The following is a 115,343-nucleotide window of genomic DNA, read 5'->3' as shown; positions in this document are numbered from 1 at the left end:
AGGTTTTTCGCCCGGATTGGTCCAAAGCACATCTTTGATGTCTTCGTGAGCTAGATCAATCCCGGAATCTATAACTGCCACTATAACTTTTTCTCCTTTGCGTTTTTTCAGAAGTTCGGTATAGGCACGATCTACGCTCATTCCCGGAATCGTGTCCTTTTGTAAATCTAAATGTCCCCAATGTTTAGCTTCGTTCTCTGTCAACTCAGCTATTTTGGGACTGTTGCTTGGATAACTAATTGGAGGGGCGGTGATTATGGAAGAGGAATTACATCCCATCACTATCAGGCCAATGCCTAACCCTGCCAATAATTTAAAATTGGATTTAATCATAGGTAAATGTAACGCCAGCATTTATAAAAAGGAGGGATTTTGGCTGTTAAAAAAGGTGAAGTTAGGTAGTTTTTACTTGAGTGGGCTTGGATAAAATTCCTTCACTCTAATAAGGCAATTTCACTAGCTAAAACCATCAGCCATCAGAATTTTATTGATTGACTTTTGCATCATTACCATCTCTACATTTAATGGCGCAGTTATAAGTTAGTCTGCTGAATAAATTTGGAAAGAGATTTAGCTGACCTGTGCTTAGGCAGATTTTAGTGAATTAAGCATTCTATATTCTAGCTTACATTCAGAGGTGCTATAAATTCCTTTATCCATTTACATTTTATGGGATATAAGATTAATGTTCTTGGAGCTTATGTGTTAAGTTAAGAATAGTAAATTCTGCAGGTCTTACTGCAGCTATTCCTATTTCGATAATTAGATTTCCATCTAGAATGTCCTGCGCAGACATGGTCTGACCCAAACCTACTCGCACGAAAAATGCTTGATCTGGTTTGGCTCCTACGAGTGCTCCATCTCTCCATAGTTTGATTAGGAAATTTTCAATCAGTGTTTTGGCACGTAGCCAAGTATTAGCATCATTTGGCTCAAAGACCACGAATTTCGTCGCTTTTTTCAAAGATTCTTCGATGAAAATAAAGAGTCTCTTGACTGGAATATAGCGCCACTCATTGTCATTTCCTGCTAATGTTCGAGCTCCCCACACTAGGGTTCCTTTACCCGTAAATTGACGAATAACATTGATTGATTTTCCAGAAGTTACATCTACATTGAAAGTTTCTTGCTGTTGATGGGACAGGTCGAGAGATGGACCGATTACATTTCGTACATCCACATTTGCGGGTGCTTTCCAAACGCCCCGTTCACGATCTACTCTAGTGTAGATCCCTGCAATAGCACCAGAGGGAGGCAATGTGATGTACTGTTGTTTGATTTCATTGTGGACGCTACGACCAAGACTAGGGTTACTGTTTTGCAGTGCAGCCAAAGTTAGAGAGTCTGAAACACCTGCTTCCAAAAGAGGGAAGCCTGAAGGATAAATATTTCTATGCGTGATTGTCAAATGTGTTGGAGAATAGGCATAATTCAAAGAGGTGCTTAGGTTTGGATAATAAGCCGCTCCATATTTTAGATTGGAGTATCCTACACAATTGTCTCTAAAATTATGCGCATCACTTACAGGATCAGCAGTCACATCTTTGACATCTATGATTACGAACCGATCTTTCAATATTTTACATTGTGTTAGTGCGGCATCGTAGATGTCTTTATACAAGGACCCGATTGTTTGTGGAGGTGAAGCAGGAATTATGTCAGGAAACACCAATAAAGTAGGTTCATCAATTGCTTTAATAGCTTCCAGACCTCCCAAAATACTTTCAGGATTAGTAGAATTACCTTTGTCTGGAACATTAGTAAAGCTACCTACAGAGAGGATATAGCATGGTCCTCCTCCATTTGAAAAGTATAGCTGCAGACAATAATAAAGTTTGAATGGGCTAGGATGCTTGGGGGGTATTGCAGTTATCGTTCTATTAGATATTTTTTCACCAAGTCCTTTGGCAGCCTCATAGCTGTCTTCTATTGTGATAGTAAAACTTTCAGGATTTCCTTTTCCAAATATACCTTCAAACTCAAGCATACTCGTAATTCGAGTAGGAACACCTTGGACATTTTCTGCATTTTTTTGAGCCAAATCCGTATGGCCTATAAATGCTGGAATCGCTGTCTCGACTTGAGCTACAGATGCTGGGAGATTAAAGATCTCTTTAAAATATACTCCTGGTGTTCTGTATTTTGACATGGCTAAATGTGTTTTGAATTAGTAACATTAAGCACTTCAAACTCATCATTTACTCTTTTTTCTGTTGAATTTCACAGAGTCTTCGTGGATTTTTTTGAGTCTGCTCAGCCTCAGAAATGACAAGGTTGGCTCATTAAAAGTTTCTTGAGCTTCAACTTCTTCGATTTTGGGTAGTTCTTGATTTTGGCAAACTCCACCAGTTTCATTTCTTAGGACAAAGAGCAAAAATCCATTAACCTAATTAGAGATACATAAAAAAAGGACATTTAAGAGAAGAGAAAAGTGCTCTCTAAAATAGTCTTTATTTACTTGTTATTCAAGTGATTAAAATCAAAGTCTACCTCCTTCTTTTTTTTAAGAATTACAGCGCTCTACTTTTTCAAAGAGAAAACACCCGGTGAGGTCCTGATGTATTGTATTTCCAAAGCTGGAAATTGCTTGAGTAATTCTTCAAAGTCGCCATGAGGGTCAAGCACCGTAGTCGGTTTTTGTTTTTGAAGCATTTGAAAGAGCCTAGCCTTTTCTCTCAAACCACGGTCCTGATCTAAATAGAGTTTACTTAATCGATAATTAAGAAATGGTCCACCAAGGCTTGCATTGAGATAAGGCGACAAATCATCACCCAATACCAGAATATCTCCAGTAAATTTTACATCTTTTTTTGCTACAAAATAATCCGAATCGGTGTTTTCCTGATGCCAGTACCAAAATGCGATAGCAGGAAGCGCCAGTACTAAAAGGTAAAAAGAGATTTTGGCGATGATTTCTTTTTTGGTATTTAAAAAGAATTGGGTAATTAGATACGTAAGCCCTGGAATCAGAATTACTAATTGATAGGCAGCTTGTTTTTTGATTATGAAAAACTCAGCAGCTGAAAATAATATCCAAATAAAGATTAATTGTCGCTGCTTCTGCTGGTTAATAGTGGATCCACGCAATACTGAGGCCATGAAATAACCCGCTGTAGCCAGCAAGACCGGGAATATTCCAAGATATAGCCAACTTAAAAGTGACTGATATTCATACTTCTCAGATAGAAATGTGAGTGGCCATATTTGAATTGCCTCCTCTAGACCATCATTCCAAAAATAAAATACTGAGATCAATAAAAGTGGAAGGAAATATCCAACCAGTGAGAGCATCAACTGACGAAAGGAAAAGCTACTGATGGCGATCCCTGTAAAAATCATATAGGGTAGAAATACGATATAGTTAGGATGAAAACCTGTCGCCAACCCTGCATAAATGCCTATCAATAAGGTAGATTCACTGGTGTCTTTTTGTAGAACAGTTTGTGAGAAAAGCTGCCCAAGTGCCAATACCAAAAATGTGCTTCCCAATAATGCAGGACTCAGACTGAGTAAATCAAATGAAAAATGGAAAAGTGCCGCCATGATGATCGCCGGCAGATATGTGTTTACATCAAAAGCCTTAAATTTGATCAGAGTGGAATTCCAATACAGGATCTGAAAGGATATTAAAATCCTACCCACCACTTCATAGGCAAAAAGACTACGACCAAAGAGCAGATCCATAAATGTGAAAAACCCTGCTGATAGAGGTCCGTTGTCATCTATGATATCTTGGTATAGAAAATATCCTTGACCTAAACGCTCTCCCAGAAGCATCCACATCAATTGTGGATTGGTAATTGGGAAAGGATTGAGCGTTAAATAGACGACTGAGAGCAATAGAATATATATTCCGATGCCGATTAGCCTGAAGGGATCATTTAATTTAAAAAAGCTGAACAAGGTAAATTGGAGAAGAGTGTTTGGTAGGTTTTGCTCAAAATTAAAGCTTGCCCAACTATTTCGCTAAATTTGTACCACAAATACTTCATATGGAAAGTAAAAGACAACAAAAATATTCCAAGCTAATTCAAAAAGAGCTCGGCGATATATTTCAAAAAGAATCAAAACACCTGGTCGGTCGTGCCATGGTGACGATCACACGAGTGATGATGAGTCCGGATTTAGGCTTGGCAAAAGTTTACTTAAGCTTTTTATTGGCTGATCCTGAAACTACGTATAAGCTGATCAATGAACACAAGAAGGAAATCAGACATCAACTTGCGAAGCGAATTGGCAAGTCTGTTCGTGTGATTCCTGAGATTGCATTATTTCCAGATGATTCTGCAGCTTATGCGCAGCATATGGACAAGGTGATCTCTAATCTTTCTATTCCACCGGCACCACCCAAGGAACAAGATCAAGAAGAAGAGGATTAATCTAGCCATCGTTGAATCTCAGCTTTTTCATAGCCTCCAGGTATTTTCGCAGTAAGAAGAAGCGGAACTTCATTACCATTTTGTCCAGAATTTCTATGATAGGAGTTGCTGTGGGCACGATGGCATTGGTGATTGTGATGTCTGTGTTCAATGGTTTGGAAGATTTGATTCGAGGTATGTTTGCAAGCTTTGATGCTGAGCTGAAAATCGAAGCTGCTGTAGGGAAAAGTTTTATGACTAGCGAAGAATGGCTAGATAGTATTAAAAATGTAGAGGGTGTTGCAATTCTCACTGAGATCATCGAAGACAACGCTTTATTGGATTACAATGGCAATCAGATGATCGGAAGAATCAAAGGTGTATCCGATAATTTTCTTGATCAGGAGCGATTCTCCAGAGGTTACTTTTGGGGAGATACTACCTTGGGTACAGCTTTAAATCCTGCGGCGATTTTAGGTAGAGGTGTAGGATTTTTCCTATCAGTGAATCTCGACAATGTAAATGTTCCGCTGAAAATCTACTATCCAAAAGCTCCCAGAAGTGCTGCGTCTATCGATCCATCTCAGTTCTATGAATCTGCTTTACTAGATCCCGTAGCCTATTTTAGTATAGGGGATCGCCAGTTTGATGACGAATATGTGATTGCACCACTTGCTTTTGTTAGAGACTTGCTGAAATATGAGAGTAAAAGAACGGCACTAGAAGTGAAAGTAGCCAAAGGCTATTCGATTGCCGAAGTTCACAAACGATTAACAAATCATCTAGGCGAAAACTTCTTGGTGAAAAATGCGGATGAGCAACACGCAGGTTTGATCCGTACTGTTAAGATGGAAAAGCTATTCACCTTCCTTGCCCTAACTTTTATATTAGCGATAGCTTCCTTCAATATTTTCTTTTCGTTGAGTATGTTGGCGATAGAAAAGAAGAAAGATATAGCTGTGCTAAAAGCGATGGGTGCCACGGAGAAATTGATCAGAAGTATTTTCTTAAAACAGGGGGCCTTAATTGCTTTAAGTGGAGCCTTGATAGGCCTGGTTTTGGGTTACTTGGTTTGTTGGCTGCAGCAAGCCTTTGGATTGGTGTCTTTGGGTATTTCTTCTGCAGTGGTAGACGCTTACCCAGTGAAAATGATTTGGACTGACTTTCTATGGATAAGTTTAGCGATGATAGGAATCACATTGTTGGCCTCTTCAAGACCTGCCTGGATTGCATCAAAAGTTGAAACTGTGAAGGAAATTTAATGACAGGTATTAAGATGTTGGCAGAGCTATAGTATGTCAAACAATTCTAGCTTCATACAAAATTCGAATTATAATTGCGTTTAGTATTCTATATAAATAGCTGATAGTCAGCGATAATAAACCGAGTCTCGATTCTCGTATATTCCAATAGCAAATATAGCCTTGTATTTCCTGTTGGAGGCATGCTTATTGGGGGCTAAAGCGGTTCACCTTAGTTTGTAAATTAATTATCCAATGAAGAGCGTATTGCCCCGATTATTTGTCTTGGTTTTTTTATTGTCCTGTCCCACCATCACCTTTGCTCAAGACAGCGATGCGGATAAAGGATCTCTCACATCAGGAACTATCGATAGCCAGTTTGAGTACATCTACAATAGCTCCAATAATTTTCAAGAATATAAGGTAGTTAAGCAGACCAATTTGGATAAGCTTAAGTCGAATATTCTGGATTCTATGAGGACGATGAGGTCTGAAGTTCTAGATCTTAAGCTACTGATTGCAAGCGAAAAAGACTCAATCATAAACTTAAAAACCTTTTTGGTCACAGCTGAATCAGAGAAACAGGAGGCTATTGCCGAAAAGGAAAATTTCTCTTTTCTGGGTATGGGAATACAGAAGACAGTATACTCTTCTATGATGTGGATATTGGTTGCAGTCCTTGCTGGAGCGCTTTCCATCTTCACCTTTCAGTATTTCAGTAGTTTTAAAAAAATTAGAAAAGCCCAAAAGGACTTGACTGAAGTGCAAGAAGAATTCGAAAATCATCGTAAAATTATGCTTGATCGCGAACGTAAGATGAAACGGGAATTGGTTGATGCACAAATGGGCAGAAAGTAGCTTTATTCCTCAAATCTTTTTTTAAGATTAGTAACTTTTGTGCTTCACATTCTTTTCCAGTAGGTTTAAGGGTGATATCTAATGCACGACTATCAGAGAGTAGCTTTCAACGGGAGCATTTTTACTTCCAAATCCTCTATAGCAACAGTCAGCAATTGAAAGAATTTGCCTTCTAAAGGTGGGTCAACTAGGGATTTAAACTAGTAATTATCAATCCTAACAAGCTGCAGAATAACAACATGTTTTTAAGTTTAGGGTGAGTTATGAAGATTTAATTTTGTAGCGAGCTAAGGTCTCATTTCGATTCCTTGACTCAATACGCTATTTGGATCTTAAACCTTTCACTTCTACTACAGAATTCCTTATAAAAAGCGTTAAATTTGCCGCAGTAATACCAAAATTAACGGATGGCTAAGAAAAGAGGAACTGCTTTAGACGAGAGTGAAAAAAGGAAATTGAATAAGCAGAATTTAAGCAAATTGGGAGGCATCTTTCAATTTTTATTGCCTTATAAAGGTCAGTTTTTTTTAGGAATGATTTTCCTGATTTTTTCTTCACTTACCCTACTCACATTTCCCTTTGTAGCTGGCAAGCTAATCGATACGGCTCAAGGGGAAGATTGGATAGTCAATGATATTAACTCAATTGCGCTGATTTTGGTCGGGATTTTAGCTGTACAAAGCATATTTTCATTTTTCCGAGTTTGGCTTTTTTCACTAGTTTCAGAGCGATCCATGCGAGATATTCGTCTGGCGTTGTACTCGAGGTTGGTGCGCTTACCGATGACATTTTTTGACCAGCGCCGCACTGGAGAATTGATAAGTCGAATCACTTCTGATGTTAGTATGCTGCAGGACACCTTCTCGGTAACACTTGCAGAGCTTTTTCGTCAGGTTGTTACCCTCGTAGCAGGTGTAATTTTCTTGATGGTTATGACTCCTAAGTTGACCTTATTTATGCTAACTACTTTCCCTGTGCTGGTAGTTATTGCAATGTTTTTTGGGAAATTTATCCGAAAACTCTCGAAAAGTACCCAAGATGAACTCGCCGCCGCAAATGTGATTGTGGAGGAGACCCTTCAGTCCATTAGTACTGTTAAGTCTTTCGTCGGAGAAGTCTTCGAGTCTACGCGATATGGCGCTGGGTTGAATAGAGTTGTTGGTGTAGCTCTTAGAGCCGCAAAATACCGTGGAGCCTTCATCTCATTTATCATTTTCGCCTTATTCGGTGGGATTGTGGCGGTGATGTGGTACGGAGCTAGTTTGGTGAGTTCTGGAGATATGAGTGTTGGGGAATTAGTCTCATTTGTGCTATATACCACGTTTATCGGTGCATCTATCGCTGGATTAGGAGATATTTATGGGCAAGTTCAAAAAGCAATTGGCTCATCTGAGCGTGTGTTGGAAATATTGGACGAAGAACCTGAGTCTGTTTCAGGTACAAAAGCTATTAATTTTCAAGGCAAAATTGCATTCAATCAAGTTGGTTTTCATTATCCAACCAGACCTGAAATGGAGGTACTTAAAGACTTGACTTTCCATGTAAATCCAGGAGAAAAAGTAGCGCTTGCAGGTCACTCTGGAGCTGGGAAATCTACCATCATTCAATTGCTTATGCGATTCTATGACGTGCAGAAAGGTTCAATTCAGGTTGATGATCGCCCACTCAGTGATTGGAATTTGCAAAACCTTCGATCTCATGTAGGAATGGTTCCTCAGGAAGTGTTGCTTTTCGGTGGATCTATTCGTGAGAATATCGAATATGCAAAGCCAGGAGCGTCAGAAGAAGAAATTATTTTGGCTTCGAAAAAAGCCAATGCCTGGCAATTTATTTCGCAATTTCCTGAAGGTCTAGATACATTGGTAGGTGAACGTGGAGTGAAGCTTTCTGGTGGTCAGAGGCAGCGCGTGGCAATAGCCCGAGCTATATTGAAAGATCCATCTATTTTAATATTGGATGAAGCTACTTCGTCTTTAGATGCGGAGTCAGAACATTTGGTACAGGAAGCATTGGATGAATTGATGAAAGGAAGAACAACTATTATCATTGCACACAGGCTGGCTACCATCCGAAAAGTTGATAGAATATATGTGCTCAGCGACGGCGAAATAGTTGAGCAAGGCACCCATTTGGATCTTCTCAATAGAGAAGAAGGTTTCTATGCTAACTTAGTTCGATTGCAATTTGCTGATTAAGATAGATTGTGGGCAGAGATTGATTTGATCATTCCCATGAATTTCTCTAGGTACATTTTAGAGTTAGGAAAAAGTCTTTGCATCTCCTCTTGGTCTAATAGCCTGATTTCATCAAGATACTGTTGAGCATCTTTTGCATCCCATTTTTGGAGTCGACTTAGTTTTGTTTTAGTCAAGAAAAAATGAAGCAGAGGCTTAGGGGCGTACTGCGCAAAAGGGATCGCGTAATGGGCTTCCACAGGAAAGTACCGATTTGGGGTTTGGATGAAATGCTTTTTTCCTACACGAATAATCTCCTTCGCCATTTTTTGTTGATTCTCCCAAGTGTAAAGGTGCTCAATCACCGAATTTGAAAAGACTAGGTCAAAACTGTTATCTGAAAATTCAGACATGTTGGTAGCATCTCCTACGACCGATCTAAACTTAGGATGATCAATTTCTTCCTGATCAAGATTAAGGAGGATGATTTCAATATTTGGAAGTGAAAGGAGTCTGCTCGTATTCCAAAAGTAGGCAGCTCCACCCACGTCTAATACTCGAATAGGATCGTCTTTTGAGAAATTTAGAAAAAATAAATCTTCGAAATCTTTTTGTCTTTGGTTTCTGAATTTGGCTCCCAAAGATTCGGGATTGTCGGAAGGTGAAAATAAATTCGTAATAAAACTCATGCGTTGCCTTAGCGGCTTTTCGGCTATTAAATAATTACAAAAGTAATCAGCATTGATGACTCTTTGCTTAATTAAAGCGTCGAAATGATCCTCATTTTTTAATTAAATCAATCTGGATAGAATTCTTTAGGATTTATAGCAATTTGCTAGGATCTGCTCGTAGTAATTTAGCCTTTTATGTTCTAAAGCTAATTCTGTAAGGTATCCATCATTTATCTAAATTTTTCTCGATGTATATTTTTTAGAAAAAATTTGAATTCCGAAAAAAAAGCCCTCCAGGTAAACTGGAGGGCTATTGTTGTCTGATTGAATATTAACTAGGTCCTATTAAACTTTAAAGAGTGCTTCAAAGAATCCCATCGTTTCGCCTTTCCTTTTAAAGATCAACATCGGTAATTTATTGTTCACGGTAACAAGTTTTTCTGCAACGCTACCTAAAAGGATGGCAGCTGATTTTGTTTTTCCTCTAGAGCCCAACAAGATCATATCAGCTTCGATCTTTTCAGCTTCTTCCAATAGTGCTTTACCTTGACCCTCTCCATCATTTAATACAAATCGGCATTGCAATCCTGTGTGGTTGAACTTCTGAATAAAACGGTTAAAGTCCTCTTGTGCATTGTCTTTCATGATTTCTGAAAATTCTTCAAAGGTCTTACCTGTTTTAGAATATCCATGTGGGACCTCGTATAAGTGAACTGGCATAAGTTCTGCACCTAAATCCTCAGAGAGTCTTTCGGCAAATGTATAGATCAAATCAGTGTGATCAGAAAAATCGGAAGGGATCATAATTTTCTTCGGTAATCCTGGAGGTCTTTTTTCCTGCAAAAGTAAAACAGAGCAAGGAGCCTTTTTAGCAACCCCCTTGGCGATAGATCCACTTCCTTCCAATGTTTCTTTTCTGCCCATAATGATTATATCCACATCTTTAATCTTAGCCCATCGAAGTAGGGTTTCCAATGGATGTGGTCCTTCTTCTGCAAAAACTTCGATTTCCATACTTTCAGGAAAATCAAAATTCTTAAGTTTTGATGTGATTAAGGCTTCGATGGATTCATCTCCAGGAGCCAATAATTCAGGATGCTTTTTCAGAATTTCATCGGGTACAGCTAGATTTTTTGCTACATGAACGAAGTAGCATTTATCTATTCCGAGGAATTTCAGGTACACTATCGTTTTTTTGATCAGGATATCATCCATCTCAGTTAGATCAAGGCCAATCATGGCCTTATAAAAATGCTTCATAGCTGTTAGGTGTTATTTCCCCTTAATTTAAACCTTTGATTCAGTTTATTGAATAGTTTTTATGTTTTTACCAGATGAATTCCTTTTCGAGGTAATTTAGCCTGATGAAATCGGTCGAGTTAGAAATCCTTGAATGTGTAATTATTCGCAAGACCAGAATGTATCCCGAAATATTGCGGTAGGGGTAGTCAAATAGAGTAAAATTATAAAACTATATAATTTTGCCTGTCTGAGGCAAATATCTCTAATCAAATGCCGCAGGCAGAGGCCTGCTCATATTCTAGTATAATGAGGCCTTTGAAATTTAAAATTATACACATGAAAATGATGCAAAAGTATTTTTTGGCAGTCGTGCCTGAAGGTAAGGTTATGGAGCGCATAACAAAGCTGAAGGTGGAAATCAAAGATCGTCATCAGGCTAAATTTGCACTTAAATCACCTGCTCACATTACCGTTAAAATGCCATTTATTTACAATGAGGCAAAGGAAAACAAGTTGATTTTAAAACTAGGCGAATTTATAGAAGATTATAGACCGATGCTTATGAGAATTAGGGGTGTCAAGACATTTGGTCAACGAGTAATTTACTTAGGAGTGGATGATACACCGGATTTATTTGATTTTCAACGTGAGTTAAAATCTTTTTGCAAGCGTGAGTTGAATCTAGTTGATGAATTGAGTGATCGGAATTTTCATCCCCATATGACAATTGCTTTCAAGGATATAAAGAAAGAACAGTTTCAGAATATTCTAAAACTTGCTACTGAGACTAACTTGGATGAAGTACTAAGCGTAACGACAATTGCACTTCTGAAAAAGGTAGAAGGTAGGTGGGAAGTATTGGAAAATCTAAAATTAGGTCAACGTTGAGTAATTTTTATGCAGATTTTTTGATAATTGGATATTGGTTAAATAAATGATTTACGATAAAAAAAATAATATTTCGTAATAATAAGAAAAGGCAGAATTATATAGTTTTTATCGGATTGGTTTTTTCTTATGCTTCCATATTATGTTGTAGTTTTTATCTAAAACTATTAGTTTTAAAAAAATTAAATTTGGAAAAATTGAGTAAAACAACTTTCGTAGTTTAGCTAGATCCTATCTTATTAGTTTTATGGTATGTAAAATCATATTACTTTTTCAAAAAAACAGAATTAAATTAATAGATTAACTCATAATAAAAAATATAATACTGTTAACTTGATATTCTAGTTGTTCAAATTTTGAAATTCATGTATTTTAACAAAATTTCAAAATATTATATTTTAGTAGGTTGATTTAGTGGCAGTTGAGCTTTTTTTGATGTGAAACTTTAGATTAATATTTGGGTTAAACATTACTTAACTATAAATGTTCAACCTATGAAGAAAGTTTTATTAACCTTTGCCTTCGCAATGCTATCCCTGGTGATGGTGCTGGCGCAGAGCAAGACGATCACTGGTAGGGTCACATCGGCAGAAGAGCCAGATGGAATTCCAGGTGCAAGTGTAGTAGTAAAAGGTACTGCACAAGGTGTGATCACTGATCTTGATGGAAGTTATTCTGTTCAAGTACCAGCTGACGCTTCTTCTCTTATTTTCAGTTTTGTTGGTTACCTAACTAAGGAAATGCCAATCGGTTCCGCTTCCATTATCAATGTGACAATGAATGTGGATGTCAAAACACTCAACGAAGTAGTGGTTGTAGGTTATGGTACCCAAGAACGAAGAGAAATCACTGGCTCGGTTACTTCTATTGATTCTAAGGCTATTGAGAACTTGATTTCTCCTTCCTTTGAGTCTCAATTAGCAGGTAGAGCACCAGGTGTCTCGATCACCACTCCAAGCGGTATTTTGGGAGCAGCGCCTATTATCCGTATTAGAGGTGTGAATTCACTTACTGCGGGTGCTGGACCGCTAATTGTAATCGATGGTGTGCCAGTAGTGAGCTCTGACAGATCTGCGGTGAACGCTTCCAACCCACTTGCGAACATTAATCCAGCCGACATTGCTTCTTTTGAAGTACTAAAGGATGGTTCTGCCTCTGCCATATATGGATCTAGAGCAGCTAACGGTGTGATCTTAATCACAACTAAAAGAGGTGCTGCGGGCAAAGCAAAAGTAAGTTATAACACTTCTATGGGCTTTAATGAAGCTGTAGAAACTTTTGATTTACTATCAGGTGATGAGTTTGTGACTATTGCTAATGAGAAAAGAACAAATGCTAATCAGTCGCCTCTAGCTAACCCTGGAGTTAATACAGATTGGCAAGATTTAGTATTCAGAAAGGGATTTGTGCAGCAGCACAATTTATCTATCAGCGGTGGCTCAGAAGCAACCAAGTATTTCTTCTCACTAGGTTTCACAGATCAGGAATCAGCAGTGCGTCCTAATGAATTGAGCAGATATTCTTTCAGAGCCAATGTGGATCACAGTATATCAAAGGCAGTAAGATTAGGTATGTCTATGTCCTATTCTTATACTGAGATTTATGGTTTAAATAATGGATCAAACTCACTTTCTGGTGCGATCTACAATTCAACCCGTGCATTGCCAAACGTTCCTATTTTTGATGCAGATAATACTGCGTTTGATGGATATAATATAACTGCAAATGGTGCTACCACTGGTTTTGGAACTAACCTTGCTGGTCCGGATAACAACATCCCAAATATTGGATTTGTAATAGACAACAATATTTACAGAAGCCGTACCCACAGAGTGATAGGTAATGCATATGGTGAAGTTGATATTGCTACTGGATTAACTGCAAGAAGCCAAATAGGAGTTGATTTGACCTTGGCGGATGATTTCCAATCTTTAGATGCAAGACATGGTGATGGTAGAAGTTCTAATGGTAGCGTCTATATGGCAACTAATCCAGCTTTCCTCTGGAACTGGCAGAATACTTTGAACTACCAAACAGTATTTGCAGAAGACCATAGTCTTAATGTAACTGCAGGTTTGGAATATCAGTTTGCTAAATATTATGGATTTAGTGGGTCTGCTACAGATATTTCTGATGATTATTTCAGAAGAAATAACCTAATAACAGGGTCATATAACAACCAATTCTCTTCAGGAAGCTACACTGAAAGAGGCTTCGATTCTTACTTTGGTAGATTGAATTACAGCTTCAAAGGAAAATATTTGGCTTCATTCACTTTAAGAAATGACGGTATTTCAGACTTAGTAGGAGATAACAAACGAGGTACTTTCTTTGGTGGATCCGTTGGATGGAGAGTTTCTGATGAGGCATTCTTTAATTCTGAGTTAATTTCTGATTTAAAATTCAGAGCTTCTTATGCAGAGGTAGGAAATACAGATATTGATTCATTCGCAGCATTCGGTGGATATGCACCTGTTCTGGGTGGTGCAGGAGCAGGAATTGGTTACAATAGAATAGCAAATACAGGTTTGCAGTGGGAAACGTCCAAGAAGCTGAACGTAGGTTTGGATATGACGATTGGTAAGGTGTCAGTTTCTGCAGATTACTTTAGCAATGATGTGGATGGCTTAATTCTAGCTGCTCCTACAGCCCCTTCTTTGGGAGTTCCAGGAAACAGCATCAATCAAAATATTGGTGCGATGACCAATTCAGGTTTTGAACTGAGAGTTGCTTCCAATGTCATAAACAGAGGAAAATTCTCATGGAATACTGATTTCAATATCACTTTCATTAAAAATGAAGTAACTAACTTGATTAGCCCAATCACAAGTACTTACAATAGAACTGAAGTTGGAAATTCAATAGGTGAACTTTACGGTTTTAGATGGGCTGGCGTTAATCCCGCGAATGGAAATCCAATGTATTATTCCGGTGATGATATTATTCAATATAACCTTCAGCAATCCATCGGTGGAGTATCGCAACTTAACTATAGAGCTTACGACCCAGCGAACCCTTCTGACATTTCTGTTAGAGCTACAAATGGACCTACTCAAGAGTTTTTGGGTGGCACATTACCTAAATGGCAAGGTGGCTGGTCGAATAGCTTTACTTTCGGTAATTTTGATGCGGAAATCTTTACAAGATTCTCCGGTGGAAACTACATCATGAATGAATCTCTTAGAGGTCTTTTAGGTCAAGGTTTTTCTAATAATCACGCAAGTATTTTAAACAGATGGACTGAAAGTGGTCAGGTTACTGACATGCCGAAATTATATTCTGGACAGGATCAAAACATGTGGCAAAACTCTGCATCGAACTCTAGATTTGTGGAGAAAGGGGATTATTTGAAAATTCAAAATATCGTTTTGGGTTATACTATTCCTGCAGCAGCACTTGAAACAGCATTTAGTGGAGCTATCTCCAATGCAAGAATTTTCGCTCAGGTTCAAAATCCTTTTACCTTCACTAAGTATACAGGATTGGATCCTGAAGCGAATAGTTATTCTAATCAAAGGCAATTTGGAGTTGATTGGAACGTAGCACCGATCGTACGTACTTACACTCTAGGCCTAAGCGTAGGTTTTTAAATTAATTGAACCTAATAAAAAATTAAAATGAAAAAATTCGCAATAAAAAATATAAAAATGGTGCTGATAGGTGCGGCATTAGTAGGATTTACTTCAGCTTGTGAGGTAACTGATTTGGTTCCCGCCAATTTGATTCCTGACTCTGAAGCATTCTCCACTGCACCTCGAATTGAATCAGCAGTACTTGGTGTATATGAATCAGCTCAACGAGGATTTTATTCAGATGTAGTACAAAGAGGTTATCCTTTTGGCGCTGCGAACGTAGAGCAAGGTGATTTAAGAGGTGAAGATATGTATAACGATCAGGCCTTCTACGAGATCACTTATAACAATTCGTACAGCCCTAACTCTGCGAACAATGCAGGTATGTGGATCTCTCTGTACAGAATGATCAACAGACTGAACATCATCTTGGAGAACTTAGACATAGCAGTAACCAATGGGGTGTTGACTACAGAAAAAGCAAATGCCTACAAAGGGGAAATGCTTTTCTTGAGAGCATTAGCTCACCATGAATTATTGATCCATTTTGCAAGACCATTCTCTGATAACCCATCTTCTATGGGAATTCCTTACAGGACATTTGGTATTGATGATGTTACAAAAGTACCTGATGCCGAAGCTGTCGGTAGAACTACTGTGGGAGAGGATTATGCGCAACTTATTAAAGACCTAGATGCTGCTGAGGGATTTTTACCAGAGGGTAATGCATCTAGAGCAAATAAGGGTGCTGCGATTGCTTTGAAATCTAGAGTAAAGTTACACATGAAGGACTGGCCGGGTGTGCTGGCTGAGTACGCTAAGGTATCTTCTAAATATGCTGTTACTGCTAGCCCCGTTACACCTTTTAGAGGTAGTGCAAGTAGTGATAATATATTCTCTTTCATAAACTCTGCAACATCTAACCCAGGAACAAATGGGGCTTTGCCAGCCATGTATGGTAATCCTAATCTTGGGGCAAGAGGTCTAGTTAAAATAAGTCCAATTATCTGGAGAGCGGATTTTTGGAATACTGAGGATACACGTAGAACTTTATTGACCACAAGATCCGCTTTGGGAATCTTTACCAATAAATACATTGATGCTACTACATTTTCTGATCCTAATCCAATTTTGCGTTTTTCCGAAGTGGTATTAAATGCCGCAGAAGCTAATGCAAGATTAGGTGGAGCAAATACTGCTGCAGCTGTTGCTTTACTAAACTCTGTGAGAAGCCGTGCTTTACCTACTTCAGTTCCTGCATATACTGTTTCAGATTTGGGCGAAAACGTTCTTACCGCTATTTTGAATGAAAGAAGGATTGAGTTTCTTGCTGAAGGAAGAAGATGGCCAGATATTCATAGATTATCAGGAGAAGGTTTAATGGCTGGTATTCCCTCTAAAGCCACTTCTAGATCTATTACTAGCATCGATTTCTACACTACATCGAAGACTATTCCTATGGATCACTCACTGGCGTATACTAGTAACCTATTTGTTTGGCCAATACCTTTGGCTGAATTGCAGAATAATAATACCGCTCCAATCGAGCAGAATCCAGGTTATTAATCGTTCAAAATCTAATATTAAAGTCCGGCCCTTGAGTCGGACTTTTTTTTGATTGTATTTTTTTAGGTAAAACTATTGCAAGGCTAAGTGATAGCATTCTGTATTTATTGGAAAAAAACAGGTAAACAAGCCAAAAATAACTTTTAAAGAAGCTTAGCGACAATGGTTTCTACACATTAAAGGTCTTATATGTTTTTAGGCCAGCATAGCAACAGAAGGACAATTTGTAGGCTGTTTGAAAAATTTTAATAAAACAAAGTGTGGGTCAGTTCTACTTTAAAACCAGTATCTCGCTATTTGCTTAAGACACCAGACTCTTTCCCTTTTCCGAGTATGATACTTTTAGGAGAATTTGATCCAAAATAGACCTGAACCACATTATTTTGATCTGAAAAATTTTTAATCAATAGAGTATTTTTGATTTTGAGAGAGCTGGGTTCCTTAACCTTCTCAGACTCTAGATAGAACCAAGCAGCATCTTCTTCTATCTCATATCCAAGAAATTTTACAGTAACTGATATCTCATCAATCCAGATTTTATTTTGTGTCAGGAGATAAGCTTCAATCTGCTTGTTAAGCTTTTGGGGGTTGCTAGGATTAAGAAAATCTATGGGCTCTTTATGGTACTCGCTTAAAGCAATCTCCAAATCATCCCAAAAAATCTTCTGCGAAATTTCAAGCTGTTCAGACTCCTTATTCCATTTAATCTCTGTCAGACTAAGGTGAAAAGGATGGGCAAATACTAACCATCCAAGGCTGATCATGTATAAATATATCTGTTGCATTTGGTGTTCTTTAATCTGTCTTTTCTGCTATTTATGCCGTAATATTGAGCAATTTACTTCATTAGAAGTATTTCGCCCCTTCTATGAATTCATTTGAATTGTATTTTCGTCTTGGCTTCAAGCATATCCTTGATATCCATGGCTACGACCACATCCTTTTTGTATTGGCACTTTGTGCGGTCTTTATTCCTAGAGATTGGCGCAAAGTCGTGATTTTAGTCACTGCATTTACAATTGGTCATTCCTTAACTCTTGCTTTGGCTACCTTCAGATTGATCAATGTGAATTCAGCGTTGATTGAGTTTTTAATTCCAGTGACAATTGCCATTACTGCATTTATTACCATTCTCCGTCCGAAGCCTGCTTCCGGTAAAGGACTTTCTATTAATTACATCTTCGCATTATTCTTCGGATTGATCCATGGACTTGGATTTTCGACCTATCTCCGTAGCCTTTTAGGAAAAGAAGCAAGTATTTGGGAGCCATTATTGGCTTTCAATCTAGGCTTGGAGCTGGGACAACTGATCATCGTAGGAATCTTCCTTCTCGTCACTTCTATCTTGGTAGGGTTAGTTGGAGTTAGCCGAAAAGAATGGACACTCGTAGTCGCATCGATGGTATTTGGGGTAGCGCTGATGCTGATGCTTGAGGCAAAATATTGGTAATGCGAAGTTGGATGCTAGGTGCTTGATGTCTGATGAAATAAAGGAAAAATATGCTGCCAGAGAAATGTTGATTGAAGGTGATAATTGAGATAGGGATTTGATAAAAAAGGATTTAATATGAAAAAATTACTTGCACTTACAGCACTTGTATTCACGGGGATTTTCCCTGCTTTTGCGCAGCAATCTGAGCAAAATCATGCAGTGCGCTTTGAGCAGCTCGGTACGATGCTCCGCTCTCCTAATGTATATCGAACAGCTTCTGGAGCTCCTGGACATATGTATTGGCAACAGCAAGCTAACTATGTAATCAACGTAGAGCTTGATGATGCCAATCAATCTGTCAAAGGTTCTGAGAAAGTTACCTACATCAACAATTCTCCAGATCAGCTTACTTATCTATGGGTGCAACTGGAAGAAAATCAACGTGGACCAGACTCTGCTACTCCTAAAGCAGCCGAGAGCTCCATCAGCAATCGGATGACCCTACGTATGCTCGAAGGATTGATTTGGGCAAATGATGATTTTGGCTATAAGGTGTTGGAGGTAAAAGATGCCAAAGGCAATCCACTTCCAGTGACGGTGAATCAGACCATGATGAGAATAGATCTTCCTACTCCTTTAAAAGCAGGCCAAAGCTTCACGTTCGGCGTAGAATGGACCTTCAATATAACCGATAGAGTGGGCTATGTAGGGGGACGTCCAGGTTATGAATTCTTTGAAGGAGACAGCAATTACCTCTATACCATGGCGGAATGGTTCCCAAGAATGGCTGTATACTCTGACTTCGAAGGCTGGCAAAACAAGCAATTCATGGGTTCTGGTGAATTTGCATTAGTTTTTGGGAATTATGAAGTGAATATTACTGTGCCGTCTGATCACATGGTCGGAGCAACTGGCGAACTTCAAAATGCAAGTCAAGTTCTCTCGTCTATAGAGCTGGAAAGATGGAATAAAGCGAAGAAAACCTACGATGCACCAGTGGTCATCCGTACACAGGATGAAGCTACTAACCTAGAAAAAGGCAAAGCTACCGGTAAAAAGACTTGGAAATTTAAGGCCGAGAATGTGCGTGATTTTGCTTGGACGTCTTCCCGCAAATTCATTTGGGATGCTATGGCTGTGAAACTAGGTGGCAAAGACGTAATGGCAATGTCTTATTACGCAAAAGAGGCAAACCCTCTTTGGGGTCAGTATTCAACTCTAGTAGTTGCACATACGATCAAATCTTATTCTGCACATACATTTGACTATCCTTACCCTACAGCAATATCTGTGGAGGCTGCAAACGGAATGGAATACCCAATGATCTGCTTCAACTATGGTCGTCCAGACTCGGACGGTACCTATTCTGAAGCAGTCAAAAACGGGATGATCGGCGTGATTATTCACGAAGTGGGTCACAACTTTTTCCCGATGATCGTCAACTCTGACGAGCGTCAGTGGACTTGGATGGATGAGGGCTTGAATACCTTTATGCAATTTATGGCAGAGCAAGAGTGGGACAGAAACTTCCCCTCAAGACGTGGCCCTGCCCACATGATAGTTCCCTACATGAGAAGTGAAGCGAATACTTTGGAACCAATCATGACCAATTCTGAAAACATCATTCAGTTTGGGCCAAATGCTTACGCAAAACCAGCTACCGCTTTAAACATCCTGCGCGAGACGGTAATGGGTCGTGAATTGTTTGACTATGCATTCAAAGAGTATGCACGCAGATGGATGTTTAAGCATCCGACTCCTGAGGATTTGTTTCGTACGATGGAAGATGCTTCTGCGGTAGATTTGGACTGGTTCTGGAGAGGCTGGTTCTATGGCTCAGAGCCAGTGGACATTTCTATAGAGAATGTGGTGCTTTACAAACTGAATAACCAAACTCCTGCAGAACAAAAGTCTGCGATGAAAGCAGAAGCTGACAGGGAACAAAATTATGTTTCCAAAGATTTCAATAGAACTGCTGTCAAAGAAACAGTGATTGAAGCAAATCCGGTTGCCAGAGATTTCTACACTACTTATAATCCATTCACTGTCACTCCAGCAGATGAGGAGAATTACCGGAAATTCATGGCTAGTCTTTCTCCAAAAGAAAAGGAGTTGATGGAAAGTGACTTGAATTTTTATGAAATCACCTTCAAAAACGCAGGTGGGTTGGTAATGCCAATCATCGTAGAATTTCAATATGCAGATGGTACTTCAGAAATAGACCGGATCCCTGTAGAAATCTGGAGAAAGAATGAGTCTCAGGTTACTAAGGTATTTGTAAAAGAAAAAGAAGTAACTCAAATAATCCTTGATCCACTAAGAGAAACTGCAGATATCGATGAGTCTAGCAACTACTGGCCACCGCAATATCAGCCAAGTCGATTTGAGCTATTCAAAGGATCTGGCGCTGCAAGAGGAACCTCAACGGGTGACAATCCAATGAAGAAAGCTAACGGTAATCAATAAGAGTTAAAGCCGGCGAGAGTCGGCTTTTCTTTTTTTTAACCGCGGAGATTCTGTGTAAAAACCCAATTAGAAACCTATATTTTCTTAAATTTAATTTCCAAGTCAGCATAAGCTAGACTGTTAAAGGAGTAGCAGCTTCATGTTGTGGCTCCTTTTTTAATTCATATTCCAGAGAGCACAAAGATGTGCTTCTTCTCCAGAAGTAAGACTTTGTTCTGTATCATACGTGTAGGGCTGAAAGCCCAAAATAACATAGCTCAGCTCGATAGGGCTGGGGTTTAGAAGGAATAAATTTGATGGACAGCTCTGAAAGAGCGGAATTAGCCTCTTAATGTTTATGTTTTTCTTTTTTATTAGACGCAGGGTACGCGGAGTTTGACGCGGAGGACTTAGCATTGTCCTAATTCTCCAGAAGCTGGACATGGTAGGCATTGAATAAATAGGGATTCTTGGGCTGAAAGCTCTTCAATCCTTTGTGCGACACGAACGGTTGCGATATCGAGAACAGTAATCTATTGATGAAAAATACATTTTATGTATATCCACATTTGCACCAGTAAAAGATAGAACGCGGATTAATAGAATGGTAAAGGATAGCATTGACGCTACTTCGGTCACCCTTCATCGGTCTTCCAAAATGCTAGCAAAGAAAATTATAGAATTGGCAAGATTGTGGATAAACATTTACACTTTCATCCTTATCGAAGAAACTGTATTTTAGTCGCTGAAATTAACTTTGTCTTAAAAATTGAACCTAACACAAACCTAAAATGAAAACAAGAAACCTAATGTCACTGGGCTTTATCGCCTTGTGTTTTTTCATAAGTTCAAATCTGCTTGCGCAAAAAAGAGATTTCTACGAACTGAGAACTTATCACATCGAGACCGCTGAGCAAGAAGCGATGCTGGATGAATACCTTGAGAAGGCTTTTATCCCTGCTGCTCATAGGAATGGTATTGCCAAAGTTGGCGTTTTCAAGCCTATTGCTAGCGAGCCAGATGCTGGCAAAAAAGTGTACTTATTTATTCCATTCAAATCCATGGATGGGATATTGGGCTTAGCAGCAAAATTAGCTAAAGATCAAACCTATCAGACTTCTGGTAGTTCTTACATCAATGCTGCTTTTGATAAGCCTCCATACAAGAGAATGGAGACTTCCATCATGCAATCAATGACGGGTCAGCCAAAATTTGCTGAGTCCAAATTGACTAATTCCAAAAAAGATAGAGTTTATGAGCTGAGAAGTTATGAAGCTGCTACCGAGCGTCTTTACAAGCAGAAAGTTAAAATGTTTAACTCAGGAGAAATGGACATTTTCGAGAAATTAAATTATAGTCCGATCTTCTACGGAGAGACAATCGCTGGCGCAAATATGCCTAATCTGATGTATATGACTACCCATGAAAACATGGATGTTAGAAATGCGCATTGGAAAGCATTCAGTGCTGATCCTGACTGGGCTGGGATGAAAGATCTTGCTGAATATAAAAATACGGTTTCCCGTAATGATACCAGGTTACTTTATCCTGCAGAATATTCAGATTTATAATACACTTAAAAAGCCGGCGAGAGTCGGTTTTTTTCTTTTAAAAGTCTTTTTTTAAACACAAAGCACACTGAGGTTTGGCAGAAGGAGCAATTGTTTTTCCTGAAATTACTTTGTCTTGCTATTTCTACTAGTTCAAGTCTATTGACTTGGACATGAATTAATGCAGTCATTAGACTGCTGTCCAAAATCTGTTGTTTTATTCGTTTTCCTTTTTTTCCAGAAGCTGGATTTTAGCTTGACCTTCCCGGTTTTCAAAACCTGTAAGGTCTTTTATCCATTAATTGCTCTTACGATTCCTTCAAAAACGTTGACTCCTGTCACTATCAACTGATCTGGAAAATCATAAGTAGGCTCATGTAGTTGAGGGCAGTTTTCACCAGCGCCTAACCCAAAAAGATAGGATGGACAACTTTGACTAAATAGTCCAAAATCCTCTGACCAGCGAAAGGGCTCTGGTTTTATCATAATATCTAATCCGAGATTTTTTATTACGTCCTCTGCTATTTCCGCTGCATCTGAATTGTTTTTGGAGACAGCAAAAGATTCCACGAAGCGGAACTCACAGCTAAGCTTTTCAGCAAGAGCGATTTTTTTGGCCTCGGAAGTAATCATCTCAATCAAGCTTTCCAGATCAGCTTGGTCAAACGCACGGATAGTTAAGCTTAAACTTCCTTTTCCTGCGCTTGTGCCAAAAGTTAAACTGCCTATCTCCGCATGAATAATAGTGACTAACGCAAAGTTTTTAAGCTTCTCAGGAAGCATGGGAAGATCTTGAATCAATTCGGCAATCGCCTGTGCTGGATTTAATCCTGCATCCGGATGAGCGGCATGGGAAGTTTTCCCGATAAGAGAAATCGTTAACCCAGTACTTCCTGCTGCAAAGGTTCCTTTTCTAGTCACTACTTGATGAAGAGGGAATCCTGGAAGATTATGAAGTGCGAAGGCAAAATCAGGTTTGATCTGCTGAAATTGCAAATCATCTAAAATCCAACGTGCCCCTTCTCCAGTTTCTTCTGCTGGTTGAAAAAGTAAAACTACTTCTCCAGACGTAGGTCTTTGCTCAGCGAGCTTTTCTCCTAGGCCGCAGATGATCGTCATATGACCATCATGTCCGCAAAGATGTGCTTTATCAGTAATCTGGCTTTTATAGCTCGGATCTCCCGTTTCTTGAATAGGAAGAGCATCCAATTCTGCTCGGAATAAACTTCTTTTGCCAGGGTTTTTTCCCTTGAAAATGAATGCAAGCCCAGTTCCTCCCAGATTTGTTATCGTCTGATCAGGATTTAGCTTTGCAAAAAAAGCCAAGATTTTCTCTGCTGTGGCACTTTCTTCACCTGCGATCTCAGGATTTTGATGTAGTGTTTGGCGAAGATCTAGGAGTGATGAGCTGGACATTATGAGTAAATATTTTCGGAAGGTAAGTTTCTACTGCTCAGTTGAAATCATTTTTGACGAAAAAAATGAAGCTTCGATCAGGAACTATTCAGGATCACTGGCTATTTTAGGATATCATTTCAACCCCTCAACTCTAACTTTTATGAGCGAGCTACAAATTCAAAACTACAACGAGCAAATCCAAGCGTTGGAAGCACAAATCACCGGAGACATGTTTGCAGATATGGAGGTTCGTGACAAAATTCACAACCTAAAAATGGAACGTGACGGGGTCAAACCAACTGATTCTAGCATCGATTGCATAGGCTGCGGAAGTTAATTATTTGACTTTGGCTAGATACTTTATTATTTATAAACCCTTTGGGGTTTTATGTCAATTTTCAGGAGAGGGGCAGACGCTTGCTTCTCTTTATGATTTTCCGAAGGAGGTATATCCTGTGGGAAGATTGGATAAGGACTCCGAAGGACTCCTGATTATCACCGATGACAAATCACTGAATCATCATCTCCTCAATCCCCGATTTGGCCACCAACGCACTTACTATGCTCAAGTGGAGGGGTCGCCAGAACCTGAAGCATTGAAAGGACTGATGCAAGGCGTGATGATCAATGTGGAGGGGAGAGATTACAAAACGAAGCCTGCGATAGCCAAGATTTTGGAACCAGTTCCAACGCTTCCGGATCGTGATCCTCCAATTCGCTATCGGGCTTCTATTCCGGATACCTGGATTTCTTTGACTTTGATCGAGGGGAAAAATCGTCAGGTACGTAAGATGACAGCTGCAATTGGAAGTCCTACCTTAAGACTTGTACGTTGGTCGATGGAGAAATTGACGATTGATAAATTTAAAGTCGGTGAAGTGCAGGAAATTGACGAAACCACTATTTACCATAAGCTGGGATTGACGGGGTTTAAGAAGACAACTAGATGATTTTCTCGCGGCGGCACAATGGTGCGGCGTTAGGTATCCATTGAGGCCTTTTTTTGACCTCGATGGTTTTCTCGCTTTCATGAATAGGACAAAGAATGACCAATTCAATATTCAATAGAAGAAGATCCATTATTCCTTAGCCTCAACTATGTAAGTGTTGCGCCTTCGCGGGAGCCTCTCCGTCAAAACCTTCGAGGTTATCCATCCCCGCGCCGCTGCGAGAAATAAGCATCTTAAAAAATCATAAAATCCCTTTAATCGCAAGGCATTACCACTTCTAAGATTTAAGATTGTCCTTTGGGACAAAAACCACTATTTTAGGCTCCCCATAGTAGCACTCAAAGATTTAGATTCCATGCATCAGGAAAAAATAGCAGACGTAATTCAAGAAGTTAAGAAAGTAGTAGTCGGCCAAGACAGAATGGTCAACAGACTTTTAATTGGACTTTTTACCAATGGCCACATTCTTTTGGAAGGTGTACCTGGCTTGGCAAAGACCTTGACGGTAAATACACTCGCCAAAGTGCTTCATCTTGATTTCAAAAGAATTCAATTTACACCGGATTTGCTTCCAGCGGATTTGATCGGAACGATGATCTACAATCAGCAGGCAGCGAGTTTCGAAGTGAAGAAAGGCCCAATTTTCTCCAATGTGATTTTGGCAGATGAGGTCAACAGATCTCCTGCGAAAGTTCAGTCGGCACTTTTGGAAGCCATGCAAGAAAAACAGGTAACAATAGGTGATACTACCTACAAATTGGACAGACCATTTTTGGTACTTGCTACGCAAAATCCCGTGGATCAGGAAGGTACATATCCTCTTCCAGAAGCACAGGTGGATAGATTCATGATGAAAGTTCACATCGATTATCCAAGCAAAGCCGATGAAATGGAGGTAATGCGCAGAATGGCGAACATGTCGTTCAGCTCGGAAGTAGATGCGAAACTTTCTAAGCAAGATATCTTTGATATCCGCGATCAGATCAATGCAGTGAAAATTGCTGAGCCATTAGAGAATTATATTATAGAGTTGGTATTTGCAACGCGATTCCCAGCCCAGTATGGTCTTAAAGATGAAGCCAAATACATACAATTCGGTGTTTCGCCAAGAGCAAGTATCAATTTGAATCTCGCATCCAAGGCAGTTGCATTTATGGATGGAAGAGATTATGTATTGCCAGAAGATATTAAAGAAATAGCTGAAGATGTGCTAAATCATAGAATTATCCTGAACTACGAGGCAGAAGCAGATGGAATTAACACGAGAGATTTGGTAAAAATATTTTTAGAGAAAGTTCCGATTAACAAATCGGTAACATTGAAATAACTGCTAATCCAGCATAAAAAGGCTTTTCGAGAGAGAAGCCTTTTTTTATGCCCTTTTTGTTAATACAATATTAAATTCGGCGCTTTTTAGTAAAAGAAGGGTAATTCAAAAAATTCTTTTGAGGGAAACAATTGAGGCAGCTTTGCATCATCAAATAAGGCAAACCATACCAATTATAGAATCTCAATGAAAAAGTTCAATTCCCTATTAATCTTGTTTTCAGCTGCAGTGATTGGATTCACCAGCTGTATTGATGGTAATGACAAACCAATCGATCCGATCGATCCAGAGAACGGTGACGTACAGCTAATCACTACGAATATTACTACCAACACTACTTGGAAGACTGGTAAGACCTATGTGCTTGCTGGTAGAATAGCTGTTACTTCTGGAAACACACTTACTATCGAGCCAGGGACTATCGTGAAAGGCGAAGTGGGATCAGGATCTAATGCAACTGCTTTGATTATTGCTCGAGGAGGCAAACTTGACGCACAAGGAACGGCTACTTCTCCAATCATTTTCACTACAGTAGCTGACGAAATCAAACCAGGTCAAATTGCTTCTCCAAACCTTGAGGCTGACCTTTCTGGTCTTTGGGGTGGATTGATTATCCTGGGTAAAGCAAAAGCGTCTCTAGCAGGAGATGTCACTGAAACTCAAATCGAAGGTATCCCAGCTTCCGATACGAACGGGCTATATGGTGGATCTGATGATGCAGACAACTCTGGTGTCATCAAATATATCTCTATCCGTCATGGTGGTGCAAACATAGGTGAAGGAAACGAAATCAATGGCCTTACACTGGGTGCTGTAGGTTCTGGAACAGTGATCGAAAACGTAGAAGTAATCGGAAATCAGGATGATGGAATCGAATGGTTCGGTGGATCTGTAAGTGTGAAAAATGCGATCATCTGGAATGCAGGTGATGATGCTTTGGACACAGATCAGGCTTGGTCTGGTACTTTGGATAACTTCATCGTAGTAGCTGGTGGCGAAACTGATCACTGCCTAGAAATCGATGGACCAGAAGGATCATACAATGCAGCGCACACCTTGAAAAACGGTACTGTAAAAGGTAATAATGTTGCCGAGCTAGGGGACTTCAGAGATGGAGCAAGAGGTACTTTCGAAAATATTTACTTCTTCAACTTCGCTGATCCAGCCACTACAGAGGGACGTGGTGACCTTTCCTTAAGTGGAGACAAAACCCTGGCAACTTTCGCCGCTGGTACCCTCAAGTTCATAAATCTTCAAGCTACACTAGCTGATGGCGTTACCATTCCCACAGTATTTAAGGGTGGAACTGCTGCTTACGCTTCCAGTGTGGTCAAAGGTGCAAATACAGTAGGAGCTGACAAGTCAGCTTTCGCTAGCACTTGGTCATGGACTGCTGCCTCAGGAGCTATAGCTGATCTAAAATAATCACACAATCAAGAGAAGGGAGAAAGAACTTGCAAGGTCAATTCTCCCTTCTTCTTAAGTTTTCAATCTAATTGCTGTATGAAAAATCAATCTACTAATCCACTAATGAAGGGATTTCTGATTTTATTTCTGCTGGTACTTTCACAAGTATTTGCAGGTTTTGTTTTTGCCCAAAATGGTACCATTCGCGGTACAATCTTCGAAGAAGGAACTGGCGAACCTCTTTATGGTGTCTCTGTTTTAGTGAAAGAGACCTCCACTGGCGCTGTCACTGACTTCGATGGTAAATTTGAAATCAAAGTCTCTGCAGGAACCTACACACTACAAGTTTCTTACATTTCTTATGCTTCTATTAATCTCACTGAGGTAGTGGTGACAGCTGGAGAAGTGAATGTAATAAGCGATCTCTTGATGGCTGATGAAGCTTCAGATTTGGAAGCAGTGACTGTAACAGCTTCAGCGATCAGAACTACTGAGTCCGCTTTGCTGTCTGTGAAAAGAAATGCAGCTAACCTGATCGATGGTATTTCAGCGAGCACGTTCCGTCAGATCGGTGATGGTGATGCTGCATCAGCTGTGAAACGTGTGACGGGTGTATCCATCGAAGGTGGGAAATACATCTACGTAAGAGGGCTTGGTGACAGATACACCAAAACTGTTTTGAATGGTGTAGATATTCCAGGTCTGGATCCAGATAGAAATACCATCCAGATGGATATATTTCCTACCAATGTGATCGACAACATTATCGTTTCTAAATCTTTCACTGCTGATCTTCCTGCTGATTTCACCGGAGGTGTGGTGGACATTGAGACTAAAGATTTTCCTGAAGAAAAATCAATGCGTTTGAGCCTGAGTGGAGGGATCAATCCATCGATGCACTTCAACTCAAACTACCTGAAATATGATGGTGGTAAAACAGACTTTTTAGGTTTTGATGATGGAACCAGAGCTATTCCTACCGATGGAAGAACTGACATCCCTCAGTATGGTGATGCAGTGGGTAGCCCAAATGGTCCTCAAGGTTTAGAGTACCAAGAAATTTTAGGTGGTTTCAACAAAACACTTGGAGGATACAGAGCTAATAGCTTGATGGATGTTGGGCTAAGCTTTTCTTTAGGAAATCAGATTGCTAGAGAAAAAGCAACTTGGGGCTACAACTTCGCTTTGACTTACAAGAATGAGACTGAGTTCTATCAGAATGCTGAATACAACTTGTACGCTAAACCTAGAGAAGCTGATCAAACAGAATTAGAGCCCTTGGAAAGGCAGCGTGGAGACTACGGTGTGAACAATGTGCTTCTTGGCGGACTTGCTGGGATTGCTATGAAGACTAATAATTCAAAATTCAAATTGAACCTGATGCACCTTCAGAACGGTGAATCTAAGGCTGCTGATTTTGCTTTTATCAACACCAACTTAGGAGCAAATTTCGAAGCTAGACAGTATAACTTGGAATATAGCCAAAGAGGATTGACTAGCATTTTGCTCGCTGGAACACATTATATCAATGGAAATGACTGGGAGATCAACTGGAAACTTGCTCCAACAAGATCCACTATTTCTGATCCAGATATAAGATTTACAAGATTTAGAGAGCCTACCAACACGGTATCCACAGAAGTTGGATTGCCAGCTAGAATCTGGAGAGACTTGGAAGAATACAGCATAGTAGCTAAGGGTGATATTGCGAAGAATCTGACTCTTTTCTCTAGACAAAGCAAGTTGAAGTTTGGTGGAAATTACGTGTTTAAGCAGCGTGATTTCAGCATTCAAAGTTTCCAGTTTGCTACAGGATATACGGCCTTCATAGGAGATCCAAATGAAATTTTGCTTGATAAAAATCTTTTTGCAGCAGACAATAGAAATGGCGTAAGATACAATGCCGATTTCATTCCGATCAATGCGAATGCTTATAATTCAATCGCTACAAACTTTGCTGGTTATGCTTCATTGGAAGCAAATCCTACAGAGAAATTGAAAGCTGTGGTGGGATTGAGAGTAGAAAAATACAACCAATATTATACAGGTACGAACCAAACGGGAACCATCGATTATGATTTGGTAGAAGTGCTGGATGACATGGATTTCTTTCCTACAGTAAACTTGATTTTCAACCTCAAGGACAATCAAAACCTCCGTGCTTCAGCATCCAGAACTATAGCAAGGCCATCTTTTAAGGAGCTTTCTTTTGCAGAGATACTTGACCCAATTACTGGTAGAACCTTCATCGGTGGACTTTATCCTGAGACTACTAATGGCGGTACAGAAGTGCTTTGGGATGGAAACTTGGTTTCTACGCATGTGAACAACTTCGATTTGAGATGGGAAGCTTTCCAGGAAAGAGGTCAAATGCTTTCTGTAAGTGCTTTCTATAAGACCTTTGAAAAACCTATTGAAATGGTTCAATTCCTATCTGATCCAGGTACTTTCCAGCCTAGAAACGTGGGTAATGGAACTGTAGCCGGCTTAGAGTTTGAATTTAGAAAGTCATTGAAGTTTATTGCTCCTAGCTTTGAGAACTTCAGCTGGAATACGAATGTAACGATCACCAAATCTCAGATCAAAATGTCTGAATCTGAGTTTAGATCTAGGTCATTGACTGCTAGAGAAGGTCAGGAAATCAAAGATACTCGTGATATGGCTGGTCAGGCTCCTTACTTGATCAATACAGGTTTGAGCTACAATAACTACGCTAAGGGCTGGGAAGCCGGTGTATTCTACAATGTGCAAGGTTCTTCACTACAATATGTAGGTTTCGGAAATAGAACGGATACGTATTCTGTACCATTCAATAGCTTGAACCTGAATATCAACAAAACCTTCGGAGCAGATGAGCGAATCCAAGCCGGGTTCGGAGTGGAGAATATCTTAAACTCAAAAAGAGAGTATGTATATGAATCATATGAAGCCCAAGACCAGATCTTCAGCAGCCTCTCCCCAGGAACGAAAATGACATTTAGAGTGGCATTTTCCTTTTAAGGATTAAATTAAATGATTTACCAGAAAAGGCTCCAAATTAGATTTTGGAGCCTTTTTTGTTTCAATTTTACTGGCATTTATAAAAAAAATATGGCATAAAAAGAGATGATCTTTATGCGTGAATAGCTAGACTATATTTTACTAATATGCCTGATGATCCCACTTCAACTTTAAGAGCCTGGGGTTTATGAATTTCATACTGAATTGCGACCTTTGTTCACAATTTCATTAGTTAGAACTAAAGTTGTTCTTCATTTATAGATGAATTTGATTTTCTTTAGTTAATAATAAATGATAGAATATATGAGAGTACTGCTAGTATTAGTTTTTACACTTATTTCTTTTTCATCTTATAGTCAAGGAGAGACTGAAGCTGAAAAATTTTGGAATACTCTGGTCAAGCACCAGGGGAAGGCGTATGAAGGTAAATTGGTAAGTCCAGAGAGCGATTCTCGGTTTGAGGGAAGATTGGTCATGCATGTCAGAAGTGCTACAGATCAGGAGATAAAAATTCCGTTTTTTGTTGGGGAAGATCGTTCTCGGACATGGGTTTTAACGAAAGTAGAAGGATTAATTAAACTAAAGCACGATCACAGACATGAAGATGGTTCGGAAGATAAAATAACCCAATACGGAGGTTTGGCTTCAAGTACTGGCTTTGCCAATATGCAGATTTTCACAGCTGATCAGGAAACTTCAGATTTGATTCCCTATGCTGCTGGCAATGTTTGGTGGATCACAGTTGACGAAACTTCCTATACTTATAATTTAAGAAGAGTTGGTTCTGATACCTATTTCTCTGTAGAATTTGATCTTACCAATCCTATCGAAACTCCTAAAGCGCCTTGGGGCTGGGTTGACTAATTTCTATAGAAAAGGTACTTATTGAGAATTACTGCGTTTGTCTAATTTTTGATTTAGGCAAACGCAGTGTTTTTTCAGTTAATTGTGAGGATAAGAAGCTAATAAAATATCTACAATACGCTCAGCGGTTTTTCCGTCCCAAAGCGGAATACCTTGATATTGTTTCCAGTCGCCTTGCATGATTTTTTCCAAGTAAGGCTTCAGCTTGACTGGATCTGTACCTACTAATTCATTTGTCCCTAGGTGGATGGTTTCTGCACGCTCAGTATTATCCCTTAGGGTAACGCAGGGCACGTTCATCACAGAAGCTTCCTCAGTGATTCCTCCAGAATCAGTAATTACACCTTTTGCATTTTTCACTAAGTAGTTAAATTCCAAATAGCCCAAGGGATCGGTCATGTGTAGATTTGGAGCATCTATTCCTAGTGATTGCAGGTTTTTGGCGGTGCGTGGATGCACAGGAAAAATGATAGGAAGTCCCTTCGTTCCTTCCAAAATCGCATCAATCATCGCTTTGAGCTTATGCTCCTGATCTACATTGGCTGGGCGGTGCATGGTCATGACGAAGTATTGCCCAGATTCCAGATTTTCAAAGATTTCCCCTGCTGGCTTTTGAAACCTTGGCATCTGAGCCATAAGGGTGTCTATCATGGTATTTCCCACGTAGTGAATTTTTTCCTCAGCAAAACCACTTTTACGCAGGTTAGAGTTAGCAATTTCTGAGGTAGTGAAAAAATGATCGGTGATACTATCTGTCACCATTCTGTTAATTTCTTCAGGCATGGTCAGGTCACCGGAGCGAATTCCACCTTCCACGTGCGCCACATCGATTTGAAGTTTTTTTGCAGCGATTGAGCAGGAGAGTGTACTGGTCACATCCCCTACGACCAAAACCAAATCGGGTCTGTTTTCTAGCAGTTCCTTTTCAAAAGCGACCATAATTGAAGCAGTTTGCTCAGCCTGAGTACCTCCTCCACCACCTAGATTTGCATCTGGCTCAGGGATGTTTAGTTGTTCAAAAAAGTCTCCAGACATCTTTTTGTCATAATGCTGCCCTGTATGAACCAGTCGGAATTTTACAGAAATCCCTTCTTGCTGCTTTTTGATCAATTGATGTATGATAGGTGCAATTTTCATGAAATTTGGCCGCGCACCTGCGACTATTGTAAAAGTTGCCATAGCTAATTTTTTTATTCAACCCAAAAATAGCAAATCCTTTTGGAGGTATAGGCTAAAATTAGCGTTCTTTTGGTAAGTCTGGTTTGGCTCCTTTTTTGTTTCTTTGCACCGTTATATTTTCTTAATTAATTGAATTTGATGGATTGCAATATTTGGCCAAAGGGAGTGCATACTCTTTTGCTACTCGTGGCTGTAGTTTTATTTTTCTCCTGCGCCGATACATTGGAGTCAGAGCAAGTGGTTTACACTAATGATTTTTCTGATGCGGATCTTACCGGCTTTGAAAATGGAAGGTTTATCATATTTGAAAATGATACCATTGTCGGCTATTATCATAATGAGGAATTAGCAGTTAATCTTACTGGCTTACCAGCTCATAATTTATTGAAAGTAACCCTTGAAATTCTAATTCATGACTCGTGGGATGGGAATACTTCTGATGGAGTGAGTGGACCTGATCAGTGGTTTTTTGGAGTCGATAATGAAGAAGTTTTTAGAACTACTTTCTCCAATACCCCTTGTGAATCTACCTATTGCCTTTATCAGTCTTACCCTGACACGTTTTCAAAAACAAATAAACCGAAAACAGGGGCCACTCAAACAAATATGCCTGGTCTTTGTCTTTTTGGAACAGCTCCGAATTATACTACACAGTATAGTATTTCCAAAATAATTGAGCATAAAAATTCCACTGCTAGAATCTACATGGATACAGATTTGGTAGCTGAGAATGCTCCAGACCCAAAATGTGATGAATCATGGTCTCTAGCAGGTATAACAGTTGAAGCTCTTATCTTGAAATGAGTATGATGAAAATAAGGAAATTTTTGAATTGCTGCTTTGGAGCCTCATTGCTAATACTTTTAGTAAACGATTATTCATTGGCGCAAACAGTGTCTGTGGGCACTCCAGTACTGGACGATTACCTAAGAAGGGCTCAACTTCTCGGAAATGTAGATTCTGCCTCCTCATTTATGATTAGACCACTTTATCCAGTGGAGGCTTTTGGAATTAAATATGGATTTGATCTGGATAGTTCAGTAGTGGATATGGATCAGTCAACAGTCCATACGGTTTTTGGTAAGGAGAATCAAGGTAAGTTTTTTATGATGCCAGCAGTGGCCAAATTCCAATACAACTCCACTTATGCGTTTGGTGTAAATGATGGTGCTTTCATCCCAAATCGTGGCCTTCAGACTATTCTTAGCCCCGGAGCTTACCTGGAGTATGGCAGTTTTAGCCTTCAATTCCAACCAGAATTGCTCATAGCGCAAAACAAAGATTATTTGGGTTTCCCTTTCGAGCATCAGCTAAGTATTTTATACTATTATGATTACATGAATCGTATAGACATGCCAGAGCAATTTGGCGAAGGTTCATACACACAGTTATATTTGGGTCAATCAAGTCTTCGCTATAATTTCAAAGAGTATTCAGTAGGTGTGTCATCTGAAAATCTATGGTGGGGTCCAGGAAGAAGGAACTCTCTTTTACTCGGTAATAATGCTCCAGGATTCATTCACTTTACTGCAAATACACGAAAGCCTGTAAAGACTATGATCGGTTCTTTCGAAGGCCAAGTGATAGGAGGTTTCTTGAAATCTTCTGGCTACTTACCTCCATGGCCTGATTATAGAATTCAAGAAAATAATGTGCTTATTCCAAAGCCAGAAGATAATAAGCGGTTTTTATCCGGATTGATATTGACCTATCAGCCTAAATGGGTGCCGGGACTTTTTCTTGGATATGCTTCTACCAGTCAGATATACAGACATGATATTTCTGCTATAGGTGATATTCTCCCTGTTTTTAATGGTAGAAAAAAGGCTGAAAATATCGTGGATCCAGTTCAAGAAAAACGCCAGCAATTTAGCTCTGGATTTTTCAGATGGATGAGTCAAGAAGGCCGCTTTGAATTCTATGGAGAATACGGAACACGAGACAACGATCGGAAGCTAAATGACTTTATGATTACTCCAGAGTCAGGACGTGCTTTTACTTTCGGTTTTTCACACTTGATGAGCTTAAATAAGCCAGATCAATATCTGCAGATCAGTTCTGAGATGACCCAAACAGGCCAAACGATTAGAGATGATATCAGAGCGCTTAACACATGGTACATTCATGAACATGTAGTAGATGGTTATACTCAAAATGGTCAAGTGCTAGGAGCTGGAAATGGCCCAGCGAGTAACGTGATTTTCCTTGAATTTGCGTGGGTTAAGGATATGAATAGAATAGGCTTCCAAATGGAGCGAATTGTTTATAATAACGATTACTACTACTATAGATATGAAGCCTCAAAGGACTGGAGAAACAAATATGTGGATCTCGTCCCTTCACTTATAGGTGATTGGAAGTTTGGGAATATATTAGTTAACGCACGCTTGCAATATGTCAATACGCTGAATTACAAATGGTATCTAGAGAACAGTCCAGACGAATACTTTGTGCCAGGCTATGACCGCAAGAACTTTGTGGCCCAGGTCGGTTTATCGTATATTTTTCAGTAGGAATTTGATTCAATACAAATATGAAAGTAGAAAAGAATAAAGTGGTAGCAGTATGCTATGATCTCAAAGTGGATGACGGCGAGACAGGAATGGTTCCTCACGAAACTGTGCCTGAGGATAAGCCTTTTTACTTTTTGTTTAATGCAGGCGAAGTTTTCCCAAAGTTTGAGGATGCGCTACTCGGCAAATCGGCGGGAGATGCTTTTTCAGCTGATCTAAGTTTCGATGAGGCTTACGGAGATTATATGGAGGAAAGGAAGACTGTAATACCCAAGTCCAATTTCAAGGAAAAAGGCAAGGTCAATAAAGACATGCTTCGGATCGGAAATGTAATTCCTATGCAGGATAATAAAAGAGGTCAGATTCGTGGGGAGATCACTAAGATAGACTACAAAGGAGTTCATATGGACTTCAATCCCCCACTGGCTGGATATGATTTATCCTTCAAAGGCAAAATTATTGCTGTGCGAGATGCACTGCCTGTCGAAATTGAACATGGACATGCACATGGCCCAGATGGACATCATCATCACCATTAAAAACCTCAATGCCCTATAGTAGAATAGGGCATTTGTCGTATAGACCTAGATGGTATGATTACCTAGAATTAAAATGACAAATCAATCTACCTATGAACTAGGAAGTTTTTATTTAAAAAGCCTCGTCAATTGAATACTTTATCGCATGACAAAAGCCTGTATGGTTAAAGCGAATTTGAAATGAGGGAATTAGCAGAAAGTGGAGTACTTCTATTTTTAAACAGGCAGTTTGGACATTAGGGGTGATTGTTCCATCGGATTTAGGCTGCCAACTAGGTGTCCATTTTCTTTACTTGGAATTCGCTAACAAGTTGCCTTGCTCTTCTGCCAATGCTTTAAGACCTTCGATCCGATCAGAGTCGTAAAGTTTCAGTGCTTTAGTCAATTGACTAGCAGCTATACCGAAGTTTTGCTCATTGAAATGAGAGATTGCATCATTGTAGTATTGCAAGCCTGCCAATTGCCTAAGGTTTACTTGTCTAAAAATGGAATTGTCTGACAGATCAGCTTTTGGCGCACCCAATCGTCGGTTTAGAGATTTGAGCTGGATAGAATCATCAGCTTTATATCCTTCCAAATAAGATGCTACCTCTGACGGAGTGGTGATCATACCACCAATTGGTAGTGTGCTTTCCAAAATTATTTCATTTCCTTCAAAATTTACCACGATGAACACATGGTAATCTGTTTCCACTACTTTATAATCAAACTCATACCGATCCAAAAGCAAGGCTAGAGCACCTGAAGCACTTACACAATCAAACTTACCTTCCTGAAGCATTTCATTGAATGTGGAATGTTGTTGGTAAGTTTTGAATAACTGCTGATGTGATTTCTGGAAGACCTGACGAAGCACATTGAGGTGTGTTCCTTTTTTGTCGAATTTCTGATCCAATTCCGCAACTAAATCATTCCATATCTGATCAGATATAGACTTCTCTGCTTGAACAGCTCTAAAAAGCAGATATGGATTTTCTTGACCGGTCTCCCAAAGCTCCTTTTCCGAGTAGCTGTCAAACCGCAAATCTCCAAAAACATCCTGAGCTATGGCTAGCAAGCCAAAACCAAAAATCAGGAAATATGTGAGAAGTGCTTTTTTCAACTTGGATGAAGCTAATGTTACTAAACTTACGAAGTGGGTTACGTAAAGTTAACAATTTGGTAACATTAGAAAAGTTTCAATCCAAAACTTAACATTGGCGATACGAAGGTGAATATTTTCTGTCGCAGTTCAGGAGAATTGACCTTAATCGAGCCAGTCTCCAGACTTATGCCTGACTTTTTGCAATCTTCAGACTGCTAAACTTTATATACGAATAGAAATGTTTGGATTTGCGCTTTAAGTATAAGTGAACCTTCTGAGACTGTTTATTGAGACTGATCACTAATTAGACTCTCAATAGCCTCTTTCACCAAATCCATTTCAAAGCCTCGTGTCATCAGGTATTGGGTCACTTTGTACTTTTTCTTAAAAGAATCTGACTCGTGGGTGCTTTCCCACTTTTTCTCAGTTTGAGTCAAAAGGGTGTCGTAATATTCTTCTGGATCGATCTCGGAAAGTCCTTTTCTAATTAGTTCTTCAGAAAACTCCTTCATTTTGAGCTCCATTCTGATTCGGTTTCTTCCCCATTTTTTCAATCTAAACTTGCCTCTAGCAAAAGCCCGTGCATATCGCTCCTCATTTACAAATTCTTCAGCGATCAATTCAGTGATCAACTGCTCAGCCTTTTCATCGATGATCCCCTTTTCGTAAAGTTTACGCCGGATTTCCCAAGGACAGCGTTCCTGATAAGCACAGAAAGTTGTGAGCTTCTCAAAAGCTTCTTCCTGCGACCAGGAGTTTTTTCCCGACTCATTTGCCTTATATTTTCCCCAACTGGACATTTTCCGTAATTTTAAACCAAATTAGAGTGAATCCCTTTTTTATCAAACCTTATTAAATTTTCAAAACTCATTATGCGTAAGAAAATCGTAGCCGGCAACTGGAAAATGAACATGACCTTCGATGAAGGTCAGACCCTAACTTCCGAAATATTGAATATGATGAAGGACGAGCATTCTGGCGATGCTATCGCAGTGCTTAATCCTCCTTTCCCACATATCTATCCTGTTAAGAAATTGATAGGAGAAGCAAAAGGGGTATTTATTGGAGCTCAAAACTGCTCTGACAAAGAATCTGGTGCATATACAGGGGAAGTTTCTACAAAGATTCTTGCTTCTTTCGGTGTGCAGTATGTGATCATCGGTCACAGTGAGCGTCGTGAATATTTCAAAGAGAGCAACGAAATGCTTGCTGCTAAGGTGAAATTGGCGCTTGCGGAAGGATTAATTCCAATCTTTTGCTGTGGTGAATCTCTTGAGATCAGAACTTCAGGAACGCATGAGCCAAATGTAAAATTTCAATTGACAGAAGGTCTTTTTGACTTGAGTCCTGAGGATTTTTCTAAAATCGTTATTGCTTATGAGCCAATCTGGGCGATCGGTACTGGCAAGACTGCAAGCTCTGAGGAAGCTCAGGACATGCATGCGGCTTTGAGAAGACACATAGCGTCCAAATATGGCAAAGACATCGCTGAAAACACGTCTATCCTTTACGGTGGCAGCTGCAATCCAAAGAATGCACAGGAGCTTTTTGGTAAGCCTGACGTGGACGGCGGATTGATAGGCGGAGCCTCCTTGAAGTCTCGTGATTTCGTTGATATTATTAAATCATTTTAATATAAAATGGATTACCTGGAGTTTAAAATCAAATGCCTGGAGCAATTCCAGGAAATCCTTATTGCTGAATTATCTATGATAGGCTTTGATTCCTTCCTCGAAACTGAGGAAGGAATCGATGCTTATACGCTAGAGTCAGATTTTGATCGCAAGGCTTTTGATTCGGTGATAGCCCAGTATAAAGAAGCTGCTGAGATCACTATAGAGGAAGGCGTAATGCCTAAAGTTAACTGGAATGAAGAGTGGGAAAAGAACTATGACCCCATAGAAGTCGATGACCTCGTATATGTCAAAGCTTCTTTTCATCCAAGCAAACCCGGTTTTAAGCATGAAATTGTCATCAATCCTAAAATGTCTTTTGGAACTGGACATCATGCAACGACTTTTCAGATGCTTAGGCATCAAGGACAGATCGATCATCAAGGTAAACGAGTGCTTGATGTAGGTTCAGGTACAGGAATTCTAGCTGTAATGGCGCATCTGCTTGGGGCATCCGATGTCGAGGCTTTTGATATCGACGATTGGTGCGTAGAGAATGGCAATGAGAATTTTGATCTGAATGGCTTGACCACTAGAATGGGACTTGGTACGATCCGCGAAGTGCAACCTCAAGGTCAATTCGATATCGTTTTAGCTAACATCAATAAAAATATCCTTCTGGACGAGATGGCTATCTATGCTGAGTTGGTCAAAAATCATGGTTATTTATTGCTTAGTGGATTTTATACAGATGATATAAATGACCTCACCGAGCATGCAAAACCGCTAGGTATGGAGCTGATTTCTCAGCAAAGCAAGGATAATTGGGCAGCATTGATATTGAAGAAGGTTTGAAGAGATTTTAGACCTTAGACCTAGACAAGAGAAATACAACCTTATTCAGGTGCTGGAAGATATGATATTCAACTTCAATATGCTGGCTGTAAATCGTAAATCAATAATCGTAATTAGAGGTAGTTTAGGACATGCCATCAGAAACTGACAACTTTTACTTAAATAACTCTTAATCCTAAATGACCGAACTAATTATTTATGCTGTAGTTTTTGTTCTACTTATCGGACATTGTCTTTTTGCAGGGAAAATGTATCGTGCTGTACATGCGGATTCTAAACTTACGTTGCATGAGAAAAATGATTGGAAACTTAAGTCACTCATATTCCCATTCTATTTTTGGGGAAAGTATAAAGAGCTAAAAAGCTAATATTTTTGCCTTTACTTAAACTTTTAGGCTTATAAAGCCGATAATAGAACCAGTACTTTTAATTATTCATATCACAAGAATCTTAGTTTACTAAATTAGCTTCATGGAGTACCTCTGGAAACAAAAGCCTAAAACCTCACAACCGGCAATAGATCAGCTGAGCAAAGAAATCAATGTCAATCTGACATTGGCGAATATGCTGATTAATCGGGGGGTGGAGAGTTTTGAGCAAGCAAAGAGTTACTTCCGTCCCTCTCTGACTTCACTTCATGATCCTTTTCTGATGAAGGATATGACGGAAGCTGTGGAGAGAATTCAAGTTGCAATTGCCGCTGATGAGAAGATCATGGTCTATGGAGACTATGATGTAGATGGCACTACTGCAGTTTCTCTGATGTATGGTTTTCTAAAAACCTTCTATTCACCCGTTGTTTTTTATATTCCTGATCGTTACAAAGAAGGCTATGGTATCTCTGAAAAAGGAGTTCGTTTCGCTGCTGAAAATGGAATTAAACTAATTATAGCCCTCGATTGTGGGATTAAAGCCATAGAGAAAGTGGCTTTGGCAAAGGAGCTAGGAGTTGATTTTATTATTTGCGACCATCATACACCTGGCGAGGAACTGCCAGATGCTATAGCAGTTTTGGACGCTAAGCGTAAAGATTGCAACTATCCCTACAAGGAATTGAGTGGGGCTGGAGTTGGCTTTAAGTTGATACAGGCTATCGCGATAAAACGTGAAATAGACAGTTCACAGTTGGATGCGTACTTGGATCTAGTGGCAGTAAGTATCGCTGCGGATATTGTGCCGATCACTGGTGAGAACAGAATTCTCGCATATTACGGGCTTGATCGACTGAATAATACTCCACGACCAGGATTGAAAGCGTTGATGCTGAGCAGCAATTTGGAAAAGGATATCGGAATATCTGATGTGGTTTTCAAAATTGGACCGAGAATCAATGCTTCTGGGCGATTGGAGCATGCTAAAGCCTCAGTGGAATTATTGATATCTTCAGATTTGGAAGGTGCTATGGAGCGGGCTAAAGTTGTAGATGAAGTGAATGCCACGCGTAGGAATTTCGATGAAAACATCACTAAAGAAGCATTCGAGATGATAGCTTCTCGTGAAGAAATGGCAGAATGGAATTCTACGGTGCTTTTCAAAAACGATTGGCATAAAGGAGTAATTGGAATTGTGGCAAGTCGCTGTATAGAAAAATATTATAGGCCTACCATCATTCTGACAGAGTCCAACGGAAAAGCTACTGGAAGTGCAAGATCTGTGGTGGACTTTAATATCTACCAAGCCATAGAAGAATGTGCAGATCTACTTGATCAGTTCGGTGGGCACATGTACGCAGCTGGATTGACACTTCCTGTTGAGAATGTCCCAGCTTTTCAGGAGAAATTTGAGGCAGTGGTGAAAGGCAGAATTCAGGAAATTCATCGTAAGCCCGTGATAGAAGTTGATGATGAATTACTGTTAGATCAGATTAATTACAAGTTTTATAATATCTTGAAGCAGATGGCACCTTTTGGCCCTGGAAACACCGAGCCGGTATTTCGAATTGCGAATGTATATGCCGAAGATGTGACTGTGCTGAAGGACAAACATCTTAGGTTTAAAATCGTCCAAGACGGTCAGGTTACCACGCCTGTTTGCCTGGGATTTGGGATGGCAGATCGGGCAAAAGATCCTGATTTGACAACCGTAAATATGCTTCGTGGAAAAATGCGATTTGATATAGTCGCTGAAATGAGAGAAAATGTGTTTCGTGATAAAAGCAGTTTGCAACTTTACGTGAAAGACATAAAATTTGACTGATATGATTCTTCGAGCTGAGCATTTAGTAAAAATTTATAAGGGTCGCCGAGTGGTGAATGACATCTCAGTGGAGGTGAGCCAAGGTGAGATCGTAGGTCTTCTGGGCCCAAACGGAGCTGGAAAAACTACGTCATTTTATATGATCGTAGGGTTGATTCAGCCTAATGAAGGCAAGATTTTTTTAGAGAAAGAAGATATCACCAGTCGCCCGATGTATAAAAGAGCACAGGCTGGCATTGGATATTTGGCTCAAGAAGCTTCTGTTTTCAGGAAGCTTTCGGTAGAGGAAAACATTATGGCTGTGCTGGAAATGACGAAAATGCCTAAGCAAGAGCGTAAGGAAAAAGTGGAGAGCTTGCTGGAAGAATTCAGTTTGACGCATGTCCGAAAAAATCTTGGAATGGTGCTTTCTGGAGGAGAAAGAAGAAGAACTGAGATAGCTAGAGCCTTAGCCGTAGATCCTAAATTTGTACTACTAGATGAGCCTTTTGCAGGAGTTGATCCAATTGCTGTGGAGGAAATTCAAGGTATAGTAGCCAAGCTAAAAACCAAAAATATTGGCATTTTAATAACTGATCACAATGTGAACGAAACGCTTTCGATTACCGATCGAGCCTATTTGATGTTTGAAGGTAAACTATTAAAAGCAGGAACTGCTGAAGAGCTTGCAGCTGATGAGCAAGTGAGAAAAGTCTATTTAGGTGCTAATTTTGAATTGAAACGAAAAGTTTTTAATTAATGGCAGTTCTGAACTCCTTTATGACCTGGATCTTCAAGAACCGTGTGGGTCAGATTGATAATTTCAAGCAAAACCCGATAGCTGTTCAAGAGACTATTTTTAAGGAATTAATTGAGGCGGGAAAGGAAACAAATTTCGGCAAAGAACATCGGTTCTCAGAAATTAACAACTATGCCGATTACACAAGCAGAGTTCCCATAAGAAACTATGACACATTCAAACCTTTCATTGACCAAGCGATGGAAGGAAATGATAATGTTATCTGGAATACGGAAATAGAGTGGTTTGCTAAATCCTCTGGAACGACCGCTAGCCGTAGTAAATATATTCCCGTAACGCATGAAAGCTTGGAAGAATGCCACTACAAGGGAGGCAAGGATATGGTTGCGCTATACATGGCTAATTATCCTGATTCCAGAATGTTTGCAGGAAAAACCCTAACCATAGGGGGGACACTAGAAAATAATCCGCTAAATCCATTGGGGCATGCCAGAGCGGGAGATATTTCTGCAGTCATCATGGAGAATTTACCTTTTTGGGCTTCCTTAGTCAGAACTCCTTCCAAGGAAACTGCGCTGATGGGAGAGTGGGAAGCTAAGATAGAGAAGATGGCTCGTGAGACCATGGACGAGGATGTCACCTGCATGGCAGGAGTTCCTACCTGGACTATTGTCCTTTTGCAAAAAGTATTGGAATTAAAAAAAGCTAAGAACATTACGGAAGTTTGGCCTAATCTGGAGATTTTCTTCCATGGAGCGGTTGCTTTTGGACCCTATAGAAGTCTTTTCCAGGAACTTATTCCTTCAGAGAAAATGCGTTACATGGAGACATATAATGCTTCAGAAGGGTTTTTTGGCATTCAGGATCAAAAGAATTCAGATGAGTTACTGCTTTTGCTGGACTATGGGATCTTCTATGAGTTTATTTCTATGGAAGAATGGGATAATGAAAATCCAGCAGTGATTCCTTTGTCTCAAGTGGAAATAGATAAAAATTATGCATTGGTGATCACTACTAATGGAGGGCTATGGAGATACAAAATTGGTGATACGGTGAAATTCACTTCTACTGCACCTTATCGATTTAAAATATCTGGGAGGACTAAGCACTTTATTAATGCCTTTGGTGAAGAAGTGATCGTGGAAAATGCAGAAAAAGCTGTTCAATATGCTGCGGAGCGTACTCATGCGACTATAGCTAATTTTACTGCAGCTCCTGTTTATTTTGGAGGATCTGGATCGAAAGGGGCGCATGAGTGGATCATAGAATTTCAAAAAAGCCCCTATGATCCCAAAGAATTTAATAAGCTTCTAGACGAGCATTTACGTGAAATAAATTCAGATTATGATGCGAAGCGTCATAAGGGATTGGCATTAATAGAACCGATTATCCATCATGTGCCAAGTGGAGTTTTTGAAAGTTGGATGAGAAAAAGAGGCAAATTAGGTGGCCAGCACAAAGTGCCAAGGCTATCCAATTCTAGAGAATATGTGGAAGAGATTTTGGGGATTATCCAAAATGCGGAAGCCTAAATTTAGGAAACGAAAACACTAGTAACACAGAAGCCCGACGATTCATCGTCGGGCTTCTGTGTTACATTACATTTGAGATTAAACTTCCAGTCCTTTATCTCGCATCTTTTTAAACTCGTCGAATCTTCTGAAGATTGCAACGGTGAAACCAATCAGCATGACAATAGTACCTATCCAAAGTACGTTGATGTAAGGCTTAACTATAGCTTTCATTACCACGTAGTCTTTTTGGTATTGGTTGACCTTGAATACAAACTTGTTTTGATCAGGCAGTATGTTCTCTAAGCTTATTTTAAGACCCAATTCATGGTCAATCACCGGCATTTTACCCACTTGATTGTTACGGATAATAAAAGTTGGCTGAAGCAACTTCTCCACATCGTAATCAAGGATTCTGAGGTTTGCTCTTACCGCTACATCACCTTCCTGCAGTATATAGCCATCTAGTTCCTGAAGAACGTCTGCTCCGTCAAAGTAGGTGATATAATCTGCGACATGGAATTGCTCACCTGGAGCGACTTCATAGGTTTCATCTTCTTTCCAATCCGGATCTTCAGAGTCATTCATCGCTGCTACGTAAGTATAGAGATCTCTGTCAATAAATATCCTAGAAGCTGGAGAAGAGATTAATCCGCCCATGCCTTCATTGAACTGAGACATTGGACTTAATGAAAACTTAAGAACTTCATTTTGATAATATTCTATCTGGAAGTAATCATTCTCTTCCAACACTATATCGACTTTGTCGCCTTTCTTGAAGTGATCTTTGTAATCTTCCAAAGCCAGAGCTTCATTTATTTTTCCTGTAGGTTCTAAAATCGTAGCAGGGACATACTCAGATATACCTTTCACTTTTTTCTGACGACCACGGTAGATTACCGTGTAGTCTTTCATCTGTGTTGGCTTATTGATCCAAAGAAGTACATGCTCTTTGTTAAGTTCATCTTCCCAGCTATTGCTGTAGGTCAAGCCGGACATATTAATAGAAATTGTGTCTGAATAGCCTGAACTGAACATGATACCGATGAGAATCATGCCCAACCCGATGTGTGCTAAAGAGCCACCTGCAAGTTTGAAGCTTGATTTTTTCAATATCTTGAATAAAATCACCGAGTTGGCGGTGATCGTGAATGCACCCGCTAGAACTACAATAATGTATTTCCAGTCATAAACTTTGGCTAGTACAATAATCGCTGCCGAAATAAGAAGGGAAATAATATATGGAGTCAAAAGAGCATCTTTCAATGCTTTTTTGTCCATTTTCTGCCACCAGAAGAACTGGCCTACAGCTGTAAGCATGGCCAAAGCCACAGCAAACCAAAGCTGGAATCTGGTATAAAACTCAACCTGATCCGCGGGAGGAGCCATATTTGATATTCCTCCAAAGCTTTCAACCATGGCATTCCATGCAGGAATAGAAGTAGGTAGGATTACCTGAAAAGCCATCAATGAGAGTGTAGTCGCTCCGATGAAAACCCAGAATTCTCGGGAATAGACTGAAGCTTCTCTCTCTGAGGTAGGAATGTTTTTCCATTCTTTCACGCAGAGGACGACAGCTACCGCAAGGAAGAAAAGCATATAGATCAGAAGCTGTCCCGAAAGACCAAGATCTGTAAATGAATGCACTGAAGCATCTCCAAGCACGCCAGATCTCACCAAAAAAGTCGCATAAAGGACTAAGATGAAAGTCATGATCACTAAAATAATGGAGGTCTTCAAAGCAGTAGCACTTTTCTTAAAAGTGATCATGCAGTGAATTGCGGCCACGAGTATCAGCCAAGGGACATACACCGCATTTTCCACAGGATCCCAGTTCCAATATCCGCCAAAGTTCAGCGTAACATAGGCCCAATAAGCTCCCATGATAATTCCCATCCCTAGGATCATAGCGGAGAAAATAGCCCAAGGCAAAGCTGGACGAATCCACTCTGAGTATTTTTTGGTCACCAGACCGCCCATCAAGAACGCGAAGGGAACCAAGGTAGATGCGTACCCTAAGAACAAGGTAGGAGGGTGAATCACCATCCAGATGTTTTGCAAAAGAGGATTCAGACCTGTACCATCTTCAGGAACAAAGTTGGGGTTCATCTGGAAAATCGGTGCACTTGTAGCTTCTCTTAGCAGAATGAACGGTGAACTACCAATTTTTAAATCTCCAATTACCACGCCCAATATCATAGAAACCAAGAATGCCTGTACGAGTGCAAACACAATCATCACTGGAGCTTCCCAAAACTTGTTGGTGAAAATCAAAATTGTTCCCAACACCACATTCCAGAAAATCCACAGGATAAATGCACCTTCTTGGCCTTCCCAGAAGCTGGAAATCATGTAATGGACTGGCAGGGCTTTCGAACTGTGGGAGTAAGCGTAAAAATATTCGAAGCGGTGATTGTAGATTAATTCAAAAAGTGACACTGCTATCATTACAGCAGAAATACCGTGAACGGCAAAACTGATTCTACTGAATCTTCTCCAATTAGCTTTGTCTATTTCGTTTGCTCGGAAATATTGAATGTATGCGTATGCGGTAGTCAGTGCGCTGACAAAGGCCACGATAGTCATCATGTGGCCAAGATTACCGATAAAGGTATTGATCATGGTTTTTTTATTCTAACTAGACTTAACTCAAATACCTGCCGCCTGTACTTCTGTTTCTTGGTATTTGGAAGGGCATTTCATCAGAATTTTATCGGCTATGAAGATTTCATCATTTTTGTAAGAGCCTATTACAACTACCGATTCTGAACGGGTAAAATCTGCTGGAATTGGTTCATTGTAAAAAACTTGTTGCTCTACGCCATCATTGTCTACCAGCATAAAGGTGAAAGAAACCTTGTCTTCTCTGACATTGATGCCTGTAACCTCTCCTGATTGATCTTTTTGCAATTGTCCAACTACGTGAATCGCTTTGTCGTCTCCATTATGCTTCATTTCTTTAGCTGTAGTGAAGCTTTCATAGCTACTTGCATCACCGATGGAAGTCATTATGATTACTATTGCTATTGCAATAATTCCTAGTCCGAATAGATGTCCTCTTTTCATGTGTTTATAAAGTTTTTAAACGGTCACATGGAATCTCGCATGGCAGATAATCATTTAAGTAATTGACATTCTGCGGTACGCTTGATTTCATGTGTTCTGAATGGTTAGGAGTGAAGATTTTTTTCAAGTTTGCTGATCTTACGATCAGTACTGATTAAGTAACCGGTGATACCAATGAATATGATTAGTATCACACCCACCAAAACGTATATCTTACCGTCCCCGCGCATCACATCAGCCATTTCCACTGAGCTATTGGTATAGTCAGCTTCGGTGACTGGTGTTTTCTCTTGTGCCAAAGCAGAAAGACTGAAAACCAAAAGTACTATTGTAAGTAATTTCTTCATTTATCAAGAATTAATCATTCGATCTTCAATTGTTCTCTCCACCCTACGCATTCTGACCCGAACAGTTGCGATCCAAACTCCCAAAAGAGTCCATCCAATAATGGCTGGGTAGAAAACTGCACGAAGTTTAGAATCCAAATCGTAGGCGTTAAAGCCAGGATTTCCACCATTTCCAGGGTGTAAACTGTCTGTTAATCTAGGCAATACAAAGATAAGAGGAATAAAAGCTGCGAATGCGAAAATGTTATAAATAGCTCCGATTCGGGCTCTTTGTTGAGAATCCATCAAAGAATTTCTTAGAATTAAATAAGCAAAATACATCAGGATTCCGATGGCTGATGCATTCTGCTTTGGGTCGCCACTCCAATAATCTCCCCAAGTGTATTTGGCCCAAAGCATACCAGTGACAATTCCTAGCACACCAAAAAGTATTGCCGAATTGGTGAATTCTATAGCCAAATCATCATTTCGGAGATCATTTGTTCGGAGATATTTGATGCTAAAGTACACAGCCATCACTAGCATCAGGATCATTCCGAACCACATAGTCACATGGAAGTGAAGTGCTCGAATGGTTTCGTTGAGAATTGGAAGCCGAGGCGCTTCCATCAGCAGGCCTGCGATTATTGTGTAAAGCAGCAGGGCGATTGCAAGAATTTTCCACCAGGATTGGCGCATAGGTTATCTTTGCTAATTCAAGCGCAAAAATACGTCATAAGTTCTTGATAACGGCACTTTTTGTTAAGTCTTTTGAGGGGATGTAGGATATTGGATTTACGATTTACGAGATCTACAGAACTTCAGCACCAATTATCGATTATTTACCAAAGGACCAATAGTTTTAAATGGCATTTTGAAATGAGAACCTGATAAGTATAATGTGTATATTTGGTAAAACCATACACATTATGAGGACAAATATTGAAATTGACGAAAAGCTAATGGAGGAAGCGATGAAAGCTTCTGGCCTAACTACAAAGAAGGCAACTGTGGAAGAAGGATTACGGTTAATTCTTACTTTGAAAAAGCAGAAACAAATCAAGGAGTTTCGTGGAAAAATGAAGTGGGAAGGTGATTTGGATAAAATGAGGACCGATTCATGATCCTTGTTGATTCATCAGTCTGGATAGATTATTTCAACGGACGGGAGAATGTACAAACAGATTTTTTAGATAGGTCACTTGGAACGGAAATTATCTGCACGGGCGATTTGATTATGACTGAGGTTCTCCAGGGTTTTACTTCTGATAAAAGCTTTTCAGAAGCATTAGATATTTTTGAAGACCTGCATTTCTTCCATTTTGGAGGAAAAGAGTTAGCGGTTACCACGGCACATAATTTCAGATTTTTAAGGAAAAAAGGAGTTACAATCCGCAAAACAATTGATTCTGTCATTGCTACCTTTTGTATAAAAAACGAAATTGAGCTTTTACACAATGACAAAGATTTTGAACCCTTTGTTTTTCATTTAAAATTGAAATCAATCTTCTGATTTACCACCTTGGGAAAATCAATTTAAGCTTTCTTTGGATTTGGCTTAGTGTGTCATGTTTAGAATCTTTCACTTTTGAATTCCGAATGATGAACACAGAATTTCGGATAAGGAAGACTATGATCGCCACAAATAAGGAAACAAAATATATCCAGTCACGGCGACTATGGCATTGATCGCTAAAAGTGTCAACAGTTTATCTGCACTAACGCTCCAATCCAGTCCATCCATTGCGTTTTTTGAGATACGTATTGCCATCAATAAGATAGGGATAATCACAGGAAAGCTCAGAATAGCCATCAGAGTCGCATTATTTCCTGCTTTGGAAGCTATTGCGCTGACCATGGTCAAACTTGCCGAAAAACCCATCGCTCCCAAGACCAGATTCAGGATAAACAAACCTTGATCTTGGATGGGATTTCCCAGAATCACTGAAAAAACTCCATAGCCTAAAAGTGCTAAAATAAGTGTCAGTCCAGTATTATAAATGATCTTCGAAAGGATAATCGCCTCGGGCGAAGCAATCATGTAATAGTAGAGTTGGCGACCTTGATGCTCTTGGACGAAGCTTTTTGCTACCGCATTCACTGCCGAGAAAAGAATGATGATCCAATAAAGTGCATTCCAAGTTGGTGCAGATATGTTTCCCTGCTTTGCGCCAACACTTAAATAGGTGATGAAGACTGCCGAAACCACGTAAAGCAAAATCCCATTCAAGGCGAATTTCTGTCGCCACTCAAGGGTGACTTCCTTGCTAATCAGAACCGAGATCTCTTTCCACATCACCCAAAGGTAAGTCAGAAGTATGAAGTGAGAAATCTGAAACCAAGAAATTTCAGATTTCTCACTTTTGATTTTTGACTTTTATTCCTGCCAAATTGACACCATAACTCCTTTGGAACAACAGTTGCAATTCTGTGCCCGACAAACAAGTGTTTAACTAAACTAATTTATAGCCATGCAGGAAAAAGGCACGATCTCGATCCATACCGAGAACATTTTCCCGATTATCAAGAAGTTTCTCTATTCTGATAACGAGATTTTTCTAAGAGAACTTGTTTCTAACGCAGTCGATGCGACTCAAAAAATCAAGCGTTTAGCGACATTAGGTCAGTATACTGGCGAACTTGGTGACACTGCGGTGGAAGTAAGTTTTGATGCTGAAAAGAAAACCATCACCATCTCTGACCGCGGTCTAGGTATGACTGCTGAGGAAATCAAAAAGTACATCAATCAGGTGGCATTCTCAGGAGCTGAGGAATTCGTAGAAAAATTTAAAGATGCGAAAGATGCCAATGAGATCATCGGTAAGTTCGGCCTTGGTTTCTACTCGGCTTTCATGGTCGCTGACACCGTAGAAATCAACACACTTTCATATCAAGAAGGAGCTGAGTCTGCCAAATGGACTTGTGACGGTTCTACTTCTTTTGAAATCACTGAAGGAACTAGACAGGAGCGTGGAACGGAAATTACTCTTCATATCAACAAAGATTCTGAAGAATTCCTCGACAAGTGGAAGCTTCAGGGAATCCTTGACAAATACGCAAAATTCCTTCCTGTACCGATTAAATTTGGTACAAAAACCGAATCAATAGAAGATGGAGTTGATGAGAAAGATGAGAAAAAATGGAAGTCTGTAGAAGTTGACAATTTCATCAACACGACTGCTCCGATCTGGACGAAGTCTCCAAGTGACTTGACAGATGAGGACTACTTGAAGTTCTACAAAGAACTTTATCCAATGTCTGAGGATCCTCTTTTCTGGATTCACCTTAACGTGGATTATCCCTTCAACTTGACGGGAGTTCTGTATTTCCCAAAGGTGAAAAACGAATTCGAACTTCAGCGAAATAAGATCAAGCTTTATAGCCGTCAGGTATTTATCACGGATGAGGTAAAAGATATCGTTCCTGAGTTTCTGATGTTACTTCATGGAGTGATTGATTCTCCAGATATTCCTCTCAATGTGTCTAGAAGCTTCTTGCAGGCGGATGGAAATGTGAAGAAAATCAATTCGTACATCACTAAAAAGGTAGCGGATAAGCTTGGTGAGTTGTACAAAAAAGACAGAAAAGCCTACGAAGAAAAGTGGGATGATATCGGGCTTTTCGTGAAATACGGAATGATCTCTGAAGATAAATTCTACGAGAAAGGAAAAGACTTTGCCTTGTTAAAAAATACAACTGGCGAGTATTTCACGATCGAAGAATATCAGTCTAAAGTAAAGCCAACCCAAACAGACAAGAATGACCAAGCGGTAATCCTGTATGCGACGGATTTGGAAAAGCAGGATGGCTTTATCCAATCTGCCAATAATAAAGGATACGATGTCTTGGTGATGAATTCACCGATTGACAGTCACTTTATCCAAAACTTGGAATCTAAGCTGGAGAAAACTCAGCTGAAACGTGTGGATGCGGATGTAGCGGAGAAGTTGATCCAGAAGGATGAAACTTACGCGAACTTGTTGACTGAAGATCAGAGCAAGGAAGTGAAGGAAATCTTTGACAAAGCGATCAACAACAAAACTTATACGGTAGAAGTGGAAGGTTTAAGTCCCGAAGAACTTCCGGTGACGATCACTATGGAGGAATTCATGCGCAGAATGAAGGAAATGGCTGCAACTGGCGGCGGAGGAATGGGCTTCTACGGTTCACTTCCTGATGCTTACAAAGTAGCAATCAACGGTAATCACCCTGCGGTGGACAAAGTCCTGAAAGCAGCAACCGAAGAAGAAAAGATCAAAATAGCTAAACAGTCATTTGATCTGGCACTTCTTTCTCAAGGTTTGCTAACAGGAAAAGACCTGACGGCATTTGTAAAGAGAAGTGTGGAATTGCTTTAATTAAATGTGATTCATTGTAAATATTAAAACGGGTATGGTTTCATACCCGTTTTTTTTGTCATTTTTATTAAACCCTACTTCTGTACTAGGGTATTCCTTCAAAAAGGGTATTTTTGTCTATGCTTTCTAAAAAGACAAAATACGCCTTACATGCCCTGACTTACCTAGGTAAGCATAAAGATCAAAAGACGGTGCTGATCCAGGAGATTTCCGAAGAGCATGGGATTTCTCATAAATTCTTGGAGAACATCTTACTTGAACTGAAAAAAGCAGGAATGCTAGGAAGCAAAAAGGGAAAAGGTGGAGGGTATTACCTGATCAAAGAACCCAAAGATATTCCTCTTTCCAGAGTGATCCGATTGTTAGACGGACCGATAGCTATGCTTCCCTGTGTGAGTTTGAATTACTACGAACCTTGCGATGAATGTAAAAATGAGGCTGTTTGTGGCTTAAATAGAGTTATGATTCAGGTGAGAGACGAAACTCTTAAAATACTGGAAAACAAGACGTTAGAAGATATTTTGAACGAAGAGTAAAATTTTTTTTCCATAAACCCTATATAATTTATAGGGTTTATATACTTTTGTGTATTACTCTCGTAAAAACCTAGTATGATTTTAGACCAGCCACTCAAAAAGCTTTTCACTAGCAAGTCCGGAAGAGACAGCAATGCGAAAAGCTTACTTAAATCAATTTCCTGGAGAATTGTTGGGACAATTGACACGATTATAATTTCCTATTTTATTACGGGCGAGTTGGTGATGGCTCTTTCCATCGGATCTGTAGAAGTTTTCTCCAAGATCATTCTGTATTATTTCCACGAGAGAGCATGGGAAAGCACTCCAAAAGTACAAGCCAATGACACTCAGAAAGAATATGCATGAACTGGAAGCTCAGCTAACTCAGCTTAGTGCGCAGGAAGGGCTGGCTTTTGTGGCTGACTTATTTTCTGGAAAAGTGACTTTTTCTACTTCTCTAGGTCAGGAGGATCAAGTGATTACGCAGCTGATTGCTCATGCAAATCTGCCTGTCTCTATATTTTCCTTGGATACGGGAAGGCTTTTTCCAGAGACTTTAGACTTGCTATCTAGAACTGAAGCTAAATACAAGCAAAGCATCAAAGTATATTATCCTACTACTGATTCTGTAGAGAATTTGGTCACCAAGATCGGAATCAACGGGTTTTATGACTCGGTTGACAATAGAAAGTCTTGCTGCTTTGTCCGCAAAGTCGAGCCGCTTCGAAGAGCGTTGGCAGGAAATGATGTTTGGGTGACTGGACTTCGCGCCGAGCAATCTGCGAATAGATCAGACATGAAGCGTATCGTTTGGGATGAGGCAAACCAAATCCTGAAATACAATCCTTTGATGGACTGGACATTCGATGATATGATTGCTTACATCAATGAAAAGAAAATTCCATACAATCCACTACATAATAAAGGCTTTATCAGTATCGGCTGTGCGCCTTGTACACGAGCGATTATGGAAGGCGAAGATGCCCGCGCCGGTCGCTGGTGGTGGGAAGAATCAAAAAAGGAGTGTGGCTTGCATGCGAAATGACCGATGTTTGATGTCCGATGCCGGGTGAGGGGCCTCACTTCGAAATTCATCATTTAACATTCATCATTCGAAATTAGAAAATTAGAATCATGACAGAAGACTTCTGTCAGTCTGAGCGAAGTCGAAGACAATTAAATAAGACATTAGAACTTCAACATTCATTATTCAGCATTTTACATTCGACATTAAAAGATTAATTAAGAATGACGAATACCGAATTACGAATAATGAAGTCCATTCGAAGACATAAATAGTAAAGAAATGAACAACCTATTAATACCTAATCCAAAAGAAGCAGAATCGATCCACATCATTCGTGAAGTGGCCGCGCAGTTTGAGCGTCCGGTTTTGCTTTTTTCTGGAGGAAAAGATTCTATCACATTAGTGAGATTGGCTCAAAAGGCTTTCTATCCAGCGAGAATCCCTTTCCCTTTACTGCACGTGGATACAGGTCACAATTTCCCTGAGACTATCGCTTTTAGAGACAAGCTTGTTGAAGAGCTTGGTTTGGAGTTGATCGTAAGAAATGTGCAGGATGCTATTGATCAGGGAAAAGTTCGTGAGGAGCGAGGAAGGTATTCAAGTAGAAACTCTCTTCAGACTACTACGCTTTTGGATGCGATCGAAGAATTCAAGTTCGATGCTTGTATAGGTGGAGCTAGAAGAGATGAGGAAAAAGCGAGAGCGAAAGAACGTGTATTCTCAGTACGAGATGATTTCGGTCAATGGGATGAGAAGAATCAGCGTCCGGAGCTGTTTGATATGCTGAATGGAAAAATTCATAATGGGCAAAATGTTCGTTGTTTCCCTATTTCTAACTGGACTGAATTGGATGTGTGGGAATATATCAAAACTGAAAATATTGAAATCCCTTCGATCTACTTTGCGCATGAGCGCGAGGTATTCCTTCGTGACGGGATGATCTGGACTGCCAATGAGCATGTGTTCCGTGAGGATCATGAAGAAGTGCAGGTGAAAATGGTTCGATTCAGAACTGTAGGTGACATGACCTGTACCGCAGCTGTATTCTCAGAAGCAGTATCGCTGGATGATGTAGTTGGAGAAATTCGAGATTCTTCAATTTCCGAACGAGGTGCGAGAATCGATGATAAGCGATCCGAAGCTGCAATGGAAACGAGAAAGAAAGTCGGGTACTTTTAGGATAATCGTTGACCCTTCGACTTCGCTCAGGGTGACACCTTGAAGGTTTTAGTGCTATGATAATTTTCGATTTCAGAATTACGATTTACGTGGCTTATCTGAACCTCCGTTGCTATCAACTTCGGTCTTCTGTCATCGGTCTTCCAGCCAAAATATAAATACTAAACTAAGGTTTATTACTTCAAAAGTATTTAGACCTAAAAATTACCAACATGTCTGAAAATAGAAAATTGATAAAAATCGCTACTGCAGGTTCTGTAGATGATGGCAAGAGCACGCTAATCGGGCGATTACTATACGATACTAAATCGCTGACAACTGATAAAATCGAAGCAATCGAGCGTAGCTCCAAGCAGCGTGGATACGATTACCTGGATTTCTCCTTGGCAACTGACGGCTTAGTGGCTGAGCGTGAGCAGGGAATTACCATTGATGTTGCACATATTTATTTCAATACTGAGAAGACCAACTTCATAGTAGCGGATACTCCAGGACATGTGGAGTACACGCGAAACATGGTGACTGGAGCTTCTACTTCTCAGGTTGCGATCATATTGATCGATGCTAGAAAAGGTGTGATCGAGCAGACTTACCGTCACTTTTTCATTGCCAATTTACTTCGAATCAGTCACGTGGTGGTAGCGATCAACAAGATGGATTTAGTAGATTATGAGGAAGATGTCTTTTTGAAAATCAAAGCTGATTTTGATGTCTTGGTTGCCAAATCAGATTTCTCAGAAGATCAAATCAACTATATACCAGTTTCTGCTTTGAAAGGTGAAAACATCGCCAGACAGTCAGATGAAATGCCATGGTATGTTGGAAACACACTATTAGATCATTTGGAAGTGTTGGAGCCAAAAGATTTGGAAGAAAGCACTGTTGCTAGATTTCCAGTTCAGTATGTAATTCGACCTAAGACAGAAGCTTGGCATGACTTCAGAGGTTTTTCGGGAATGCTCTATGGAGGCAATCTGAAGGTGGGTGACGAGGTAACGCTTTTGCCGTCCTTGAATACGTCCAAAATTAAAAGTATCCACTACTTCGATCAACAGATTCAAGAAGCTGAGCCAGGTAGTTCCATTGCGATCACTTTAGAAACTGAAGTTGATTTGAGCCGTGGAGATATGCTTGTAAAAAGTGGAGAATTACCTACAAGCGAAAAGAGATTGACAGCTACCATTTGTCAGGTAAATAATAAGCCGCTGAGAGTAGGTGGGAAATATATTTTGCAACATGGTGTAAACCGTGTAATGGCAAAAGTTGAACAGATTGAATCCAGAATTCATACGGATTTTACTGGCGTTGAGGACGCGGATCAGCTCAAAATGAATGATATCGGCAAAGTTCATTTTCGCTTAAATAAACCGATACATTATGATTCCTATCATTCCAATAAATCAAATGGAAGCTTTATCCTGATCGATGAAGCAGAGTTTGATACAGTAAGCGTAGGATTCATAGAATAATTACGATTTATGAATGACGATTTACGGCCTGATGGCTAGAACTGAGATTTCTTCAGATCTCGCAAATCGCTTATCGTAAACCGTAAATCATAATTTAAAAAAAACTTATTATCCCTATCGGGAATATAACCTATTAAGCCATGCAGAGTTTTAGAACCGAACTAGAAAATCCTATAGTAGAACAAGATATCATCGATTTAGAAAATAAAATTGCGCTTTTCAACGGTGGGAATATTGACGAAGAAAAATTCCGTAGCCTTCGTTTGGCGCGCGGTATTTACGGACAGCGTCAGCCAGGCGTTCAGATGATCCGAATCAAACTGCCTTATGGCCGTGTCTCTTCAGATCAACTTCGAAGAATCTGCAAAGTTTCAGATGAATATTCTACGGGAAGATTGCATATCACCACACGACAGGATATTCAGATTCACTACGTGAGTTTGGATCGCACGCCTGAACTTTGGGCGGAATTGGAGCGAGATGATGTCACGATCCGGGAGGCCTGCGGAAATACAGTGAGAAATGTCACTGCTTCAGAGACTGCCGGAATCGATCCAAATGAGCCATTTGACGTGACTCCTTATGCGGATGCCGTTTTCAAATACTTTTTGAGAAACCCGATCTCTCAGGAAATGGGCAGGAAATTCAAAATTTCCTTTTCCTCTTCTGATGAAGATACTGGATTGAGCTACTTACATGATTTGGGTTTCATCCCTAAAGTGAAAGTGATAGACGGTGTTGAAGTTCGTGGATTCAAAGTGATGCTTGGTGGAGGTTTAGGATCTCAGCCGCGTCATGCGGAATTGTATACTGACTTTATTCCTGCAGATCAGATTATACCTTTTGGCGAAGCAGTAATCCGAATTTTTGACCGCCATGGTGAGCGAGCAAAGCGCATGAAAGCTAGAATGAAGTTCTTGATCAAAGACATGGGCCTTGAAGCATTCTTAGAATTGGTGGAAAACGAGAAAAAGGCACTTCCGTTCAAGTCTTATCCTATCGATTTTGAAGCTTATGAAGCTGCGCAAAATCTTCCAGATGCTCCTGCTGCGAAAGTTGAAGAAGAGCTAGGGTTAGACTTTGAGAATTTCAAACTCACTAATATTCTGCCTCAAAAGCAAGATGGATATGTTTCTATTGGTGTTAGAGTAACCTTAGGTGATTTCTATACCGATCAGGCTAGGAAATTGGCAGATTTGGTGGAGAAATATGCAAGTGGAGAAGTTCGTTTTACACTTCGTCAAAACTTCCTAATTAGAGATGTTCGTGAGGATTTGATTCCCTTTTTCTACAAAGAACTGAAAGAAATTGGCTTGGCATCTGCCGGTTATAACTCCCTTGGAGATATCACGGCTTGCCCTGGTACAGACACCTGTAATCTCGGGATTGCCAGTTCTACCGGTATTGCAGCAGAATTAGAGAAAGTAATTCTTGCTGAGTATCCTCAATACCTGAAAAATCAGGAGTTGGTGATCAAGATTTCTGGCTGTATGAACGCCTGTGGTCAGCACAATATGGCACATATTGGTTTTCAGGGCATGTCCATGAAATCTGGAAAAGTTGTAATTCCTGCGCTTCAAGTGCTGCTTGGTGGAGGAAATATGGGTGATGGAAATGGCCGTTTTGCAGATAAAGTGACCAAGATACCTAGTAAACGAGGCCCTCAAGCATTGAGAGTTTTGCTGGATGATTTTGAAGAAAATGCCAACGGGCTTGATTTCTTGAGCTATTACGATGAAAAAGGGCAGATCTATTTCTATGAATTATTGAAGGAATTGGGTGATGCTTCTACCGTGACTCCTGCCGATTATGTGGATTGGGGAAATACTGAGGATTATAAAATCGCAGTCGGTGTGGGTGAATGTGCCGGTGTCGTATTAGACTTGGTTGCAACCTTGCTTTTGGAAGCAAAAGAGAAAATTGACATTGCGCAAAAATGCTTGGATGAGGGACGTTGGTCTGATAGTATATATCATCATTACGCCGGCTTGATCAATGCTGCTAAGGCGATTTTGCTTAGCGAGAGCTTGAGTGCCAACTCTTACGCTAACATTATCGCCCAGTTTGACGAAGCATTTGTGGCAAGTGGAAAGATTGATTTGGAAGGAACATTCGCAGAGAAAATCTATCAAATCAATCAGAACGAGCCAACTGTGGAATTTGCGAAAGCTTATGCAGAGCAAGCTTTGGAAATATATGGTAAGCTGAAAAGCTATAGAGAGGAGGAAGTGCTCGCATGAGAAATATAATTCAACCAAAAGTATCTCTGGTCGGTGCGGGACCGGGTGATCCAGAATTGATCACACTTAAGGCTGTGTTGGCGCTGAACAAAGCCGATGTGGTGTTGTACGATGCGCTGATAGATCCTGTTTTACTCGAGCATGCGCCAGATAGCGCCCTCAAAATCTTTGTAGGCAAACGGGTCGGGAAGCATTCTCAACCGCAGGAAGATACCAATCAACTTTGCGTCAGCTTGGCCAAAAAGCATGGGCATGTTGTTCGACTGAAAGGAGGAGATCCATTTGTTTTCGGACGAGGATCAGAAGAAATCGAATATATAGAAGCATTTGGTGTGGCGACAGAAATGATTCCTGGTATTACTTCGGCGATTGCAGTGCCTGCCTCGGCTGGGATTCCCGTGACGAAGCGAGGAGTTTCTGAGAGTTTCTGGGTAGTGACTGGTACGACTACAGCAGGGGAACTTTCCAAAGATTTAGCGTTGGCAGCCCAATCTACGGCTACTGTGGTGGTATTGATGGGTACGAGGAAATTAGAGGAGATTGCACAGGTTTATAGGAGGTTTGGAAAAGCTGACTTGCCCATTGCGATCATCCAAAGTGGCACTACCAATGAGGAAAAAATCACTGCTGGATTTATTGGAGACATTGTCCAAAAAGCTGAAGAAGCTAAAGTCGAAGCGCCTGCGATAATCATCATTGGTGAAGTAGTTCGCGAAAGTATAAAGCTTGCTGAAGTGTATCAGGAAGTAGTGAAGTATAACCTTTGATGTGCCTTATGTAACCGTTGAGGTTTTTTTAACCTCGAAGGTTTTTCTATAAGGATAGAATACAGTTTCCACAACTAAACAAAACCTTCGAGGCGATCCCGAAGTCTTCGACGTTCGGGATGACGCCTCAAAGGTTAACTATATAAATGAATCACCTATACCCAATTTTCTTAAAAGTTCACGAACTCAATGTGCTCCTGATCGGCGGAGGAAATGTGGGTACGGAGAAGTTACAATTTCTTCTAAAGTCAAGTCCTCAAGCGCAAGTTACAGCAGTTTCTAGGGAGTTCTCTCAAGACTTTTTGGAGCTGGCTTCCTCGACAGATACAGTGACTTTGATTGAGGATAGTTACGATGAAAAATACCTAGGTGGAAAGCATATCGTGATCGCTGCGACGGATGATAAGGCTGTCAATCGACAAATTCGAGATGAAGCCAAGGAGCGTTATCTCTTAGTAAATGTTGCTGATACACCTGACCTCTGTGATTTTTATCTAGGAGGAATCGTCACCAAAGGAAATCTTAAAATCGCCATCAGCACCAACGGAAAGTCCCCAACGGCGGCCAAGCGTATTCGGCAATTGCTGGAAGAAATACTTCCTGATGAATTTGATGACTTATTGGAAAATCTAAACTCCTATCGCGCTTCGCTAAAAGGTGACTTCGAATACAAAGTCAAAGCGATGAATGAGCTCACTGAAGGTTTAGTGAATGTGAGGAGTTAGAAGTCTACTTCTTGATGAATTTTTATCGAAAAATCCTCTTAGGTTCAGATAATGTGATTTTTATTTTTCGATCAAATTATTTTCATCAAGCTAGCAAAGTAGGGTCAAAGAAAAAAGCTTAAACCTCTTCTTCTGAAAGGGGCGAGACAGGTAGAAAAAACCTCTACTTACAACAAATCGGAATTAAAATCTAAAACAATAATTCACAATTAATTTTCAATCTCAATTGAATTTCGTGAATTCAATCTCATGCTCATCCATGAATGCACCAAACTGACAGTATGCGTCCTTACCCTCAAATCGATCCCTGATTGTAACGAGTAAATTTTCTGAATGTGGGTCTTTAACCTTAAGAACCCTCGCAAGATTGTTTACTTGAGAGGGTTTGATTTTATAAGAATACTCATAGTCTGCTCCACCTTTTTTTTTACCAAAATCACTTCCCTCAAAAATCAAATGATTCTCCTCATTGAAGAAAACCCGTATGACAATTTTGATAGTACTGGATTCGTACTGATAAAGGTATATTTCTGTAGGCATAAGAGTCAGGTTTAGATTTGGTGAAGGTAAAGACAAGTTTAAGTTTTTCTATCTTCCCCTTCTGTTCCAATAGAAGTCTTATTCTTGCAAACTCGTATAATCCGGCACTAATCATCAGACTTCAGTTTTTTATTTCCCCTAGTTCCTGTATTTTTGAGCATCCATTACATCAGCATTACCTTACATTATATATGGCATATTTATTTACCTCAGAATCAGTATCTGAGGGGCATCCAGATAAAATCGCAGATCAAATTTCTGACGCGCTAATTGATAACTTTTTAGCATTTGACCCAAATTCCAAAGTAGCTTGTGAGACGCTTGTGACGACTGGCCAAGTATTTTTGGCAGGAGAGGTTAATTCAGATATTTATCTTGACGTACAGAAAATCGCTCGAGACGTGATCAACCGAATCGGTTATACCAAGAGTGAGTACATGTTTGAAGGCAATTCTTGTGGTGTGCTTTCTGCGATTCATGAGCAGTCTTCTGAGATCAACCAAGGTGTAGTTCGTCAGAGTCCAGAGGAGCAAGGTGCAGGTGATCAAGGAATGATGTTTGGTTATGCAACCAACGAAACTGAGAACTATATGCCATTGGCACTGGATCTGTCTCATCTGATTCTCCGCGAATTAGCGGAATTAAGAAGAGAAAATAAGGATATTACCTATATCCGTCCTGACTCGAAGGCGCAAGTAACCATAGAATACAGCGACGATAATGTGCCACAGCGAATTGAAGCAATTGTGGTTTCCACTCAGCACGATGATTTTGACGAGGAAGTGGCAATGCTTGCTAAAATTAAGTCTGATATCATTTCGATCTTGATCCCAAGAGTAGTTGCGAAGTTGAAGCCAGAAATACAGAAGCTTTTCACTTCAGAAATCAAATACCACATCAACCCAACTGGTAAGTTTGTGATCGGTGGGCCTCATGGTGACACTGGTCTGACTGGTAGAAAAATAATTGTAGACACTTACGGTGGTAAGGGTGCACATGGTGGAGGGGCTTTCTCCGGTAAAGATCCTTCTAAAGTTGACCGCTCGGCTGCTTATGCTACTCGTCATATCGCTAAGAATATGGTTGCTGCCGGCATTGCAGATGAGGTTTTGGTTCAAGTATCATATGCCATTGGAGTTGCTCAACCAATGGGATTATACATTAATACATATGGAACTTCTAAAGTGGATATGAATGATGGAGCGATCGCAAAGAAAATCGAAGAGATTTTTGATATGCGCCCTTATGCTATCGAGCAGCGCTTGAAGTTGCGTAATCCTATCTATGAGGAAACTGCCGCTTATGGGCATATGGGTAGAAAAAATGAAGTGGTAACCAAAGTATTTTTATCTCCATACAGAGATGAGATCAAACTTGAAGTGGAGCTCTTCACATGGGAAAAACTTGATTACGTGGATACGATCAAATTCAAGTTTGGAATATAAAAAAACAAAGCTCTCGATGAAAATCGAGAGCTTTGTTTTTAGTATCAAGACACAAGACGTAAATATCAAGGTTTTAAGAACTTTCTATACAGTTGTTACCTCAGAAATCGGGATCACTAGGTAGAGTCATTTCTAGCTACTTATGTCTAAAAACTAATGTCTTCAACAAACATCTCTTCAATCAGCTGGGTGTAAAATTCCTTTATCTCCATTCCTGTCGCTTTTACCTGCTGAGAAATTAAGCTCGTTTCAGTCTGTCCAGGTACGGTATTGATTTCGATGAAGTAAAACTTGCCAGTTTCGTGTTGGAGAAAATAATCTACTCGCACGGCTCCTTTGCAATTGAGTTTCTCGTAGATTTTTGGGATGATGCGATTTACTCGCTCTACCTCTTCGGGAGTCTGGCGCCCAGGAGTTATTTCCTCTGTTACTCCAGGGATATACTTGGATTCAAAATCAAAAAACTCTTTGCTGCTCACGATTTCAGTGGCTGGAAGTACGGTGATTTCTCCCTTTCCCTTGTATGATCCTATAGAAAACTCACGACCTGAAATAAACTCTTCAACAAGCACTTGGGTATCTTCTGCAAACGCTTTGTCTAGTGCTTCGGGTAACTCTTCCCAAGTTTTCACTTTAGACATACCAATAGAACTTCCGCCGTTGTTTGGCTTGATGAAAAGCGGTAAAATCAGCTCATCCTTTACTCGTAGGAGGTTTTTGGTAGATTTTTCAAAAAGTTGAATTGACTTTGCAATGTGAAGTTCTTCGATATCGTCTACGATGGCTTTGGTATAACCCTTATTCATAGTGATAGCAGAGCTGAGTTGATCGCAAGTTGTATAAGGAATTCCGATCATATCGAAGTACCCCGCCAGTTTACCATCTTCTCCAGGCGATCCATGAAGAATATTAAAAACTCCGTCAAAAGTGATTTTCTCATCGCCGATTCGGATGCTGAAGTCATTTAGATCCACAGGAGTTTTTTCTCCTGAATCACTCAAAAAATGCCAGTCATGAGGGTAAATCAAAATTTTATAAACTTCGTAAAGTTCACGATCGATGGTTTTTTCCACTACGGCGGCACTTTTCAGAGAGATCACAGACTCTCCAGTATATCCACCAGTTACAAGGGCAATTTTTCTCTTCATAGGAATTTGAATTAACGCTACGAATTACTCGAATTTTAGGGGATATTCCGCAGATTTCCGCGGATAACTAACGTAGATCATAACAGATTTCATATTCAAGATGCGCTCTTTTCAAATTTAAGATCCGCGAGTGACCGCGTCATTTACTGCTACTATTTGCAGGAAACTTGAACCTCTAATCCAACTTAATCTGATCCAGATAGAACTTCATCCTTGTATGATCTCGTTGTAAAAAATCAATCTTATCGATTTTGTCCTGTTTATGATTGTAGAATACTTCCACGTACTCGTTTTCGAGAAGATAGAGGTTCACCTTATGCTTATAATAGCGGATGCCCACCACGAAAACTGCTTCGGTGTAAAGAGTACTAATTTTTATGTGAATAGGTAGGCTGGCGAATTCTTCTTTGCTCATAATCTTCGATTGCTCTCGTTAAGATAAGAAATGAAACTCTTTTTTGACTAAAAAAGGTTGATTTCCGATTGGCTTCGGCTTATACTTGAACCAACAAAAACCACTATGTTGCGCAAAGAATTCCGTTTTACTGCTTTTTTTATTGTTTTAGGATTGATGCTTGCTACTTCGTGCGCATCTAAAAAGAAAGCAGCCAGAGAACCGTTTAATACTGTCATTCAGACTGCTAGAAGCTACACCGGCACTCCTTATCGATACGGAGGAACTACCCGAGCTGGGATGGATTGCTCTGCCTTGGTTTATCATTCATACTATGCAGTGGGAATTTCGATGCCGAGAATCTCCACGGATCAAAGTAAAATGGGCAAGAGTATTCGCACAAATGACATTAAGCCCGGTGATGTTTTATTTTTCGCCACAGGCAAAAAGAAAAAACAAGTTACTCACTCCGGAATTGTGACGGAAACTTCCCGAGGTGATGTTCGATTTATCCATTCTTCCACTTCATTGGGAGTATCTGAAGATTTTCTAAGCAATAATTACTGGTCAAAGGCATTCTTATTTGCTAGGAGGATATTGGATTGATCCCCAAGTTTATAAGTTTTTCGACCTTAACTTTCGACAATTAATTAAGAAGCTGTAGATTATTTCCCAAATTTCCTTTGGGTTTAGGCATTATTGGTTAATTTTGCGGTCGAATTCAAAAAGCATATCCTTTTTACATTTCAATTATCAAATGGCAAATATTGGAAAGATAACTCAAGTGATCGGGCCCGTAGTGGACGTTTCATTCGAAGGCGGGCAACTGCCAAACATCCTTGACGCGGTAGAAGTTACCAAAGAAAACGGCCAAGTGGTCGTGATGGAAGTTCAACAGCACTTGGGCGAAGATCGAGTGAGAACTATCGCAATGGACTCATCTGAAGGGATGGTTCGTGGCATGGAAGTAAGAGACTTAGGTCAGCCTATTTCTGTTCCTACTGGTGAAGGTATCAAAGGTCGTCTTTTCAACGTGGTCGGAGAGCCTATCGATGGTCTTCCTGCACTTCCAGTTGGAAAAAGACTCCCTATTCACAGATCTGCTCCTCGTTTTGAGGATCTTTCTACAGCTACAGAAGTTCTTTTCACAGGTATCAAAGTAATTGACTTAATCGAGCCTTATGCAAAAGGTGGTAAGATCGGTTTGTTTGGTGGCGCTGGTGTAGGTAAAACTGTATTGATTCAGGAATTGATCAACAACATTGCGAAAGCATACGCTGGTCTTTCAGTATTTGCTGGTGTTGGTGAAAGAACAAGAGAAGGAAATGACTTGCTTAGAGAAATGATCGAGTCAGGCATCGTTACTTACGGTGATGACTTCGTCCATAGCCTTGAAACAGAAGGTGGATGGGATCTTTCTAAAGTTGATTTGAAAAAATTAGAAGACTCTAAAGCAACCTTTGTTTTCGGTCAGATGAACGAGCCTCCAGGGGCACGTGCACGAGTTGCCTTGACAGGTTTGACTTTGGCAGAATATTATAGAGATGGAGATGGCGATGAAGCTGGTAAGGATATTCTATTCTTTATCGACAACATTTTCCGATTCACTCAGGCAGGTTCTGAAGTGTCCGCACTTCTTGGACGTATGCCATCAGCGGTAGGTTACCAGCCAACTTTGGCTACAGAAATGGGTACCATGCAGGAGCGTATTACTTCTACTAAAAACGGTTCCATTACTTCTGTACAGGCGGTATATGTACCTGCCGATGACTTGACCGATCCGGCTCCAGCGACGACTTTCGCTCACTTGGATGCTACTACAGTACTTTCTAGAAAGATCGCAGAGCTAGGGATTTATCCAGCAGTGGATCCTTTGGATTCTACTTCTCGTATTCTTTCTCCGGATATTTTGGGTGAAGAGCATTACGGATGCGCTCAGCGTGTGAAGGAGCTTCTTCAACGTTACAAAGAATTGCAGGATATTATTGCTATTCTGGGTATGGAAGAGCTTTCTGAAGAGGATAAGCAAGTGGTGCACAGAGCAAGACGTGTTCAGCGTTTCTTGTCTCAGCCTTTCTTCGTAGCAGAGCAGTTTACTGGCTTGAAAGGTGTATTGGTAGATATCAAAGACACCATCAAAGGCTTCACTATGATCATGGACGGTGAGTTAGATCACCTTCCTGAGGGAGCTTTCAACCTAGTAGGTAGCATCGATGATGCGATTGCTAAGGGAGAGAAAATGTTGGCTGAAGTAAGATAAATTGGTTGTTAGTTGTTGGTTGTTAGGTCAACGGACAAACAACCAACAACTAACAACATTACTATAATTTACCGGAGGGCTTTAACTTTTAAAAGGGAAGTCTCCAAACGATAAAATTCCATGCATTTAGAAATCGTCACACCGGACAAAAAAGTATTTCAGGGGGAAGTATCCGAAGCCAGTTTTCCTGGTGCCAATGGATCATTTCAGGTGCTGAACAATCACGCTCCGATCGTTTCGGCTTTGGCAAAGGGAACTGTTTCCTTTACCACTCCTGAAGGAAAGCAATCCATGATCGTGGATGGCGGAGTAGTGGAAGTAAAAGATAATGTGATCGTATTGCTAGCCGAGAAAGTGGTCGCTTAAGCAATTTATCCGAATATATTAAAAAGGTCTCCTGTGTGAACGGGAGACCTTTTTTGGTTTAGCAGGGAGAAGTTATAGGCAACTAGTTTTATTAATCTTCAATAGGCCTAATCACGGCTCGTTTGATGTATTTTTCGTCATTTATTCTTAGATTTCCTTCAAAAAAATATAACGTGTCATTTGCTACCCCAGCAAGATGCCCTAATTCAAAGAAAAGTCTAGGAATATTTTCATACCATAACTTTTGAATTTTATCGTAAATTATTAAATGAGTGAAAAATTGTCTTTCTTTTAATAAGCTATTCTGTTCAATCATCCAAGTTTGGATATATATTTTCTCATCAGTTTCTATAATTTTTATAAAATTGTGGTTAAGTGGGGTAGAAGCTAGATCGCCTCCAGCCATCATGTCCTCTGATGAAATTGATCTTTCTGATCCAACAAGTTGGTAGTTAAAGTACCTACTTTTAGGTAGCATAATTTGCTCTGATACTTCAAATGGGAAGCTATCTGATATTCGACTTATTAATCCTTCATGAGGAAAACTAAAGAGAAAATATTTATTTAAATGACTCGAAACCAAATAATTTTGCGCACTAATGGATCCAGGGTAATCTTTGATTATTTTAGGATATTGCAAAAATCCTTCTATTGGATTGCCTAAACTATCAAAAGAGTATATCATTTTATTTAAATCGTTATAATAGTTTGGGTCATAGGCATCAAAGAATGAATTTTCTAATTCCACAAAAAAGTTATCTCCCACTTTTTTGAATTTGGATAAAGCTAGTTTGGGAGTTTTTCCTTCAGGTAGTTTTAGTTTAATACTTTTAAGATAGAAATTATTTTCCAAATCAAATTTTTGAATCACCCCCCTTTTTCTATCTAAGATATATATAATAGGGTAATCGGTTAGATCGAATGATGATGGAACAAATGGTGCTTCCGGATGATTTTTTGCTGTGATTTGCCCAAGTTCATCTCCGTTGATATGAAAAGTACTAATTCCAGGTGATTTTATAGAAGATACAACAATAATAGAATCTTGAATTAGTTTAGACTCCAATTGCCCATTTAGAAAATATTTTTTTTCCTTTACTATTGAAGAATCAACAACAACCATTTCTACTAAGGTTGGTGGCGGAGTATCCGAATCTGATGGGTTTTTACATCCAAATAGAATCAATGATACTCCTAAACAAACAATACAGCGCTGAATCATTTATTTATTAATTAAACGTCACACCAATGTTGAGTCGGACCACCACAATTCCAAAATAAACATTCTCCGCAATCAGCATAGCTACATCCGTCATCACCCACAAAGTGTGTACATGGCCCTGCTTCTGCTTTCACTGGCTGCACAACCGCAAAACTACCCAAGACCATACCTAGTACGGCAAGGGTCATAATCATCATTTTTTTCATTTTCGTTTATGTGTAAAGTTTTTAATTGATTTACTGTCATGACGTTATGAAACTAGGAAATTGTTTTGAATACTATTCTATTAGAAACAAGAATTTAACTAAAAAATAGTTTAACGGCGTTTTTTTTTTGTGAACGGTAAAAACAGTGAGAAGTATTCAAGCTTTTTATTTCTTCACCATATTTCTAAGCCAAAAAAAAGGAAACCCGTAGGCTTCCTTTTTCATTGAAATGTATTTGTAAATCAACCACACTTAGAAGAACCGCAGTCCTTACAGGTCAAGCAGCCTTCTTGGTAGATTAGATTGACAGATTTGCATTGCTCACAGGCTTGACCTTTAGCTTTTGTTCCATCCTCTACGTAGCGCTTCACTGCTCTTACCACACCGTTTTTCCAGGTATTGATAGATTCGTTATCCAACTGTAAGCTATTGATCAGGTCCACGATCTTATCTATCGGCATGCCGTAGCGAAGTGTACTAGAGATCAGCTTGGCATAGTTCCAATATTCCGGATCAAACTTATGCGACAGGCCCTCAATAGTCGTCTTATAGCCTCGCATGTTCTTGTACTGGAAGTCATAACGTGAGCTGCCATCTTCATTTCTATTTTTGATGATCACGCCATTGTTCACCCATCTTGGTATCAGGATGCCGTCTTGGTCATCTGATAGACCTGTAAATACCTCATAAGGTCTCCCGTCGATCAGGCCGATGAATGCGATCCATTTCTCCTTGTTGTTCTGAAAGCGAACTACATCAGCTTCCAGTATCTGAGGACGTTTGGTAGGAAAAGGCGTGAGTGATCCTTCTACTACCTCTTTTTCTTCTTTTTTCTCCTCGTTGGAAATCAATACTCCTGATCTCGATCCGTCTCTATACACAGTCACCCCTTTGCAACCGGCTTCCCACGCTGCCATATACAATTGACCGACAAGTTCCTCAGTTGCATCGTTTGGCAGGTTGATCGTCACAGAGATTGAGTGATCCACCCACTTTTGCACGGCTCCCTGCATACTCACTTTACTCATCCAGTCCACATCGTTGGAAGTAGCTAAATAGTAAGGAGACTTCTTGATGATCTCATCCAATTCTGCTTGTGGGTAGTTCTTTGAAGTATCTATTCCTTTGACTTCCATCCACTGCTTGAATCTATGGTGGAATACTACATATTCCTCCCATGAATCTCCTAGCTCATCTATAAAATCAACACGAACATTCTTGTCATTTGGATTTACCTTTCTTCTACGCTTGTAAACAGGCATAAATACCGGCTCAATTCCAGATGAAGTTTGTGTCATCAAACTCGTCGTGCCAGTTGGCGCGATAGTTAGAAGAGCGATATTTCTCCTTCCATACTCCAACATTTCATAGTAAAGCTTTTCGTCAGCTTCTTTCAATCGTAGGATAAATGGATTATTCTTTTCGCGCTCTGCATCGAAAATACCAAATGCTCCTCTGTCTTTCGCAGTATATACTGATGCTCTGTAGGCTTCAATTCCTAAAGTCTTATGTACTTCTACTGAGAATTCATTTCCTTCTACACTTCCGTATCTGATTCCAAGGCCTGCAAGCATATCGCCTTCAGCGGTGATGCCTATTCCTGTTCTTCTACCTTCTTCAGCTTTCTTCTGAATGTTTATCCAAAGGTTTCTTTCCGTAGCTTTTACGTCATCTTGTTCTGGATCAGCATCAATTTTCGCGATAATAGCATCGATTTTTTCCAGTTCCAGATCGATGATGTCATCCATCATGCGTTGTGCTGCATGAATATGTTTTTTGAATAATTCGAAATCAAACTTCGCTTCTGAAGTAAATGGATTCTCTACGTAAGAGAAAAGATTAATAGCCAATAAGCGACAAGAATCGTATGGGCAAAGCGGGATCTCTCCACATGGATTTGTCGAAACCGTCTTGTATCCTAAGTCAGCATAGCAATCTGGCACTGATTCATTGATGATGGTATCCCAAAAAAGAATTCCTGGCTCAGCAGACTTCCATGCATTATGGACGATTTTCTTCCAAATTCTCGTTGCTTCTATCGTTTTTGTGAATTTAGGAGTTTCGCTGAAAATCGGATATTTCTGAACATAGTCCGTATTTCCTTTCACGGCTTTCATGAACTGGTCATCTATTCTCACAGAGACATTGGCACCAGTGACTTTGCCTTGTTCTAATTTTGCATCGATAAAATCTTCAGAATCTGGGTGATTGATAGATACTGACAGCATCAATGCGCCACGTCGACCATCCTGTGCCACTTCTCTTGTAGAATTAGAGTAGCGCTCCATGAAAGGAACTATGCCAGTGGAGGTAAGCGCAGAGTTTTTGACAGGTGAACTCTTAGGGCGAATATGAGAAAGGTCATGGCCCACACCCCCACGTCGCTTCATTAGTTGCACTTGCTCTTGATCGATCTTCATGATTCCTCCATAAGAATCAGAATCACCATTGTTTCCGATTACAAAGCAATTAGAAAGTGAGGCGATCTGATATGGATTACCAATTCCAGCCATCGGGCTACCCTGAGGCACGATGTATTTAAAGTCCTTGATCAGGTCAAAGATCTCCACTTCTGAAAGTGGGTTTGAATATTTGGATTCTATTCTTGCCAGTTCCTTAGCAATCCTAGTATGCATGTCGTTTGGAGTGGATTCATAAAGATTACCATCTGAATCTTTCAACGCATATTTGTTGATCCACACACGAGCAGCTAGCTCATCTCCTTTAAAGTAGGCTGATGAAGCTTCAAATGCTTCGTCCTGTGTGTATGTTTTGGGTGGGACTTTGGTGTGGATCTGTGTGCTCATTTGCTATTGGATTGAAATTGTGCTGATGCTGTAAGAATACTTGAAGTAAGCGAAAATTTCAATTCTAAAAAATTATTATTATCACAAAGTTTACAAGAAAAATATACAATGTATTGATATACAGCAATATATAAAAAATTGATGTGTGAAAAGTTTACAAAAAATATTTTTTTATATTTTTTAATTAAAAACAATTTCTTTTGAATGCTTCAACATAGAAGTCTGATGTACAAGTGATTTAAATAAGGATAATTGATTATCCTCTAGTGTTTTTTGTATTATGTAATTATAAAAACTAATTAAACATGTTTTAACCCTTGAACATAGTCAATAAATGCTGTGAATAACTTCCGTCTTCACGAGCCCTTTTTTTTGAGTAGCGATACACGGGCTGATAGCTTTTAGTTGCTTTCAATTACCTGGCCTTTTTCACGATATAAATCTACAGGTCCATCTAGCAGTACGGCTAAGACTGTGATGTCCTTGTCATACACATTGTCTGGAATATCTATGTATTTCATGCCGGGTACTGCGCTCCAATACATTTTACCCACTTCTCTAGCTTGAAGCTTGGTGCCGTTTCCCACTACCCATACGCGCTGAATTTTGTTTTTCAGACCTTTGATGGCAAGTGATTCATTCACTTTATAGTCAAGGTAGATATAGAGTATGGTTTTGTCGGGTGAAAGTGTGGTAGGAGCATACACATGCCCTTCGGGGATGCCTGCCTGAGTTTCATAGATTGCTGATGCATGTTTAGTAGTCCAGCGTCCAAATTCATTCAGGATATTTTCGGCCTGCTCAGGGACTGATCCATCTTGTTTTGGGCCGAAATCGAGTAAAAGATTTCCTCCCATGTGAAGACAGTCCACAAAAATTCTTAGTAGTTCGCCTGGACTTTTGTACTGATCGTCATTTTCCTGATAGCCCCAACTGTTGTTCATCGTCATACATAACTCCCAAAATTCGCCTGATGGTCTAGTCACAGGTACTCCTTGCTCTGGAGTGTCATAGTCGCCATAGCCTGGGCCCAGTCGAGAATTGATGATCAAGTCAGGATTATAGGATTGCAACTTCTTCTTCAGTTCTTTACTTTTCCACTCCTCTGGCGAGTGCTCCCAGTCGCCATCAAACCAATATAAGTCTGGATTATATCGGCTGGAAAGCTCTTCAAGTTGCTGGAAGTTGAAGTTCACAAATTTTTGAAAGCGTGCTGGATCATTTTTGTAGCGGAAGGTCTCTCTAGTATTTCGGTCGTAATCAGGATGCGACCAGTCTAATACAGAAAAGTAAATCCCTTTCTTCAACCCTTCATTTTCAAGGGCTTTCATAAAGGGTCCAACTAAATCTTTACCGGCTGGAGTTTTTTTCACGACGGAAAGATCTGTGGCTTTCGTGTCCCAAAGAGCGACTCCATCGTGGTGCTTTGCCGTAAGCACAGCGTATTTTGCTCCACTGGATTTAATGAGTTTTGCCCATTTTTCCGGATCATAATTAGATGCTGTGAAGCCCGAAAGTTGCTTCATGTAATCGTCATAACTGATGTAATCATTAAAAAATGACCAGGATTCGTCAATTCCATTGACGGAGTAAATGCCCCAATGAATAAAAAATCCCAATTTCGCATCCTTGAACCATTCCATTTTCTCGGGATTTTCTTGAGAGAATACTTGGTTAGCGTTGCTAAGTAATAAAATTGAAATACCGAATGCTAGAAGACAGCTTTTGATTGTATGACTATTGTTCACGTAGATTTTATAAGTAAGGGGATAAATCTAGGGAAATCGCCTGTAAATATTAGAATCCAAAGAGAAGTTGAATGGGAGAAGATTTTTTAATCTACAATTGCAGGGTTCCCAGATAGCATGATAATTTTAATATTACCAATGATGAAGGGCTTTCAATAACATTTCTTTCCAGGTAATTGGGAGACTTTGATACTAAGAAGTCAGTTTATTGAATTTTTTAAAGTCAATTTGAAGTAAATAAATTATTCGGTATATAATAAGTTGACTTGCAGATCTAAAGCTTCTTTTATCTCCTGTTTTTCAAACCAAGATTGTTTTAGAATAACCTCGCCAGAAGGGGATATCAATATGGCCATATTTGGTGCTTGACCTACCTGATGCCAAAATTCGTTTTTGGCTCCATCCAAAAGTACTGGCGTATTAATTTCTCCTTCTTCTATCCATTTTTTTGCTAACTCTATTCGCTCTTGTCGAGTTCTCGGTTGTTCTGCGGCTATTCCTGCTTCTATGTTACTAGGCATTAGCCAAGGAACTTCGCTCATTGAGTAGGGACTAGGGGAGTCCTGAGGATGTGCTTCTAGAGTATTTACTAGGTAGACGTCCACTTTATCTTTGTAGTTTTCATAAAGCCAATCAATTGAATGCAATTCCCTGCGTGTAATATCACACGTGTAGCTGCCTGTTATTAGGAGCTTTGGTCTTTGATGGTTTTTATATGATATGTTGAATTTTTTTCCATTGAGTTTAAAGAAAGTGATGTCAGGGAGTTGTTGGCCTCGTTGGATTCCCACGTCTGAAAAATCCATTTTAGTTAATACTCCTTGAGAGATGGCAAATTCAATTGGTTCAGAAGTAGAATTTTCACAGGCGAAGCAAAGAATGGATATCCCTATTGCGCCTAATTTAATTTTAGATAATCTCATAGTTAAACAGATTAATTAAAAAGTGTAAACGATTTTTGCAAAAATTGTATAATAATCCTGCAATAGATTACAAATATAGTTAATCGGTTAAAATACCACTTTGTCGCACTTTAGAGGGTTTAACCGGATGAAAATGGATTGAATTGACAAGTGATGACTTCATCCGGTCGAATAAAAATGATGGGACCTAGTGTAAATCCTCGATTCTTATGTAGCTATAGAAGAAATTTTTTCTACCTTTGTGCCCACGAAAGGGGGTGTATAGATATGATCATAGTTAACGTAAAAGAGAACGAATCAATCGAGAAAGCGCTAAAGCGTTTCAAAAAGAAGTTTGATAAGACTGGTGCAGTCAGAGAACTTCGTGCGAGACAAGCTTTCATAAAGCCTTCTGTTAAAAACAGAGCTCAAAAAATCAAGGCAGCGTACAAGCAGCATCTTCAAGAAGAAGCTAACGGTTAAGCTAAATTGATTTGTTAGATACCAAACGCACTTGTCTTTAGGCAAGTGCGTTTTTTTATGTCCGCTTATAATTATGAGCTATAATTATTCGCAATTTTTCTCCATCTTATCTACCGAGTTACGTGCCACATGATCGATTCTTTTATCAATTATCTAGAGTTTGAGAAAAAAGCCAGCCCGCATACTGTGGATGCTTACCGTCGTGACTTGGAGCAATTTGAAGAGTTTACATCCCTTTCCTTCGAAATAAATGACATTTCTCAGGGGACGCATTCGGAGCTAAGGGCTTGGGTAATTGACCTAGTAGATAGAGGCTTAAGTGCTACTTCGGTCAACCGAAAAATCGCCACTCTACGATCCTATTATAAGTTTTTGCTTAGATCAAGGATCATTTCTTCCGATCCAACGTATAAGTTAAAAAGTCTTAAAACTCCGAAAAAACTTCCTGAATTTGTACAGGAATCGGTCATAGAATCCGTTCTTAATGAAAGCATCTATGAGCAGAGCTTCGAAGGTCAACGAGACAAAATGGTAATGGAATTTCTTTACCTCACTGGAGTAAGACTTTCGGAGCTAATTGGATTACACTGGTCAGACATCAACTTGATAGAGGATTCAGTTAAGGTGCTTGGAAAGAGAAAAAAGGAAAGAATAATACCTATAACAAAAGGTTTAAAACAGAATATATTGCTGTACAAAAAAGTATTTGAGGAAAGATTTTCTAAACTTGGTCAAAGTGACTATTTTATTGTCAGTAATCAACAAAATCAAAGTTACCCTATGATGATTTTTCGTATCGTCAGGCACTATTTAGATCTTTTCGCGCAGACTTCAAAGCGTAGCCCACACGTGCTGAGACATACTTTCGCCACTCATCTCCTTAATAAAGGCGCAGATTTGAACGCTGTCAAAGATTTGCTCGGTCATGCAAATCTTGCTGCCACACAGTTGTACACGCACAATTCAATGGAAAAACTCAAGGCTGTGTTCGAACAGGCACATCCAAAAGCATAAAATAAATTATTTGTTCACCACTAAAAGCAAACGAATATGAAACTGCAGATGCACTCCATCCATTTTGACGCCGATCGAAAATTGATCGACTTTATTCAGAGAAAAGCTGACAAACTGGATACTTACTATGATCAAATCATAGACGGAGAGGTTTTTTTGAGGCTCGACAAAAACGACAACAACGCTAATAAATTAGTAGAAATCAAACTTAATGTACCTGGTAAGCAATTTTTTGCTAAGACTCAGGCTGATTCTTTTGAAGCTGCTTCTGACGATGCCATTGAAGGTCTAAGACGTCAAATCAAAAAATATAAAGAAAAAGTAGTGCTGGCTAAACAGTAACGGCTTAGGATAGTAATTTTGCAGCACCTCTCAGAAATTGAGAGGTGCTTTTTTTTGATACATTATCTTATGCAGAAGTCTCCGAATTACACACTATACTTTTGGTTGGTCACGATTGGCCTAGTTATCGCCAAAGTCATTTTTACCCTAAGACCTGAGATAGATCTGTTTACAGAAGAAGCGCAATATTGGCTCTGGTCTCAGAATATGGCTTGGCATTATTACTCCAAACCTCCTTTAGTGGCAGTGCTTAATTATGTCAGTACGGCTATTTTGGGGAATACAGAGCTAGGAGTTCGGATCAATGCTATAGCATTAGGAATCGGAATGTCTTGGATCACTTTTCTTTTTGGGAGGCACCTTTATTCATCTCAAATTGGATTTTGGTCTGCGATGATCTTGCAGGCAATGCCTATGTGGTGGTTAGCTTCTACTTTTCATATGACTGACACATCGCTTACTTTTTTTTGGGGATTGAGTATTTACTTAGCCTATCGAGGGTTAGAGTCGGGTAAAAGTTCTTGGTGGATATGGGCCGGTGCAGCAACAGCCCTTGGCTTGATGGCCAAAATAGTGATGATATTGATCTTCCCATTCTTACTTTTTTTCCTATTTTACAATCGTACTTGGAAGTCCCAACATAAGAATTACATCCTTTATGTTACCATCAGTTTACTTGGGTTTATCCCAGCTATGGTTTGGAATTGGCAGAATGATTTTGATACGTTTAAGCATTTAGCAGCACTTAGCGGAGGTGGGAAATCTGAAGCATTTGATGCTGGAAAGGCTTTTTCTCGATTTTTTGAGTATTTGGGTGGGCAGTTTGTAATGATTTCAGTGCTTTTGCTTCCGATTTTTGGAGCTGCATTTAGAAAAGCTGTCAAGTCCAAAGATATGGTGAAAATCTATTTGCTCTTACCTGCACTGATGTCATGGGCGGCGTTTGCTGGTTTAAGTTTTCTTACAACTATCGAAGTGAATTGGCCCGTGTTTGCATACGGCAGTTTAGCAATTCTGATGGCTGCCTGGATCAGTGAGCAAAGCTTGATTTGGCAGAGATTTCGAAATTGGGCGATAGGTTTGAGTATAATTTTGCCATTAGTGTTTTTGCTTCCTGACTTCACTTTTCTGAAAAGTATTCCTGTGATCAAAAATGCTGAGAAGTCTGCATTCAGAAGAATGTCAGGCTATGAACCTTTGGCAGATAGGCTGGTTGCACTTAGAGATAGCTTAGGGGTTAAGGATGCTTTTGTGTTTTCTGAAACTTACCATATGGCTTCCGAGCTTTCTTTTTACCTTCCAGAGCATCCTCAGACGTACATGCTAAATATGGGGGCAAGGAAAAATCAATTTGATCTCTGGCCTGGTCTAGAGCAGTTTGTTGGCACGGGTAAAGTAGGCATTTTTGTGAGTTGGAATTATGATTCTCCAGGTGAATTTGCCGATTTTCAGGACTTGATCTACGAGGAAGAGTTGCCGATTAGCTTTAGAGATGAGTCCTTTCGTGTGGCAAAAATTCAAGTATGGAGAAAATTACTAGTTTTTAATCCTTACGTATCAGAAACGTATTAAAAGGCCTTTTTCTCTAGCCAATAATAAATTTTACCATTCTCTTGTACTAGATAATCAAATGCTGGGTTGCTAAGATTCTGAAGCAGGAAGGGGATTTTTTTGGAATCCCAATTTACTGAGGCCACCTGTATATTGTATTCGTTTTCTGGTAGTATAAAAAGGTATTTGTCCTCAATGATCAAATATTTATACTTAGAGGCTTTATCTACCAACTCCTGATCTGTCAGCAGTTTTTCTCCAGTAATATTAGTCAGGTAAAAATCAGGGCCGAGATAAATTCGGATTTTGCTGCTGGTATGTATATTTCCGATAAAACCAAATTCCTCTTTATTGTCTATGCCATTTGCTTCAACGAAAGCAGATACTTGTTCTCCTTGCTCAGGTAGTGATATTTTTGCTGTAACTGTAGAGAGAAGAAAAAATAGAAGTAAGAATGAATATGCAAGTGCTTTAGGAAGCTTTTCATTCTTTAAGGTAAGTCTGAACAGATAAGTTAGGATTATCAATCCCAGAAGGATTTGCAGATATATCCAAGTTGTACTGCCTAAATTAACATTGATCCAAAGACCAAAAAGTCCTATAATTAGACAAAGAGTAAGGAAAAACCAGATGCTGATTTTTAAGCCTTTCTCCCTCAATTCAAAACCTGCTCTCACCAGCAGCCATCCCAAAAGCACGGAAAGTACTGGGGCCACCGGTAATAAATAGCGCTCATAAAACTTGGACGTCATGGCTCCCATACCCAAAATGGCCAATCCCCACAGAAGTGCAAATCCGAAGAATACAGCGTTTTCGGACCATCCCTTCTTTAGATTCACTTTGAATCTGGGAATTAAAAATAGAATCCAAGGGAGGTAAATGCCAATTAGGATAGCGACTGCTAGTAAGCCATTTTTTAGAATTAATAAATATCTAGAAGTTACTCTATTGCCGACTTGATCTTCTAGAAAGCTGTCTAAGTAGGTTGGTCCGTGAATTTGCCACATCGCGACAAACCAGAAAAGTCCTATGAAAAGAGCAACTACCATGGAGGGAAGATGAAGAAAAGTCCTGATTGAGATCTTTTTCCATGGATTAAATAAGAGATATAGAATTCCTAATCCGCCTAATGCCACTGCAGGAATTCCTTTTATTTCAAAAGCGAGTGCTAAACTGATATAGAGTAACCAGAGGTATTTTTTAGGAGCTTGATCACCGAAACGGATCAAACCTGCGAATCCAACTGCACTCGCTGTCATCGTTAGTCCTAGGAGGACATCCGGAATGGAACGTGTAGCTGATAGTATCAACACCGGATTTGCAGCGATGATGAGCGCAGAGATCCCTGCAACTTTTTTATCTTCAAAAAGTAATTTTGCGAGCCAATAAGTAGCACCTACAGTTAGAGATCCAGCTAGTAAGAAGAAAATTCTAGAAGCGAAAGCACTCACTCCAAAAAGCTTAAATCCTGCCAATACAACCCAATATGTGCCAATTGGTTTGCGGAAGCGCAGTTCCCCATTTCCCAAATAAGTGGTTAAGTAATCTCCGTTTTGCAGCATTTTCACAGCAGCATCAGAGTAATACATTTCATCTGGGAAGTGCATATGGAAACTCAATGCAAAGGGACCAACTAAGATGGCAAATGCTGCCATGACAACCCATGGATTGATTTGGGAATCTTTTAAAGACATGCCACAAAGATAATCCGATTGAACTTTGTCACACCAAATTTTCGTTGGCTTGCGAAAGCGAATTCAAGCTTTTTTGTCCTAGGAAGTAATTTCCCGTATTTTTGACAAAATTTCAACCCATGTCCAAGCCACTAATTTCCGTAGTAATCACTGTTTTTAACGAAGAGGATAATATCCAGCCGCTTCTAGAACAAACTTATACTGCTCTGGCGGCGATCGATTATGAGGTGATTTTGATTGAAGATGGTTCTACAGATAGGACTGTGGCAGAAGTGAAAAAGTATGCAAACAGTCGTACCAAACTGATTATTTTCAATAGGAATTTTGGACAGACAACTGCGCTTGCGGCAGGAATTGACATGGCAACTGGAGAGTACATCTGCACCATGGATGGGGATTTGCAAAATGATCCTACCGATATTCCTGTCATGCTTCAAAAAGCTATCGACGAGGAATGGGATGTGGTAGCAGGTCGCAGAGCAAATCGAAAAGATGGTTTTGTGCTTCGTAAAATTCCAAGTAAAATCGCCAACTGGGTGATTAGAAACACGACCAAAGTGTATTTGAAAGATTACGGCTGTACTCTTCGTGTTTACAAAGCTGAGATCGCACAGGGAATGGGATTGTATGGAGAGTTACACCGTTTTATTCCTGTTTTGGCTAAGCAGCAAGGTGCAAAAATGACTGAAATGGATGTGAAGCATCATCCACGAATTCACGGTGAGTCAAAGTATGGCCTGAGTCGAACATTCAAAGTGATGTCAGATTTAATTCTGATGCTATTTTTTCAAAAATACTTTCAGCGACCAATTCACTTATTTGGTGGTATAGGTATTATCGCGTTTATGATCGGTATGATGATTAATTTTTACTTACTCGTCCTTAAGCTAATGGGTGAGGATATTTGGGGAAGACCGATTATGATTTTGGGATTTATCTTGGTATTGGGAGGTATTCAGTTTATTACAACTGGAATTATTGCGGAGATTATAGTCAGAACCTATTTTGAATCTCAGAATAAGACAACTTACAGTATTAAGTCTGTTTACCAAGGCATTGCCAACCCTGTTTTGGGTGTGCAGTAAAAGGTTGTTAGTCATTTAAAGTTTTCATACAGCATTTATATTTTGGCGAAAACAGAGAGTTCTTTTAAGAAGAAATTAACGACTGTCTTGAAACTGGTTCTTACCGGCTTGGCGCTCTTTCTGGTTTTTCGGAAAATCGACACGGATCAGCTTTGGGAGATCACTAAAACTATTCGATGGGCTTGGTTAGTACCTGCAATTCTCATTTTTGTGCTGAGTAAATTGTTTACAGCATTTCGACTCAACCTATATTTTAAAAATATCGGTCTAAAAATCTCCGAAAAGCTCAATATCAAACTTTACCTGATTGGGATGTTCTACAATCTCTTTCTTCCAGGGGGGATTGGTGGTGATGGCTATAAGGTGTATTTGCTGAACAAGCATTATCAAACTCCTGTCAAATCACTCGTTCAAGCCTCCCTTTTGGATAGATTGGGCGGTTTGGTAGCCATCGTTTTTCTGTTACTAGTATTGATTCTTCCCGTGGATTTGAACTTGCCTTTTGCTTCCCAAATTCCTTGGGAGATTTTAGTTATAGTAGCAGCTTTGCTGGTTTTTCCAGCTTTTTGGTTGATGCAAAAGGTAATGTTCAAAGCCTTCTTGCCTTCTTTTTGGAAAGCAAATGGTTGGTCGATGGCTGGTCAAGTAGCTCAGCTCATCTGTGCTTGGTTTATATTAATGAGTCTCGGTGTGACGGAGAATTTTCTAGCTTATCAGCTGGTATTTTTGCTCTCCTCTATCGTGGCAGTGTTGCCGTTGACTATCGGTGGAGTAGGCGCAAGGGAGTTAGTTTTCGTGTATGCGCACACCTATGCAGGAATTGATGAAGCAACTGCAGTGGCATTCAGTCTGCTATTTTTCTTGATTTCGGCAGTGATTTCTCTCACAGGATCTATGATTTCGATTAATTTCAATGAAAAGGATCAATCAGCGGATGTTTAATGAAATAAATAAAATGTCCTCTTTATAATGTAAAATTTCAATTTATTTTGAATATCCGAATTTGCGCTATTAAATGGCAATAGCGACTAAAAATATGATAAACAGTTGTATTTCAAGAGGTTCGACAATAATTCTTCCAGTTGGATAAGCTAAGAAATAGAAGTTACTGGCATCATTGCGGATAATTATCTGTACGGATGAGTTCCCGGTTTGGACATCATTAAAATTCGAATTTCCTACCTTTGCCAAAATTTTAATCATATGACTCGATCAGAACTTTTTTCCCAAATCCAGAAAAAATCTTCCTTTTTATGCGTAGGTCTTGATGCTGATCTGGAAAAGATTCCTGCTTATTTGAGAAGAGAATCTGATCCGATCTTCAGCTTTTGCAAGGCCATAATTGAAGAAACAGCTGATTATGCAGTGGCGTATAAGCCAAACATTGCCTTTTTTGAAGCATTGGGCCCTAGCGGTTGGGAGACGCTGCAGAAAATCAATGAGCTCATCCCAAATGAGATTTTCACCATTGCGGATGCTAAGCGTGGAGACATCGGAAATACCTCTAAGCTTTACGCGAAAGCATTTTTTGAGAAAATGGACTTCGACTCGGTGACAGTTGCACCTTATATGGGAGCTGATAGCGTAACGCCATTTTTAGAGTTTGAGAACAAATGGGTCATCCTTTTGGCCTTGACTTCCAATGCTGGTTCGATGGATTTTCAACTGATAAAAGATGAAAATGGTAAGCCGCTATATCAATCTGTATTGGAAAAAAGCCAAGAATGGGGTTCGCCTGAAAATCTGATGTACGTGGTCGGCGCTACTCGTGGAGAGCTAATCGGAGAAGTGAGGAAATTAGTACCAGATAATTTTTTCCTAGTTCCTGGAGTAGGAGCGCAGGGAGGCAGTCTGGCCGAAGTTGCTAAATATGGTATGAACTCAAGCTGCGGTCTTTTAGTGAATTCCAGCCGTGGGATTATTTATGCTTCTGGGGAAAAAGACTTCGCGCAAGCAGCGAGACAGGAAGCTAAGAAGCTACAAGTAGAAATGGAGAGTTTGCTCGCGAATTATCTTTGATTGCATAATTGTGTAGCTAATATTTTGAAAGTCAGGGTTTCCTGACTTTTTTTATTTTCAGCTTTTGTTTAATTTCATTTGATTTTTAAACTACACTTTTATGATATTCAAAGAAGACTTTTTACAGCTAGTCTGGAAATACCAATATTTTGAAAAGGCGAAACTTCGCACCACTGCTGGTGATGAATTGAAAATTATACAAGTAGGATTTCATAATCAAAGTGAGGGTCCCGACTTCAGAGATTCTGTGGTTGTCATTGAAAATGTGAAACTTCATGGACACGTGGAAGTTCACAGATTGGCAAGTGAATGGAAGCAACATGCGCATGGTGGCAATCCAGCTTATAATTCTGTAGTCCTTCATGTGGTTTGGGAAGATGATTTGGAAGTTCTACGAAATGACGGAACTGCTATGCCGACCTTGGAGCTGAAAGGATTAATTTTTTTAGATATCTGGCGAAATTATGAGCGAATGCTGGACTACAAGTCTGATTTACCTTGTGCTCATGGATTAAGGGATGCGCCTGAGATTGTGCGATTTTCAGCATTGGAAAAAGCCTTAGTAGAAAGACTCCACGAAAAATCCACACTGATATTAGAGATTCTCAAAGCCACCACGGAAGACTGGGAAGAAACAGCCTATCGTTGGCTGTTCATCTGCTTTGGTTTTAAAACAAATAGTCAAGCAATGGGAGAATTGGCGTCTTTGGTCCCGTACAAAGTCCTTCAAAAACATAGAGATCAATTGCCCGTATTGGAGGCTATCCTGATGGGGCAAGCTGGCTTGCTGCCTTTCGAGTCTGATGAACCATACGTGCAATTCTTGATTCGCGAGTATGATTTTTATAGAAAAAAGTATTCTTGGGATCAGCCTATGAAGCGGCAACATTGGACATTTATGGGTGTTCGACCAAGTAACTTCCCGACTGTGAGGGTCGCTCAGCTTGCAGCGATTTTATCTACAGCTCCTAATCTCCTTCAGTCCGTGATGCAGGATTCTCATAATTTTGCAAGTTTCAAAAAGCTACTGAAAGTGAAACCTAGCGATTATTGGCAATATCATTACAGTTATGGTAAGCCATCGGAAAGACAGTCTAATTCGGGGATCTCCAGTACTGCTTTGGAGCTTTTGGTGATCAATTATGTGATTCCGCTTTGGTTTGCGTACGGACGATATTTCGAGGAGGCGGACTGGCAGGAACGTTGTTTTGATTTGTTGCAGGAAATCTCTGCAGAAAATAATCACATCATTAGACGATTCCAAACTCATGGCTGGACTGCTGTAAATGCATTTGACTCTCAAGGGATGATTGGACTTTTCAAGAGTTATTGCCAACCCAAGAAGTGCTTACAATGCAAAATTGCCCAAGTACTCATCAAATCAGAATCCAAATGATTTTTGGGTAAGCCAGTGAATTCCTGTATTTTTGCAGCCTGAATTGTAAAAAAACTATGGAAAAACCAGTTATAATTTTTGGGGCAAAAGGTATCGCTCATTCCGCACTTGAAATATTCAATAGCAACAATGTTGTTGTTTTTGGATTTTTAGATGAAGACGAAAAACTACACGGAACCGAGATCAATACAGTTTCTGTACTTGGAAATCCTGAAGACGACGGCTTCTTGAAATTAATAGGTCAGAAGGCTGAGGCATTTGTGGCAGAAGAGAACCCTAAATACCGTAAATTCTTGGTAGAGCTATTGAATGATCGACGTAAGGTGCAACCGGTGAATGCAATTCATCAGAGGTCTTACATTTCTACAGATGCCACCCTTGGTCATGGTAACTTCATCAATGCTAATGTGAATATCGGTGCAGGAGCTGAGATCGGAAGTCACTGTATTATCCACTCAGCTGCGGTGATTGAGCACAAAGCTAAGCTAGGAGATTTCGTGCAAATCGGAGCAGGTACTGTGATTAATGCAGAGGTGACCATCGAAGAAGGAGCTTTTATTGGTTCTGGAGCTACGATTATTTCCGGAGTTACTATTGGCAAAAATGCCAGAGTCGGAGCAGGGTCTGTGGTTATCGCATCTGTCGGGTCGAATGAAACCGTTTTTGGTAATCCGGCAGCAAAAATTAAATAAATATTACGATTTTTGATTTACGAATTACTAGGATATTCTAAATGTTAATCCCTTTTAAAACAATAAATCTTTTATCTAAAATCATCTATCCCAATCCTGAAAACACCCTGCCGCAACAGGGCTTTAGTTATGGAAAATATTAATTATCGAATTCTCCTCTATTATTGCTACGCCAAGATTGATAATCCTGAGGAATATCGTGAGCAGCATCACCTATTTTGTATCGAGAATAATATTCGAGGCCGAATCATTATCTCTGATGAAGGGTTGAATGGAACTGTCTCTGGTTTAGTCAAAGATTGCGAGAAATACATGGAATTCATCCATGCTGATCCTCGATTTGTAAAGACGGAGTTCAAAATTGACACCCATGAGACACATGCATTTACCAAAACACATGTGCGTTATAAGCCGGAAATTGTTCATAGTGCTCTGAGACACCTCGATCCAAATGTGAAAACAGGGAAGCATCTCAACCCCGAAGAGTTTAAGAATCTAAAGGATCAGGAAGATGTGGTTATCTTGGATGTACGTTCAAATTACGAACATGAGTTAGGACACTTCAAAAACGCATTGACGCTTGATATCGACAACTTCCGTGATTTTCCAGAGAAAGTAAAGGAGCTGGAACATTTGAAAGGGAAGAAGGTTTTAACCTATTGTACTGGAGGGATTAAGTGTGAAAAAGCTTCTGCATTCCTTTTGGAGCAAGGTTTTGAAGATGTATATCAACTTCACGGTGGGATCATCAAATACGGCATGGAAGCTGGCGGAGAAGATTTCGAAGGAAAGTGTTATGTATTTGACAATAGAATCGCTGTCGATGTAAATACGGTAAATCCAAAGATTGTATCTACTTGTCACTTATGCGGGACACAATCAGATCGTATGGTGAATTGTGCCAATCAAAGCTGTAATGTGCACGTTGCGATGTGCGAAAAATGTGGTTGGGAAATGGAAGGAACTTGCTCTACTGAATGCAAAGCAATTCCCGACAAGCGTACCTACGATGGAACGGGATACTACCAGAAGAATACTAACGGTTATAATCCGTACAAAGGCTTGGTCCGTAAGCCCAAAGAAAAATCAAATGCTTAACTTGTAGCGTGAGCAGACAAATCCCAGAATCCGAATTAATATTGAATGCTGATGGAAGCATTTACCACTTGTATTTGAAGCCAGAGAACCTGGCTTCTCTTGTTTTTACGGTCGGTGATCCTGACCGGGTTCCAATGGTATCCAGCTATTTTGATCAAGTAGATTTCAAAGTTAGTAAGCGGGAGTTTGTTACTCATACTGGTAGACTCAATGGCAAACGGGTTACGGTGATGAGCACGGGTATGGGTACTGATAATGTTGAGATTTTGATGACTGAGTTGGATTCCTTAGTGAACGTGGATCTCAAAACACATACAGTCAAGCCCATAGAAAAGAGTTTAGAAATAATCCGATTGGGTACTTCGGGCAGCATGCAGGCGGACTTACCTGTCGGTAGTCTATTAGCCTCCGAGATTGCAGTCGGGATCGATACTTTAATGCAATTTTATCCTGAACTGAAAGGAAATCAAGCCTGGTCAAATTTGGTCAAAAATACACTTGATCTTACATTTTTGCCTTACCAGGCTTCTGCATCAGTGGACTTGTTACAAAGATTACCTTCCGAATTTCACCGTGGGGTTACACTCACTGCACCTGGTTTCTATGCGCCACAAGGAAGAGAGATAAGGTTGAAGCCAAAGTTGGATAATATGATCGAGCGATTGGCAGAGTTGGAAATTCAGGGGTTGAAAATGACAAATTTTGAAATGGAGACTGCGGGATATTATGCGATGGGACAACTCTTGAATCATAGAATGCTAAGCCTTAATGCAATTGTAGCGAATCGTCCGACAGGGGAGTTTGATAAAGAAGCTGAAAAAACCGTAGATCGTATGATCCGCGCAGCCTTAGAAGTTTACTGCTGAAAAAATATCACCCTTTATGCTTGGATTTGATTTTGGTAGATAGGCTTTTCTATTTTGAAATCCTCCCACTCATGGTAATCAATACCCTGAATTATTTTATTCATAAATTCGGCACATTCCTGTTTGCACAGATAGATGCCAAAGAGTGATTCACTTTTGTTGACAAGAAAAGTTCTGCTGCTGTCAAACATTTGCACCAGGTCTTTCCAAGATCCTAATACGAGTAGCTCGTCACGATTTTTTATGGTTTGGATTACTTTAAATTCCCCTTGAAGGCTTGAAATTTTCATCTTACAAAAAAGTTAAGTTAGTAGAAATAATTATTCAAACTTAACCAAAAATACAAGATGACTCAATACGTATAAACACGTATTTTTTGCAGTAGATCCTGATATAAATGTTCTTAATCGATATTATGACGATTCTGTTGAGCCCATACAAGTAGTGAATTATGCTTCTTTTCAAGATTAAGCTTCACAATCATGTTACTTCTATGCTTGTCCACCGTTCGCTCTGAGATGAACAGTTTATTTGCTATTTCCTTGGTAGAAAGACCTCCCGCAATCAATCGGAGAATTTTAACCTCGGAAGGCGTCAAAGCATTTTCACTAGTTTGGAATTTGTTTTCCTTCATCCCTTCGAAAATCTTCTCGCTAAAAAAATTCCCACCTTCTAAAATTATAGATACGGCTTTAGAAAGGTCATCCAGCGCAAACTCCTTAAGTATATATCCTGATAGATTTAATTCTTTGGCTTGATGATACAGGTAAAGTTCCTTGTGAAGCGTCAGTAAAATAACCTTGGTGTCTAGTCCGAGTTTCTTGCATTCTGCGGCTATTTCGAGCCCAGTTTTATTTGGCATTTCCATATCCAAGATGGCAAGTTGAGGGTTGAACTGGATGATTTTGTCAAGCGCACCTTGACCTTCATTAGCGACGCCTACGATGTTTAATCCCTGCTCTCCAAGGAACTCTTTTAGACCTTTCAGCAAGATTGGATGATCATCTGCTATCACTACCGTTGGCATTTGGCTATACATAAACTATAAAACTTAAATTGGTTCCTACTCCCTTTTCACTGTTTACTTTCATACTTCCATGGATAGCAGCAGTGCGTTCTTTAAGTGTTTTCAAACCAAGACTTTGGAAGTCATTTAATTTTTCGGAAAAATCAAAACCTTTTCCATTGTCCTCAATTTGCAATTTCACACCTTTTTCTATTCGAGTAAACGAAACCCTCAAAGCACTTGCTTCAGAATGTTTAAGCACATTATTAATGGATTCTTGCAAGATTCGATACAGTTGTAATTCCTCTTCCTTATTTAAAATGGCTTTTAACTCCTCAATTTCTGTGGACACAAATATGTCTGTCTCTCGATCTATTTGATCCAATAGATGTTGTGCAGCTTTACTTAGTCCTAATTTCTCTAATTGCATAGGATGCAAAGACCTAGCTATTGACCTCAATTCGCTGATAGCTGTATCTAATAACTCGCCAGTGGTATTGTCTTTTGAAAGCGCAACTTTATTCTTTATTAACAATAAACTTTGGCCCAAGCCATCATGCAGATCTTTTGAGATTCTAACACGTTCAGCCTCTTGATTTTTAAGGAGTTCTTGTGAAAATCTCGATTGCATTTCTTTTTTCTTCTTTTCATGCTGAAGATTTTTCCAAAATAAAAATAAAACACCTCCTACGATTAGCAACAGTACTATTATGCCTATGGTTATGAATTTTGCTTTGTTACGCTGATTAATAGATTCTATTTCCTGAGTTTTAACTAGGATTTCGTTTCCTTTTTTTTCTGTTTCATAAAGTGTCTGATAATAGGAGAAAGTAGCTGCTTGATTTGCTGCAAAAATAGAATCAGTAAAGCGCGTTAAGTCTTGTCGTATTTCAAAAGCTTTTGCAGATTGGCCCTGCTTATTGTAAATATCTCCCAATAGGCGATATGATGTGATCAAGTGATCCATGTTTTTGGATGCTTTGGCAGCAGTCAATGATGCCAGAGCTAGTTGAGATGCGACTGCCAAATTTCCCTGATAATACGCTAGCCTTACTTTCGTATTTAGGTAAATAGGGCTAGTAGCAGTTATTTCTGGTACCTGAGGAATTAATTTCTGGGCTTGCGCAAAGTATGCTTGCTGCTTGTCTAAATCCCCATTTTCTCCATAATAACTGCTTAATGAAAGTTTCAACATGCTTTCAAAGTAATAATCCCGCGGATCAAATGGAGCCAATGAATCAGCTTTAACTAAATAGGCTAGCTGTTCAGTAAGCCGATCTTGTTTACCAAAGTCTTCAGATTGATTGAAAAGCTGGATGGCTACCGAGAAAAAATCTTCATTTTTCTTGTATGCAGAAATGAGTGAATTTCTAATTTTTTCTGCCTCGTTATAAATTGAAAATTTGCTGAATAAAATGGCCATCCCTCCATCGACGTAGTTTACATATTCGCTGTTGTTTAGACTATGATATATATTGCGGGCAGTTTGATAATCTTGCATGCCGGCCAGTAGTTCGCCTTTGTAATCTCTCGCTTGACCTCGGAAAAAGTAGGAATCTGCAATGAAAATAGAATCATTAACACTGAATTGCTTAATGGCGTAACCATATTCATAAATAGCTGAATCAAATTGCTCTAAAGAGAAAAAAGCTCCTGCTAGTTTAAGATGCAGATTACCTATGTTTTGTGAGTTGCTTACATGGTCTTCATGGACAATGGCTTTTTTAAGAATTTCTTTTTTAAGTTCAGAATTCTGAACGGTTGGTGAAGGAAGGTGTGTAAGTTGAATGGCTAGATCAGCCATGAGCTCATATTTAGCTTCTTGTTCACTTAGCTCTATCATCTCCATCAAATACACTCCGGCAATAGAGTCACTTGGCTCTGAAGTTTCGAAAAGAGCAGTTAAATCGCTTAGATTTTTTCTTTGAATACTAGTTTGGGAAATTGTATTGAAGCTAACAAGAGTAGCTGCTAGCATACAGCCAAATGTGAGAATCAATCGAATCATCCTTAAAGATAGGTAAGTAAATTTACTGCTAGTCCTCTACTTAGACTCCTTTCGAGTTCGACTACTAGTTTTGAAGTAAAAAAAGCAAACCACTCAAACGGAATATTTTCATATCATCAGTACATTATTCCATAAAACAAGAATATACCTAAAGTCTTAACCTTCTATATGTTTACTGAGTTAATAAATAGATAAAAAACATAATTCATTGATAATAAATTGATTGCATTCTGTCAATTATGATCATATCAATTTTCTAAACTAATCCAGCTCATAGATATGAATAAAATTTCTAAGGTTTCCATTCTTATTTTTTTCCTAATATCATCGTTTGACGCATATTCGCAAGAGATTCGCTTAAAAGGGAAAGTGATGGATGGCAGGCGTCAGTCACCCTTAGAGTTTGCAAATATCGCATTGCTTTCGCCTACAGACTCTGCTGTAGTTACTGGAGGCATGAGTGGTTTGGACGGTGTATTCGATTTTACGACTGCATATGGGGAATATATTCTTCGAGTGGGCTTCATAGGCTACGTGGAGTTTTATGAGAGTATCAGTCTGGGAGAAAATAAAAATTCGGTCAATCTCGGAACAATTACACTAGAAGAAGATGCACAGAATCTAGACGAAGTAGTAGTGGAGGGTGTGACTTCAATGTTTGAGTCAGATATTGATAAGCGAACTTATAATGTAGAAAATAGTATCGTGGCGGAAGGGCAAACTGCCTCTCAATTGCTTAGTACTTTGCCGTCTATTCAAGTGGATGATGAAGGAGGAATCACGATGCGAGGAAGTGGAAATATTTTAATCTACATCAATGGCCGTCCTTCCAACCTATCTGGTGATGACACAGAAAGTATTTTATCCCAATTTCCTGCTAATAGTATTAAGTCAGTAGAGTTGATTACAAACCCATCGTCTCGGTATGATGCTACGGGTGTGGGAGGAATTATAAATATCGTATTGAAGAAAAATGAAAAGACTGGATTTAATGGCCAAGTAAATGCTTCCATCGGCACTCGCGAAAAATATCAAGCAGGAGTCAACTTGAATTATGGTATCCAGAAAGCTAATTTTTATGCCTCTTACAACTGGCAAAACCGTCGCCAAATTGAAGGTGGTGAAGGAAGCAGAAATAATTACCTCGAAGGTTTTTCTCCGAAACTTGAGCAAATTCAAGATGGATATGAATTAGAGAAAACTCATTTGCTAAGAGCAGGAGTAGATTATAATATATCAGACAGGAGCTTGCTAGGTGTTTATTTTCAGGGGAATTTCGATGACGAAACAGAATATTCCGATATCACTCAACTTAATATAAGTCAAGGTGGATCGGTAGATTCTAGTTTCATACGAGCAAATGACGAGTGGAGTAGCGCTGGGAATTATGAAGGAGGTATCAATTACACATTGAATATAGATAGTCTAGGTCAAAAGCTTTTCACCTCCTTATCATACTCTTATGATAATCGTGAGCAGGAGGACGTTTCCAATCAAGAATATTTCGATGCTGATGGTAATTCAGACCCTAATAAAAGATTGATTCAGACTAATAAAAATCCAAGAACGAGTAATTTGTATGTTGCTCAACTTGATTATGAAAAGCCATTCACAAATGGAGCATTTATAGAGACTGGTCTTAAGGCTTCTATTGGAAATTGGCTTAGGAGTCAAGAATTTGCTCAAGGTGATCAGTTTACGGACTTTACGCCCTTGGAAGTTGATACCTTGTCAAATTCATATAATTTTGATGAGCAAGTATATGCTGGTTATTTTACCTATAAAAACACAGTAGGTAAATTTGGATACCAATTGGGTCTGCGGGGAGAGTACACTCAAACATTAGGTGAAACGGTAAAAGATAATGAAAGTATACCTAATGATTATTTTAATGTCTTTCCGAGTGCATTTTTTAGCTATACCATCGCCCCAGAGAATGAATTGACAATGAATTATACGAGGAGAATCTCCAGACCTAGTATTAGAGATTTATCTCCTTTGTATCGAGTGCGAGATCAATACAATTTCAGCATTGGTAATCCATACTTAAAGCCCGAATTCACTGATAGCTATGAGATAGGTTATATGAAAGGTTGGGAAAAGTATCTTCTAAATGCGACTGTTTATCATCGATATAGCACTGATGTCGAGACTAGAATTACGTACCTGACTGATGACAATGTAGCTATTCAAACCCGGGAAAATGCAGACACACGAGCGAGTACTGGTTTTGAATTGATCAATCAGATACAAGTTTACAACAATCTAGATTTGACACTGACAGGAAACTTTTTTTACTCTAAGATAAATGCAGAAAATATAGAAGAGGATTTCAGCAATGAAAACGTGAGCTGGACTTTAAATTTGCTAGCTAATTATTTGATTCCAAACTGGTTTAGTATGCAGATTCAAGGTAACTACCGAGGTCCAATTGTACTTCCCCAGGGACAAATAGAACCTCAATACAGTGTGAATGTTGGTCTTCGTAAGGACATACTTAATGGCAAGGCGACTATCTCTGCTAATGCCAGCGATATCTTTAATACTCGTAATTTCCGTATCACTACTACTAATCCCAGGTTTGACGAACAACGGGTGTTCCAGCGTGAGACGAGAGTTGGAACACTTGCTTTCACCTATAGATTTGGTGGATTCAAAGAAAGAGCAGGTGAAAACAATAGCCGTAGAGAGGGAGGAGATGATGGTGATGATTTTTAGAATGATTTAAGAATTTCTAATTTCAATCATGAGCCTGTTAACAGAACAAATTATTGCAGCTCTTTCAGACAAAGCAAATCCTGAAAAGGCTGCTTTTTTCCCGAGGTTTTTTAAATCCACGCCAGGTGGATATGGGGAAGGAGATCAGTTTCTGGGGGTCATTGTGCCAGAGCAGCGGAAAGTGGCTAAGGTAGTTTTTAAAGAAATTAGCTTCAGTGAAATTGCTGAGCTATTGCAAAATCCATATCACGAAGTTAGGCTTACAGCTATCTATATTTTAGTGTATAAATATCAAAAATTGAAAATCAATGCAGATCAAAAGGAGTTGGTTGATTTTTATTTGGATCATCTCGATTATGTCAACAATTGGGATCTAGTGGATAGCTCTTGCTATCATATTTTGGGACATTATTACCAAGATAAAGACAAGTCACAAATCTACGAAATAGCTGAAAATGATAACTTATGGAAGCAGCGGGTGGCGATGATTAGCAGCATGTATTGGATCAAAAGCGGGCAATTTGATGAAGCAATTGCATTGGCAGAGAAGTTACTCTATCATGAGCATGACTTAATACATACAGCTGTGGGTTGGATGCTTCGGGAAATTGGAAACAAAGATTTTGAAGTAGAAATGGGGTTTTTGAGAAAGCGCTATTCGACAATGCCTCGCACAGCTTTGCGATATGCGATTGAAAAGTTTGATCCAGAATTAAGACAGCAGCTTTTAAAGGGGAAGCTTAAATGAGCGCTTTACTAAAACAAATATCCTTTAGCCAGAACCAATTGCCTTTCTTTGCAATTAGAACTACGAACACACATTAATAAGTACAACTACATGCAAAAGCCCGATTTCAACATCGAAGAAGTTAATAAGATAATCCGTGGACGCAGATCTATTTTTGCGGCACAGTTCAAAGAAAATGATCCGGTAGATGATTCTATCATTGAGGAGCTATTAGAAAATGCGCGCTGGGCACCTACACATAAATTGACTCAGCCCTGGAGATTTATCGTGTACACAGGTGATGGCTTGAAGAAATTTGCAGATTATCAGGCAGATATGTATAAGCTTCGAGCGGAAAAGAATGGTACTCCTTTTTTAGAGGCCACCTTTCAGAAATTTAAGCAAGGTCCATTGAAGGCATCTCACATGATTGCTATAATGCTAAAAAGATCAGAAGGAATTCCATTAATGGAAGAGATTGCAGCAGTTTCTATGGCAGTTCAGAATATGTATTTGACAGCTTCAGCACATGGATTGGCGGCTTATTGGGGAACTGGTGGGCCTACGTTCTGGCAAGAAGCTAGAGAAGATTTCGGACTGGAAGGGGAAGATGCTTTAATGGGCTTTTTCTATGTAGCTAAACCAGCAACTGATTCTTGGCCAGAAGGTAAAAGAGATAGCATGGATGAAAAAGTAGCTTGGATTAGAGGGTAATTTTACCAAAAAGTAAAAACGGCAATGAATTATTTCGTTGCCGTTTTATATTACTAATCTTATTAAAAGCCTACGAAAGCAGGAGGTTCGGCGCCTTCAACTCTTAAGTATGCTATCGCAGAGCCTCTGTGATGGGTAGAGTGATCCATTATCAAAGCCATCACTTGACGTCTTGTTACGTTAGTACCAAAGACTTCTATGGATTCTCCGGCGTCAGCATCAGAAAGTGCCTTCATTGTAGTAGTGCCATAGTCATAGCATTTTGCTATATAACTAGCCAAATCAGCTTTAGATGCTGAAGTAAGATCAATGGTGAATCCGGGATCTCCCCCTTTCAAGAATCCTTGGGAAATACCCACGATTGCATTTCCAATGTGATGGATTTGCTCTTTGAAAGACATAGCTGCAGGATCGGTTTTGTATTCCATGCCAGAATCAGGCATTTTGTCCAATACATCTAGCGTGAACTGCTTAGAATTTTGCCATTTGGATAGGAATTCATCCTTAGTTGTTTGAGCTGAAACAGCCGTAGAGGCCATCATAATAAAGGCCATTAGTAGGCCAGAAGAAAGAAATTTTAGTGCTTTTTTCATTTGAATAGAAATTGGTTATTTGGTTAAATTTCATTTAATCCCAAGTCAAATCAAACTCTTTGTCTAATTTTAAACCATGAGGAAACATTTTTGGATAGGTTTGTTGCTAGTTGGATTAGTCGGTTGTGATCAAACTTTTTTACCAAAACCACCTGGCTATAATCGCATTGATTTACCAACTCATACCTTTGAAAAACTAGCTGAGGGATATCCTTATCAGATTGATTATTCAAGTTATTCAAATGTAGAACCAGATTCTTTTAATATCGCAGAAGAAGCGTGGGTCAATTTGAATTATGCCGATTTTGGCGCAAAAGTGCATTTGACATATAAACGAATTGATGGAGACAAAGTCAATTTTAAACAATTGTCTAGCGATGCATTTAGGCTGACTTCCCAGCATCAAGTGAAAGCCTACGGTATAGAGGAAGCTGTGCTTTTGACTCCAGAAGGTTATACAGGAGTGGTAGCCGAACTTACCGGTGAAGTGCCCACGCAGTTTCAGTTTTTTGTAACGGATTCTACCAAGAACTTTCTTAGAGGGGCTTTGTATTTCAATACGGCGATGAAAAATGATTCACTTTCGCCAGTAATAGAATTCATCAAGGAGGACATGGTCCACTTGATGAATTCTGTAAAATTTGTTGATTAGCTAAGGTTTTTCCAAGATCTGAAAATAATGACACCTCCTACTATTGCAATGATGCCAGCAATGATTCCACCTAGCATATTGCCGTAAATAAAGAACCCTGTAGAGAATAAGGCGGCATATACCATGGCAGATCCTATCATCATAAGTCCTATTTCTTTAGGAAGTTGACCGATCACTTGTCTCTCCTCAGGATATCTATCCAATACTTTTTTCCATCCAAAGGCCGCTGGAGTTACTTTTCTGTAGAAGGATAATAATACCTCGTCCTTTTCAGGAGCAGTAATGAATGTGACTAGCAACCAACCAAACGTGGTAATGCTGACACTATATAGAAGCTTCAAATATTCCTGATTTTCAGGAATAATTATCCAGTTTACTTTTGGATTGATGACTGAGAAGAAAATAGCAACTACAAACGAAATAGCCATGGCTGAGATCTCTGTATATGCGTTAATTCTCCACCAAAACCATCTTAGAATAAAAATCAAACCTGTTCCCGCACCTATCTGAAGCAGGATTTCGAATGCATCTAGCGCACTGGAAAGTGCTAGAGCTAGTACAGCAGACATTGCCATCAAGAGCACTGTGGAGATTCTTCCTACAGCCACCAATTCTTTATCGGAAGCTTCAGGCTTTAGGAATCTTAGGTAGAAATCATTCACGATGTAGGAAGATCCCCAGTTGAGATGTGTAGATAGTGTAGACATCACAGCAGCAATCAAGGAAGCCAATACAATCCCTATCAAGCCAGTTGGCAAGAATGTCAACATTGCTGAGTAAGCTAAATCGTCACCTAGTTTATCAACAGGAATATTAGGGAATGCTGCTGAGATATCAGAAACGTTTGGAAAGACAATTAATGAAGCCAAAGCAATCAAAATCCAAGGCCAAGGGCGTATGGCATAATGAGCTATATTAAAAAAGAGAGTAGCACCAATCGCATTCTTTTCATCCTTAGCGGAAAGCATTCGTTGTGCAATATATCCTCCGCCTCCAGGCTCAGCACCTGGATACCAAGTTGCCCACCATTGAATGGCTATCGGCATCAAGAAAAGCGGGATGTATGCATTAGGATCTGAGAAATCAGGAAGGAAGTTAAGCTTTCCTGCTACATTTTCATGGGTCAGAAGATTATTTAATGATCCAATCTGTGGTAGGTCAAGAATGTAATAAGCAGCTCCAAAAGCACCGATCATTGCAATGAAAAATTGGAAAAAATCAGTTAGCAAAACACCCTTTAATCCTCCCAAAGAACTATAAATTACTGTGACCACAGAAGCAATCAACAAGGTTTCATAGGGCTCTAATCCTAACATTACACCACCGATTTTGATGGCTGCAAGTGATACAGTTGCCATAATCACGACGTTGAAGAATACACCTAAATATATAGCGCGGAATGCTCTTAAGAATGCAGCTCCTTTGCCAGAATAACGCAATTCATAAAACTCCAAGTCTGTTGTAACTTCAGATCTTCTCCAAAGTTTGGCATAAACAAAAACAGTTAACATACCTGTAAGTAAGAAAGCCCACCATACCCAGTTACCTGCTACACCATTTTTTCGAACGATATCAGTCACCAAATTGGGTGTATCCGCAGAGAACGTCGTTGCGACCATAGATACTCCGAGCAACCACCAGGGCATATTTCTACCGGACAGAAAAAATTCTTTGGCAGAGGAACCAGCCTTTTTCGATGTATAAAGCCCTATAAGTAGGGAAATGACAAAGAAAGCGGCAATGATCGCCCAGTCAATGGAGGTTACATTCATAGCTTTTGGGATTAATGTATTCTTTAATTTTTTTTAAAAAACGGCTTCTACTTAAATAATAAATTTCGCTAATGTATTTATTTTCTGCCAAATGGAAAAAATCTGACCCAGAAGTTTACTCAGAATTTACCGTATTCATTCATTTTCAAAATTTATTTTCCTCTCTAATCATTCCATTTTAGAAAGCCGGGAAGGAAGAGCGATGTCCAGCTGGATAATAGTCAAGGAGATGCATAAACTAAAAGAAGACTTTTGTTTAGATAGAAATGTGGAGGATCACTCCGGAACAGAATCTAATCTTTTAAAATGATGGTTTTTTTTAAGCCAATAATTTTGATTTGAAAGCTAACCCATAGCTTTGTGCTATGGTAAAGGAAAACATTGCGAGTATTCTCGCCGAATATTCATTCAGCACTTTTGAAGATTTCACTTTTCATACTTTCGGAGCGGGCCTCATTCATGGTACATATCTGATAGAATCAGGGAATACTAACTATATTTTACAGGAATTTAACAATGCTGTGTTCCAATATCCCGAGCGGATCACACATAATCAGCGTCAGGTCAAATCCCAAGGAGATGATAGCCTTCTTCCATTTATTTTACCACTTCCTATTCTCAACTCTGCTCAAAAACTTATTACCGAATGGGATGGCAAGCTTTATCGATTATTTGAGTTTGTATCCGGACAGACCATACAGCAAATCACCAATTTGGATCAAGCTTATCTAGCTGCAAAAGCTTATGGTGTTTTTGCGGAATGGGGTAAGATCATCGAGACGGACAGTTTACATGAATGCATTCCTGATTTTCATCGTCTTGATTTGAGATTTGCCACACTTGAGAGAGTCTCAAAAACTTTGAAATCCGTCTCCAAAGAAGACCAAGAGGTTTTGGATTTTTACTTGGGACAGCAGGAGTTAATTAAAAAGTATAACCAATTTCAAGCTGTCTTGCCTCATCGCTTGACCCATAATGATACTAAGATAAATAACCTGATCTTTTCAAATGATCTCTCCAAAGTGGAGGCATTGGTTGATTTGGACACTTTGATGAGCGGGTATTTAATGTATGATTTTGGAGACTTGGTGCGGACAGTAGCTTGTTCGGAGTCTGAAACCAGCCAATTTTGGGATAAAATAAATCTACAAATTCCTGTTTTCGAGCAGCTGCTAAAAGGCTATTGGGAAGGAGTGCGAACTATGGTGACGGAAGAAGAAACTCGCTCGTTGATGTTAGCGGGAGAAGTAATGATTTGTATTATGGGCCTACGGTTTATGACGGATCATCTACAAGGAAATATCTATTATAAAGTAGCCTATCCAGCTCAGAATTTTCATCGTGCAAAAAATCAGATGCTTTTGCTAAAAAGTATCCAAGATGCGAAACCTGAATTGGAGAAAATTTGGAAGTCAGTAACACAATCCCAGAATTGATATCAGACAATTCCTGTCATTCTATTGGCAATTGGACTGACTGAATGTAATTTGTCCTACCCAAAAATCAATTACCCTTGTCCAGTTTTTTTGACACTAAAATAGAGTTCCTCAAAGGAGTAGGCCCACAGCGCGCTGCTCTTTTCAACAAGGAGTTGAATATTTTCACCTTCGGAGAATTGCTACAGCATTATCCGTTTCGCTACGAAGATAGAACCAAGTTTTTTAAGGTTCGGGAGCTTCATTCAGATATGGAAGCGGTGCAAGTGATCGCTAAAATTCGAAAGGTGGAACTGATCGGAATGGGCAACAAAAAGCGGCTCGTAGCCCATGTAGCGGACGAAACTGGGGAAATGGAAATGACTTGGTTCAAAGGAATAGTTTGGGTTCAAAAGCATTTAGTGACTGGAGCCGTTTTCGTATTTCTTGGAAAACCAGCCCAATTTGGCAGAAAGTGGAGTATTGCCCATCCAGAAATGGAGCCACTTACTACAGCAAATGAAAATCGAAATAATTTTCAGCCGATCTATTCAACTACCGAGAAGCTTAAAGCAAGATTTTTGGATTCCAAAGGAATCTCCAAAATCATGGAGCAACTTGTGCAGATTTGTATTCCACACATTCAAGAAACTATTTCAGTTGGAATTAAAGAGCAGTATCAGCTTATAGATAGGCAATTGGCCATTCAGGAAATTCATTTTCCGACTAAACCAGATCAGCTTCAGCGTGCAAGAAGACGAATGAAATTCGAAGAGTTTTTCTTTCTGCAGCTTCGTTTACTGATGATGAAAGTGGCTAGAACGGAGAAGTACCAAGGACAAATTTTAAATAATACTGAGCTACTAATAGAGTTTTACACCAATCACATCCCATTTGAATTGACCAATGCCCAGAAACGGGTAATCCGGGAGTCTTATGGAGATCTAAAGTCAGGTAAGCAGATGAATCGCCTTATTCAGGGAGATGTAGGATCTGGAAAGACGATGGTAGCTTTTATATGTGCCTTGATTGCAATTAGTTCTGGAGCTCAGTCTTGCTTAATGGCTCCTACGGAGATTTTGGCCAATCAGCATTATGCAGGCTTGAAAGAGTTTGCAGATATGATGGGACTCAAGATTGCCTTGCTCACAGGCTCTACCAAGAAGTCCGCCCGCAAGGTCATCCACGAAGAGCTACTATCCGGAGAACTCAAAATTTTGATTGGTACACATGCACTTTTGGAAGATATCGTACAGTTTCAAAATCTCGCGCTGGCAATTGTCGATGAGCAGCACCGCTTTGGCGTAGCCCAACGTGCAAAACTCTGGGCGAAAAATCAGAAGTACATTCCTCACGTATTGGTAATGACTGCCACGCCTATTCCAAGGACACTTGCAATGACGCTTTATGGGGACTTGGATGTGTCAGTGATCGATGAGATGCCGGCAGGAAGAAAGCCGATACAAACAGTGCATCGCTATGACAAAGATCGACTGAAGGTTTTTGGTTTTATCAATGAGGAGGTGAAAAAGGGGAGACAGATTTATATCGTGTATCCGCTGATTGAAGAATCCGAGAAGATGGATTTGAAAAATGTCATTGATGGCTACGAAAGTATCTCACGCGCTTTTCCCAACTATCCCATCAGCATAGTGAATGGCAGTATGAAAGCTGACGCAAAGGAATACGAGATGCAGCGCTTTGTGAAAGGGGAGACGAAGATCATGGTGGCGACAACTGTGATCGAAGTGGGTGTGAACGTACCTAATGCTTCGGTGATGATCATTGAGAATGCAGAGCGATTTGGACTATCGCAGCTGCATCAGTTGCGAGGAAGAGTGGGAAGAGGTGCGGAGCAGAGCTATTGTGTGTTGATGAGCAAGTATGAGCTTTCTAAGGATTCCCGGGTTCGATTAGAAACGATGGTTCGTACAAACGATGGTTTCGAGATCGCTGATGTGGATTTGAAACTGCGAGGCCCAGGCGATATGATGGGCACGCAGCAAAGTGGGATCACTGACTTATTGATTGCTGATTTGAGTAAAGATGCTGCAATCTTAACATTGGCGCGAGATGCAGTGCAACAATTGTTGGCTGTTGATCCAGAATTGGCATTACCTGAAAATGCTCCAGTTCTTAGACAGGTAAAGCAACAGAAGAAAACAGCAGTTAATTGGAGTCGGATTTCTTGATATGACTGTAATGTTTAAAGACTTAAAAATTGTAGTATTGGCTTAAGACTTACTTTTCTATCTACTTATAAACCAAGTATAAATCGAAAATCTTGGTGGACCCTACGGTTAAAAAAATCATTTTCTCTTTGAAAAAACTCCTCCGATCCTCTTAAAAATCTGCTTTTCTTTTTCCCAGAAGAATCTAAATTGACCAAAAATAAAGCCGTAGATCAGCAAAATAACCTGATACAAAGGAAGAACCAAAAGGAGGTAAAGAACGGTATTGACAAAACCATTCTTATCAATTCCGAAAAAATCCAAAATTGGGTTTTTAATGAATAAAACAGTAAAACCTGTGCAAGCAAAAACCAGCAGAACCAAAACAACCTGCCGTAGGCTATCTAATTTCCACTTTGTTTTTAATCGTTCTAGAAACCCTGATTTATCATTTTCTATTGACATCCCTTAAAAGTAATAAGAATCAGTTTCAATAAAAGAGCCGGCGCTAAGCCGGCTCTTATTTTACCAAGTAAAAAGATCTTGATTGAGACTTTGCAATGCTTCTTTTTTGAATTTAGAGTCCACCAAAACAGAGACATTGTGACGACTTCCGCCGAAGGATACCATTCGAATAGGATATTCAATGAGGGAGTCAATTACAGATTGGATGGAGCCTTTGCTTTCAGATACCATATTTCCCACAATACAAATAATGGTCAGGTCTCGATCTACCTCCACACTACAGAAAGTACCCAACTCTTCCATAATATGCTCCAAGTGACTAATATCGTCAATAGTGACTGACACAGCCACTTCAGAAGTAGTGATCATGTCGATAGGAGTCTTATACTTCTCGAAGATCTCAAACACTTTTCTTAGGAAACCATAAGCTAATAGCATTCGGCTCGACTTGATTTTGATAGCTGTAATCCCATCTTTTGCAGCAATTGCTTTTACACCAACAGTTTCTACATCAGCCTTGATCAAAGTTCCATGAGCCTCAGGCAGCATGGTGTTGAGCAGTTTTACCGGAACGTTAAATTGTTGTGCTGGCCAAATAGATGCCGGGTGAAGAATCTTTGCTCCGAAATAAGCAAGTTCTGCCGCTTCGTCAAATGACATTTCCGCGATAGGACGAGTTTTATCTACGATTCTAGGATCGTTATTGTGCATGCCGTCTATATCAGTCCAGATTTCGCAAGCGGTTGCCTGAACCGCCGCTGCAATTAGGGAGGCTGTATAATCGCTGCCACCACGCTTGAGGTTGTCAACTTCGTTTTGGTGGTTTTTGCAAATAAATCCTTGGGTAATGAAAATGCTATCATCGGGATGTTGGGCTAAAATAGCTTGCAATCTATCTGAAATTTTCTGCAATTCTGGCTCTGCATTTTCGTCAATACTCATGAAATCTAAGGCAGACAGGAATACTGCTGGGATCTCAGACTCTTCCAAAAGTGTATGAAATAGCTTTGTAGAAAGTAATTCTCCCTGAGCTAAAATATCTCGCTTGATAGCCTCATTGAAGGATATTTTCAGAAGAATATTTAAAAATTCGAAATGTTCCTTGATTATTTCTTGGGCTTTTTCTCTTGCTTGCTCAGTTTTGACAAGTTGCGGATAGAAATCATTGTAATGTGCGTGAAGCTCATCAATTCTTGATTTTGCTAATACTTTATCCGCAGATGCTAAGGCTTCTCCGATACTCACCAAGGAATTGGTGGTGCCAGAAAGCGCTGAAAGAACTACGATTTTAGATTCATCACCTCGGGTGATCAGCTCTTTTACCTGCTGCATGCGTTCTGGACGGCCCACAGAGGTGCCTCCAAATTTCATGATTTTCATAAGGTTTAGGATTATAGGTTGATAGGTTTGATTCTTAAAATCCAAGCATTTTCACAGCTGTAATCGCTGCTTCATCGCCTTTGTTGCCATGCTTTCCACCAGCTCGATCCATGGCTTGCTGTTGAGTATTTGGTGTTAATACTCCAAAAATCACAGGCTTATTATACTTTAAACTCACATTAGTGATACCATGAGCAACGGCATCACAGATGAAATCAAAGTGTTTGGTTTCTCCTTGAATTACACATCCTAGACAGATGACCGCATCGATACTTTCTTCTTGGGCTAGCCACTGAGCAGCAAGGGTTAGTTCAAATGATCCAGGGACATTCTTACGAATGATATTTTCCTTCTTTGCGCCGTTGTCTAGAAGAGTCTGAAATGCGCCTGAAAAGAGAGCTTCGGTCACATCTTCATTCCACTCGGAAACTATAATGCCAAAAGTTTTTTTACTAATATCCTGAATATTTTTGGAGGAATGTGCACTGAGGCTTTTGAGAGAAGTTGCCATATAAGATTGCGATTGAAGTTGTAGATAAAAGAACCTAGCTATGAGTTCCGAGCATTTTAAAGGTAGCGCTGAGAATCAGAGTTTGAAATTGTTGATTTGGGATCGTATAAACAAAAAAAGAGTAAGACCACAGGGCCTTACTCTACTAGTATGCTATACAGGAAAGCATTACTTAGAGGCAAGACCTTCTAAGCGAGCTTTGTGTTTTCGTGCAGAAGCAAATTCGAAAGACTCAAAATAAGTGTCTTCGATCTTACTGTAAGCAGCAATTGCTTCAGAATTTTTACCTGCAGCTTCATATGCGATAGCAAGTTTGGTCAGATACTTTGGAGTGAAAAACTTGTTTTCATCGTACTCTGCCGCTTTTTTGTAGCTAGAGATAGCTTTGTCAATATTGCCGAGCTCCATATTAGCATCTCCAATAAGAGAGTAAGCTTTTGCCTGCACCAAGAAATCATCAGCTGAGAATTTCTCCAATTCTGTCAATGCTTCTTCGTGTTTTCTTTCAGAGAGATAGATAGAACCAATATAGAAATGCGCCAAGTTAGCAGCATCTGTACGTGGATAGTCATCTGCAATGTCCAGGAATCCAGCATTAATGCCGTCACCTTCCAAAGCTAGTTGAACGCTATCTTGCTCGAAGAAATATACAGCCTGAAACATTTCCTTCTGTGCTTTCTCATTTTGGTTCTGAGTATTGATTTGGAAAAATAGGATTCCTCCGATCAAAACCACTGCTGCGATAATTACGCCAGCTAGTACTTTACTATTCTGCTTCAAAAAAGCTTCACCTCTACCAAGTCTTGTTGCTATTTCAGAAGGATCTTCCAAAATATCATTGTGATGATCAGGGTGTACTTTTTTACTTTGTTTTGTTGCCATGCTACTCAATTTTCAGCCGCAAATATACGGTTTTTATACTTTCTACAAAGCCCAATAAAAAAGCCATGAAAGCTTTCGGTCTTCATGGCTTTTAAGACGTTATGTTTTTTTAGATTTATTCCATTACAAAAGGATAGTCTTCTTGGATGTAAACATCCTTGAAAGCATCCTGTCCGTCAGGCCAAGGTGATTCTTCAGCGAATTTTACTGCCTCTGTTACCTTTTGTTTCACGCCTTTCACAATTTCCTCGATCTCTTCTTCGCTAAGGATATTATTTTCTTTGATGGTAGCAAGCACTTGCTCCATAGGATCACGTTGCTTGTATTCCTCTACCTCCTCTTTGGTTCTGTATTTCTGAGGATCGGACATGGAGTGTCCTTTGTAACGGTAAGTTCTCATTTCAAGCAAAGTTGGCCCATCGCCTCTTCTTGCTCTATCTGCCGCTTCTGCTACTGCCTCGTGTACAGCTTCTACATTCATTCCGTCTACCGCAAATGATGGCATGTCATAAGACTCGCCCAATGTAGAAAGGTCTTCCACGTTAGATGATCTCTTTACCGCAGTACCCATTGCGTAGCCATTGTTTTCAATAACGAAAATCACTGGAGTTTTATAAAGCATAGCCAAGTTCAACGCTTCGTGAAAAGCTCCCTGACGTACCGCTCCATCACCCATATAGCAAATTGCCAGGTTTTTGGTGCCTTTATATTTTTCTGCGAAGCCCATTCCAAGACCCATAGGAATTTGTGCTCCTACGATTCCATGACCTCCCATGAAATTTTTCTCTTTATCGAAAATGTGCATAGAACCACCTTTACCTTTGGTAGTTCCAGTCGCTTTACCGAAAAGCTCAGCCATGATTGCTCCTGGATCAGTGCCCAGTCCGAGTGGGTGGGCATGACAGCGATAAGCTGTAATCCACTTATCATCTTTAGTCAATGCTGATATAGCTCCAGAAGCACAAGCTTCCTGACCAATGTATAAATGACAGAATCCTCTGATTTTTTGCTGACCGTAAAGTTGCCCCGCTTTCTCCTCGAACCTCCTCATTAAGAGCATGCTCTCGTACCAGAAGGTGTAAGTTTCCTTCGAATATTTTACTTTAGATTTAGTTGCTGCAGTTTTCTTTGCCATACCGTAATGATGAAAATATGCTAATTTTAGGACTCAAATATAAGCATCCCGCCCTAAATAACAGGCTACCGCCGAAATAATTACCCAATCTCATGCACTTGAAGTCTCTCGAACTCTTACAATTCAAAAATCATGAGAAAACCCGACTCCAATTTTCCTGCGAAATCAACTGCTTTGTAGGACTAAATGGAAGTGGGAAGACTAATGTGCTGGACGGCATTCATTACTTGTCTCTCACCAAAAGCGCTGTGCAGTCTAGTGATAGCCTGAATGTCCAGCATGAGAAGGATTTTTTTGCTATCAAAGGGCAATTTGAATTAGCAGAAGCCAAACAATTGGAAGTTCGATGCACGGTAGAGTTGGGGAAAAAGAAGCAGATTTATCAAAATGGGAAGGCACTCGCCAAAACTTCTGAGCATGTAGGGCTTATTCCGTTGGTCTTAATAGCTCCTGATGATACTGAACTAATAAAAGGAGGATCTGATGGACGTAGGAAGTTTTTTGATGGATTGATTTCTCAGCTAGATCATTCTTACTTGGATCAATTGATTCGATACCATCATTTCTTGAAGCAAAGAAATGCATTGCTAAAAAAGTTTGCAGAGACTGGAAGACGTGATTTGACGCTGTTGGATAAGTACGACGCAGAGTTGATTGGTCTAAGTGTCATTCTTGCAGCTAGGCGAAATGAGCTTTTAACAGAAATGGCTCCTTTATTGCAGAGTCACTATTCGGAGATTTCTCAAGGGCAGGAGTTAGTCAGCGTGATTTATGAAACGGAAGCATTACAAGAGGATTTTGAAGCTTATTTTAAAAACCTCCGAAAAAAGGATCTGATTACAAAAAATAGTAATGCAGGTATTCATAAAGACGATTTCGGTTTTATGATAGGAGAGCATCCTATTCGAAAAATAGGTAGTCAGGGACAGCAGAAGTCTTACATCATAGCGCTGAAGCTGGCTCAGTTTCAGATTTTCGAGATAGAAAAAGGTGAAAAGCCAATACTTTTATTAGACGACATTTTTGACAAACTAGATGATCTGAGAATAGCCCAGCTGATGAAGCTGATCTCTCAGCATACGTTCGGGCAGATATTTTTGACTGATGCTAGGCCTGAGCGATCGAAGAAGATACTTTCAGAGTTGGGCTCGGAGGTTTCTTTCTTTTCGATCAGAGAGGGGCTTATTAATGCCGCTGAATAGCATGCAATAAGTCTAGGTAAATGCAAGGTGTTTGGATCAAGTTTTTAAGTGAGTAGAACGAAGTAATCAAACCATTGTGACATGCTGGAAGTCCGATAACAATCGGGACTCTGTGTACACTGTAGTTTTAAAAAAATTGGCATAAAAAAAGGAGCCGAAGCTCCATTACCTTATTTCCATAGATTAGCTGGGTAATCACCAGCGTCGTGCAATTTTTTCAGAGAGTCAATTACCACTGGCTTATCCTCTGTATAAGTTACGCCAAACCATACTTTTCCACCTTCCAATATATCAAATGCTGCTTCATCAGCTTGAATTAGATTATTAGCTACAGTTGGTATGAAAAATTCTGATTTCAGGTTTTCGAGATTTGCAGGAAGGAAAGCTTTCCACATTTTCTCAATGTCAGCAAATACATTCTGATGAAATCCCCAGAAGTTCATGCTTACTGGTGTGTTCTCATTTATTTCCAAAACTTCGCTTTCTCCTTTACTTAGGATTTTTCCATTATCGCGGGCGATAGAAGTTCGTTCAATCATGCCAATGAGATGACCTTTCTCGTTGGTTTCGCATACACCTCGACTTACAGTTCCATGTTCGGAAAGTACATTCTGTATCGCATAGCCCACCATTGCATGGAGGTCAGGCTTCACTTCCGTTGTCAGGAATTTTCCGATGGCATCAAAAGCTTCTTTGCCATAGAAATCATCTGCATTGATCACTGCAAAAGGTTCTTTGATAGCATCTTTTGCGCAAAGCACAGCATGGGCAGTTCCGAATGGCTTCTTGCGATCTTCTTGCTTCAATTCTGCAGGCACAAAGCTGTCAAGTGTTTGTATTACCCAGTCCACTTCGATTTTGTCATCTAATTTTGGGATAAAAAGGTCTTTCGCTACTTGCAAAATTTCCTCTCTAACGATAAAGACAACTTTGCCAAATCCGGCATTGATAGCGTCAAAAATGGAATATTCAAGGATAGTTTCACCGTTTGGGCCAAATCCGTCGATTTGTTTATTTCCGCCATATCGGCTTCCCATTCCGGCGGCGAGTACTAATAATGTTGGTTTCTGGTTCATAGATAGCTTCTTAAAAACGTTTGCAAAATTAAGTTTTTATGTCGGGGAGGCAAGTGATACTTCTTTCACTATTCAGTAACGATAGATTAAAAATTTACCTGTAAAAACAATTCTACATGTTCATATATTAAAAACAGGTTATATAAATAGCCGAAAAACTCCACTATAATGAAATATATTCGATATGTGGTTAAAAAAATACCTTAGGTCTGATTTTTAGTTAATTTTTTGGTTAGTTTTATGTCATTATCTCAAAGAACCATCAGACCTATTATAAAAATGAAAAAAATTGAAGCAATTATCAGGACTTCCCGCTTTGACCAGATCCATGCTTGTGTGGCAGGTCTTGGGGTGAAGTTTCTCACATTCTACGAAGTAAAAGGAATGGGCTTGGAGCATGCCAGGCAGGAAATGTATCGAGGAGTGCCTTATGAGCCCGCATATATTCCGAGAACTAAGATCGAGATCATTACTGTAGAGGAGCTGGTGGAGCCAGTGATCAATTGTATCCTGACAGAGGGCAAAACAGGCCAGATCGGAGACGGGAAAATCTTCGTCTATGACGTGCTTGAAGCTTATCGCATTAGAAACGGCGATATAGGCGAAAAAGCACTTTAATCTCCTTCACTTACTCACCAAACCTATTATTTCAAATGCAAGAATTATTTACTGTCAATAACTTATGGATGATGATAGCCACGACCATGGTTTTCCTCATGCACTTGGGCTTTGCTAGCTTGGAAGCTGGCCTCACACGCTCAAAAAACACCGTTAATATTTTATTTAAAAACACCATTATTCCTGCAATTGGTCTTCTGACCTTTGCCTTTGTAGGCTTCAATCTAATGTACCCCGGAGAGGAATACGCAGGTTCATTTTTTGGATTTGCCGGCTTTGGGCTTTCGCTTCCAGAAGGCTGGGATACTAGTAACTATAATGAAGGCTATACTTTTTTTACCGATTTTATTTTCCAGGCTATGTTTGCAGCTACCGCAGCTACTATCGTGTCAGGCGCTGTTGCTGAGCGAGTGAAGCTCGGGCCATTTATTTTCTTTTCAATTCTCTATGTGGGTATTTGCTATCCTATCGTAGGTATGTGGAAATGGGGTGGGGGATTCTTGAATACACTTGAAACACCATTTTATGATTTTGCTGGTTCAACTCTAGTGCATTCAGTAGGCGGATGGGGAGCATTAATCGGTGCAGCACTATTGGGGCCTAGAATTGGGAAATATACATCCAAAGGAATGACTGCTATCCCAGGTCACAGTATTCCATTGGCTACTCTAGGCGTCTTTCTTTTGTGGTTCGGATGGTTTGGATTCAACGGCGGATCAGTATTGAGCGCAGACCCTGGATTAGTTTCCAAGGTTTTTGTAACTACTTCTATGGCCGCAGCCGCTGGTGCCATAGGTGCGCTGATCGTGTCTTATGCTATGTTTAAGACTTATGATATCACTATGGTGTTGAATGGAATTTTGGCCGGCCTGGTTGGTATCACTGCAGGGGCAGATCTGATGAGTATTAATTCCTCTATCATCATCGGCTTTATTGGTGGTGGTTTGATAGTTCTTGCTGTAGTATTCTTTGACAAAATCAAAGTAGATGATCCTGTAGGAGCAATTTCAGTTCACCTGGTTGGTGGTATCTGGGGAACCTTAGCAGTAGGTATTTTTGGTGATCTAGCGGGAATAGGTCAGTTAGTCTCTCAGTTAATTGGAATAGTGGCTGTTGGTTCTTTCTGTGTAATTTTTGCTGGTGTGATATTCTTTGCCATGAAAAAAACCATAGGTATCCGGGTGGATGAAGCGGAAGAAACTGAAGGTTTGGATATTAATGAGCATCGCATGCGTGCTTACCCAGACTTTGCGACTAAAGATTAAAAAAAGCCAACTATTAAATCTGAAAAAGCCCCGATCCAGTTAAGGACGGGGCTTTTCGATTAAAATGTGGGTTGGAAATACCTATTAAGAATAATGTGATGAGCTTTGCCAAACATTAGGTAACACCAATCTTTAAATTCTTGAATTTCGTTGGGAGAAATTAACCTTAAGCCTTTTCTAAGCTCTCGTTCAAATAGATAATTTGAAAAGCTGACCTTTTGCAGGATAGTCTTCACATATTCGATCATAGTCTAAAGAGTTTAGGGTTTTAACTGATTTTAAGTGTAAATACGGAGGCATTTAAATAGATGTTGCGTTATTTTAGAAATCAAAGAGTAGAATATTTCCTATTTTCGCAACCATGATTAAAACGCTTGCCCAATTCATTTTCGTATGTGGCCTATTCCTATTTTCTGGATTAGCCTTGGCTCAAGATGTTCAAATTGAGCTTGGGGCTGCAGAGATCAGTCTGAATGAAACGTTCACTATCAAAATAACACTCAGCAACGAAAAAATCAAATCTTACGATCAATTCCCAGAAATACCCAGTTTTCAAAAGCAAGGTATCTCACAATCTTCATCCATGAATTTGATCAATGGACAGATGAGTAGCTCAAATAGTATTATCCAATACTATAAGCCTAGCAGGAAAGGTGATTTCACTTTGCCTTCTTTTGAACTTACGATTAATGGTAAAGCCTATTCTTCTCCTGGAAAAAAACTCACCGTGGGTGATGCCGCCAATACTAACGCTGGACAGGGTGCTGCTACCGATCCATTTGCAGATTTCTTTGGTCGATCAGCAGTAGAAGATCCAGAATACGTAGAGATGGAGGATGATGCATTTTTCTCTGTTTCAGTAGATAAAGAAGAGGTTTATCAAGGTGAGGGGATCAATGTGAGTCTGGCTTTTTATATGTCTGAATCTAATCAAGCACCTTTTAACTTTCACGAGCCTGGTAGACAGTTGGATGATATTTTAAAGAAAATAAAGCCAACTAATGCTTGGGAAGAAAATTTCAACATAAGCAATATTGATCCTGAACAGGTGATCATTAATGGGAAAAGATGGACAAAATACAAGGTTTATGAAGCTACATTTTTCCCATTTTCCGAAGGTGAAATAGTCATTCCAAGAATTCCATGGGAAATGATCAAATATAAAATTGCGAAAAACCCTACCTTCTTTGGAGCAAATAGACAAGAAGATTTTAAGACCTTCTATTCTAATCCTAAGACTATAAAAATAAAACCACTTCCTCCTCATCCTCTGAAAAATGAGGTAAGTGTGGGGCAGTTTCAGATCCGAGAAAATATTACAAACATTGAAGTAGAAACAGGTCAGGGCTTTGATTATAATTTTGGGATTAGTGGAGTAGGCAACATCAATGCAGTATCAGCACCCAAAAGGCTCTCTGTTGCCAATTTGAATACCTATGATCCGAATGTTCGCCAGCAGATAAATCGAGGGTATGGAAGAGTATCAGGCATCAAAGAATTCAATTACTATATCACCATCACTGAGGCGGGAGAATTCGATCTAGGGAAGAATTTTGAATGGGTTTACTTTGACCCCGAGCGTGCTGTTTATGACACACTCAGACCGCAGGCTAAAATCACCGTAGTAGGTGAGAGTAAGGCCAATCAGTCAATTTCCAACCAGCGTTTAGGCGGGCTTTATGATCGCATTGCCACCGAAGACAACCGGTTTTTAAACGAGAAATATAAATACTATTTTACGGTCGCAATTAACTTGTTGCTGCTCATAGCAGTGGCGATGCTGGCTGTATTGATAATCAGAAAGAGATAATGGGCAATTCATTTGGAAAGCTATTCAAGATCACCACATTTGGTGAGTCACACGGACTAGCTTTAGGGGTAATCATCGAAGGATGCCCTGCAGGACTGAAAATAGATGAGGCAAAGCTAATAGCAGAGATGCAACGCAGAAAGCCAGGTCAGTCTAAAATTACTACTCAGCGTAAAGAAGAAGACGAATTTGAGATTAAATCTGGTGTTTTTAAAGGTGTAACTACTGGAACTCCTATAGGGATTGTGATTACTAATTCAGACCAAAAAAGTAAAGATTATTCTCATATCTCAGATAAATTTCGACCTTCCCATGCTGATTTCACTTATTTTGAAAAATACGGGCTGAGAGATTATCGCGGTGGAGGAAGAAGCTCTGCACGTGAGACTGCCGCTCGAGTGGTTGCTGGAGCTATCGCAAAGCAGCTTTTGGAAACAAAAGGCATCAGCATTCAAGCTTATGTATCTCAGGTGGGTGATTTGAAGTTGCGGAAAAGTTATGCTGAATTGGACTTGGCTAATGCTGAGGAAAATATCGTGAGATGTCCAGATCCTGTACTGGCTGAGGAAATGATTGAGCTAATCGATTCGGTTAGAAAAGACCGTGACACGATTGGTGGTGTGGTGAGCTGCGTGATCAAAAACACACCAGTAGGTATCGGTGAACCAGTATTCGATAGACTTCATGCCGAACTTGGTAAGGCCATGTTGAGTATCAATGCAGTGAAAGGATTTGAGTTTGGAAGTGGCTTCGAAGGTGTGAAAATGAGAGGCTCTGAACACAATGATACCTTTGTGCAGGATGGCGAAAAAGTACGCACAGTGACCAATCATTCTGGTGGTATTCAAGGCGGGATCTCTAATGGAGAAGACATTTATTTCAATGTAGCTTTCAAACCTGTTGCTACCATCATGAAAGATCAGGACTCGATCAATGAAGCTGGAGACAATGTGGTAGTTTCAGGTAAAGGACGTCACGACCCATGTGTAGTGCCTAGAGCTGTTCCGATTGTGGAAGCTATGGCAGCATTGGTCATTGCTGATTATATTTTGTTGTCAAAAAGTAATAAACTAGAAGACTTCTAAACCCATTTATATGTTTAAAAAGATACCCTTACACACCCAAATTATCATCGGACTGGTTCTGGGGTTGATTTTTGGCTTAGTTGTAATTAAGACCTCCATACCCAATTCCTTCACCATTGATTACATCAAGCCTATTGGGACTATTTTTATAAACTCACTGAAAATGATCGCTGTGCCATTGGTATTGGCTTCCTTGATAGTAGGAGTTTCAAATTTGGGAGATGTATCCAAATTAAGTCGAATTGGAGGTAAAACAATCGGCACCTACTTAGTGACGACAGTTCTGGCGGTGACGATTGGGTTGATTCTCGTAAATGTATTTCAGCCCGGAAAAAGTCTACCTCCTGAAACACGTGAGAATTTAATGAGTTTGTATGAAGGTGATGCAGGATCTCGTGTGGGGCAAGCAGCCGAATTACAAAAGCAAAGCCCTTTACAGCCATTAGTAGATATAGTTCCAGAAAACGTGTTCAGAGCAACTACTGATAATGCGGCTATGCTTCAAGTAGTGTTTTTTGCGATTCTAGTTGGTATTGCTTTGCTTAAAATACCAAAGGCAAAGGCTGCTCCTGTGATTGCCTTTTTTGATGGTATGAATGATGTCATTATTCAGATTGTCAATTACATCATGATGATAGCTCCTTATGGGGTATTTGCTTTGATGGCTTCCTTGATTGTAGAGATCGCAGGAGAAAATCCAGATTCGGCAGTACAACTTTTGATGGCATTATTAAAATATAGTTTGGTGGTTTTGGGTGGTCTATTCACCATGATCTTAGTTGTCTATCCATTAATTTTGATGGCCTTTACCAAGGTGAAATACTTGGACTTTTTTAGAGCCATCAGGCCTGCTCAGCTCTTAGCTTTTTCTACAAGTTCAAGCTCTGCTACGCTTCCTGTAACTATGAAGCAGGTGGAAGAAGAATTAGGCGTTTCTGAAGAGATTTCCAGTTTTGTGCTACCATTAGGAGCCACGGTGAATATGGATGGAACAAGTCTTTATCAGGGAGTTGCAGCAGTATTTATTGCTCAGGCGCTAGGAATGGAACTGAGTTTGACGCAGCAATTGATGATTGTCCTTACCGCAACCTTAGCTTCTATAGGTTCAGCTGGTGTTCCAGGCGCTGGCTTGATTATGTTGATTATTGTATTGGAATCAATTGGTGTTCCTGCTGCTGGTATCGCATTGATTATCGCTCCAGACAGGATTTTGGATATGTTCCGAACTGTGGTTAACGTCACTGGTGACGCTACGGTCTGTACGATTGTAGCGAGTACAGAAGGGGAATTACCTGATGGATTGATAAGAAAGTCAAATCCTCTGACGCCAAATGACTAAGAAGCAAATTTTGGTGCTTCATAAAATATGGTTCCGTCATATCTGACGGAACCATATTTGGTTTAAGTGAGAGTCCCTTATCGCCTAATTTGCTATACCGTTGAACGTCTACAACTACTATGCGTTGAATGTGTAGATGAAATTATCCATTACAGCAAATAATTATTTACCTTAATAGCATGGAAACCATTCTTATAGAAGTGGAGAATAGCGAACGATCCAAGGAAATTAAGTCAGCTTTAAAGGCATTATATGTGAAATTCACAACTGCTGAGGGTGCTGAAGAATCAAAAAAAATCGCAAAAAGTGTAACCAAAGGTTATAAAGAAATGCTTGATATAAAATCAGGCAAACTGAAAGCGAAAGATGCTCGGGATTTAATTGACTAATCGTGACCTATAAAGTCAAAGCTGTTCCGAATTGAGAAAGAACTTAAAAAGCTGCTTAAGAAATATCATTCTCTCAGATCAGAATATTTTAAGCTCATAGAAAAACTTGAAATTAACCCTAATGAAGGACTCCACTTTTTAAGAATTGCTACAAAATCAGATTATCAATAGCTTTAAAAGGAAAAGGAAAGTCAGGTGGCGCTAGAGTTATAACTAATTTTGCTATTTCTGATGATACGGTTTATTTACACTCCATCTATGACAAATCCGATCAAGAGAACATCACTGATTTATATATTAAATCATTACTTAGGGGTCTTGATCAATGAACTTTAGGATATAAAAAAAATGGTCCCGTCATCTCTGACGGGACTATTTTCACTTTTAAATCTAAGTTAACTATTACTTCAGTCCTCCAGTCATTTCTTCAGGTTTTACCCATTCGGTGAACTGCTCAGAAGTCAATAAGTTAAGTGCGATTGCGGCTTCTCTAAGGCTTGTGCCTTCCTTATGTGCTTTCTTAGCAATAGCTGCTGCATTTTCATATCCAATGTGTGGATTCAGTGCTGTTACTAGCATTAGTGAATTCTCCAAATGTCTCTGGATCATTGGTGTATTTGGTTCAATTCCTACAGCGCAATTGTCATTGAAGGATACACATGCATCGCCAATCAAGCGTGCTGACTGAAGAAAATTAGCTGCGATCATTGGCTTGAAGACATTCAATTCGAAATGTCCATTTGAGCCACCAATTGAGATAGCTACATCATTACCCATTACTTGAACAGCTACCATTGTGATGGCTTCTACTTGAGTTGGATTGACCTTGCCAGGCATAATAGATGATCCTGGCTCATTTTCAGGAATTAAAATCTCACCAATTCCAGATCTAGGCCCTGAAGATAGCATTCTCACGTCATTTGCAATTTTCATCAGAGAAACGGCCAATTGCTTCAATGCTCCATGCGTTTCTACCATGGCATCATGAGCTGCAAGCGCTTCGAATTTATTTTCAGCAGTCACAAATGGCTGACCAGATAACTCAGCAATTTTCTTAGCAACAAGCTCAGAGTATCCTTTTGGAGTGTTCAGGCCTGTTCCAACAGCTGTTCCTCCAAGAGCTAATTCTGAAAGATGTGACAAAGTGTTTTTAACCGCTTTTAAGCCATAATTAAGTTGAGCTACATATCCGCTAAACTCTTGTCCCAACGTAAGTGGAGTTGCATCCATAAAGTGAGTACGCCCAATTTTCACTACGTCCTTGAAAGCTTCAACTTTCTGCGCAAGTGTATCTCTTAGTTTTTCTACGCCAGGAATTGTGTTCTCCATCACCATTTTGTATGCAGCGATGTGCATAGCAGTAGGGTAGGTGTCATTAGATGATTGAGACTTATTTACATCATCATTAGGATGGATCTTCTTATTAGTGTCTTCCAAAGAACCACCTAAAAGTACGTGCGCGCGGTAAGCGATTACCTCATTTGAGTTCATGTTAGACTGGGTTCCAGACCCTGTTTGCCAAATCACCAGTGGAAACTGATCGTCGTGCTTGCCTTCCAAAATCTCATCACATACTTTTCCAATAATATCAGCCTTGTCTTGGTCCAAAACGCCCAATTCAGCATTCGTTTGCGCAGCGGCTTTTTTCAAAATCGCAAAAGCATGTGTGATTTCAATTGGCATACGGTTTTTATCCCCGCCGATTTTGAAGTTATTGATTGATCTTTGGGTCTGTGCGCCCCAGTATTTGTCAGCAGGAACCTCTACGGGCCCCATGGTGTCTTTTTCTATGCGGATGCTCATATAGTTTGTTTTAATGATTCTTATTTTCGTGGCTAAATTACGCCCAAATACCTTTTTCCCCTATACTAGAAGGTTTAATCCTTCATTTGGAAATTGATCAGTTGGTAAAAAACTTTGCGTGATTGCTTAACCTGCCTATTGAAGAAAAACATGGCGGTCAGATAATTGATTAGAGCTAAAGAAATGCAAAGCACAGCATATCCATAATTGGGAAGGATGAAAAGGTAAAATGCAGAGAAAGCGATCAGAATGATCGACCAAAATCCCAAGAAAAATAAGGCTCCCGGAAATAAGCGATAATTAATAAAAATTATGCTACCTCTAGCAGTTGATTCCACATTACCCAATATTAATGGAAGAAATGTGTCGGCTCTACCCACGATTTTGGAGATTCGAAAGCCTCTCTTGCCAACTATTCCATTGAAAACCTTATCTCCTTTAGCTAGCGTTCTTTGATCTAGGAAATTAACCTCTTGAGTGACACGATTCAGGTGTCCTAGGACTTCTTCTTTGGAAAGAGTGCTGACAAAAGTTTCGCTATCGTAAGGGAACAGGTTCAATAGTGTTTATTTAACGGCGATACAGGAGATTTCTACATTTACATTTTTGGGCAGTTTACTTACTTCTACTGTTTCTCGTGCTGGAGGGTTCGATGTGAAGTATTGACCATAGGCTTCATTGATTGTACCAAATTCATCCATGTTTTTGATGAAAATGCTGCATTTCACCACATCCGAAAATGAGAATCCAGCTGCTCTCAGTATCGCCTCCATGTTTTTCATTACCGCATGCGTTTCTTCTGTAATGTTTTCATTTATCAATTCCCCAGACTCTGGATCGAGGGCGATATTTCCGGAGACATATAGCGTATTTCCAGCTAAAACTGCCTGAGAATAAGGCCCGATTGGTGCTGGTGCCTCTTTTGTGAATATGATCTTGTTCATTTGATTGCTAGTTATATTTTTCCTTTTTACCTCTTACAAACTTTTTCTTTACTTACTCTTCGCTTCATTCCAATAGACATCCATTTCCGCGAGGGTCATTTCTGAGAGCGCTTTTCCTTTTTGTTTTGCAGCGTTCTCTAGGTATTGAAATCTCTTTATGAATTTCTTATTCGTTCGCTCCAACGCTTCTTCAGGATTAATATCAATAAATCGTGCGTAATTGATCAACGAAAAAAGTAAATCCCCGAATTCACCACTGGCTTTTTCCTTATCAATATCTTTCTCACCTGCGACATTGAATTCGTCCTTAAACTCCTGCATTTCTTCCTCCACTTTCTCCCAAACCTGTGTTTTTTCTTCCCAATCAAAACCAACTCCTCGAGCTTTTTCCTGAATACGCATAGCTTTGATAAGTGCGGGAAGAGATTTCGGAACTCCCCCGAGGACAGATTTATTTCCTTTTTCCGTCAATTTTATTTTTTCCCAATTCTGTTTCACTGCTTCTTCGTCTTCAGCGGTCACATCTCCATAGATATGTGGGTGTCGGCGAATTAGCTTTTCGCAAAGCGCATCAATCATCGATGTCATATCGAAGTTGCCTTCTTCAGACCCTATTCGGGCGTAGAACACGATGTGTAGGAGAATATCCCCCAATTCTTTTTTGATTTCTTGCGGATCGCCTTCGAGGATGGCGTCCGAAAGCTCAAAAGTTTCCTCTATGGTCAAATGTCTGAGACTTTCTGTCGTTTGCTTTTTGTCCCAAGGACATTGCTCCCTGAGTTCGTCCATGATCGTAAGTAATTTGTCAAAAGCAGCCAATTGATCGGCTCGGGAACTCAAATTTATCATTGGTGAGGAAACTATGCTTGAATTAGAAACGTTTTCGAAACAAAGCCTTAAATTTGCGCAAATTTATTCGTTATGACAACCGTATTTCTAACACTTGGTTTCGTTGCCTTATTCTTCATTTTGATGTCTGTAAGGCTTTTATTCCTTAAAAATGGTGAATTTAAAGGAACCTGTGCTTCTCAAAGCCCCTTTCTAAATAAAGAAGGTGCGACCTGTGGATTTTGTGGCAAGACTATGGAAGGTGATGCCGAATGTGGTAATCCAGACAATGAAGTGGACAAAGTTCTAGCCAAATTTAAATAAAAGTAGTCTCGTCATCTGGCTAGATATTTCAGTTTTTAATCAAATCAATTACCATACGTGTCACTAATCAAATCAATCTCTGGTATCAGAGGTACTATCGGCGGTAAAGCCGGAGATGGCCTTACTCCTATAGATATAGTCAAATTTGCTTCGGCTTATGGAGCTTGGGTACTAGAGAAAACGAACAATCCTAAAGTTATCATCGGGAGAGACGCCCGCCTTTCTGGTGAAATGGTCTCCGGATTAGTTTCTGCTACCCTTCAAGGGATGGGGATCGATGTAATCGACCTTGGCTTGAGCACTACTCCAACAGTAGAATTTGCTGTTCCTTTAGAAAAAGCAGGAGGAGGAATTATCCTTACAGCGAGTCATAATCCAGTGCAGTG

At 39.7% G+C, this 115,343-nt stretch carries 106 protein-coding genes (2 of these 106 running past the window's edge); 67 read left to right on the top strand and 39 right to left on the bottom strand.

Translation table 11 applies throughout. The features are described from left to right. The 3 genes from BVH02_RS05100 to BVH02_RS05085 form a co-directional block, all read right to left on the bottom strand. A protein-coding gene (locus tag BVH02_RS05100; protein WP_086499740.1) for a S8 family peptidase crosses the window boundary here: on the bottom strand, positions 1-333 show its 5' end (the start). It extends 1,302 nt beyond the left edge of the window; 333 of the gene's 1,635 nt are visible here — the first part of the coding sequence; its start codon is at positions 331-333; its stop codon lies beyond the left edge, outside the window. 349 nt (positions 334-682) lie between these two features. Continuing rightward, positions 683-2,149, bottom strand: coding sequence for a phage tail sheath family protein (locus BVH02_RS05095; protein WP_086499738.1), 1,467 nt, complete (start codon positions 2,147-2,149; stop codon positions 683-685). A gap of 371 nt (positions 2,150-2,520) precedes the next feature. Next, positions 2,521-3,840 carry a hypothetical protein gene (locus BVH02_RS05085; RefSeq protein WP_143244182.1) on the bottom strand — a complete coding sequence of 440 codons (1,320 nt, stop codon included), beginning with the start codon at positions 3,838-3,840 and terminating at the stop codon, positions 2,521-2,523. 152 nt (positions 3,841-3,992) lie between these two features. Here BVH02_RS05085 and rbfA point away from each other — a divergent pair, with 152 nt between their 5' ends. From rbfA to BVH02_RS05065, 4 genes are all read left to right on the top strand, one after another. Further along, complete coding sequence (gene rbfA / locus BVH02_RS05080) at positions 3,993-4,379, top strand: 30S ribosome-binding factor RbfA (protein WP_086499730.1); 387 nt, start codon at positions 3,993-3,995, stop codon at positions 4,377-4,379. Between the two features lie 11 nt (positions 4,380-4,390). Continuing rightward, on the top strand, positions 4,391-5,620 hold the full coding sequence (locus BVH02_RS05075) for an FtsX-like permease family protein (RefSeq protein WP_205635709.1): 1,230 nt from the start codon (positions 4,391-4,393) through the stop codon (positions 5,618-5,620). A 234-nt stretch (positions 5,621-5,854) separates the two neighbouring features. Continuing rightward, positions 5,855-6,457: a hypothetical protein gene (locus BVH02_RS05070; RefSeq protein WP_191278311.1), complete on the top strand. Its 603-nt coding sequence runs from the start codon at positions 5,855-5,857 to the stop codon at positions 6,455-6,457. A 407-nt stretch (positions 6,458-6,864) separates the two neighbouring features. Beyond that, complete coding sequence (locus tag BVH02_RS05065) at positions 6,865-8,652, top strand: ABC transporter ATP-binding protein (RefSeq protein WP_086499726.1); 1,788 nt, start codon at positions 6,865-6,867, stop codon at positions 8,650-8,652. Here the strand turns inward: BVH02_RS05065 and BVH02_RS05060 are convergent. Both BVH02_RS05060 and BVH02_RS05055 read right to left on the bottom strand, forming a co-directional pair. After that, complete coding sequence (locus tag BVH02_RS05060) at positions 8,649-9,320, bottom strand: class I SAM-dependent methyltransferase (protein WP_086499723.1); 672 nt, start codon at positions 9,318-9,320, stop codon at positions 8,649-8,651. The two genes, BVH02_RS05065 and BVH02_RS05060, sit on opposite strands and share 4 nt — an antisense overlap. Positions 9,321-9,647: 327 nt before the next feature. Then, positions 9,648-10,562 (bottom strand): universal stress protein, encoded by a 915-nt coding sequence (locus BVH02_RS05055; protein WP_086499721.1) that lies wholly within the window; start codon positions 10,560-10,562, stop codon positions 9,648-9,650. Between the two features lie 318 nt (positions 10,563-10,880). Between BVH02_RS05055 and BVH02_RS05050 the strand changes: the two genes are divergently transcribed. From BVH02_RS05050 to BVH02_RS05040, 3 genes are all read left to right on the top strand, one after another. After that, the gene (locus BVH02_RS05050; protein WP_158093857.1) at positions 10,881-11,432 is read left to right on the top strand and encodes a 2'-5' RNA ligase family protein; all 552 of its coding nucleotides are present in this window, start codon (positions 10,881-10,883) and stop codon (positions 11,430-11,432) included. A 494-nt stretch (positions 11,433-11,926) separates the two neighbouring features. Continuing rightward, positions 11,927-15,022, top strand: a complete 3,096-nt coding sequence (locus BVH02_RS05045) for a SusC/RagA family TonB-linked outer membrane protein (RefSeq protein WP_086499715.1) — start codon at positions 11,927-11,929, stop codon at positions 15,020-15,022. A gap of 27 nt (positions 15,023-15,049) precedes the next feature. Next, on the top strand, positions 15,050-16,570 hold the full coding sequence (locus tag BVH02_RS05040; RefSeq protein ID WP_086499713.1) for a RagB/SusD family nutrient uptake outer membrane protein: 1,521 nt from the start codon (positions 15,050-15,052) through the stop codon (positions 16,568-16,570). A gap of 293 nt (positions 16,571-16,863) precedes the next feature. Here the strand turns inward: BVH02_RS05040 and BVH02_RS05035 are convergent, their stop codons facing one another. Continuing rightward, complete coding sequence (locus BVH02_RS05035; protein WP_086499711.1) at positions 16,864-17,355, bottom strand: DUF6702 family protein; 492 nt, start codon at positions 17,353-17,355, stop codon at positions 16,864-16,866. Between the two features lie 83 nt (positions 17,356-17,438). Between BVH02_RS05035 and BVH02_RS05030 the strand changes: the two genes are divergently transcribed. The 3 genes from BVH02_RS05030 (at position 17,439) to BVH02_RS05020 (ending at position 22,018) form a co-directional block, all read left to right on the top strand. After that, a complete protein-coding gene (locus BVH02_RS05030) occupies positions 17,439-18,020 on the top strand; it encodes a HupE/UreJ family protein (RefSeq protein ID WP_086499709.1) in 582 nt (193 codons plus the stop codon). A gap of 117 nt (positions 18,021-18,137) precedes the next feature. Next, positions 18,138-20,468 carry a M1 family metallopeptidase gene (locus tag BVH02_RS05025; protein WP_086499707.1) on the top strand — a complete coding sequence of 777 codons (2,331 nt, stop codon included), beginning with the start codon at positions 18,138-18,140 and terminating at the stop codon, positions 20,466-20,468. A 770-nt stretch (positions 20,469-21,238) separates the two neighbouring features. Then, a complete protein-coding gene (locus BVH02_RS05020) occupies positions 21,239-22,018 on the top strand; it encodes an NIPSNAP family protein (protein ID WP_223271806.1) in 780 nt (259 codons plus the stop codon). Between the two features lie 270 nt (positions 22,019-22,288). On the opposite strand, the gene BVH02_RS05015 is transcribed toward BVH02_RS05020, so the two are convergent. Beyond that, positions 22,289-23,413, bottom strand: coding sequence for an amidohydrolase (locus BVH02_RS05015; protein WP_086499705.1), 1,125 nt, complete (start codon positions 23,411-23,413; stop codon positions 22,289-22,291). A gap of 142 nt (positions 23,414-23,555) precedes the next feature. On the opposite strand from BVH02_RS05015, the gene BVH02_RS21560 reads away from it, so the two are divergent. The 6 genes from BVH02_RS21560 to BVH02_RS04985 all read left to right on the top strand — a co-directional run bounded on the left by BVH02_RS21560 (position 23,556) and on the right by BVH02_RS04985 (position 30,943). Continuing rightward, positions 23,556-23,732, top strand: a complete 177-nt coding sequence (locus BVH02_RS21560) for a hypothetical protein (protein ID WP_169712833.1) — start codon at positions 23,556-23,558, stop codon at positions 23,730-23,732. A gap of 10 nt (positions 23,733-23,742) precedes the next feature. Next, entirely contained in the window at positions 23,743-24,345 is a 603-nt protein-coding gene (locus tag BVH02_RS05005; protein ID WP_394363980.1) for a pseudouridine synthase, read from the top strand. A 355-nt stretch (positions 24,346-24,700) separates the two neighbouring features. Next, a complete protein-coding gene (locus BVH02_RS05000; RefSeq protein ID WP_086499699.1) occupies positions 24,701-25,672 on the top strand; it encodes an AAA family ATPase in 972 nt (323 codons plus the stop codon). A gap of 186 nt (positions 25,673-25,858) precedes the next feature. After that, positions 25,859-27,097 carry a hypothetical protein gene (locus BVH02_RS04995; RefSeq protein WP_086499696.1) on the top strand — a complete coding sequence of 413 codons (1,239 nt, stop codon included), beginning with the start codon at positions 25,859-25,861 and terminating at the stop codon, positions 27,095-27,097. Between the two features lie 78 nt (positions 27,098-27,175). After that, positions 27,176-30,079, top strand: coding sequence for a TonB-dependent receptor (locus tag BVH02_RS04990; RefSeq protein ID WP_086499694.1), 2,904 nt, complete (start codon positions 27,176-27,178; stop codon positions 30,077-30,079). A 303-nt stretch (positions 30,080-30,382) separates the two neighbouring features. Beyond that, positions 30,383-30,943, top strand: coding sequence for a hypothetical protein (locus BVH02_RS04985; RefSeq protein WP_086499923.1), 561 nt, complete (start codon positions 30,383-30,385; stop codon positions 30,941-30,943). A 78-nt stretch (positions 30,944-31,021) separates the two neighbouring features. Here BVH02_RS04985 and wecB read toward each other — a convergent pair whose 3' ends face one another. Then, positions 31,022-32,122 carry a non-hydrolyzing UDP-N-acetylglucosamine 2-epimerase gene (gene wecB, locus BVH02_RS04980; RefSeq protein WP_086499692.1) on the bottom strand — a complete coding sequence of 367 codons (1,101 nt, stop codon included), beginning with the start codon at positions 32,120-32,122 and terminating at the stop codon, positions 31,022-31,024. 138 nt (positions 32,123-32,260) lie between these two features. Here wecB and BVH02_RS04975 point away from each other — a divergent pair, with 138 nt between their 5' ends. From BVH02_RS04975 to BVH02_RS04965, 3 genes are all read left to right on the top strand, one after another. Continuing rightward, on the top strand, positions 32,261-32,926 hold the full coding sequence (locus tag BVH02_RS04975; RefSeq protein ID WP_086499690.1) for a hypothetical protein: 666 nt from the start codon (positions 32,261-32,263) through the stop codon (positions 32,924-32,926). 77 nt (positions 32,927-33,003) lie between these two features. Next, complete coding sequence (locus BVH02_RS04970; protein ID WP_317045414.1) at positions 33,004-34,635, top strand: capsule assembly Wzi family protein; 1,632 nt, start codon at positions 33,004-33,006, stop codon at positions 34,633-34,635. Between the two features lie 20 nt (positions 34,636-34,655). After that, a complete protein-coding gene (locus BVH02_RS04965; RefSeq protein WP_086499686.1) occupies positions 34,656-35,174 on the top strand; it encodes an FKBP-type peptidyl-prolyl cis-trans isomerase in 519 nt (172 codons plus the stop codon). Positions 35,175-35,463: 289 nt separating this feature from the next. Here BVH02_RS04965 and BVH02_RS04960 read toward each other — a convergent pair whose 3' ends face one another. Continuing rightward, a complete protein-coding gene (locus BVH02_RS04960) occupies positions 35,464-36,276 on the bottom strand; it encodes a hypothetical protein (RefSeq protein WP_086499684.1) in 813 nt (270 codons plus the stop codon). Between the two features lie 266 nt (positions 36,277-36,542). Next, entirely contained in the window at positions 36,543-37,058 is a 516-nt protein-coding gene (locus BVH02_RS04955) for a regulatory protein RecX (RefSeq protein ID WP_086499683.1), read from the bottom strand. Positions 37,059-37,130: 72 nt separating this feature from the next. On the opposite strand from BVH02_RS04955, the gene tpiA reads away from it, so the two are divergent. From tpiA to BVH02_RS04925, 6 genes are all read left to right on the top strand, one after another. Then, positions 37,131-37,892: a triose-phosphate isomerase gene (tpiA, locus tag BVH02_RS04950; RefSeq protein ID WP_086499682.1), complete on the top strand. Its 762-nt coding sequence runs from the start codon at positions 37,131-37,133 to the stop codon at positions 37,890-37,892. Between the two features lie 6 nt (positions 37,893-37,898). Beyond that, positions 37,899-38,726: a 50S ribosomal protein L11 methyltransferase gene (prmA, locus tag BVH02_RS04945; protein ID WP_086499680.1), complete on the top strand. Its 828-nt coding sequence runs from the start codon at positions 37,899-37,901 to the stop codon at positions 38,724-38,726. A 179-nt stretch (positions 38,727-38,905) separates the two neighbouring features. Then, complete coding sequence (locus BVH02_RS04940) at positions 38,906-39,094, top strand: hypothetical protein (RefSeq protein ID WP_086499678.1); 189 nt, start codon at positions 38,906-38,908, stop codon at positions 39,092-39,094. A gap of 103 nt (positions 39,095-39,197) precedes the next feature. Continuing rightward, positions 39,198-40,922, top strand: coding sequence for a single-stranded-DNA-specific exonuclease RecJ (gene recJ, locus BVH02_RS04935; RefSeq protein ID WP_086499676.1), 1,725 nt, complete (start codon positions 39,198-39,200; stop codon positions 40,920-40,922). Position 40,923: 1 nt separating this feature from the next. Next, entirely contained in the window at positions 40,924-41,661 is a 738-nt protein-coding gene (gene lptB, locus BVH02_RS04930) for an LPS export ABC transporter ATP-binding protein (RefSeq protein ID WP_086499672.1), read from the top strand. Next, complete coding sequence (locus BVH02_RS04925; RefSeq protein WP_086499670.1) at positions 41,661-43,193, top strand: GH3 auxin-responsive promoter family protein; 1,533 nt, start codon at positions 41,661-41,663, stop codon at positions 43,191-43,193. Before lptB ends, BVH02_RS04925 begins: the two co-directional genes overlap by 1 nt. Before the next feature lie 78 nt (positions 43,194-43,271). Here the strand turns inward: BVH02_RS04925 and ccsA (BVH02_RS04920) are convergent, their stop codons facing one another. The 4 genes from ccsA (BVH02_RS04920) to ccsA (BVH02_RS04905) form a co-directional block, all read right to left on the bottom strand. Beyond that, positions 43,272-45,794 (bottom strand): cytochrome c biogenesis protein CcsA, encoded by a 2,523-nt coding sequence (gene ccsA, locus BVH02_RS04920; RefSeq protein ID WP_086499668.1) that lies wholly within the window; start codon positions 45,792-45,794, stop codon positions 43,272-43,274. Between the two features lie 27 nt (positions 45,795-45,821). After that, positions 45,822-46,238, bottom strand: a complete 417-nt coding sequence (locus tag BVH02_RS04915; protein ID WP_086499666.1) for a cytochrome c maturation protein CcmE domain-containing protein — start codon at positions 46,236-46,238, stop codon at positions 45,822-45,824. Positions 46,239-46,342: 104 nt separating this feature from the next. Next, complete coding sequence (locus BVH02_RS04910) at positions 46,343-46,585, bottom strand: CcmD family protein (protein ID WP_191278313.1); 243 nt, start codon at positions 46,583-46,585, stop codon at positions 46,343-46,345. Between the two features lie 3 nt (positions 46,586-46,588). Next, positions 46,589-47,263: a cytochrome c biogenesis protein CcsA gene (ccsA, locus tag BVH02_RS04905; RefSeq protein ID WP_086499664.1), complete on the bottom strand. Its 675-nt coding sequence runs from the start codon at positions 47,261-47,263 to the stop codon at positions 46,589-46,591. Positions 47,264-47,493: 230 nt separating this feature from the next. Here ccsA (BVH02_RS04905) and BVH02_RS04900 point away from each other — a divergent pair, with 230 nt between their 5' ends. Together BVH02_RS04900 and vapC are read left to right on the top strand one after the other, a co-directional pair. Continuing rightward, a complete protein-coding gene (locus tag BVH02_RS04900; RefSeq protein WP_086499916.1) occupies positions 47,494-47,688 on the top strand; it encodes a type II toxin-antitoxin system VapB family antitoxin in 195 nt (64 codons plus the stop codon). Then, the gene (gene vapC, locus BVH02_RS04895; protein ID WP_086499659.1) at positions 47,685-48,077 is read left to right on the top strand and encodes a type II toxin-antitoxin system VapC family toxin; all 393 of its coding nucleotides are present in this window, start codon (positions 47,685-47,687) and stop codon (positions 48,075-48,077) included. The genes BVH02_RS04900 and vapC overlap by 4 nt, the downstream gene beginning before the upstream one ends. Before the next feature lie 117 nt (positions 48,078-48,194). Here vapC and BVH02_RS04890 read toward each other — a convergent pair whose 3' ends face one another. Continuing rightward, the gene (locus tag BVH02_RS04890; protein ID WP_086499657.1) at positions 48,195-48,860 is read right to left on the bottom strand and encodes a heme exporter protein CcmB; all 666 of its coding nucleotides are present in this window, start codon (positions 48,858-48,860) and stop codon (positions 48,195-48,197) included. 175 nt (positions 48,861-49,035) lie between these two features. On the opposite strand from BVH02_RS04890, the gene htpG reads away from it, so the two are divergent. The 9 genes from htpG (at position 49,036) to BVH02_RS04845 (ending at position 58,847) form a co-directional block, all read left to right on the top strand. Next, positions 49,036-50,922 (top strand): molecular chaperone HtpG, encoded by a 1,887-nt coding sequence (gene htpG, locus BVH02_RS04885; RefSeq protein ID WP_086499655.1) that lies wholly within the window; start codon positions 49,036-49,038, stop codon positions 50,920-50,922. A gap of 119 nt (positions 50,923-51,041) precedes the next feature. Continuing rightward, a complete protein-coding gene (locus BVH02_RS04880) occupies positions 51,042-51,458 on the top strand; it encodes an RrF2 family transcriptional regulator (RefSeq protein ID WP_086499653.1) in 417 nt (138 codons plus the stop codon). 75 nt (positions 51,459-51,533) lie between these two features. Then, complete coding sequence (locus BVH02_RS04875; RefSeq protein WP_086499647.1) at positions 51,534-51,806, top strand: DUF2061 domain-containing protein; 273 nt, start codon at positions 51,534-51,536, stop codon at positions 51,804-51,806. Next, entirely contained in the window at positions 51,781-52,485 is a 705-nt protein-coding gene (locus BVH02_RS04870; protein WP_086499644.1) for a phosphoadenylyl-sulfate reductase, read from the top strand. The genes BVH02_RS04875 and BVH02_RS04870 overlap by 26 nt, the downstream gene beginning before the upstream one ends. A gap of 261 nt (positions 52,486-52,746) precedes the next feature. Then, positions 52,747-53,646, top strand: a complete 900-nt coding sequence (gene cysD / locus BVH02_RS04865; protein ID WP_086499641.1) for a sulfate adenylyltransferase subunit CysD — start codon at positions 52,747-52,749, stop codon at positions 53,644-53,646. 212 nt (positions 53,647-53,858) lie between these two features. Further along, the gene (locus tag BVH02_RS04860; RefSeq protein WP_086499639.1) at positions 53,859-55,115 is read left to right on the top strand and encodes a sulfate adenylyltransferase subunit 1; all 1,257 of its coding nucleotides are present in this window, start codon (positions 53,859-53,861) and stop codon (positions 55,113-55,115) included. 140 nt (positions 55,116-55,255) lie between these two features. Beyond that, complete coding sequence (locus BVH02_RS04855; RefSeq protein ID WP_086499637.1) at positions 55,256-57,355, top strand: HEPN domain-containing protein; 2,100 nt, start codon at positions 55,256-55,258, stop codon at positions 57,353-57,355. Continuing rightward, a complete protein-coding gene (cobA, locus tag BVH02_RS04850) occupies positions 57,352-58,122 on the top strand; it encodes a uroporphyrinogen-III C-methyltransferase (protein WP_086499634.1) in 771 nt (256 codons plus the stop codon). Before BVH02_RS04855 ends, cobA begins: the two co-directional genes overlap by 4 nt. A gap of 146 nt (positions 58,123-58,268) precedes the next feature. Continuing rightward, positions 58,269-58,847 (top strand): precorrin-2 dehydrogenase/sirohydrochlorin ferrochelatase family protein, encoded by a 579-nt coding sequence (locus BVH02_RS04845; protein WP_086499631.1) that lies wholly within the window; start codon positions 58,269-58,271, stop codon positions 58,845-58,847. 222 nt (positions 58,848-59,069) lie between these two features. Here the strand turns inward: BVH02_RS04845 and BVH02_RS04840 are convergent, their stop codons facing one another. Then, positions 59,070-59,387: a hypothetical protein gene (locus tag BVH02_RS04840; protein WP_086499629.1), complete on the bottom strand. Its 318-nt coding sequence runs from the start codon at positions 59,385-59,387 to the stop codon at positions 59,070-59,072. Between the two features lie 191 nt (positions 59,388-59,578). Between BVH02_RS04840 and metK the strand changes: the two genes are divergently transcribed. Next, complete coding sequence (gene metK / locus BVH02_RS04835; protein WP_086499627.1) at positions 59,579-60,832, top strand: methionine adenosyltransferase; 1,254 nt, start codon at positions 59,579-59,581, stop codon at positions 60,830-60,832. A gap of 146 nt (positions 60,833-60,978) precedes the next feature. Here metK and BVH02_RS04830 read toward each other — a convergent pair whose 3' ends face one another. Both BVH02_RS04830 and BVH02_RS04825 read right to left on the bottom strand, forming a co-directional pair. Beyond that, positions 60,979-61,980 (bottom strand): D-alanine--D-alanine ligase, encoded by a 1,002-nt coding sequence (locus tag BVH02_RS04830; RefSeq protein WP_086499625.1) that lies wholly within the window; start codon positions 61,978-61,980, stop codon positions 60,979-60,981. 175 nt (positions 61,981-62,155) lie between these two features. Next, positions 62,156-62,395 carry a hypothetical protein gene (locus BVH02_RS04825; RefSeq protein ID WP_086499622.1) on the bottom strand — a complete coding sequence of 80 codons (240 nt, stop codon included), beginning with the start codon at positions 62,393-62,395 and terminating at the stop codon, positions 62,156-62,158. Between the two features lie 105 nt (positions 62,396-62,500). Between BVH02_RS04825 and BVH02_RS04820 the strand changes: the two genes are divergently transcribed. The 3 genes from BVH02_RS04820 (at position 62,501) to atpC (ending at position 65,000) form a co-directional block, all read left to right on the top strand. Beyond that, on the top strand, positions 62,501-62,980 hold the full coding sequence (locus tag BVH02_RS04820; protein WP_086499620.1) for a C40 family peptidase: 480 nt from the start codon (positions 62,501-62,503) through the stop codon (positions 62,978-62,980). A gap of 151 nt (positions 62,981-63,131) precedes the next feature. Beyond that, entirely contained in the window at positions 63,132-64,634 is a 1,503-nt protein-coding gene (gene atpD, locus BVH02_RS04815; RefSeq protein ID WP_086499618.1) for a F0F1 ATP synthase subunit beta, read from the top strand. Positions 64,635-64,754: 120 nt separating this feature from the next. Continuing rightward, the gene (gene atpC, locus BVH02_RS04810; protein WP_057936785.1) at positions 64,755-65,000 is read left to right on the top strand and encodes an ATP synthase F1 subunit epsilon; all 246 of its coding nucleotides are present in this window, start codon (positions 64,755-64,757) and stop codon (positions 64,998-65,000) included. Positions 65,001-65,091: 91 nt separating this feature from the next. Here the strand turns inward: atpC and BVH02_RS04805 are convergent, their stop codons facing one another. The 5 genes from BVH02_RS04805 to BVH02_RS04785 form a co-directional block, all read right to left on the bottom strand. Beyond that, positions 65,092-66,222, bottom strand: a complete 1,131-nt coding sequence (locus BVH02_RS04805; RefSeq protein ID WP_086499615.1) for a hypothetical protein — start codon at positions 66,220-66,222, stop codon at positions 65,092-65,094. Positions 66,223-66,233: 11 nt separating this feature from the next. Continuing rightward, complete coding sequence (locus tag BVH02_RS21365; RefSeq protein ID WP_158093856.1) at positions 66,234-66,410, bottom strand: hypothetical protein; 177 nt, start codon at positions 66,408-66,410, stop codon at positions 66,234-66,236. A 260-nt stretch (positions 66,411-66,670) separates the two neighbouring features. Then, on the bottom strand, positions 66,671-69,235 hold the full coding sequence (locus BVH02_RS04795) for an adenosylcobalamin-dependent ribonucleoside-diphosphate reductase (RefSeq protein WP_086499611.1): 2,565 nt from the start codon (positions 69,233-69,235) through the stop codon (positions 66,671-66,673). A gap of 401 nt (positions 69,236-69,636) precedes the next feature. After that, positions 69,637-70,983 carry an alpha-L-fucosidase gene (locus BVH02_RS04790; RefSeq protein WP_262481332.1) on the bottom strand — a complete coding sequence of 449 codons (1,347 nt, stop codon included), beginning with the start codon at positions 70,981-70,983 and terminating at the stop codon, positions 69,637-69,639. 242 nt (positions 70,984-71,225) lie between these two features. Next, positions 71,226-71,906 carry a hypothetical protein gene (locus tag BVH02_RS04785; protein WP_086499609.1) on the bottom strand — a complete coding sequence of 227 codons (681 nt, stop codon included), beginning with the start codon at positions 71,904-71,906 and terminating at the stop codon, positions 71,226-71,228. A 267-nt stretch (positions 71,907-72,173) separates the two neighbouring features. On the opposite strand from BVH02_RS04785, the gene rpsU reads away from it, so the two are divergent. From rpsU to BVH02_RS04765, 4 genes are all read left to right on the top strand, one after another. Then, on the top strand, positions 72,174-72,368 hold the full coding sequence (gene rpsU, locus BVH02_RS04780; RefSeq protein WP_086499605.1) for a 30S ribosomal protein S21: 195 nt from the start codon (positions 72,174-72,176) through the stop codon (positions 72,366-72,368). Positions 72,369-72,497: 129 nt separating this feature from the next. Beyond that, positions 72,498-73,382 carry a tyrosine-type recombinase/integrase gene (locus BVH02_RS04775; RefSeq protein WP_086499603.1) on the top strand — a complete coding sequence of 295 codons (885 nt, stop codon included), beginning with the start codon at positions 72,498-72,500 and terminating at the stop codon, positions 73,380-73,382. 36 nt (positions 73,383-73,418) lie between these two features. Further along, on the top strand, positions 73,419-73,724 hold the full coding sequence (gene hpf / locus BVH02_RS04770; protein ID WP_086499599.1) for a ribosome hibernation-promoting factor, HPF/YfiA family: 306 nt from the start codon (positions 73,419-73,421) through the stop codon (positions 73,722-73,724). Positions 73,725-73,793: 69 nt separating this feature from the next. Further along, complete coding sequence (locus BVH02_RS04765; protein ID WP_086499596.1) at positions 73,794-75,296, top strand: ArnT family glycosyltransferase; 1,503 nt, start codon at positions 73,794-73,796, stop codon at positions 75,294-75,296. On the opposite strand, the gene BVH02_RS04760 is transcribed toward BVH02_RS04765, so the two are convergent. Further along, positions 75,293-76,969: an ArnT family glycosyltransferase gene (locus BVH02_RS04760; RefSeq protein WP_086499593.1), complete on the bottom strand. Its 1,677-nt coding sequence runs from the start codon at positions 76,967-76,969 to the stop codon at positions 75,293-75,295. The two genes, BVH02_RS04765 and BVH02_RS04760, sit on opposite strands and share 4 nt — an antisense overlap. A 119-nt stretch (positions 76,970-77,088) precedes the next feature. Between BVH02_RS04760 and BVH02_RS04755 the strand changes: the two genes are divergently transcribed. From BVH02_RS04755 to BVH02_RS04720, 7 genes are all read left to right on the top strand, one after another. Then, a complete protein-coding gene (locus BVH02_RS04755; protein WP_086499591.1) occupies positions 77,089-78,054 on the top strand; it encodes a glycosyltransferase family 2 protein in 966 nt (321 codons plus the stop codon). Between the two features lie 87 nt (positions 78,055-78,141). After that, entirely contained in the window at positions 78,142-78,996 is an 855-nt protein-coding gene (locus BVH02_RS04750; protein ID WP_240507393.1) for a lysylphosphatidylglycerol synthase transmembrane domain-containing protein, read from the top strand. A 261-nt stretch (positions 78,997-79,257) separates the two neighbouring features. Further along, positions 79,258-80,073, top strand: a complete 816-nt coding sequence (gene pyrF, locus BVH02_RS04740) for an orotidine-5'-phosphate decarboxylase (RefSeq protein ID WP_086499584.1) — start codon at positions 79,258-79,260, stop codon at positions 80,071-80,073. A gap of 100 nt (positions 80,074-80,173) precedes the next feature. Then, on the top strand, positions 80,174-81,469 hold the full coding sequence (locus tag BVH02_RS04735) for a DUF2851 family protein (protein WP_086499582.1): 1,296 nt from the start codon (positions 80,174-80,176) through the stop codon (positions 81,467-81,469). 56 nt (positions 81,470-81,525) lie between these two features. Then, positions 81,526-82,161, top strand: a complete 636-nt coding sequence (locus tag BVH02_RS04730; RefSeq protein ID WP_086499578.1) for an acetyltransferase — start codon at positions 81,526-81,528, stop codon at positions 82,159-82,161. 129 nt (positions 82,162-82,290) lie between these two features. Next, positions 82,291-83,259 carry an oxygen-dependent tRNA uridine(34) hydroxylase TrhO gene (gene trhO / locus BVH02_RS04725; RefSeq protein ID WP_086499576.1) on the top strand — a complete coding sequence of 323 codons (969 nt, stop codon included), beginning with the start codon at positions 82,291-82,293 and terminating at the stop codon, positions 83,257-83,259. Positions 83,260-83,267: 8 nt separating this feature from the next. Further along, positions 83,268-84,125, top strand: a complete 858-nt coding sequence (locus BVH02_RS04720) for a nucleoside phosphorylase (protein ID WP_086499574.1) — start codon at positions 83,268-83,270, stop codon at positions 84,123-84,125. A 14-nt stretch (positions 84,126-84,139) separates the two neighbouring features. Here the strand turns inward: BVH02_RS04720 and BVH02_RS04715 are convergent, their stop codons facing one another. The 3 genes from BVH02_RS04715 to BVH02_RS04705 form a co-directional block, all read right to left on the bottom strand. After that, entirely contained in the window at positions 84,140-84,415 is a 276-nt protein-coding gene (locus BVH02_RS04715) for a hypothetical protein (RefSeq protein WP_086499573.1), read from the bottom strand. Positions 84,416-84,528: 113 nt separating this feature from the next. Beyond that, on the bottom strand, positions 84,529-85,164 hold the full coding sequence (locus BVH02_RS04710) for a response regulator (RefSeq protein ID WP_223271807.1): 636 nt from the start codon (positions 85,162-85,164) through the stop codon (positions 84,529-84,531). Continuing rightward, positions 85,157-87,109 (bottom strand): tetratricopeptide repeat-containing sensor histidine kinase, encoded by a 1,953-nt coding sequence (locus tag BVH02_RS04705; protein ID WP_158527877.1) that lies wholly within the window; start codon positions 87,107-87,109, stop codon positions 85,157-85,159. The genes BVH02_RS04710 and BVH02_RS04705 overlap by 8 nt, the downstream gene beginning before the upstream one ends. A gap of 309 nt (positions 87,110-87,418) precedes the next feature. Between BVH02_RS04705 and BVH02_RS04700 the strand changes: the two genes are divergently transcribed. The 3 genes from BVH02_RS04700 to BVH02_RS04690 all read left to right on the top strand — a co-directional run bounded on the left by BVH02_RS04700 (position 87,419) and on the right by BVH02_RS04690 (position 91,298). Further along, entirely contained in the window at positions 87,419-89,857 is a 2,439-nt protein-coding gene (locus BVH02_RS04700) for a TonB-dependent receptor domain-containing protein (protein ID WP_086499569.1), read from the top strand. A 28-nt stretch (positions 89,858-89,885) separates the two neighbouring features. Then, positions 89,886-90,605, top strand: coding sequence for a DNA alkylation repair protein (locus BVH02_RS04695; protein WP_086499566.1), 720 nt, complete (start codon positions 89,886-89,888; stop codon positions 90,603-90,605). A gap of 90 nt (positions 90,606-90,695) precedes the next feature. Further along, positions 90,696-91,298 (top strand): nitroreductase family protein, encoded by a 603-nt coding sequence (locus tag BVH02_RS04690; protein WP_086499563.1) that lies wholly within the window; start codon positions 90,696-90,698, stop codon positions 91,296-91,298. A gap of 62 nt (positions 91,299-91,360) precedes the next feature. Here BVH02_RS04690 and BVH02_RS04685 read toward each other — a convergent pair whose 3' ends face one another. Further along, positions 91,361-91,891 carry a DinB family protein gene (locus BVH02_RS04685; protein WP_086499560.1) on the bottom strand — a complete coding sequence of 177 codons (531 nt, stop codon included), beginning with the start codon at positions 91,889-91,891 and terminating at the stop codon, positions 91,361-91,363. Between the two features lie 76 nt (positions 91,892-91,967). On the opposite strand from BVH02_RS04685, the gene gldD reads away from it, so the two are divergent. Continuing rightward, positions 91,968-92,543, top strand: coding sequence for a gliding motility lipoprotein GldD (gene gldD, locus BVH02_RS04680; protein WP_086499558.1), 576 nt, complete (start codon positions 91,968-91,970; stop codon positions 92,541-92,543). Here gldD and BVH02_RS04675 read toward each other — a convergent pair. Then, positions 92,540-94,315, bottom strand: coding sequence for a sodium:solute symporter family protein (locus tag BVH02_RS04675; RefSeq protein ID WP_086499557.1), 1,776 nt, complete (start codon positions 94,313-94,315; stop codon positions 92,540-92,542). The genes gldD and BVH02_RS04675 overlap by 4 nt on opposite strands. Positions 94,316-94,680: 365 nt before the next feature. Here BVH02_RS04675 and BVH02_RS04670 point away from each other — a divergent pair, with 365 nt between their 5' ends. Then, entirely contained in the window at positions 94,681-95,751 is a 1,071-nt protein-coding gene (locus BVH02_RS04670; protein WP_086499555.1) for a phosphotransferase enzyme family protein, read from the top strand. 77 nt (positions 95,752-95,828) lie between these two features. Further along, positions 95,829-97,922, top strand: coding sequence for an ATP-dependent DNA helicase RecG (gene recG, locus BVH02_RS04665; RefSeq protein WP_086499554.1), 2,094 nt, complete (start codon positions 95,829-95,831; stop codon positions 97,920-97,922). Positions 97,923-98,039: 117 nt separating this feature from the next. Here the strand turns inward: recG and BVH02_RS04660 are convergent, their stop codons facing one another. From BVH02_RS04660 to pdhA, 5 genes are all read right to left on the bottom strand, one after another. Next, a complete protein-coding gene (locus BVH02_RS04660; RefSeq protein ID WP_086499552.1) occupies positions 98,040-98,366 on the bottom strand; it encodes a DUF6787 family protein in 327 nt (108 codons plus the stop codon). Positions 98,367-98,426: 60 nt separating this feature from the next. After that, positions 98,427-99,746 (bottom strand): aspartate kinase, encoded by a 1,320-nt coding sequence (locus BVH02_RS04655; RefSeq protein WP_086499550.1) that lies wholly within the window; start codon positions 99,744-99,746, stop codon positions 98,427-98,429. A gap of 34 nt (positions 99,747-99,780) precedes the next feature. Continuing rightward, positions 99,781-100,257 (bottom strand): 6,7-dimethyl-8-ribityllumazine synthase, encoded by a 477-nt coding sequence (gene ribH, locus BVH02_RS04650; RefSeq protein WP_086499548.1) that lies wholly within the window; start codon positions 100,255-100,257, stop codon positions 99,781-99,783. 168 nt (positions 100,258-100,425) lie between these two features. Then, positions 100,426-101,139 carry a tetratricopeptide repeat protein gene (locus BVH02_RS04645; protein WP_086499547.1) on the bottom strand — a complete coding sequence of 238 codons (714 nt, stop codon included), beginning with the start codon at positions 101,137-101,139 and terminating at the stop codon, positions 100,426-100,428. Between the two features lie 115 nt (positions 101,140-101,254). Next, positions 101,255-102,274, bottom strand: a complete 1,020-nt coding sequence (pdhA, locus tag BVH02_RS04640) for a pyruvate dehydrogenase (acetyl-transferring) E1 component subunit alpha (RefSeq protein WP_086499545.1) — start codon at positions 102,272-102,274, stop codon at positions 101,255-101,257. A 92-nt stretch (positions 102,275-102,366) separates the two neighbouring features. Here pdhA and recF point away from each other — a divergent pair, with 92 nt between their 5' ends. Beyond that, positions 102,367-103,476 (top strand): DNA replication/repair protein RecF, encoded by a 1,110-nt coding sequence (recF, locus tag BVH02_RS04635; protein ID WP_086499543.1) that lies wholly within the window; start codon positions 102,367-102,369, stop codon positions 103,474-103,476. A gap of 170 nt (positions 103,477-103,646) precedes the next feature. On the opposite strand, the gene BVH02_RS04630 is transcribed toward recF, so the two are convergent. Further along, a complete protein-coding gene (locus tag BVH02_RS04630; protein ID WP_086499542.1) occupies positions 103,647-104,552 on the bottom strand; it encodes a nucleotidyltransferase family protein in 906 nt (301 codons plus the stop codon). A 279-nt stretch (positions 104,553-104,831) separates the two neighbouring features. Here BVH02_RS04630 and BVH02_RS04625 point away from each other — a divergent pair, with 279 nt between their 5' ends. The 7 genes from BVH02_RS04625 to BVH02_RS21930 all read left to right on the top strand — a co-directional run bounded on the left by BVH02_RS04625 (position 104,832) and on the right by BVH02_RS21930 (position 111,387). Further along, positions 104,832-105,170 carry a P-II family nitrogen regulator gene (locus BVH02_RS04625; RefSeq protein ID WP_086499909.1) on the top strand — a complete coding sequence of 113 codons (339 nt, stop codon included), beginning with the start codon at positions 104,832-104,834 and terminating at the stop codon, positions 105,168-105,170. A 35-nt stretch (positions 105,171-105,205) separates the two neighbouring features. Then, entirely contained in the window at positions 105,206-106,435 is a 1,230-nt protein-coding gene (locus BVH02_RS04620; protein WP_086499540.1) for an ammonium transporter, read from the top strand. A gap of 361 nt (positions 106,436-106,796) precedes the next feature. Next, positions 106,797-108,245, top strand: coding sequence for a BatD family protein (locus BVH02_RS04610; protein WP_086499538.1), 1,449 nt, complete (start codon positions 106,797-106,799; stop codon positions 108,243-108,245). Next, positions 108,245-109,330 carry a chorismate synthase gene (aroC, locus tag BVH02_RS04605; protein ID WP_086499535.1) on the top strand — a complete coding sequence of 362 codons (1,086 nt, stop codon included), beginning with the start codon at positions 108,245-108,247 and terminating at the stop codon, positions 109,328-109,330. The genes BVH02_RS04610 and aroC overlap by 1 nt, the downstream gene beginning before the upstream one ends. A gap of 10 nt (positions 109,331-109,340) precedes the next feature. Continuing rightward, a complete protein-coding gene (locus BVH02_RS04600; RefSeq protein WP_086499533.1) occupies positions 109,341-110,669 on the top strand; it encodes a dicarboxylate/amino acid:cation symporter in 1,329 nt (442 codons plus the stop codon). A gap of 179 nt (positions 110,670-110,848) precedes the next feature. Next, positions 110,849-111,058, top strand: coding sequence for a hypothetical protein (locus BVH02_RS04595; RefSeq protein WP_086499531.1), 210 nt, complete (start codon positions 110,849-110,851; stop codon positions 111,056-111,058). Positions 111,059-111,213: 155 nt separating this feature from the next. Beyond that, the gene (locus BVH02_RS21930; RefSeq protein WP_317045415.1) at positions 111,214-111,387 is read left to right on the top strand and encodes a type II toxin-antitoxin system RelE/ParE family toxin; all 174 of its coding nucleotides are present in this window, start codon (positions 111,214-111,216) and stop codon (positions 111,385-111,387) included. 73 nt (positions 111,388-111,460) lie between these two features. Here BVH02_RS21930 and fumC read toward each other — a convergent pair whose 3' ends face one another. From fumC to mazG, 4 genes are all read right to left on the bottom strand, one after another. Continuing rightward, positions 111,461-112,861: a class II fumarate hydratase gene (fumC, locus tag BVH02_RS04585; protein ID WP_086499529.1), complete on the bottom strand. Its 1,401-nt coding sequence runs from the start codon at positions 112,859-112,861 to the stop codon at positions 111,461-111,463. 74 nt (positions 112,862-112,935) lie between these two features. Continuing rightward, positions 112,936-113,421, bottom strand: coding sequence for a hypothetical protein (locus BVH02_RS04580; protein WP_086499527.1), 486 nt, complete (start codon positions 113,419-113,421; stop codon positions 112,936-112,938). 6 nt (positions 113,422-113,427) lie between these two features. Beyond that, positions 113,428-113,805, bottom strand: coding sequence for a RidA family protein (locus BVH02_RS04575; protein WP_086499525.1), 378 nt, complete (start codon positions 113,803-113,805; stop codon positions 113,428-113,430). A gap of 48 nt (positions 113,806-113,853) precedes the next feature. Continuing rightward, positions 113,854-114,654, bottom strand: coding sequence for a nucleoside triphosphate pyrophosphohydrolase (gene mazG, locus BVH02_RS04570; protein ID WP_086499522.1), 801 nt, complete (start codon positions 114,652-114,654; stop codon positions 113,854-113,856). A gap of 72 nt (positions 114,655-114,726) precedes the next feature. Between mazG and BVH02_RS04565 the strand changes: the two genes are divergently transcribed. Then, on the top strand, positions 114,727-114,957 hold the full coding sequence (locus BVH02_RS04565; protein WP_086499520.1) for a hypothetical protein: 231 nt from the start codon (positions 114,727-114,729) through the stop codon (positions 114,955-114,957). Between the two features lie 57 nt (positions 114,958-115,014). Next, on the top strand, positions 115,015-115,343 hold the 5' portion of the coding sequence (gene glmM, locus BVH02_RS04560) for a phosphoglucosamine mutase (RefSeq protein WP_086499518.1). 1,066 nt of this gene lie beyond the right edge of the window; the window shows 329 of its 1,395 coding nt (coding positions 1-329); its start codon is at positions 115,015-115,017; its stop codon lies off the right edge, out of view.

Source organism: Algoriphagus ratkowskyi, assembly GCF_002150505.1.
GTDB classification, from domain to species: Bacteria; Bacteroidota; Bacteroidia; order Cytophagales; family Cyclobacteriaceae; genus Algoriphagus; species Algoriphagus ratkowskyi.
Note: the sequence above shows the minus strand (reverse complement) of the source record. Positions and strands in the feature narration are given on the sequence as shown.

Coding starts and splice junctions, on each gene's coding strand:
- BVH02_RS05095 (WP_086499738.1), bottom strand. CDS start 2,149: ATGTCAAAATACAGAACACCAGGAGTATATTTTAAAGAGATCTTTAAT.
- rbfA (WP_086499730.1), top strand. CDS start 3,993: ATGGAAAGTAAAAGACAACAAAAATATTCCAAGCTAATTCAAAAAGAG.
- BVH02_RS05070 (WP_191278311.1), top strand. CDS start 5,855: ATGAAGAGCGTATTGCCCCGATTATTTGTCTTGGTTTTTTTATTGTCC.
- BVH02_RS05065 (WP_086499726.1), top strand. CDS start 6,865: ATGGCTAAGAAAAGAGGAACTGCTTTAGACGAGAGTGAAAAAAGGAAA.
- BVH02_RS05060 (WP_086499723.1), bottom strand. CDS start 9,320: ATGAGTTTTATTACGAATTTATTTTCACCTTCCGACAATCCCGAATCT.
- BVH02_RS05055 (WP_086499721.1), bottom strand. CDS start 10,562: ATGAAGCATTTTTATAAGGCCATGATTGGCCTTGATCTAACTGAGATG.
- BVH02_RS05050 (WP_158093857.1), top strand. CDS start 10,881: ATGAAAATGATGCAAAAGTATTTTTTGGCAGTCGTGCCTGAAGGTAAG.
- BVH02_RS05045 (WP_086499715.1), top strand. CDS start 11,927: ATGAAGAAAGTTTTATTAACCTTTGCCTTCGCAATGCTATCCCTGGTG.
- BVH02_RS05040 (WP_086499713.1), top strand. CDS start 15,050: ATGAAAAAATTCGCAATAAAAAATATAAAAATGGTGCTGATAGGTGCG.
- BVH02_RS05035 (WP_086499711.1), bottom strand. CDS start 17,355: ATGCAACAGATATATTTATACATGATCAGCCTTGGATGGTTAGTATTT.
- BVH02_RS05030 (WP_086499709.1), top strand. CDS start 17,439: ATGAATTCATTTGAATTGTATTTTCGTCTTGGCTTCAAGCATATCCTT.
- BVH02_RS05025 (WP_086499707.1), top strand. CDS start 18,138: ATGAAAAAATTACTTGCACTTACAGCACTTGTATTCACGGGGATTTTC.
- BVH02_RS05020 (WP_223271806.1), top strand. CDS start 21,239: ATGAAAACAAGAAACCTAATGTCACTGGGCTTTATCGCCTTGTGTTTT.
- BVH02_RS05015 (WP_086499705.1), bottom strand. CDS start 23,413: ATGTCCAGCTCATCACTCCTAGATCTTCGCCAAACACTACATCAAAAT.
- BVH02_RS21560 (WP_169712833.1), top strand. CDS start 23,556: ATGAGCGAGCTACAAATTCAAAACTACAACGAGCAAATCCAAGCGTTG.
- BVH02_RS05000 (WP_086499699.1), top strand. CDS start 24,701: ATGCATCAGGAAAAAATAGCAGACGTAATTCAAGAAGTTAAGAAAGTA.
- BVH02_RS04995 (WP_086499696.1), top strand. CDS start 25,859: ATGAAAAAGTTCAATTCCCTATTAATCTTGTTTTCAGCTGCAGTGATT.
- BVH02_RS04990 (WP_086499694.1), top strand. CDS start 27,176: ATGAAAAATCAATCTACTAATCCACTAATGAAGGGATTTCTGATTTTA.
- BVH02_RS04985 (WP_086499923.1), top strand. CDS start 30,383: ATGAGAGTACTGCTAGTATTAGTTTTTACACTTATTTCTTTTTCATCT.
- wecB (WP_086499692.1), bottom strand. CDS start 32,122: ATGGCAACTTTTACAATAGTCGCAGGTGCGCGGCCAAATTTCATGAAA.
- BVH02_RS04975 (WP_086499690.1), top strand. CDS start 32,261: ATGGATTGCAATATTTGGCCAAAGGGAGTGCATACTCTTTTGCTACTC.
- BVH02_RS04965 (WP_086499686.1), top strand. CDS start 34,656: ATGAAAGTAGAAAAGAATAAAGTGGTAGCAGTATGCTATGATCTCAAA.
- BVH02_RS04955 (WP_086499683.1), bottom strand. CDS start 37,058: ATGTCCAGTTGGGGAAAATATAAGGCAAATGAGTCGGGAAAAAACTCC.
- tpiA (WP_086499682.1), top strand. CDS start 37,131: ATGCGTAAGAAAATCGTAGCCGGCAACTGGAAAATGAACATGACCTTC.
- prmA (WP_086499680.1), top strand. CDS start 37,899: ATGGATTACCTGGAGTTTAAAATCAAATGCCTGGAGCAATTCCAGGAA.
- BVH02_RS04940 (WP_086499678.1), top strand. CDS start 38,906: ATGACCGAACTAATTATTTATGCTGTAGTTTTTGTTCTACTTATCGGA.
- recJ (WP_086499676.1), top strand. CDS start 39,198: ATGGAGTACCTCTGGAAACAAAAGCCTAAAACCTCACAACCGGCAATA.
- lptB (WP_086499672.1), top strand. CDS start 40,924: ATGATTCTTCGAGCTGAGCATTTAGTAAAAATTTATAAGGGTCGCCGA.
- BVH02_RS04925 (WP_086499670.1), top strand. CDS start 41,661: ATGGCAGTTCTGAACTCCTTTATGACCTGGATCTTCAAGAACCGTGTG.
- ccsA (WP_086499668.1), bottom strand. CDS start 45,794: ATGATCAATACCTTTATCGGTAATCTTGGCCACATGATGACTATCGTG.
- BVH02_RS04915 (WP_086499666.1), bottom strand. CDS start 46,238: ATGAAAAGAGGACATCTATTCGGACTAGGAATTATTGCAATAGCAATA.
- BVH02_RS04910 (WP_191278313.1), bottom strand. CDS start 46,585: ATGAAGAAATTACTTACAATAGTACTTTTGGTTTTCAGTCTTTCTGCT.
- ccsA (WP_086499664.1), bottom strand. CDS start 47,263: ATGCGCCAATCCTGGTGGAAAATTCTTGCAATCGCCCTGCTGCTTTAC.
- BVH02_RS04900 (WP_086499916.1), top strand. CDS start 47,494: ATGAGGACAAATATTGAAATTGACGAAAAGCTAATGGAGGAAGCGATG.
- vapC (WP_086499659.1), top strand. CDS start 47,685: ATGATCCTTGTTGATTCATCAGTCTGGATAGATTATTTCAACGGACGG.
- BVH02_RS04890 (WP_086499657.1), bottom strand. CDS start 48,860: ATGTGGAAAGAGATCTCGGTTCTGATTAGCAAGGAAGTCACCCTTGAG.
- htpG (WP_086499655.1), top strand. CDS start 49,036: ATGCAGGAAAAAGGCACGATCTCGATCCATACCGAGAACATTTTCCCG.
- BVH02_RS04880 (WP_086499653.1), top strand. CDS start 51,042: ATGCTTTCTAAAAAGACAAAATACGCCTTACATGCCCTGACTTACCTA.
- BVH02_RS04875 (WP_086499647.1), top strand. CDS start 51,534: ATGATTTTAGACCAGCCACTCAAAAAGCTTTTCACTAGCAAGTCCGGA.
- BVH02_RS04870 (WP_086499644.1), top strand. CDS start 51,781: ATGACACTCAGAAAGAATATGCATGAACTGGAAGCTCAGCTAACTCAG.
- cysD (WP_086499641.1), top strand. CDS start 52,747: ATGAACAACCTATTAATACCTAATCCAAAAGAAGCAGAATCGATCCAC.
- BVH02_RS04860 (WP_086499639.1), top strand. CDS start 53,859: ATGTCTGAAAATAGAAAATTGATAAAAATCGCTACTGCAGGTTCTGTA.
- BVH02_RS04855 (WP_086499637.1), top strand. CDS start 55,256: ATGCAGAGTTTTAGAACCGAACTAGAAAATCCTATAGTAGAACAAGAT.
- cobA (WP_086499634.1), top strand. CDS start 57,352: ATGAGAAATATAATTCAACCAAAAGTATCTCTGGTCGGTGCGGGACCG.
- BVH02_RS04845 (WP_086499631.1), top strand. CDS start 58,269: ATGAATCACCTATACCCAATTTTCTTAAAAGTTCACGAACTCAATGTG.
- BVH02_RS04840 (WP_086499629.1), bottom strand. CDS start 59,387: ATGCCTACAGAAATATACCTTTATCAGTACGAATCCAGTACTATCAAA.
- metK (WP_086499627.1), top strand. CDS start 59,579: ATGGCATATTTATTTACCTCAGAATCAGTATCTGAGGGGCATCCAGAT.
- BVH02_RS04830 (WP_086499625.1), bottom strand. CDS start 61,980: ATGAAGAGAAAAATTGCCCTTGTAACTGGTGGATATACTGGAGAGTCT.
- BVH02_RS04825 (WP_086499622.1), bottom strand. CDS start 62,395: ATGAGCAAAGAAGAATTCGCCAGCCTACCTATTCACATAAAAATTAGT.
- BVH02_RS04820 (WP_086499620.1), top strand. CDS start 62,501: ATGTTGCGCAAAGAATTCCGTTTTACTGCTTTTTTTATTGTTTTAGGA.
- atpD (WP_086499618.1), top strand. CDS start 63,132: ATGGCAAATATTGGAAAGATAACTCAAGTGATCGGGCCCGTAGTGGAC.
- atpC (WP_057936785.1), top strand. CDS start 64,755: ATGCATTTAGAAATCGTCACACCGGACAAAAAAGTATTTCAGGGGGAA.
- BVH02_RS04805 (WP_086499615.1), bottom strand. CDS start 66,222: ATGATTCAGCGCTGTATTGTTTGTTTAGGAGTATCATTGATTCTATTT.
- BVH02_RS21365 (WP_158093856.1), bottom strand. CDS start 66,410: ATGACCCTTGCCGTACTAGGTATGGTCTTGGGTAGTTTTGCGGTTGTG.
- BVH02_RS04795 (WP_086499611.1), bottom strand. CDS start 69,235: ATGAGCACACAGATCCACACCAAAGTCCCACCCAAAACATACACACAG.
- BVH02_RS04785 (WP_086499609.1), bottom strand. CDS start 71,906: ATGAGATTATCTAAAATTAAATTAGGCGCAATAGGGATATCCATTCTT.
- rpsU (WP_086499605.1), top strand. CDS start 72,174: ATGATCATAGTTAACGTAAAAGAGAACGAATCAATCGAGAAAGCGCTA.
- BVH02_RS04775 (WP_086499603.1), top strand. CDS start 72,498: ATGATCGATTCTTTTATCAATTATCTAGAGTTTGAGAAAAAAGCCAGC.
- hpf (WP_086499599.1), top strand. CDS start 73,419: ATGAAACTGCAGATGCACTCCATCCATTTTGACGCCGATCGAAAATTG.
- BVH02_RS04765 (WP_086499596.1), top strand. CDS start 73,794: ATGCAGAAGTCTCCGAATTACACACTATACTTTTGGTTGGTCACGATT.
- BVH02_RS04760 (WP_086499593.1), bottom strand. CDS start 76,969: ATGTCTTTAAAAGATTCCCAAATCAATCCATGGGTTGTCATGGCAGCA.
- BVH02_RS04755 (WP_086499591.1), top strand. CDS start 77,089: ATGTCCAAGCCACTAATTTCCGTAGTAATCACTGTTTTTAACGAAGAG.
- pyrF (WP_086499584.1), top strand. CDS start 79,258: ATGACTCGATCAGAACTTTTTTCCCAAATCCAGAAAAAATCTTCCTTT.
- BVH02_RS04735 (WP_086499582.1), top strand. CDS start 80,174: ATGATATTCAAAGAAGACTTTTTACAGCTAGTCTGGAAATACCAATAT.
- BVH02_RS04730 (WP_086499578.1), top strand. CDS start 81,526: ATGGAAAAACCAGTTATAATTTTTGGGGCAAAAGGTATCGCTCATTCC.
- trhO (WP_086499576.1), top strand. CDS start 82,291: ATGGAAAATATTAATTATCGAATTCTCCTCTATTATTGCTACGCCAAG.
- BVH02_RS04715 (WP_086499573.1), bottom strand. CDS start 84,415: ATGAAAATTTCAAGCCTTCAAGGGGAATTTAAAGTAATCCAAACCATA.
- BVH02_RS04710 (WP_223271807.1), bottom strand. CDS start 85,164: ATGTATAGCCAAATGCCAACGGTAGTGATAGCAGATGATCATCCAATC.
- BVH02_RS04705 (WP_158527877.1), bottom strand. CDS start 87,109: ATGCTAGCAGCTACTCTTGTTAGCTTCAATACAATTTCCCAAACTAGT.
- BVH02_RS04700 (WP_086499569.1), top strand. CDS start 87,419: ATGAATAAAATTTCTAAGGTTTCCATTCTTATTTTTTTCCTAATATCA.
- BVH02_RS04695 (WP_086499566.1), top strand. CDS start 89,886: ATGAGCCTGTTAACAGAACAAATTATTGCAGCTCTTTCAGACAAAGCA.
- BVH02_RS04690 (WP_086499563.1), top strand. CDS start 90,696: ATGCAAAAGCCCGATTTCAACATCGAAGAAGTTAATAAGATAATCCGT.
- BVH02_RS04685 (WP_086499560.1), bottom strand. CDS start 91,891: ATGAAAAAAGCACTAAAATTTCTTTCTTCTGGCCTACTAATGGCCTTT.
- gldD (WP_086499558.1), top strand. CDS start 91,968: ATGAGGAAACATTTTTGGATAGGTTTGTTGCTAGTTGGATTAGTCGGT.
- BVH02_RS04675 (WP_086499557.1), bottom strand. CDS start 94,315: ATGAATGTAACCTCCATTGACTGGGCGATCATTGCCGCTTTCTTTGTC.
- BVH02_RS04670 (WP_086499555.1), top strand. CDS start 94,681: ATGGTAAAGGAAAACATTGCGAGTATTCTCGCCGAATATTCATTCAGC.
- BVH02_RS04660 (WP_086499552.1), bottom strand. CDS start 98,366: ATGTCAATAGAAAATGATAAATCAGGGTTTCTAGAACGATTAAAAACA.
- BVH02_RS04655 (WP_086499550.1), bottom strand. CDS start 99,746: ATGAAAATCATGAAATTTGGAGGCACCTCTGTGGGCCGTCCAGAACGC.
- ribH (WP_086499548.1), bottom strand. CDS start 100,257: ATGGCAACTTCTCTCAAAAGCCTCAGTGCACATTCCTCCAAAAATATT.
- BVH02_RS04645 (WP_086499547.1), bottom strand. CDS start 101,139: ATGGCAACAAAACAAAGTAAAAAAGTACACCCTGATCATCACAATGAT.
- pdhA (WP_086499545.1), bottom strand. CDS start 102,274: ATGGCAAAGAAAACTGCAGCAACTAAATCTAAAGTAAAATATTCGAAG.
- recF (WP_086499543.1), top strand. CDS start 102,367: ATGCACTTGAAGTCTCTCGAACTCTTACAATTCAAAAATCATGAGAAA.
- BVH02_RS04630 (WP_086499542.1), bottom strand. CDS start 104,552: ATGAACCAGAAACCAACATTATTAGTACTCGCCGCCGGAATGGGAAGC.
- BVH02_RS04625 (WP_086499909.1), top strand. CDS start 104,832: ATGAAAAAAATTGAAGCAATTATCAGGACTTCCCGCTTTGACCAGATC.
- BVH02_RS04620 (WP_086499540.1), top strand. CDS start 105,206: ATGCAAGAATTATTTACTGTCAATAACTTATGGATGATGATAGCCACG.
- BVH02_RS04610 (WP_086499538.1), top strand. CDS start 106,797: ATGATTAAAACGCTTGCCCAATTCATTTTCGTATGTGGCCTATTCCTA.
- aroC (WP_086499535.1), top strand. CDS start 108,245: ATGGGCAATTCATTTGGAAAGCTATTCAAGATCACCACATTTGGTGAG.
- BVH02_RS04600 (WP_086499533.1), top strand. CDS start 109,341: ATGTTTAAAAAGATACCCTTACACACCCAAATTATCATCGGACTGGTT.
- BVH02_RS04595 (WP_086499531.1), top strand. CDS start 110,849: ATGGAAACCATTCTTATAGAAGTGGAGAATAGCGAACGATCCAAGGAA.
- fumC (WP_086499529.1), bottom strand. CDS start 112,861: ATGAGCATCCGCATAGAAAAAGACACCATGGGGCCCGTAGAGGTTCCT.
- BVH02_RS04575 (WP_086499525.1), bottom strand. CDS start 113,805: ATGAACAAGATCATATTCACAAAAGAGGCACCAGCACCAATCGGGCCT.
- mazG (WP_086499522.1), bottom strand. CDS start 114,654: ATGATAAATTTGAGTTCCCGAGCCGATCAATTGGCTGCTTTTGACAAA.
- BVH02_RS04565 (WP_086499520.1), top strand. CDS start 114,727: ATGACAACCGTATTTCTAACACTTGGTTTCGTTGCCTTATTCTTCATT.